The sequence below is a fragment of the Nitrosospira multiformis genome (genome assembly GCF_900110185.1).
Lineage (GTDB): Bacteria > Pseudomonadota > Gammaproteobacteria > Burkholderiales > Nitrosomonadaceae > Nitrosospira > Nitrosospira multiformis_A.
Window position 1 is genome coordinate 1 of the sequence record NZ_FOCT01000010.1, and the last position, 115343, is coordinate 115343.

95 protein-coding genes, 1 tRNA gene and 3 pseudogenes (1 of these 99 running past the window's edge) are annotated in these 115343 nt (G+C 52.9%); 37 read left to right on the forward strand and 62 right to left on the reverse strand.

Features of this window, described 5'->3' with window-relative positions:
* Both BMY01_RS11620 and BMY01_RS11625 read right to left on the reverse strand, forming a co-directional pair.
* Positions 1 to 236 (reverse strand): annotated as a pseudogene (locus tag BMY01_RS11620) (hypothetical protein); the annotation flags it as partial.
* Positions 237 to 375: 139 nt separating this feature from the next.
* Positions 376 to 930: a recombinase family protein gene (locus BMY01_RS11625; RefSeq protein ID WP_074747385.1), complete on the reverse strand. Its 555-nt coding sequence runs from the start codon at positions 928 to 930 to the stop codon at positions 376 to 378.
* Between the two features lie 233 nt (positions 931 to 1163).
* On the opposite strand from BMY01_RS11625, the gene BMY01_RS11630 reads away from it, so the two are divergent.
* Positions 1164 to 1850: a hypothetical protein gene (locus BMY01_RS11630; RefSeq protein WP_074747388.1), complete on the forward strand. Its 687-nt coding sequence runs from the start codon at positions 1164 to 1166 to the stop codon at positions 1848 to 1850.
* 242 nt (positions 1851 to 2092) lie between these two features.
* On the opposite strand, the gene BMY01_RS18630 is transcribed toward BMY01_RS11630, so the two are convergent.
* A complete protein-coding gene (locus tag BMY01_RS18630; RefSeq protein ID WP_302848428.1) occupies positions 2093 to 2215 on the reverse strand; it encodes a hypothetical protein in 123 nt (40 codons plus the stop codon).
* 718 nt (positions 2216 to 2933) lie between these two features.
* On the opposite strand from BMY01_RS18630, the gene BMY01_RS11640 reads away from it, so the two are divergent.
* Entirely contained in the window at positions 2934 to 3464 is a 531-nt protein-coding gene (locus tag BMY01_RS11640; protein WP_074747392.1) for a hypothetical protein, read from the forward strand.
* A 51-nt stretch (positions 3465 to 3515) separates the two neighbouring features.
* Here the strand turns inward: BMY01_RS11640 and BMY01_RS11645 are convergent, their stop codons facing one another.
* The 4 genes from BMY01_RS11645 to BMY01_RS11655 form a co-directional block, all read right to left on the reverse strand.
* A complete protein-coding gene (locus BMY01_RS11645; RefSeq protein ID WP_254772719.1) occupies positions 3516 to 4850 on the reverse strand; it encodes a DUF6538 domain-containing protein in 1335 nt (444 codons plus the stop codon).
* Positions 4851 to 4963: 113 nt separating this feature from the next.
* Positions 4964 to 5039, reverse strand: a tRNA-Asn gene (locus BMY01_RS11650).
* A gap of 315 nt (positions 5040 to 5354) precedes the next feature.
* The gene (locus BMY01_RS17830) at positions 5355 to 5498 is read right to left on the reverse strand and encodes a hypothetical protein (protein ID WP_175463254.1); all 144 of its coding nucleotides are present in this window, start codon (positions 5496 to 5498) and stop codon (positions 5355 to 5357) included.
* Positions 5499 to 6084: 586 nt separating this feature from the next.
* The gene (locus tag BMY01_RS11655) at positions 6085 to 6303 is read right to left on the reverse strand and encodes a hypothetical protein (protein ID WP_074709052.1); all 219 of its coding nucleotides are present in this window, start codon (positions 6301 to 6303) and stop codon (positions 6085 to 6087) included.
* Positions 6304 to 6624: 321 nt separating this feature from the next.
* Between BMY01_RS11655 and BMY01_RS11660 the strand changes: the two genes are divergently transcribed.
* On the forward strand, positions 6625 to 7863 hold the full coding sequence (locus BMY01_RS11660; protein ID WP_074747395.1) for a vanadium-dependent haloperoxidase: 1239 nt from the start codon (positions 6625 to 6627) through the stop codon (positions 7861 to 7863).
* Positions 7864 to 8757: 894 nt separating this feature from the next.
* On the opposite strand, the gene BMY01_RS11670 is transcribed toward BMY01_RS11660, so the two are convergent.
* Complete coding sequence (locus BMY01_RS11670) at positions 8758 to 10194, reverse strand: homospermidine synthase (protein ID WP_254772721.1); 1437 nt, start codon at positions 10192 to 10194, stop codon at positions 8758 to 8760.
* 511 nt (positions 10195 to 10705) lie between these two features.
* Here BMY01_RS11670 and BMY01_RS11675 point away from each other — a divergent pair.
* Entirely contained in the window at positions 10706 to 11068 is a 363-nt protein-coding gene (locus tag BMY01_RS11675; RefSeq protein WP_074747401.1) for a hypothetical protein, read from the forward strand.
* Between the two features lie 110 nt (positions 11069 to 11178).
* Here the strand turns inward: BMY01_RS11675 and BMY01_RS11680 are convergent, their stop codons facing one another.
* Positions 11179 to 13164: a GumC family protein gene (locus BMY01_RS11680; protein WP_254772722.1), complete on the reverse strand. Its 1986-nt coding sequence runs from the start codon at positions 13162 to 13164 to the stop codon at positions 11179 to 11181.
* Positions 13165 to 13461: 297 nt separating this feature from the next.
* On the opposite strand from BMY01_RS11680, the gene BMY01_RS11685 reads away from it, so the two are divergent.
* Both BMY01_RS11685 and ygiD read left to right on the forward strand, forming a co-directional pair.
* A complete protein-coding gene (locus BMY01_RS11685) occupies positions 13462 to 13650 on the forward strand; it encodes a hypothetical protein (RefSeq protein ID WP_074747404.1) in 189 nt (62 codons plus the stop codon).
* 166 nt (positions 13651 to 13816) lie between these two features.
* Positions 13817 to 14587: a 4,5-DOPA-extradiol-dioxygenase gene (gene ygiD, locus BMY01_RS11690; protein WP_175463255.1), complete on the forward strand. Its 771-nt coding sequence runs from the start codon at positions 13817 to 13819 to the stop codon at positions 14585 to 14587.
* 63 nt (positions 14588 to 14650) lie between these two features.
* On the opposite strand, the gene BMY01_RS11695 is transcribed toward ygiD, so the two are convergent.
* On the reverse strand, positions 14651 to 15760 hold the full coding sequence (locus tag BMY01_RS11695; protein ID WP_074747410.1) for an NAD(P)/FAD-dependent oxidoreductase: 1110 nt from the start codon (positions 15758 to 15760) through the stop codon (positions 14651 to 14653).
* A gap of 171 nt (positions 15761 to 15931) precedes the next feature.
* Between BMY01_RS11695 and BMY01_RS11700 the strand changes: the two genes are divergently transcribed.
* From BMY01_RS11700 to BMY01_RS11710, 3 genes are all read left to right on the forward strand, one after another.
* Positions 15932 to 16621, forward strand: coding sequence for a dioxygenase family protein (locus tag BMY01_RS11700; protein WP_074747413.1), 690 nt, complete (start codon positions 15932 to 15934; stop codon positions 16619 to 16621).
* A gap of 63 nt (positions 16622 to 16684) precedes the next feature.
* The gene (locus tag BMY01_RS11705; RefSeq protein WP_074747416.1) at positions 16685 to 17680 is read left to right on the forward strand and encodes a phosphotransferase; all 996 of its coding nucleotides are present in this window, start codon (positions 16685 to 16687) and stop codon (positions 17678 to 17680) included.
* A gap of 31 nt (positions 17681 to 17711) precedes the next feature.
* Positions 17712 to 18440 (forward strand): HAD family hydrolase, encoded by a 729-nt coding sequence (locus BMY01_RS11710; protein WP_074747419.1) that lies wholly within the window; start codon positions 17712 to 17714, stop codon positions 18438 to 18440.
* Between the two features lie 82 nt (positions 18441 to 18522).
* Here BMY01_RS11710 and BMY01_RS11715 read toward each other — a convergent pair whose 3' ends face one another.
* The gene (locus tag BMY01_RS11715; protein WP_074747422.1) at positions 18523 to 19401 is read right to left on the reverse strand and encodes a hypothetical protein; all 879 of its coding nucleotides are present in this window, start codon (positions 19399 to 19401) and stop codon (positions 18523 to 18525) included.
* 265 nt (positions 19402 to 19666) lie between these two features.
* Between BMY01_RS11715 and BMY01_RS11720 the strand changes: the two genes are divergently transcribed.
* Complete coding sequence (locus tag BMY01_RS11720; protein ID WP_074747425.1) at positions 19667 to 22978, forward strand: bifunctional diguanylate cyclase/phosphodiesterase; 3312 nt, start codon at positions 19667 to 19669, stop codon at positions 22976 to 22978.
* Positions 22979 to 23012: 34 nt separating this feature from the next.
* Here the strand turns inward: BMY01_RS11720 and BMY01_RS11725 are convergent, their stop codons facing one another.
* Positions 23013 to 23195, reverse strand: coding sequence for a hypothetical protein (locus BMY01_RS11725; RefSeq protein WP_254772724.1), 183 nt, complete (start codon positions 23193 to 23195; stop codon positions 23013 to 23015).
* Between the two features lie 298 nt (positions 23196 to 23493).
* Between BMY01_RS11725 and ypfJ the strand changes: the two genes are divergently transcribed.
* The 4 genes from ypfJ to BMY01_RS11745 all read left to right on the forward strand — a co-directional run bounded on the left by ypfJ (position 23494) and on the right by BMY01_RS11745 (position 27701).
* Complete coding sequence (gene ypfJ, locus BMY01_RS11730) at positions 23494 to 24357, forward strand: KPN_02809 family neutral zinc metallopeptidase (protein ID WP_074747431.1); 864 nt, start codon at positions 23494 to 23496, stop codon at positions 24355 to 24357.
* A 31-nt stretch (positions 24358 to 24388) separates the two neighbouring features.
* Entirely contained in the window at positions 24389 to 24703 is a 315-nt protein-coding gene (locus BMY01_RS11735; protein WP_074709039.1) for a phage protein NinX family protein, read from the forward strand.
* An 80-nt stretch (positions 24704 to 24783) separates the two neighbouring features.
* The gene (locus tag BMY01_RS11740; protein ID WP_074747434.1) at positions 24784 to 26421 is read left to right on the forward strand and encodes a phospholipase D-like domain-containing protein; all 1638 of its coding nucleotides are present in this window, start codon (positions 24784 to 24786) and stop codon (positions 26419 to 26421) included.
* A gap of 452 nt (positions 26422 to 26873) precedes the next feature.
* Positions 26874 to 27701, forward strand: coding sequence for a PEP-CTERM sorting domain-containing protein (locus tag BMY01_RS11745; RefSeq protein WP_074747437.1), 828 nt, complete (start codon positions 26874 to 26876; stop codon positions 27699 to 27701).
* 220 nt (positions 27702 to 27921) lie between these two features.
* Here the strand turns inward: BMY01_RS11745 and BMY01_RS11750 are convergent, their stop codons facing one another.
* Positions 27922 to 28275 (reverse strand): DUF488 domain-containing protein, encoded by a 354-nt coding sequence (locus tag BMY01_RS11750; protein WP_074747691.1) that lies wholly within the window; start codon positions 28273 to 28275, stop codon positions 27922 to 27924.
* 313 nt (positions 28276 to 28588) lie between these two features.
* On the opposite strand from BMY01_RS11750, the gene BMY01_RS11755 reads away from it, so the two are divergent.
* The 5 genes from BMY01_RS11755 to BMY01_RS11775 all read left to right on the forward strand — a co-directional run bounded on the left by BMY01_RS11755 (position 28589) and on the right by BMY01_RS11775 (position 31600).
* Positions 28589 to 29080 carry a CreA family protein gene (locus BMY01_RS11755; RefSeq protein WP_139176887.1) on the forward strand — a complete coding sequence of 164 codons (492 nt, stop codon included), beginning with the start codon at positions 28589 to 28591 and terminating at the stop codon, positions 29078 to 29080.
* 62 nt (positions 29081 to 29142) lie between these two features.
* Positions 29143 to 29376, forward strand: a complete 234-nt coding sequence (locus BMY01_RS11760) for a hypothetical protein (RefSeq protein WP_074747443.1) — start codon at positions 29143 to 29145, stop codon at positions 29374 to 29376.
* On the forward strand, positions 29373 to 29810 hold the full coding sequence (locus BMY01_RS11765) for a CHRD domain-containing protein (protein ID WP_074747446.1): 438 nt from the start codon (positions 29373 to 29375) through the stop codon (positions 29808 to 29810). The genes BMY01_RS11760 and BMY01_RS11765 overlap by 4 nt, the downstream gene beginning before the upstream one ends.
* Positions 29811 to 29911: 101 nt before the next feature.
* Positions 29912 to 30175 (forward strand): hypothetical protein, encoded by a 264-nt coding sequence (locus BMY01_RS11770; protein WP_074747449.1) that lies wholly within the window; start codon positions 29912 to 29914, stop codon positions 30173 to 30175.
* Positions 30176 to 30340: 165 nt separating this feature from the next.
* Complete coding sequence (locus BMY01_RS11775; protein WP_254772725.1) at positions 30341 to 31600, forward strand: NADH:flavin oxidoreductase/NADH oxidase; 1260 nt, start codon at positions 30341 to 30343, stop codon at positions 31598 to 31600.
* 82 nt (positions 31601 to 31682) lie between these two features.
* Here BMY01_RS11775 and BMY01_RS11780 read toward each other — a convergent pair whose 3' ends face one another.
* Both BMY01_RS11780 and BMY01_RS11785 read right to left on the reverse strand, forming a co-directional pair.
* Positions 31683 to 32996: a c-type cytochrome gene (locus tag BMY01_RS11780; RefSeq protein WP_074747453.1), complete on the reverse strand. Its 1314-nt coding sequence runs from the start codon at positions 32994 to 32996 to the stop codon at positions 31683 to 31685.
* Positions 32993 to 33763 (reverse strand): c-type cytochrome, encoded by a 771-nt coding sequence (locus BMY01_RS11785; protein WP_368086240.1) that lies wholly within the window; start codon positions 33761 to 33763, stop codon positions 32993 to 32995. Before BMY01_RS11785 ends, BMY01_RS11780 begins: the two co-directional genes overlap by 4 nt.
* A gap of 198 nt (positions 33764 to 33961) precedes the next feature.
* Here BMY01_RS11785 and BMY01_RS11790 point away from each other — a divergent pair, with 198 nt between their 5' ends.
* A complete protein-coding gene (locus tag BMY01_RS11790; RefSeq protein ID WP_139176889.1) occupies positions 33962 to 35398 on the forward strand; it encodes a cell envelope integrity TolA family protein in 1437 nt (478 codons plus the stop codon).
* A 123-nt stretch (positions 35399 to 35521) separates the two neighbouring features.
* Positions 35522 to 36958 (forward strand): RimK family protein, encoded by a 1437-nt coding sequence (locus tag BMY01_RS11795; protein WP_254772726.1) that lies wholly within the window; start codon positions 35522 to 35524, stop codon positions 36956 to 36958.
* A gap of 151 nt (positions 36959 to 37109) precedes the next feature.
* On the opposite strand, the gene BMY01_RS18375 is transcribed toward BMY01_RS11795, so the two are convergent.
* Together BMY01_RS18375 and BMY01_RS18380 are read right to left on the reverse strand one after the other, a co-directional pair.
* Positions 37110 to 37298, reverse strand: a complete 189-nt coding sequence (locus BMY01_RS18375) for an ADP-ribosylglycohydrolase family protein (protein ID WP_074747462.1) — start codon at positions 37296 to 37298, stop codon at positions 37110 to 37112.
* On the reverse strand, positions 37283 to 37522 hold the full coding sequence (locus tag BMY01_RS18380; protein ID WP_081353907.1) for an ADP-ribosylglycohydrolase family protein: 240 nt from the start codon (positions 37520 to 37522) through the stop codon (positions 37283 to 37285). The genes BMY01_RS18375 and BMY01_RS18380 overlap by 16 nt, the downstream gene beginning before the upstream one ends.
* A gap of 331 nt (positions 37523 to 37853) precedes the next feature.
* Here BMY01_RS18380 and BMY01_RS11810 point away from each other — a divergent pair, with 331 nt between their 5' ends.
* The 7 genes from BMY01_RS11810 to BMY01_RS11840 all read left to right on the forward strand — a co-directional run bounded on the left by BMY01_RS11810 (position 37854) and on the right by BMY01_RS11840 (position 44356).
* A complete protein-coding gene (locus BMY01_RS11810; RefSeq protein ID WP_081353908.1) occupies positions 37854 to 38195 on the forward strand; it encodes a c-type cytochrome in 342 nt (113 codons plus the stop codon).
* Between the two features lie 9 nt (positions 38196 to 38204).
* Complete coding sequence (locus tag BMY01_RS11815; RefSeq protein ID WP_074747465.1) at positions 38205 to 39194, forward strand: hypothetical protein; 990 nt, start codon at positions 38205 to 38207, stop codon at positions 39192 to 39194.
* Positions 39195 to 39212: 18 nt separating this feature from the next.
* A complete protein-coding gene (locus tag BMY01_RS11820) occupies positions 39213 to 40757 on the forward strand; it encodes an FAD-binding oxidoreductase (protein ID WP_074747468.1) in 1545 nt (514 codons plus the stop codon).
* A gap of 128 nt (positions 40758 to 40885) precedes the next feature.
* Positions 40886 to 41218 carry an alcohol dehydrogenase catalytic domain-containing protein gene (locus BMY01_RS18635; RefSeq protein ID WP_302848429.1) on the forward strand — a complete coding sequence of 111 codons (333 nt, stop codon included), beginning with the start codon at positions 40886 to 40888 and terminating at the stop codon, positions 41216 to 41218.
* Between the two features lie 155 nt (positions 41219 to 41373).
* Entirely contained in the window at positions 41374 to 42030 is a 657-nt protein-coding gene (locus BMY01_RS18640; protein WP_302848430.1) for a zinc-binding dehydrogenase, read from the forward strand.
* Between the two features lie 327 nt (positions 42031 to 42357).
* The gene (locus BMY01_RS11835; RefSeq protein ID WP_074747474.1) at positions 42358 to 43653 is read left to right on the forward strand and encodes a M20 family metallopeptidase; all 1296 of its coding nucleotides are present in this window, start codon (positions 42358 to 42360) and stop codon (positions 43651 to 43653) included.
* 1 nt (position 43654) lies between these two features.
* Complete coding sequence (locus BMY01_RS11840; RefSeq protein WP_081353909.1) at positions 43655 to 44356, forward strand: trimeric intracellular cation channel family protein; 702 nt, start codon at positions 43655 to 43657, stop codon at positions 44354 to 44356.
* 75 nt (positions 44357 to 44431) lie between these two features.
* Here BMY01_RS11840 and BMY01_RS11845 read toward each other — a convergent pair whose 3' ends face one another.
* From BMY01_RS11845 to ygfZ, 15 genes and pseudogenes are all read right to left on the reverse strand, one after another.
* Positions 44432 to 45412: a glutathione S-transferase family protein gene (locus BMY01_RS11845; protein ID WP_074747477.1), complete on the reverse strand. Its 981-nt coding sequence runs from the start codon at positions 45410 to 45412 to the stop codon at positions 44432 to 44434.
* 109 nt (positions 45413 to 45521) lie between these two features.
* Positions 45522 to 46361 (reverse strand): hypothetical protein, encoded by an 840-nt coding sequence (locus tag BMY01_RS11850; RefSeq protein ID WP_074747480.1) that lies wholly within the window; start codon positions 46359 to 46361, stop codon positions 45522 to 45524.
* A gap of 1138 nt (positions 46362 to 47499) precedes the next feature.
* Positions 47500 to 48125: pseudogene (locus BMY01_RS11855) on the reverse strand (IS6 family transposase); the annotation flags it as partial.
* A gap of 93 nt (positions 48126 to 48218) precedes the next feature.
* The gene (locus BMY01_RS11860) at positions 48219 to 49655 is read right to left on the reverse strand and encodes a TolC family protein (protein ID WP_139176891.1); all 1437 of its coding nucleotides are present in this window, start codon (positions 49653 to 49655) and stop codon (positions 48219 to 48221) included.
* Positions 49639 to 52818, reverse strand: coding sequence for an efflux RND transporter permease subunit (locus BMY01_RS11865; RefSeq protein ID WP_074747482.1), 3180 nt, complete (start codon positions 52816 to 52818; stop codon positions 49639 to 49641). Before BMY01_RS11865 ends, BMY01_RS11860 begins: the two co-directional genes overlap by 17 nt.
* Positions 52819 to 52839: 21 nt before the next feature.
* Positions 52840 to 53931, reverse strand: a complete 1092-nt coding sequence (locus BMY01_RS11870) for an efflux RND transporter periplasmic adaptor subunit (RefSeq protein ID WP_368086241.1) — start codon at positions 53929 to 53931, stop codon at positions 52840 to 52842.
* The gene (locus tag BMY01_RS18115; RefSeq protein ID WP_139176893.1) at positions 53928 to 54062 is read right to left on the reverse strand and encodes an efflux RND transporter permease subunit; all 135 of its coding nucleotides are present in this window, start codon (positions 54060 to 54062) and stop codon (positions 53928 to 53930) included. The genes BMY01_RS11870 and BMY01_RS18115 overlap by 4 nt, the downstream gene beginning before the upstream one ends.
* A 41-nt stretch (positions 54063 to 54103) precedes the next feature.
* Positions 54104 to 55099, reverse strand: coding sequence for a ComEC/Rec2 family competence protein (locus BMY01_RS11875; RefSeq protein ID WP_074747485.1), 996 nt, complete (start codon positions 55097 to 55099; stop codon positions 54104 to 54106).
* Between the two features lie 605 nt (positions 55100 to 55704).
* A complete protein-coding gene (pelG, locus tag BMY01_RS11880; RefSeq protein WP_074747488.1) occupies positions 55705 to 57075 on the reverse strand; it encodes an exopolysaccharide Pel transporter PelG in 1371 nt (456 codons plus the stop codon).
* Positions 57076 to 57087: 12 nt separating this feature from the next.
* Positions 57088 to 58668 (reverse strand): GT4 family glycosyltransferase PelF, encoded by a 1581-nt coding sequence (gene pelF / locus BMY01_RS11885; protein WP_139176895.1) that lies wholly within the window; start codon positions 58666 to 58668, stop codon positions 57088 to 57090.
* Entirely contained in the window at positions 58665 to 59786 is a 1122-nt protein-coding gene (locus tag BMY01_RS11890) for a tetratricopeptide repeat protein (RefSeq protein WP_074747491.1), read from the reverse strand. The genes pelF and BMY01_RS11890 overlap by 4 nt, the downstream gene beginning before the upstream one ends.
* Positions 59786 to 61057, reverse strand: a complete 1272-nt coding sequence (locus BMY01_RS11895; protein ID WP_074747494.1) for a protein PelD — start codon at positions 61055 to 61057, stop codon at positions 59786 to 59788. The genes BMY01_RS11890 and BMY01_RS11895 overlap by 1 nt, the downstream gene beginning before the upstream one ends.
* Positions 61054 to 63801: a tetratricopeptide repeat protein gene (locus tag BMY01_RS11900; protein WP_074747497.1), complete on the reverse strand. Its 2748-nt coding sequence runs from the start codon at positions 63799 to 63801 to the stop codon at positions 61054 to 61056. The genes BMY01_RS11895 and BMY01_RS11900 overlap by 4 nt, the downstream gene beginning before the upstream one ends.
* Positions 63791 to 66715: a bifunctional glycoside hydrolase/polysaccharide deacetylase family protein gene (locus BMY01_RS11905; RefSeq protein WP_254772728.1), complete on the reverse strand. Its 2925-nt coding sequence runs from the start codon at positions 66713 to 66715 to the stop codon at positions 63791 to 63793. Before BMY01_RS11905 ends, BMY01_RS11900 begins: the two co-directional genes overlap by 11 nt.
* A 215-nt stretch (positions 66716 to 66930) precedes the next feature.
* Complete coding sequence (gene ygfZ / locus BMY01_RS11910) at positions 66931 to 67977, reverse strand: CAF17-like 4Fe-4S cluster assembly/insertion protein YgfZ (RefSeq protein ID WP_074747499.1); 1047 nt, start codon at positions 67975 to 67977, stop codon at positions 66931 to 66933.
* 128 nt (positions 67978 to 68105) lie between these two features.
* On the opposite strand from ygfZ, the gene BMY01_RS11915 reads away from it, so the two are divergent.
* Positions 68106 to 68627, forward strand: a complete 522-nt coding sequence (locus BMY01_RS11915; RefSeq protein ID WP_074747714.1) for a protein YgfX — start codon at positions 68106 to 68108, stop codon at positions 68625 to 68627.
* 25 nt (positions 68628 to 68652) lie between these two features.
* Here the strand turns inward: BMY01_RS11915 and BMY01_RS18385 are convergent, their stop codons facing one another.
* Complete coding sequence (locus BMY01_RS18385) at positions 68653 to 68925, reverse strand: hypothetical protein (protein ID WP_254772730.1); 273 nt, start codon at positions 68923 to 68925, stop codon at positions 68653 to 68655.
* 115 nt (positions 68926 to 69040) lie between these two features.
* Positions 69041 to 69712 carry a substrate-binding domain-containing protein gene (locus BMY01_RS18390; RefSeq protein ID WP_254772731.1) on the reverse strand — a complete coding sequence of 224 codons (672 nt, stop codon included), beginning with the start codon at positions 69710 to 69712 and terminating at the stop codon, positions 69041 to 69043.
* Between the two features lie 410 nt (positions 69713 to 70122).
* On the opposite strand from BMY01_RS18390, the gene BMY01_RS11925 reads away from it, so the two are divergent.
* Positions 70123 to 71067 carry a CysB family HTH-type transcriptional regulator gene (locus BMY01_RS11925; RefSeq protein WP_074747502.1) on the forward strand — a complete coding sequence of 315 codons (945 nt, stop codon included), beginning with the start codon at positions 70123 to 70125 and terminating at the stop codon, positions 71065 to 71067.
* 63 nt (positions 71068 to 71130) lie between these two features.
* Here BMY01_RS11925 and BMY01_RS11930 read toward each other — a convergent pair whose 3' ends face one another.
* Positions 71131 to 72960 carry an ABC transporter ATP-binding protein gene (locus BMY01_RS11930; RefSeq protein ID WP_074747505.1) on the reverse strand — a complete coding sequence of 610 codons (1830 nt, stop codon included), beginning with the start codon at positions 72958 to 72960 and terminating at the stop codon, positions 71131 to 71133.
* Between the two features lie 194 nt (positions 72961 to 73154).
* Here BMY01_RS11930 and BMY01_RS11935 point away from each other — a divergent pair, with 194 nt between their 5' ends.
* Both BMY01_RS11935 and BMY01_RS11940 read left to right on the forward strand, forming a co-directional pair.
* Positions 73155 to 74090, forward strand: coding sequence for a zinc dependent phospholipase C family protein (locus BMY01_RS11935; protein WP_074747508.1), 936 nt, complete (start codon positions 73155 to 73157; stop codon positions 74088 to 74090).
* Positions 74087 to 74524 (forward strand): hypothetical protein, encoded by a 438-nt coding sequence (locus BMY01_RS11940; RefSeq protein ID WP_074747510.1) that lies wholly within the window; start codon positions 74087 to 74089, stop codon positions 74522 to 74524. Before BMY01_RS11935 ends, BMY01_RS11940 begins: the two co-directional genes overlap by 4 nt.
* A gap of 144 nt (positions 74525 to 74668) precedes the next feature.
* On the opposite strand, the gene BMY01_RS11945 is transcribed toward BMY01_RS11940, so the two are convergent.
* The 5 genes from BMY01_RS11945 to BMY01_RS11970 form a co-directional block, all read right to left on the reverse strand.
* Positions 74669 to 75205: a class I SAM-dependent methyltransferase gene (locus tag BMY01_RS11945; RefSeq protein ID WP_074747512.1), complete on the reverse strand. Its 537-nt coding sequence runs from the start codon at positions 75203 to 75205 to the stop codon at positions 74669 to 74671.
* Positions 75206 to 75221: 16 nt separating this feature from the next.
* Positions 75222 to 75965, reverse strand: a complete 744-nt coding sequence (locus BMY01_RS11950) for a hypothetical protein (protein ID WP_139176897.1) — start codon at positions 75963 to 75965, stop codon at positions 75222 to 75224.
* A 23-nt stretch (positions 75966 to 75988) separates the two neighbouring features.
* Complete coding sequence (locus BMY01_RS11955) at positions 75989 to 78253, reverse strand: glycosyltransferase (RefSeq protein WP_217638664.1); 2265 nt, start codon at positions 78251 to 78253, stop codon at positions 75989 to 75991.
* A gap of 445 nt (positions 78254 to 78698) precedes the next feature.
* Positions 78699 to 79436, reverse strand: a complete 738-nt coding sequence (locus BMY01_RS11965; protein ID WP_074747523.1) for a hypothetical protein — start codon at positions 79434 to 79436, stop codon at positions 78699 to 78701.
* Positions 79437 to 79547: 111 nt separating this feature from the next.
* Positions 79548 to 79748: a hypothetical protein gene (locus tag BMY01_RS11970; protein WP_074747527.1), complete on the reverse strand. Its 201-nt coding sequence runs from the start codon at positions 79746 to 79748 to the stop codon at positions 79548 to 79550.
* A 161-nt stretch (positions 79749 to 79909) separates the two neighbouring features.
* Between BMY01_RS11970 and BMY01_RS17480 the strand changes: the two are divergent.
* A pseudogene (locus BMY01_RS17480) lies at positions 79910 to 80681 on the forward strand (IS5 family transposase).
* A gap of 321 nt (positions 80682 to 81002) precedes the next feature.
* Here BMY01_RS17480 and BMY01_RS11990 read toward each other — a convergent pair.
* The 22 genes from BMY01_RS11990 to BMY01_RS12095 form a co-directional block, all read right to left on the reverse strand.
* Entirely contained in the window at positions 81003 to 82232 is a 1230-nt protein-coding gene (locus BMY01_RS11990; protein ID WP_074747533.1) for a hypothetical protein, read from the reverse strand.
* The gene (locus tag BMY01_RS11995; RefSeq protein ID WP_139176899.1) at positions 82229 to 82594 is read right to left on the reverse strand and encodes a hypothetical protein; all 366 of its coding nucleotides are present in this window, start codon (positions 82592 to 82594) and stop codon (positions 82229 to 82231) included. Before BMY01_RS11995 ends, BMY01_RS11990 begins: the two co-directional genes overlap by 4 nt.
* 77 nt (positions 82595 to 82671) lie before the next feature.
* Positions 82672 to 85860 (reverse strand): eCIS core domain-containing protein, encoded by a 3189-nt coding sequence (locus tag BMY01_RS12000; RefSeq protein ID WP_139176901.1) that lies wholly within the window; start codon positions 85858 to 85860, stop codon positions 82672 to 82674.
* A 110-nt stretch (positions 85861 to 85970) separates the two neighbouring features.
* On the reverse strand, positions 85971 to 88019 hold the full coding sequence (locus tag BMY01_RS12005) for an ATP-binding protein (RefSeq protein WP_217638665.1): 2049 nt from the start codon (positions 88017 to 88019) through the stop codon (positions 85971 to 85973).
* Positions 88016 to 89260 carry a Pvc16 family protein gene (locus tag BMY01_RS12010; protein WP_074747546.1) on the reverse strand — a complete coding sequence of 415 codons (1245 nt, stop codon included), beginning with the start codon at positions 89258 to 89260 and terminating at the stop codon, positions 88016 to 88018. The genes BMY01_RS12005 and BMY01_RS12010 overlap by 4 nt, the downstream gene beginning before the upstream one ends.
* 44 nt (positions 89261 to 89304) lie before the next feature.
* Positions 89305 to 92526, reverse strand: coding sequence for a DUF6519 domain-containing protein (locus BMY01_RS12015; protein ID WP_074747549.1), 3222 nt, complete (start codon positions 92524 to 92526; stop codon positions 89305 to 89307).
* Between the two features lie 68 nt (positions 92527 to 92594).
* Entirely contained in the window at positions 92595 to 94796 is a 2202-nt protein-coding gene (locus BMY01_RS12020; protein ID WP_074747552.1) for a hypothetical protein, read from the reverse strand.
* On the reverse strand, positions 94793 to 97429 hold the full coding sequence (locus BMY01_RS12025) for a baseplate J/gp47 family protein (protein WP_074747555.1): 2637 nt from the start codon (positions 97427 to 97429) through the stop codon (positions 94793 to 94795). Before BMY01_RS12025 ends, BMY01_RS12020 begins: the two co-directional genes overlap by 4 nt.
* Positions 97426 to 99930: a baseplate J/gp47 family protein gene (locus BMY01_RS12030; protein ID WP_074747559.1), complete on the reverse strand. Its 2505-nt coding sequence runs from the start codon at positions 99928 to 99930 to the stop codon at positions 97426 to 97428. Before BMY01_RS12030 ends, BMY01_RS12025 begins: the two co-directional genes overlap by 4 nt.
* Before the next feature lie 13 nt (positions 99931 to 99943).
* On the reverse strand, positions 99944 to 100321 hold the full coding sequence (locus BMY01_RS12035; protein ID WP_074747561.1) for a GPW/gp25 family protein: 378 nt from the start codon (positions 100319 to 100321) through the stop codon (positions 99944 to 99946).
* Between the two features lie 17 nt (positions 100322 to 100338).
* Positions 100339 to 100671, reverse strand: a complete 333-nt coding sequence (locus BMY01_RS12040; RefSeq protein WP_074747564.1) for a hypothetical protein — start codon at positions 100669 to 100671, stop codon at positions 100339 to 100341.
* 1 nt (position 100672) lies between these two features.
* Positions 100673 to 101185 carry a phage baseplate assembly protein V gene (locus tag BMY01_RS12045; protein ID WP_081353911.1) on the reverse strand — a complete coding sequence of 171 codons (513 nt, stop codon included), beginning with the start codon at positions 101183 to 101185 and terminating at the stop codon, positions 100673 to 100675.
* Complete coding sequence (locus tag BMY01_RS12050) at positions 101182 to 102381, reverse strand: phage late control D family protein (RefSeq protein WP_074747567.1); 1200 nt, start codon at positions 102379 to 102381, stop codon at positions 101182 to 101184. Before BMY01_RS12050 ends, BMY01_RS12045 begins: the two co-directional genes overlap by 4 nt.
* A gap of 11 nt (positions 102382 to 102392) precedes the next feature.
* Complete coding sequence (locus tag BMY01_RS12055; protein ID WP_074747570.1) at positions 102393 to 102668, reverse strand: hypothetical protein; 276 nt, start codon at positions 102666 to 102668, stop codon at positions 102393 to 102395.
* Between the two features lie 62 nt (positions 102669 to 102730).
* On the reverse strand, positions 102731 to 103474 hold the full coding sequence (locus BMY01_RS12060) for a hypothetical protein (protein WP_139176903.1): 744 nt from the start codon (positions 103472 to 103474) through the stop codon (positions 102731 to 102733).
* An 86-nt stretch (positions 103475 to 103560) separates the two neighbouring features.
* Positions 103561 to 103773: a hypothetical protein gene (locus BMY01_RS12065; protein ID WP_139176905.1), complete on the reverse strand. Its 213-nt coding sequence runs from the start codon at positions 103771 to 103773 to the stop codon at positions 103561 to 103563.
* A gap of 109 nt (positions 103774 to 103882) precedes the next feature.
* The gene (locus tag BMY01_RS17485; RefSeq protein ID WP_139176907.1) at positions 103883 to 104215 is read right to left on the reverse strand and encodes a hypothetical protein; all 333 of its coding nucleotides are present in this window, start codon (positions 104213 to 104215) and stop codon (positions 103883 to 103885) included.
* 548 nt (positions 104216 to 104763) lie between these two features.
* Positions 104764 to 105693, reverse strand: a complete 930-nt coding sequence (locus BMY01_RS12075; protein WP_074747583.1) for a T4 family baseplate hub assembly chaperone — start codon at positions 105691 to 105693, stop codon at positions 104764 to 104766.
* Between the two features lie 6 nt (positions 105694 to 105699).
* On the reverse strand, positions 105700 to 106209 hold the full coding sequence (locus BMY01_RS12080; protein ID WP_074747587.1) for a phage tail protein: 510 nt from the start codon (positions 106207 to 106209) through the stop codon (positions 105700 to 105702).
* Between the two features lie 66 nt (positions 106210 to 106275).
* Positions 106276 to 107892 (reverse strand): phage tail sheath family protein, encoded by a 1617-nt coding sequence (locus tag BMY01_RS12085; protein WP_074747590.1) that lies wholly within the window; start codon positions 107890 to 107892, stop codon positions 106276 to 106278.
* Positions 107893 to 108381: 489 nt separating this feature from the next.
* Entirely contained in the window at positions 108382 to 109986 is a 1605-nt protein-coding gene (gene nadB, locus BMY01_RS12090) for an L-aspartate oxidase (RefSeq protein ID WP_074747593.1), read from the reverse strand.
* Between the two features lie 147 nt (positions 109987 to 110133).
* Positions 110134 to 111102, reverse strand: coding sequence for a cation diffusion facilitator family transporter (locus BMY01_RS12095; RefSeq protein ID WP_074747597.1), 969 nt, complete (start codon positions 111100 to 111102; stop codon positions 110134 to 110136).
* 1039 nt (positions 111103 to 112141) lie between these two features.
* On the opposite strand from BMY01_RS12095, the gene rpoE reads away from it, so the two are divergent.
* The 4 genes from rpoE to BMY01_RS12120 form a co-directional block, all read left to right on the forward strand.
* Entirely contained in the window at positions 112142 to 112744 is a 603-nt protein-coding gene (rpoE, locus tag BMY01_RS12105; RefSeq protein WP_011381063.1) for an RNA polymerase sigma factor RpoE, read from the forward strand.
* A gap of 1 nt (position 112745) precedes the next feature.
* On the forward strand, positions 112746 to 113312 hold the full coding sequence (locus BMY01_RS12110) for a sigma-E factor negative regulatory protein (RefSeq protein ID WP_074747603.1): 567 nt from the start codon (positions 112746 to 112748) through the stop codon (positions 113310 to 113312).
* 9 nt (positions 113313 to 113321) lie between these two features.
* The gene (locus BMY01_RS12115; RefSeq protein WP_074747607.1) at positions 113322 to 114308 is read left to right on the forward strand and encodes a MucB/RseB C-terminal domain-containing protein; all 987 of its coding nucleotides are present in this window, start codon (positions 113322 to 113324) and stop codon (positions 114306 to 114308) included.
* A gap of 122 nt (positions 114309 to 114430) precedes the next feature.
* Positions 114431 to 115343 carry the 5' portion of a DegQ family serine endoprotease gene (locus BMY01_RS12120; RefSeq protein WP_074747610.1) on the forward strand. Its footprint extends 509 nt past the window's final position, so 913 of the gene's 1422 nt are visible here — the first part of the coding sequence; the start codon lies at positions 114431 to 114433; its stop codon lies off the right edge, out of view.

A 115343-nucleotide genomic window follows, 5' to 3' on the forward strand; every position in this document is an offset into this window, starting at 1 on the left:
TGGGAATTACCCTCAGCCGTGTAAGAGTATCCCACCACCTGTCCGGCATCGTTGATACCGTTGGCCTCGCTCCAGCTCCTGCCCAAAGTGCCCAGGTTAATTGCCGTCCTGCTGTTAAGGTCAACAAGGAAGGCTGCTATCTGGGCGTTTGCATGATTGACAAAACCAGGGCCGATAATTAAGGCGACGGCCAGGACAAGATGACGAACTTTGAAGGAAGGGCTGAGTAGTGTCATGGCATTCTCTGACAAGGCGATGTTTGGTAATCCATTGCTTCAATGTAAATAATGGAGTTCATGCTGTCAAAGCAGCTTCTCTCGATCTTCAGTTTTTGGTTCTATTTTTAAACTTCCTCACAACTAGCGGGATCTTTCTTCATCGGATGTATTGATAAAGAGTTTCGTGGCTTATCCCAAACTCCTTCGCCAGCTTTGTCCGGTTTGCCCCTGTAGCTGCCTGCTCTCGCAGCTTGGCAATCCTGTCTGCATTCAGAGCCGGCTTCCTGCCCTTGTAGACTCCTTTGGCCTTTGCCAGTGCTATCCCTTCCCGCTGCCGCTCCTTGATGAGGGACCGCTCAAACTGAGCGAAGGCACTCAGCATGGTAAACATCAAAGTAAAGCGAGGATCATCATTACCGGCAGTGAAGTTCATATTCTCCTTAACGAATTGGACCGATACTCCCCGATCATTCATTTCCCTCACCAGCTTGACCATGTCTTCCACGTTACGCGCCAGCCTGTCCATGGAATGGACTATGAGCGTATCCCCCGAACGAACGTGATTGAGTGCAGCCTGGAGCTGAGGCCTGTTCGTATCCTTGGCTGATGCCTTGTCGGTGAAGACCTTGTCCAAGTGAATCCCATCGAGCTGGCGCTCATGATTTTGATCCGGTGAACTGACGCGAACGTATCCAATTCTTTGACTGGTCATGACTCTCTCTCTACAAAAATGTCAGAGTAGAGTCCATTACCTTCATGAGTGAGTGTCAATCAATATAATTTCGTACTCTAGATTGACACAAAATGACAGGAAAAGTGTCAGGCAGATTTGTCAGGATGGGGTGTACCCTAGCTGGGCATTCAATCCGCTGTCCATGGACAATTTGTCAGGCCCACTTTAGACTCCCATCCCTTTCTTCTTTCTTATTTCGGGCTTTCTTTGGAATGAGAGCAGTAGCTCTACAGTTGATACATGTAGTTACTTGGCTTCCTCGCGTAGGATTGTGGATAAGCCGAGAGGGGAAGGACATTTGGATAACATTAGCTGTCCTAGCTGTGGCACTTGGTGCCGTTTACGCCTTTGGTGTAGGAGAGCAATCAATACGTGTAGCAGGATTTTTTCTTGAACTCTTGGGGCTAGCAGTAGTGGCTATAGGGCTGAACGATAGTAGGCAGCTATTTGGACGGCCAGGAGTATACACTGCGATAAAAAACTCAATGAAGCGCTTCCCCAAGCCTTGGAGAGAGACTCACGTGCTGCTTGTTGGCAGTGCCGGTTCAGCATATGGGAGTGCTACAGCAGCGGCTATCAGTAACTCAACCTCAAGGCTTCCGACTACTTTAGAGGAGAGGGTGGCTTTACTAGAAGAAAGACTATACCTCGCTGATACACAGATTAATGAAGGACGGCACAAACTTGAGGAAGAGGCGAAGAAGCGGAAGGCTGTGGTAGAAGCTGAGGCAGAGGCTAGAGCTGCGGGCGATAAGGCAGTGCAGAAGCTGATTGAGGAAGCAGTAATAGGCGGGATAAGGCTGGAGACCATGGGTGTCGTTTGGTTAGCCTTTGGCTTAACCTTGTCCTCACTCTCGGAGGAAATAGCTTGTCTTATTAGCAAGCTGTGGGGAACGTAAGGCAAGCCTCCAAATAGAAAGGAGGAGCACTCTCCAATACTCCTCCAATCGTAATTCCCATCAGTAATTCCCTCAAGTAACTCTTTCCAGTATTCCCCGTTGACCCCCTAAAAGTAGTGTGACCGAAACCTATAACAGAAGCCGTTAAACATTCATATAAGAGGATAACTATAGGTAAACCAATAGTGCTCCATAGATAACCAGTAGTTCCTGGTAGTAACCCAATCAGACCTTCTTAAAAGTTAATGTGAGGGGTAGCCCTCGGTATTCCAGAAGCGCTCGAAAGAACCTACTCGGATATAAACAGCGGAAAAGCCGTAGAACTCAATAATGGATTTGCGGAAGGTAATGGTGAATGTTGCCATGATATTTCTCCTCTTGTTTCTGGCGCTATGGCAGGATTGCCGCACTCAGTAAGATGAACTATAGATTCATTGAATCCATCTGTCAACTTCTTTTTCACCTAGCTTAATCAGTAGGAGCTCCCAGGCAGCTAGAGGCATAGCTCTGTAGTTGACTGTACCAACGGGAGCTAACCAATTATGCATAGTCCTCAGCGAGACATGTAGGAGACTGGCGGCTTGCTCCCTGGTGAGATTATGTTTCTTCAGGACTGCCCTTATCTCGTCTGGGGAGGGTGTTGTTAATGTGGATGTGTCCATCAGGTCTTCTTGATTAGAAGGTATTGTGGTTATTTGACTTTCCATAGTTTCCTATTAGATCAAAATAAATTCTGGATAGCTTAATCTCTTTAATCAAGACAGGTTTTTGAAAGCCTTATCATTAGATCAAGAGGGGGTACCGGGGGGATAAAGCTGGACGGTGTAACGCAGGGTACCCTGGGATAAATTTGTGATAAAACATTTAGGGTCCCTCGATTGCCAGTCACCTTTCTTCCTCCAGAGACCAGAGACATCTTTCCTTCATGAAGTCCCGAGGCTTCCGTTTCTCCAGCTCAACCAATCTATAAAAAATCAACTATATTAAAATCCAAGGAACAGTGACAAAGGCGTTTTCGAACAACAATCCATTTAGCTTAGGCATGGATGTCTTAACGCATGAGTTTGAGTAGGAGGAGCCAAAATGCCCATTGACATCGGAGTAATTACCTTAATACCAGAGCCGGATGAGGATAGAAGTTCGCCTCAAGATTCTCCAGAATTTCTGATTGGATTCGTTTATTGGCTTCAAGATTTCATCAATGAAATAAGTAATCAAGTTAGGTTACAAGGGAATTTGACAGGCTACCAGGGTTTACCCTTATTTGATGAAGAACTGATACAAGGGTTGCCTGATGCACTAGCAGAACTTAATGAAAACAGGCAATTTGAATCCTTGGTAGAATCACTTCAGTCAGGCGGCCCAACATTGATTAATATGATTGTGCAACATGGTTTATACGGTGCTCAGCTTAGATGGAAGCTTTCAAACGTTAATATCCGTATTACGCGCTTCCTTGAGCGCCAAACAGCGCCACTGCTACATAGGCTTTTGTCCACTGTTGATACCATATTAGAAAGTATTCTCGGAGTTGTGGCGGGAGGTTCAGCAATCAAGGAATTGAAGGAGATGATTGAAAATGCTCTGGCTCTAGTTGCGCCAGAGCCCGAATAAATATGGGGTCCGTAAATAATAAGAAGACTCTGTAGAACAAACCATAAGCATTTACTTAAATCCCCCTAAAACAATCTTATCCAGCCACCCCCTCAACTGCTGTAACCCATACCCCAATCCATACTTGTCCCCAATATCTTCCTTGCCCCACCCACCCACTGCATCCTGAATATCCTTAGGTGCTCCCACATTACGTAAACGGTCTCTGATGGTATGGCGAAATTCATGGGTTGTCTTCTTGACACCCAGACGAGACTCAATCCACTTGTTCAGCGTATTGGAAGCGTGAGTCGCCTTGCATTCGCTCTTATCGGTGTACCGGGGGAAAGCATGAGTTTGCCCTGGCTGTGCTGTCTGGATAATTCTCTGTGCTGCCCATAGGGAAACCCCTACCAAGGGTACATTTCTCTTACTGGATTTAGTCTTAAGGGTGCGCCAAGGATGAGGGCGAATGGAGACGTATGGAATAGGAGCATTCAGGTGTAAGTCCTCCAATGTTAGCCCCGCAGCTTCCGCTATGCGGCATCCAAGGTCTATCTGTAGGGCTAGCAACCAACGTATATCATCATCCTCTTTCTTGCACTCCTGGATGAGGGTAATTAGCTGGTCATTATCGAAGGGCTCTCTGGCTTTTGAGTCCTCGCCCAGTCCGGGAATTCTCAAGCTTAGAAAGGGGTTCTTCTTGGTTATTTCCCTTTCCACGATAGCCACATTAAATATCGCTCGGAGAATACTTATGTATCGCCCTATCGTTGTAGTCTTAACACCTTCCGCAATACCCCTAGTCACAAATTCCTTTGCATCTACCCTGCCTACTTCCTCAAGTTCCTTATCCCCAACTAATGCTATTAGTCTTCCCCACACCCGCTCGGTATCCGCTCGGAACTTCTTTTTATCTTTATTCTTGTGGCCGTCAAGGTAGACCCGGAGAGCATCGCTAAGGCGAAACTTCGGCTCCTCGTTCAGTAACCGCAGTGCTTCCAGTTCCACAGGGTCTAGGAACTCCTCAGGCTCCACGCTGCGGTATAACTCTTCATCGCCCTGGGCATACGCTTCATGTTTCCTTTCAAAAACACGAATGAGAAGGTCAAAGGCGTGCTCATCATTGTCTGCTGGCTGAGGCTTTAGCCCATACTCTGCAAGCATCTTTACCGCAGCTTCTCGAACACTGTACGGTTTTAGCTCAGGGTTTCCACGAAGTGCTGCCCATGTTGATTCGTACTGCCTATTGAGTTCACGAACTCTTTTAGCAATCAATCCAGGGTCGCTAGTCTTTAGGTTAACCTTGACGTGGGTTGCACTGTGGTAGCGATGCAGTAAGTCCTTGGGTAGCTTGCGCTGGTAGTAGTAGGTATTACCGCGCTGATAGACGTACTTGATTGACACGCTGAAGATGCGACCTAGCAATAGTTTCATTAGATGGTACCACGAAAGTACCACCACAAGAAGACTATACGCCGGATAGGTTACTGAAAAGTAAGAGAATATTACTCAGTATCTGGCTCCCCGACCAGGGCTCGAACCTGGGACCTGCGGATTAACAGTCCGTCGCTCTACCGACTGAGCTATCGGGGAATTGGAGAGGTGCATATACTAATAGCTTAAGCCAAGCTGGTCAATCAGGGGGAACGAGTTATTGGGCTTGACAGGAGCCATTAAGGCTGATGGAACTGAAATGCCGTAGCCTTGTATTTCACCAAAAGAGGGAAATCGACTTGCAAGTAGCGCGGCTCAGGAAAGTTATGCCGGGCCCCTAGTACAGGCCACTTCTTGCTTGTCCAACATTAAATTTCCCGTAAAGAGATCATGTTTAATATTGGACGATCCATTTAATGAAGGATTTGTTTGCGCGATTGGCCGGCGCATAAGCGCCGGTATTTTCTGAATCGATCAATAATTTCTCTCCGAATCTTTCTCTGGCACGACAATAATTTTTTCCTTCTCTTTTTCTTTTTCTGCAGGACGCTCTACGGATACACAACCCGTGATTTGAACGAGCAATAACGTCGCTATAAACAATTTTAGTATTTTCATAGGAATAATCCTTTTGTAATTTTGTAATTCGGCATGAAGTAAATGAATGGGCCGAATTATTACAGTATCCCAAAGTTGCCATTAAAACCGTTCGTTAGCACACATTATTGACGAGCAAGTTTTCTTTGTATCCGGATGAGAACCAGCGGAAGAGCATATCTACCGGGAAGATTTCCCTTGACATTTAGAATAATCCACAGTTCCGTTCTAAGTTCAGAACCGAAAATTGCCGTGCTCTTCAGAGGTTGCAACAAAGCTTGACTTTATTTTAATTTATTGATACCAAAGCCTTTTTAGAAATGTTCAAAAAATAGCCAGATAAGAAAAAGCTGTTACAGGAGGGCGACTTACTCTTCCTTTCATCAGCTTATCAACAAACTTATCCACAGCAATTGTGGAAAATAAAACGTCTGATGTAACGGTGTCAGGAAATGCAAAAAGTGCTGCATACGGGGAATTCAGACGAACACTTACGCCTCAGGAATCCTTGTCACTTTCGCTTGCTTCAGCATTTAAGATTCCTGATTGAAAGACACTTCTTGAAGCCTGGTCAAAGTATCAAACAGTATTAAACGCCTGTCTGTTTCTACCGCACAGGCTTTTCATACTCCTCTTGCCGCAATGCCGCTTCCACGACTTCCTTGGCCTCCTCGATGTTCTTTACGTGCGACAGATCGATTCCCGGGTTGGGATAGCTATGCCAGAAAGAAAACCCTGCGGTCGTGATCCACAATAATCCCCTTACATGCTGTTCTACGAATACCTCCTGATGATGCTCATCAACTATCTTCCATTCAATATCCATCGTTAAGACTCCTCAGCGTCTGGAAATGTTAATATAACCGATCAAACTCAGACTGTAGCAGTTATACTTTCATACTAATACCAATTGCTTCATTCTGCACTCATCCTGAGTCACCAGCACTAATTGAGTGAATGCCTGCAAGCGCTGGTTAGCCGGCAAAGCCAGAAATACTACGAGCGATGTACGTCCTCCTCAATCTCCCGCCTGTTTCATAGTCCATTGCCCTATTGGGATAACGTTCAGTAGCATGCACCTCGGCAGGAAGGAGCTTTTATGTCGATTCATACCCTATCCTGCTCAATCGTCAGCAAGGAAAAAACAATGACTCAAGATGTAAAGAAAAATCGGTTACTGGTATTGGCAATAGTCGTTATACCTATTCTTGTCAGTTCCCCGGCGCGAGCCGACGCAGTGACGCACTGGAACCGCGTGGCAGGCGATATTATCGTGGACTCGGGATTGGGCCCCCTACCGGCAGATCGTGCTCTCGCGATCGTGCAAACCGCGGTATATGAGGCAACAAACGCAATTACCCAGCAATATCCGGCCAGCGATCTCAAGCTGAAAGGTAAGCCGGAAGCCTCGGTGGAGGCCGCCATTGCAGCGGCAAATCGCGCTACGCTTACAGCCCTGGTACCTGTGCAACGGACAGCTATCGATACTGCCTATCGCCAGGCGCTAGCCGCGATCCCGGATGACATCGCAAGAAGCGATGGCCTTGCGATTGGCGAAAAAGCCGCAGCGGGAATTCTGTCGCAGCGGGCACAAGACGGTGCCGATGCAGGAGAATCATACCGCCCGCACACCTCTCCCGGACTCTATGTGCCTACTGTAATACCGGAAGCGCCACACTGGTTGCAAATCAAGCCCTGGCTTATGGACAACGCTGCCCAATTTCGTCCCGGCCCTCCTCCCCACCTGGAAAGCAAGTTATGGGCACGCGACTACAATGAAGTCAAAGCGCTGGGTGGAAAGTACAGCCAGCACCGCACCACTGCTCAGACTGAAATTGCCCGTTTTTGGGAAGAAGTAATGCCTCCGATCTACCATGGAGTGATACGTTCGGTTGCCGAAGCGCCAGGAAGGGAGATCACGCGAAATGCGCGCCTCTTTGCGGCGGCAACCCAGGCTTCGACCGATGCACTTATAGCGGTATTTGACGCCAAGTATCATTACGGCTTCTGGCGCCCGCTCACTGCCATTCGCAATGGCGATGTTGATGGAAACAACGCAACAGAACGGGATCCTTCATGGCTTCCCTTTATCGACACACCCATGCATCCTGAATACCCGTGCGCCCACTGCATCGTCGCAGGCGCGGTAGGAACAGTACTGAAAGCTGAGATTGGTGCAGATCCCGTACCGCCCCTGGCTACTACCAGCCGCGCCGCAGGCGGCGTGATACGCAGTTGGAAAAATATCGATGAGATCGTCCAGGAAGTGGCCAATGCACGCATATATGATGGAGTACACTACCGCAACTCCGGTGAGGTAGGCACCGCCATGGGCAGGCGAATTGCCGAGCTGGCAGTTATGAAATATTTCCGCACTGACCAGTAAGCTTTTAGTGCCCTCAGAAACTCTCCCTGAGCGCCGGCCTTGCGCACGGTGCTCACGATCCCCTGCGGTTTCGTGCCGGCGCCTTTCCCCATTCCAGACGATACCAGCCGCAGTAAATGAGGCAGCCAGTGCTCAAAATGGGCTTGACAAATTGAATTAATCCACAACGTCATAAAAGTTCCATATCTTCGAAAAATCTCTTTCGCAAAACTTCCCGGATATAAGGCTTATTTATAAACAACTGAAAATAAATCTGTTTTTTTGGAGACAAAAAATGGCCGAATAAAAAAATCCGTTATGGAAACGTCACTTATCAATTGTGCTCATACCTTATCAACAAAGTTATCCACAGTTATTGTGGAAAACAAGATCCTTGACAGGTATGAATGAAGCATGACGTGGAATCGACAAGAAACGACGAAATGAACATGTCGGGGAACAAAAGCGTCCGGAGTGATGCCTAAAGTTCTTATAGCTACGTTTTGCCGTTTGTTGTTTGAGTTTAAGCGTGTAGCGGGTTGTTCTAATGGGCTTTAGGAGGTCGAACGTGAAACAGCATGTCACTTCGCACAAATATATCCTTTTTTCTGACTTGCTCGATAAAGGAGCCGAAATCTTTACCAAGAAAAAACTCGAACATTCTCGATCAAAGGCCGACACACCTGATAGCATGGGAAAAAATTCGCCAGTTCCAAAGTCTGCTAGCAGATTGAAATCTTTCCGGAAAGGAAAAGAAAAAGTTTAGCAGCTCAAAAATTCAGGAATGCGGCGGCAGCACCTGTTGCCGCAGTTGTTTCCCATACAGCAGCAATGGCAGTGCCTCTCGGGCTGTTACTGAAAAGTGAAGTCCCAGAAATACCAGTCGCGAAACTTCAAGGATTAAAGCAGCAGATCTTATGTTACGCGGACATTCTTGAATTGCCAGGGATCATCCCTGTCGATATCCTCGTCAAATAGCCATCCTCGATCCTGCAATGGAGTCCAGTCCGAATAGACTCCCACAAGCTCCCCCAGATAGGGCCTGGCTACCTCCAGGACAAGCTCGTGGTCGATTACTTCAGGTTCCACTACACCCGATCTCGGATTCTGCAGAGCCCATATCATCCCGGCAAGAATGCCAGCCACCACCTGCAAGCTGGTAGCGCTATTGAACCGGGCAAGCCGCCGTGCTTCCCCTATGGATAACCGGGATCCATACCAGTAAGCACATTTTGCATGGCCCATGAGCAGTACTCCAAGCTCGTCCGTTCCCTCCACCAGTTCATTCCGAAGAATGCGCTTTTTCGCCTGTATTTGCCAATTTCTGCCCGCAAGTTCGTGAACTGAAAGTACAGCATCGTCACAGGGAAGATAAGCGTAATGCACCGTTGGGCGGTAAATTACTTCTCCCTTTTCTCTCAATGTCAGATGGTCAGCTATTGAAATGGATTCGTTATGGGTTATCAGAAAACCATGATACGGTCCGCCGAGGGGTGTCCAACTGCGTACGCGGGTAGAAGCGCCGGGGCGGCTGAGATAGATGGCGGCATCGCATCCGAACCCGTGATGCGCTCCATCCACCGGCCAATGACGTTCATGACTCCCCCATCCCAGTTCCGATGGCTGAAGACCTTCACCGACAAAACCATCCACCGACCAGGTGTTGACAAACTCATTGGGCTGTTTGCGTTGGGAAGCAACCTGGGTATCACGCTCTGCAATGTGGATTGCTTTTATATTGAGCTGATGCGCAAGCTGCGCCCATTCCCAGGAGTTTGCCGGTTTTTTCACTGCCATGCCGGTGTCAACAGCAATGTTCAGTAATGCCTGTTTCGCAAACGTCGAGGCAAGACCCGGATTCGCACCGTGCGACAAAAGCGCGGTGGGGCCTACCTGCTTTTCCCGCGCAAAAGCGAGCGCTTGCTCACGCAGCGCATAATTGGAACGCAAAGACGGGGAAACAGATCGGTCAACATATCCGCCGGCCCAAGGTTCGATGCAAGTGTCCAGGTACAATGCGCCTCGCCGCCAGCACAATTCCATCAGGGCAAGGCTGGAAACGTCTACCGCGAGATTAAGCAGGAAATCTCCCTCATCGAGCCAAGGCTCCAGCACAGCGAGATAATTTTCCTGGGTCAGCGAATGGGGTGTGAATGAGACGCTAAATTTACGAGCGATTTCACTGCCATGTTCATCAGCTGCGATTATCCTCACCTGATCGGAGCGAATCTCGATATTCTGAAACAATAACGAAAGCAAAGCCTGCCCTACGCTGCCAAAACCCACTATTATCAAATTCCCCTGCAGATGCGCGTGTTTGGTATTTGCCTGCTTGTGCGCTTTCATTTCCATATCGAAATTAACCCTCCTCCTCATTGCTGGTCACTGCCAACACCGCCTTTTCCAATTGCCAATCAGTTTCCGTCCCATCACTTCCCAATTTCGCTCCACATATCATCCACACTGACATCACTGATATTATGACAGATAGAATCCTTGAGATTGCGTGGCTCCTGCCCGTACTCACGCTCCACTTTTAACTGCCGCCAGGCCAGGATTGAAACGCCCCTTGGCAAATACTCCTCCTGCCGGTCTTTCCGGCATGGATTTTCCTTGAGCAGGAACCGGTAGAGTCAAACAATGGTCAAATTATTATTATTTTAATATACCCTTCAAATTGCATGCGACCCTGCCGGACGCGGGCGTGACCTGATCATCGTATCAAGAGTAACCGGTAACGGAAGTCAAAAGAAGCAAAACGGGGGGTTCGAGTGCAAGAGTGTTATGGCGGTTTCATTTTTATTGTTATGGATGCAGTAGCTTTTGAACTGATTCACTTTATTGAGGCTTAAGGAAAAGCGCTATGACGAATTCTAATTGTATCCTGCCGCAGCATGAAAATCATACCCATCCCCACGGCCCGGAATGCGGCCACACAGGCGTCACGCACGATGACCATGTCTGCTATCTTCACGATGGCCATCTGCATTATCCCCACGGCAACCATATCGATGAGCATGCCATAGACGTCAGTGAGATCAATCCGCAGAACTGTACTCCGGGACATGAATGCGAAGGTCACGCGCAAGGGCATGTACATGGCCCCGACTGCGGGCACGAAGCCGTGCCTCACGGAGATCATGTGGATTATCTGGTCGGAGGCCATCTTCACCATCCCCATGATGACCATTGCGACGATCATGGTCCGGTGAAGACAGTGGGGTGATCCTGTCTCCAGGCATTCCTTCGGAGAGCTTCCCCCAAGCCAAAGAGACTGACCGGTTCAGGGGAAGGGGGAAGCGCGGTGTATTATTGCTTGCGTGAGAGGTATTCTGCTCAGATTACGAGCAACGCAGGATGCAGCATTTCGATCTCGTACAGAGGCCGGCCCTGCTGTGGTGGCGAATAAGCGCCATAACTCGAAATCGCCGAAGGGTCCAGATGACCGACAACCTGCTCCAGATCGGAAAGCCGCAAGCCCTGGCGTACAAGATAGGTAATGTAGCTATGCCGGATCGTCTCGGCGGTGATTTCCTGGGGATCAGGCAATCCCGAATCGATTGCGGCGCAAACCAGCGCTGTTGACAGATCGACGCGTGTCTGCGAATCATCCGGGTCCCATACCGGGCGGTTACCAGACTGCTGGAGCAAGGATTTGAGCGGATTGTTGAGCGGCACTGCCCTCGGAGTTCTTCCCTCGAGGTTGATGACATTGGTACGCTCGTTGATCTGATTCGCCTTCAATGATGCCGCTTCATCGATGTCGAGGCCACTGAGCAGCAGACCGATAAGCTGCTTCCCCTTCAGGTTGGCAGCATTGATCAGGGTCCGTAACTGATGACTCGAAAGTTCCCGGTGCACCGGTTTTGGCAAGGCAAAGTTGGTTTTCTGCTCTAACGGTTCGGCTTTGGCCCCGAGCGCGGCGTGAGGATGATCAATCAACTCGGTAGCAGGCGGGGTATATCTCTCCACACCGAATACTGCAATGGAAGGCTGTTGTTCCTTCTTTTGGGTCAGATACTCAAAAACCCACACGCTGATCAATCCCAGAAGCAGGGAGCCGGCGAGCGCTATCAAGGCTTCACGACTGTAGTTCGGTCTTACTGGCTCCCTTGATTCATATGCCCTACTGATCACATCGACCTGCGGATATTTGTCCTTGCGGCCGGTTTTCACCTGTACCAGCCGTTCCTGCGTATCCCGATACAGCTTTTCCAGTCCTTCCAGATCGGTCTTCAACGCCTCGTGCTGGGTAAATTTTGTCGCGAAGCCCGATGCCCGCTGCCTGTGCTCGCCCAATTGCTCGCGAATATCCCTGACGGTCTGTCGTGCAGCCGCGTACTTCACCTCGGCTTCATTCAAAACTACATTTTGACCACGCAACCGCTTATTGTTGATAGCAGTCTCGAGTTCCTTGATCTGCTCAGGAAGAGACTTCAGGTCGGGTTGCAGGTTTAAGTACTCGCGAGTAAATTTTTTATCGAATTCCGCCAGTTTTTCACGTGAATCATGCAGACGCTTCTCGAGGTCGGCCAGGCTGATTTTCTCATCATCCGGAACCACTGCCTTTCCCCGGGCAATTGCAGCTCTGATGGCGTCCAGTTCCGCTTTCGCCTTGACCTCAGCCTCGGAAGCCTTGTTAAGCGACTCGTTCAGCCCCTTCAGCCGGGCCGATGGTTCATTCTCATCGCGCTCTGTCGATAGAATGTTATTGTTTTCACGGAAGTTCTCCAGCGCCGCCCTTGCAGCAGCAACCTTGTCAGCCAACCCCTCCAGCTCACCCTCGACAATACGTTCAGTATTGCTCTTCAAACGTTTTACTTCTTCACTTCGCGCTTCCAGGTATACGTCTATCCATGTATTGATGAGCAAAGGCAAAAAGCGGGGATCTGAGCCTTCCGCCGCGACCTCGACGAGGTTGGTTTCGGGAACGGGCTCGACGGCCAACAAAGTCTGAATATCAGATTCAGTCAACCGATTCAGAGATTTGCCGACGGGAGAAGCCTTCAATTTCCTCAGGGTTTCGGCGGCAAGCTCCCGCCCAAGCAGGATTTGGCGCTGGATTGCAACGTGCTGGACATCGGCATCATCACTCTGCTGGTCGATCGGTGTCATGGCCGAAGTAAGCAATGTCGCGCTGCTGCGATAAATTGCCGGCTGGCTGTAAACGTAAGCGAGACTGATAGCGGCGTTTGTCAGAAATACAAGTCCAAAAATGTTGAACCTGCGAGATTGATACCAAGGGGATTCACTCTTATCGGCAATTCGCCCCATTTGATGTGAATTGCCCCCAAGATGCAAGTTGACTCTGTTTTTCATCATGCCTGCAATTCCCCTGCGCCAGCTGTTGCCATGCCATCTATCACCCACACTCCTCCGCGCAATTCTTCCACTGATTCGATACAAATGTCACGAGATAAATGAAGCCTCTGTACGGTGCCGCACAAACGGGAAAGGGTTCATCCTCTGACAATGGGCCAACTAAAAAAGCGGCTTTATTCATATTATTGTAAAACGCTTGCTTTAACTTCACGGTTAGCAATCGCACACACAGCAAGCGTCGGGTTTGTACCAAATTTGAAGTTAAATCAGCAACTTAATCATTTCAGGAAACCGAAAATGAAAAAACATCTTGATCAGGTTCTGTTCGGCAATGCCTTTGCTTCGTTCGATCATCGGTCGGCGGCATTCCGGCAAAAAATGTTTGAACATTTTCAGACGAACAAACGCAGGCAGTGGAAAAAGGTTGAAGGATTACCGGAAGCGGGAAAAAATCATGGTGTAATATACTTCAGAGAAAGTGTGTAAGAAGCTCCCATCCGACCAGGAGTATACCGCTCTCTCTACGCGCTTTCCTGCGATTGCCCAAATGCTTTCCGAACGTGACTTCGACAATCATGGCGTTCCCATAAGCTCGGCAACGCTCTTCCAACTTTCCCCACTTCCATAGCTCCTGCTCAATCTGATGACCGCAATGCCCGCAGTCTTCATAGGTCATGGAAACCCTATGAATGCCCTGTCTCGCAACACGTATACTGAAGCCTGGTCCGCTATTGGCACGGGCCTTCCGGCCAAACCTGAAGCTATCCTTTGTGTCTCCGCGCATTGGTACATACCGAAAACAGCGGTAACTGCACAGGAAAATCCCCCCACGATTCATGACTTCGGCGGATTCCCGCAGGAACTGTATCGAGTCCAGTACCCGGCGCCCGGATCCCTGGAACTTGCAGCGGAAGTCGCGGATTTACTTCTGCCGGATGCGGTCCTGGACACAACCTGGGGGCTCGATCATGGTACCTGGTCAGTCCTCGTCCATATGTTTCCGGATGCGGATATTCCCGTCATCCAATTGAGTATAGATGAAACCAAAGAGGCCGCATGGCATTATGAGACGGCACGAAATCTGGCGCCGTTGCGGGATCGGGGAGTCCTTATCCTGGGAAGCGGTAATATCGTCCATAATCTGCACACCTATTCATGGGGAAAGCATGATGCAGAACCCTATGACTGGGCTCTGAGGTTCGAAAAAATGGTACGTGCGGCGTTGAGATCAGACAATGTCGAATCCCTCATCGCATATGAAAAGCTGGGAAAGGACGCGTTGCTATCGGTGCCAACCCCCGACCATTACCTCCCGTTTCTCTATATTCTTGCTCAGAGGCAGTACAACGAGGAAATCAGTTTTCCGGTGGAAGGATTTGATGATGGATCAATTTCCATGACGGCAGTCCAGATCGGGGTATAAGGCCCGCTCATCTGAGGCAAAGATTGGAATCTCGCGCATCTCCACGAAAACCCTTCTCCTTCCTCACGTTTCCTTTGTTTCCCTTATCTCTTTTAACCTATCGTAATGGTAAGCGGCCGTCTTTTCCTGAGCGGCGACGCGTTGGCGTATCGCATTTTCGTAGCGCGGGAGATCGAAAAGAACATTGCCTTCGGATTTCTGCAGGGCTTCCAGTAACATGTCTGCGCCGAGTTGCGCGGATTCGATTGCCCACTCGATGCCCGTTCCGCTGAGAGGGTCCGGCGCTGCCGTTGCATCTCCGACTGCTATCCAGGCATCTCCACCCATTGCTGGAAACATCGTCGCGCCAGCCGTCCGGCCGGATATCGGCCGCTGATCGAAAGCTCCTGCCGACAATGGCGCGAGAAGACGGGTACACTGCAATTCCTGAAAGAAAAAATCCTTCAAGCCCGACTGCCGCTGCTTGAGTTCATTCCGTCCGATACAAAAACCGGCGAAATAGCCTTTTCCGGCGGGCAAAGCGTACCACCAGCCACTGCGTGTACCCTCGATATAGAGAGTATGGCCAGGCGCTATCCGTGCCTGGAGGGAAGTCATCAGGGCAATTTGCGAGGACTCTGCTACAGGTGCATGATCGAAAAACGGCAGTGGCACGCGCCCTGTCGCAAGCACTATAAAACGTGTATAGATAGCGCATTCGCCTGCACCGGAAGTGGTTTCATTGGAAGGCGCATCCGGGGAAGAGCGCGCGATCAGCCGCCATCTGTCATGCTGGCGCTCTACGCCCACCACTTTGGCGTCGGGGATTATAGTGCCGCCTGCGCCGGAAGCAAGATTTCGCAAAGCGCCATCCAGAAGCGGACGCTCAATCGCTACGCCTGCGCCCCATGGATTAAACATTGCGTTGAATATTACCGGCTCGGCCGTATCCCACAGCGAGACCGTTTCATGAATCTCTATTCCATGCACTACCTCTGAAAAAAAATCGGGACGGTACTGCTCGATAAAATGGCGCCCCCGACCCGATACGAGTTCGATGCCGCCGGGAGCGTAGCCTCCCCAGTACATGAGCTTTACATCGACACCCGCACGCGCGAGCGCAAGCGCGCAGATGGCGCCCGCAGGTCCGCCGCCTATGACAACAACATCCGATATCTCTCCCTCCGGAAACATTTGCTGCTATCGACCCTTTTTCCTGGCAAACAGGACTATTCTGTACTACTGTCACTCTATAGGGAAGAACTGGATAGTGATGCCGGGGAGGATAGGCTTGCTGGTTCATGTTTCCCCCTCCCTGATTCTTGGAAACCCGGAACTAGGCACGGCTAAAAGAGGATATCAACCATGCGCGCTAGCAAAGGAATACTAATACAAGAAGAATGCCGGACTATCAGTCGCCGTACTATTTTAAAAGCGTCTGCCGCCATGTTTGCGGCAGGTGTGTTGCCGCCTGCCAGTGCCGTTTTTGCACAGAAGATCCTGGATCGGACACAGGACCAGATTCTGGGCCCCTTTTACCCCATTATGAGCGAACCCGATCGCAGCGGGGACCTCACACGGGTACCCGGAGGATCAGGACTTGCCAAGGGGCAGCCCATCATCGTCAGGGGAACAGTACGCAATCCTGATGGCAAACCAGTGTCAGGCGCGGAGGTTGAAATCTGGCAAGCCAATGCTGCGGGACGCTATGCGCACCCCGACGATACTAATCCCGCGCCCCTCGATCCCAATTTCCAGGGTTTCGGCGCAGCGACTACGGGTCCTGACGGCTTCTATCAGTTTAAAACAATAAAACCGTTGCATTATCCGGCAGGCAGCATCGGAATTCGGCCGGCTCACATCCATTTCGATGTCAGAGGCCGTCGTGATGAACTGGTAACCCAGATGTACTTCGAGGGAGACCCCTACAATGAGAAAGATTCCTTCCTCCAAAGTGTTCTCAATCCAAACGCATTGATTGTAAAGCTGCTTTCGCCAACCGCAGAGGAGCCCGAGTTCATGATTGCAGTATTCGATATTGTCTTCAGGGGCTAGCTGCTCGATGCAACAGGTTCTTTGTGCAGGCACATTTAAAAACCGGAGGTATCGTAGAGGTTAATGAAATACTTAGGCCATCTGTCGACAGATGACCCCTTTTATGAATACCTCCGGTACGACATCCTCCCGGCGCTGCACTCCGTGAATCATCCGGATTTCAGGGTTTATGAGTTGCGGGCCTCCAACCATGTTTACCTTTACGAAGAACGGGATAGCGGAGCCCGGGTTATTGGAAAATTCTTCGGGGGTGTTCCGCATATCGGCCCTGACGCTGCGTTACGTCACATGGAGCAGGAGTTCAATAATTTGAACTATCTGCGCAGAATCGGCTTCAATGCCTACCCCCACTATGTGGTGCGCCCCCTTGGCCGCAACGCCAGCCTTAACCGTGTGGTTGTGGAAGAATATTGCTATGGCACACATTTTAAACATGTCATTCTCAAGGCAATCCGAGAAAATATGCGCGACGTTCTTTTCCAGAAGCTTACCGCGCTCGCTTATTTTCTTGCCACGCTGCATAACCGGACAGCGCACGAGAGCAAGGTGGAGTTCAACAAAGAATGCGATTACTTTGACCAGGTCATGAACCGCTTGCTAAGCGCAGCATGGATTGGATGGGATCAGGCTCAGGACTTGTACCGGCTAAAAAACCGATGGAGGGACAAAGCCTGCATGTGGGAAGACTGCAAGGTTCTGATCCATGGCGATGTTACTCCGGATAATGTTCTTTTTGGCGACGGCCTTTGGGTCATCATGCTCGACCTGGAGCGGATGAAATCGTCTGACAGGGTGTTTGATCTGGGCCGGGTCGTAGGCGAACTCCAGCATTTCTTCTTGCAGCAGGCGGGCGACAAGTGGGGCGCCGAACCCTTTATCGGGCATTTTCTATGGGAATACAGTTGTCATTTTCCCGATCGCGATGCAGCCTTCGCTGCGATAACTCGCCGCCTTCCCTTCTATGCTGCGCTCACTCTTCTGCGCATCAGCCGCAATGCGTGGATCGATGGGACGTATAGGAAGCGCTTACTGGATGAGGCCAGGAGGACATTGGAGTAGTAACAGGTAATAACACCGGAGTACATGCGTTATGGCAATAAAAGGCATCCTGTTTGACCTCTACGGCACGCTGATCGACATCGAAACCGATGAATCCATCGATGAAATCTATCGCGCCATCGCGCACTACCTGGTTTACCAGGGTGTATATCTTCATCGCGGACAGGTGCGGGAGCGCTACTATGCCATTATGAGACAACAGAAGGATGCGAAGGATGAGGAATACCCGGAAATCGATGTGGAAGCCATATGGAACGAACTGCTCCTCCAGCAAGGCATCAAGTCAAACTACATCCGGGGACAGCAGGCAAAAGTGATCGCCCATATTTATCGCGGCATCTCCCGCAAACGTCTTCGACTCTATCCAAACGTGAAGGAAGTATTGAATGAGCTTCAGGCGCACTACCAACTCGCGCTGGTGTCTGACGCACAACCCTGTTTTGCACTGCCCGAAATTCGGGCGGTGGGTCTCGAGAGTTATTTCAATCCTGTCATCATTTCCAGTTACTATGGTTTCAGAAAACCCGATTCCCGTCTTTTCAACAAAGCGCTCGACAAAATGGGTATCTCGCGCTCAGAGGTAATCGCGGTCGGAAATGATATGTTCCGGGACATATATGGAGCCCAGCTTCTCGATATCAGGGCGATTTTTTTCGACTCCAATCAGGGCGCCAAAACTTACGAGAATGTTGTACCCGCGTATCGGGCCCAACAATTCGAGGATATCCTCACTGGGATAGCTCAACTGGGGCAACGTTAGCGTCGACCGGAGCGCGGGGAATCGATTCCCCCTCCCCTATGAAAAAGGAGATAAAAGAAAGGATAGCTGGGGAAAGTTGCTCTCAACCCGGGTATTTAATCTTCAATCGGTTAATAAAGGGTTCTGACAACGAAAAGTCTCTGTCCCCTGGTACGAAAACCTTGCAACTGTGTTCCGTTCCGCCATGGCTTACCTTGAGGGTTGCAAACACCCCCTTATCTGCAGGCCGGGTAACAGGGATCTGCAGCGTGCCCGCTTTCAATTTATAGCCGTCGGGCAGTATTCGGGACGCTGCCACACCGTCGAACCTCGCTACGCCGCCTCTCGTAAGGTAGGAATATTCGACCTCTGGCTGGACCTGAGATTCGGAAATCCCACTCGAGGCCCAATTGATGTTGAGTACGAATTCTTCTCCTTGCTCTGCGGAAGGTGCCTTGGCGGGAGTTGCCCAGCAGGTCAGCCCCGGACGCTTACGCAGACACGCTGACCAATTTTCGACTGACCTGGACGCATCGCTATTGCCGGCCACTGCCCGCTGCATAAAAAACTCCGCAGCCTGGGAAGGATCGAGCGTTGCATTTTGGGCGCAATATCCACCCTTCCATTGCCCGAATCGCATGTCGCTCATTGTGTCTGCAGGACTAGAGCCTGAATCCGGGCTATCATCAGGCGGGAAATCATCCAGATTGACAAGCCCATACGTCAGTCCCAGTGATTTATCCTTGCCGAACTGCTGGGCACGCTTGATCGCCTTTTGCGCGTCCTCGTACCTCAATGCGCACAATTCTGAATACATTGCCCGATCTCTCAGGGGCGGCGTAATCCTCTGGTATTCATCATAAAATCCATTTGCCAGAGCGCTATGGCAGGTTTCGCTGGCAAACACATTCCCCGGCAGAATCGGCCAGATCAGCGCGACAGACAGAATAAGCGTGAGAGCGGAAATATATTCCTTTTTCATGATGCTCCTCCAGAAGGCAAGCATATTATATATAAGATGTTACCAGGCCAGAAGAAGGCTTTGCCTCAAGAAAGATTCGACAATCAGAAAACACATCCATTGTGATCAATCACACAGACAATTGTCTAACTTTATGCTGAACTGGCCCTGAACTCAGGCTCTACCAATAAATAAACAAATAACCGGGAGATACTTTATTCCCTCCATTGATACCGGGTTTCCGAATTCCGATGATAAAGTTTCTCCATTGCTCAACCGTTATACGATGAGTCGTTCTCCCTGGCTTATCGTCTTGCTTTACGTCGCTTTATCGACCCTCTGGATGGCCGTTGCGGGCTATCTGATATCACTCATGCTCGAGGATCCGGTTTTGCGGGGCCGCGCCGATCTGGCAAAGGAACTGGTTCTTATTGCCATTAGCAGTATCCTCTTTTATGCGCTGCTTAAACTGGGCCGGGACACCTCCATTCGCGAAGGGAATGCTGCAGCTTCGGCTCCGGCAGATTTCCGGCTGAACCGGTTGATGTTGGCGTTCTTCTCCCTGGCGATGATGGCGCCCATTATCAGCATAATGATTATAAAGGTGTATGGCCCGGAGATAGAGCGAGGTGCCTATGCTGATCTGCAAACCATCGTCGATCTTAAGGCCGAGCAGATCGAACTCTGGCTTGCTGAACGGCATAACGACGCGGAGGCATTGCTGGCGAACCAGGCGCTTATCGAGCAAGTAGTCGATCTCAAACGAAGAAGAAACGCGCATGAACTGGAGCTTATCCGTAATCGCCTGGAGGCAGTGCGGCAAGCCTACAGCTATGAGTCAGTGATATTGCTTGATGTCGAAAGCCGACCTCTACTCGTGTTAGGCGAAAAGCATGAACTGCCCCCCGTTACCCATGAATTACTATCTGCCGCGTTACGTTCACGCCAGATACAGAGTACCGATTTCTTTCTGGATGAAAACGGAAAACCTCTGCTGGATATTGCAGTGCCTCTGGTAGCGGAGACAACAAATAAGGAACCTGTTGCCATTGTGCTCTTACGGGCGGATCTGGAGCAATTCCTTCTTCCACTCGTCGAGAAGTGGCCCCGTATCAGTCGCAGCGGAGAGATACTGCTTATCGCCCGGAAGAATGAAACCATCAATTATCTTAATAAATTGTACCGCTTTCAACGGACACACAGCACACATGGATATCATGCGCTCGCCAGAGACGAACTTGCTGGCGCCATTGCCACGCGTGCCGAACAACAGGGGACAGTGCATGGAATCGACTACCGGGGAGAGCAGGTGCTCGCGGCCTATCGACCTCTTACCGGCACCGGTTGGCTCTTACTCGCAAAAATCGACCAGAATGAAGTATTGGCTCAGTTATGGACTCTTGTATTCTGGATGAGTGCCGTCATTCTCATTGCGGTTACTGCGGTAAGCGTCGTGCTGCTGCTGCTATGGCGTCAACAGCAACGCGCCCACCAGTTGGCACTGATCATTCACACGGCCGAGCAGGATCGCCTTCTCAAGTATTTCTATGACCTGCCATTCATTGGCATGGCAATTACCTCCCCCGATACCAAACGCTGGTTGCGGTTCAATAATCAGTTTTGCGAGATGATGGGATACTCAAATGAGGAGTTGGCAAAAAAAAGCTGGGCTGAGATAACTCATCCGGATGATGTCACTAAAGGTACTGCCGAGCGCGAGCGCATCATGAAAGGTGAGTCTGAAGGCTATGCGATGAACAAGCGCTTCATCCGTAAGGATGGCTCGATAATCCTCGCCAATGTGGATGTCAAATGTGTCCGCAGGGATGATGGCACGGTGCATTATTTTGTTGCCATGATCCGGGATATTACCGAGCAGGAAGGTCGGAAAACTGAGATTCTGGCGGCGCGACGCCAGCTCCAGGCCACGCTCGACGCCATTCCCGATTTACTGTTCGAGCTTGATGCAGACGGTTGTGTCCACGCGTGGCATTCGGTCCGGCGTACCGAGTTTCCGACTATGTCAGGTGAAAACCTTGTAGGCAAAAAGGTTGCGGATGTTCTCCCGGCCGGGGCAGTAGATATTATCCTGTCGGCATTAGCGGAGGCGCAGGAGAAAGGGCTCTCCTCGGGGAAACAATTGGAACTCCGCCTTCCGGGCCGGGAAGACAAGTGGTGGTTCGAGCTTTCCGTCTCGCGCAAACATGTCGATTCCGCAGCGGGCCCCCGTTTTATCGTTCTTGCGCGTGATATTACGGAACGCAAGGCATCAGAACAAAGAATACTGCATCTGGCGCATTACGATTCGCTCACCGGCCTGCCAAACCGCGCTCTGCTGGCCGACCGGATGAGAGTGGCCATCAATCGTGCAGCACGGCAAGCCAAACGCCTCGCTGTACTGTTCGTAGACCTCGATCGTTTCAAGGCAATCAATGATTCGCTTGGTCATGACATTGGCGACCACCTTCTCAAGGCTGTGGCCGAACGAATGCAAACCTCGATACGCAGCGTAGATACGGTAAGCCGGGTGGGAGGTGACGAATTTGTTGTGCTCCTGAACGAGATCGAAACCGCGGAGGATGCAGCTCGTGTAGCGCAAAAAATCATAGATGGCCTTTCACAACCGTACCAGATCGAAAAACATGAACTGCTGCTGACCGGAAGCATTGGCATTTGCATCTATCCCGATAACGGCAAGGAACCGAGTATCCTCCTGCGCAATGCAGATGCGTCCATGTATACAGCAAAGGAAGCTGGACACAACCGTTACCAGTTCTATTCGGAAGACATGACAGCCCGGGCGATCGAGCGGCTCAGTCTGGAACATGATCTCCGTGGGGCGGTCGAACGCGGTGAAATGTTTCTAGTTTATCAGCCCCAGATCGAGCTTGCGACAAGCCGCATTATCGGGGTGGAAGTGCTAATGCGCTGGCGTCATCCCGCACATGGATTGATCTCCCCTGTTCGCTTTATTCCCGTTGCGGAGGATACGGGACTGATTCTCTCGATCGGTGAATGGGGTTTGCGCGAATCGTGCAGGCAGGCGCGACTGTGGCATGAGCGTGGACTGCTGAATGCATGTATCTCAGTCAATGTTTCGGCAGTGCAATTCCGCCAGACTGATTTTGTCGAAATCATTGAAAATGCGCTTCAGGAGTCCGGTTTGACTCCCGCTAGCCTGGAACTGGAACTTACTGAAAGCGCAGTCATGCAGGGCGCGGAACCCGCGCTGAGCAAACTGCGCGAACTGGATGCGCTTGGGGTGAAAGTCGCCATCGACGATTTTGGCACAGGTTACTCAAGTCTCTCCTATTTACGGCAGTTTACCGTTGACCGCCTGAAAATTGATCAATCATTCGTACGGGATGTGCCGGGTAATAACGATGCCGAGGCCATCGCAGCGGCAATCGTGGCAATGGGTCTCAACCTGGGTTTCCGTATCATTGCCGAAGGTGTAGAAACGGAAGCGCAAGCGAAATTTCTCCAAAGTGTCTTATGCAAGGAAGGCCAAGGTTATCTCTTTGCGTGGCCCATGACTGCCGATGAGTTTGAAGCATGGATAGCCGCATGGCAAAACCGCGCGGGAAACACGTCCTAGCTGGGATATCTAAAAGGGCGCCAGGTTTTGACTTTCAGTCCTTCTGATTGCTGCTTTTCTCCTTCGTGACCGGATTTTGTACCGTATACCCTTCCTCTTTCATTTTATAACCACCATAGGCTCCCGCGCCGCCCGCCGCGAGTAGCAGGCAGCCCGACAGGGCCGGCGCTGCCAATAAGAATATCGCCAGATAAAACAGTTTCCAAACTCTCTTCACGCTATCTCCTGTGGTAGTCATTGAAATCAGGGAAAGAAAAACAATATATCGTGGTAATTAGGAAGTCTGTACGATCGCAGACATTTGTCATCATGCGAACATAGTATACTGAAATTGCGAGGTTTCAGGGCGGCAGGCGGCACGGGCGCCGCACCAGCCACAGAAGTGCGATAGCTTAAGTTCGAGCTGACGATTAGCAGACTCTGAGCGATCTTCGATGGAAATAGGCTGGAGGCAAAGCTGCTGGAAACCGCGCAAGGGATTACACAAGAAGAACTGATTGTACCTGGAGCCGAAAATGAAGTGGGAAGGTTATCGCCAAAGTAGTAACGTCGAGGATCGCCGAGGTTCGGGCAGCGGATTTGGACTGGGGGGCGGCAGAATCAGTGCCGGTGCAATTGTCATAGCGTTGATCGGTGGATTGTTGTTCGGCATCGATCCTCTCACCATGCTCAGCGTGATCACCGGCGGAGGCAGCATGGTTCAGGAACAAGGCCCTGCACCCGCTGCGCCCCCAGGGGACATGCAGGCAGTCTTCGTTTCGACGGTCCTCGCCGATACCGAGGATGTATGGACGGACTTGATGAGGCAGGAAAACAAAACTTATGAGCCACCCAAGCTTGTGCTGTTTCGAGGTGCTGCCCTAACGGCGTGCGGCCAGGGAAGTGCGGCAATGGGTCCCTTCTACTGTCCGGAGGACCAGCGCATCTATATCGATCTGAACTTCTTTAATACGATGGCAAACCAGCTTGGAGCAGGAGGCGACTTCGCGCAGGCATACGTCATTTCGCACGAAGTCGGGCATCATGTACAGAATCTCCTTGGTATCTCCGATCGGGTGAATGCCGCTCGCGCTAGCTTGCCGCGCTCACAGGCAAATTCCTTGTCGGTACGTGTCGAATTGCAGGCGGACTGTCTGGCGGGGGTCTGGGCTTACCATTCGCAGCGTTCGAAGGGATGGCTGGAACAAGGCGATATCGAAGAAGCAATGAACGCGGCAACGCAGATCGGGGATGATACATTGCAGCGCAGGACACGCGGTACGATCGTGCCGGAAAGCTTCACGCATGGCACGAGCGCCCAGCGTACTGGCTGGTTTAAGCGGGGATTGCAAACAGGAAACATGACGGATTGCAATACTCTTGGATCGGAAAAGCTGTAACCTTGCCTAAAAACTCACAGGGAGAACAGTCATGAGAGTCTCCGAGCTTAAGGACGAACTGCTCGACTACTGGGTGGCAAAAGCCAACGATGTGGAAGAAGTGCATGTTATCGATTCCCACTGCGTGATCAACCATCAACGCTGGGAACCCTCGGTAGACTGGTCTCAAGGAGGACCGATCATCGAAAGAGAAGGAATAAATCTCAGTCACAGCCTGGAACCGGATTCGGAGCATTGCACGGCGTTCATGCGATCAGGCAGAAACCGGCAAAAGGGGCTTACTCCCCTGATTGCCGCAATGCGCTGCTATGTAGATTCCAAGTTTGGAGAAGAGGTTACGGACTAGGATTGGGGAAATATAAAAAGATGGGGAAAAAGAAAGATCTGCCAGGGAACATACGCGAGAGAGAACGGATCGAATAGCGTATGGCCAAGTTCAAGCTGACGAACCTGCTGCGCGAGATTCCCCGCGAAACCCCGCGTGAGGATGCTTCTGCCAGAATCATGGCAGCCCAAGCGTTTTCACGCGCCGCAGGCGCGCCTCTCGTGCATGGCAACAGCATCCGTCTCCTCAAGGATGCAAGCGAGAATTATCCTGCATGGCTCGAGGCGATTCGGTCGGCTGAAAAGAACGTCTATTTTGAAAATTATATTATTCGTGATGACATCATTGGCCAGCGATTTGCTGATGCCCTCATTGCGAAAGCAAAAGAAGGTATACGGGTAAGATTACTTTATGACTGGCTTGGAGGATTGACTGAAACGTCATCCAATTTCTGGCGTCACCTGAGCAATGGAGGTGTGGAAGTTCGATGCTTCAATCCGATGCGCTTCGACAGTCCGCTGGCCTGGTTGAGCCGGCTGCATCGCAAATCGGTCTGCGTGGATGACCGTGTTGCATTTGTCAGTGGATTATGCGTCGGGCAGATGTGGGATGGATACCCCGAGCGGAATATTGCGCCCTGGCGGGATACGGGAGTCGAGCTGCGGGGGCCGGTGGTAGCGGATGTCATAAATTCCTTTGCGCGTGCATGGGCGGAGACGGGGCCGGAAATACCTGCGGATGAACTGCCTGCTCCCGATTCGATTCCGATTGCGGGTCACATCGATGTGAGAGTACTGGGAAACTTTGCTGCGACTGCGGGCTTATACCGACTGGAGCAGCTGATCACTGTGCTGGCGCAAAAAACGCTTTGGCTTACCGATGCCTATTTCGTAGGAACCACAAGTTATGTGCAAGCGTTGAGAGGAGCGGCAATGGACGATGTAGATGTCCGCTTGCTTGTTCCCGGATCGAGCGGAGATCTCAAGTTTCTCAGGCCGATTTCGCGCGCCGGTTATCGTCCGTTGCTGGAAGCCGGCGTACGCGTGTTCGAGTGGAATGGCTCGATGCTGCACGCCAAGACAGCCGTTGCCGATGGGCGTTGGGCCCGCGTCGGTTCAAGCAATCTCAATATGGCGAGCTGGCTGGGAAATTGGGAACTGGATGTTGCGGTGGAAAACCTAGATTTTGCGCAGAAAATGGAGCAAATGTACCTGGAGGATCTCGAAAATTCGACCGAAATCGTTCTCAATAAAAAGAACCGGGTTCGCCCCGTAGCGGATCAACTTCCCCACCGAACCCGCCGTCAGTACGGGACTGTCAGGCGCCGGTCTGGAAGCGCCAGCCGGCTGACAGCGGGCGCCCTGCGTGTAGGCAACACTGTTGGAGCGGCTATCACCAGTCGACTCGTCCTGGGAGCTGCCGAGGCAAAAATCATGTTTTTCGGGGGTGTTACGCTGCTTGCTTTGACGGCCATTGCATTGTTGGAGCCCCTGCTCATGGTAATCCCTTTCTCGCTGCTTGCGGGATGGATCGGCGTTTCACTGTTGATACAGGCTCACAGGTTGCACAGGAACGGGCAGAATGATGCCCCAGCCCAGAGTGCCAGTATTGCATCCGATGAGGCTCAGGATAAGGTGATCGAGCTTCCCAACTCCCTGCGCGAAGGCCAGCAGCCCGAAGATATCCGGAAAGAAGCCCGGGAAACACAGGAAATTCAGAAAGCGCTCAGACAACAGTGAGAAGAGCTGTTGGCGCACGGGCGGAACCGGGTTTCTTCTGATTTCAATCGGCTTCAAGTTATTCCCCAGCAAATCCTTTTTCTTGATCCCAGCAGATTCTCTTCCTGCCCGAAGTACCTGCACGGGTCCACAAGTCCTTCATCATCTCTTACTGCTACTTACGCCTAGATACCAGCTTGGCGGCCTGAAGGCTTGTCTTGATTCAACGACAAAAAAAATGCTTTAAGCTCATGCATTTGGCTGAAATAGCGTGATAAATGTCTCCCCAGGGGAACGACTATTTTAGTTAAAGCCGGTTAAACGTTGGCAATCCCCTGATTCCAAATATTATTATTTCTGGCATACAAATTGCTTTCTCATTTAAAGCCGCGCTATTGCTGGGCTGCCTCCGGCAGTTTCCATTCTGGCCGGCTTTGACGTTTATAAAATAATAGGAAAATTGGAGAATTGGCATGTTAAAAAAGAAAAAGGTCGTACCTATTCTGTTGGCAGTATTGGGACTGGTCGCGGAGTCTTCCGCGGCCGGTGGATCAGGAGTTTCTGCGGGATTGGGAATCGGATTAGGAGCCTCCGTGGGACTCGCCTCTACGGAATCAGGAGTTTCTTCCAGCCTGGAAGCTTCTACCAATTCGGCAACCTCCACTGAGCTGGGTATTTCTACGGGATCTGGAGCTTCCATTGGATTGGGAACTTCTACGGACCTGGGAATCGCCGGGGGCACGAACGTCGCTGCCACCACATCAAGCTTAACGACACTCGGTGCAAACAGTGGGGTAGACATAGCAGCCCCCACTGCCACACTCGGAACGAGCAAGGTAACGATCGATGCACCCGCACTTGAAATTACGGGCAAGGTAGTCCCCACCCAGGCGTTGGAGACCACGAGTATGATCACTGTAGGTGGGCCGGCCGTTGATGCAATCAGCAGTGTAAGTGTGGGAGCGCCGAAACTAAAACTTGCCGCTGATGTGGATACATCAACTTCCACCGGAATCGCTGCGTTAATCGGGCCGGCTGACGCAACTGCCAATGTCGATACATCTGCTGCACTTGATGTAGATACCTTGCAAGCAGATATGGGCGTTGTAAGTCAAGTAGATGGAACTGCCGATCTGGGCGGAACCTTGGAAATCGGAGACGTTCTTCCTGTCTATTCAAAACTGGCGGTCACTGCTGATGCAATTCCGCCTGTTCCGGAAGCCGATGCTTACGCAATGTTGTTAGCAGGCCTCGGCCTTATGGGTTTCATGGTGAAGCGCAGAAAGGAAACGCTGAGCTAGCAACTGGCCGGTGTTCCGAGGCTTCCACTGGGGTTTTTTAAGTGGGAAAGCCTGCTCGGAGGAAGAGCGCATTAAAATCAGCGGTGTGCTCTTCCCCGCAACGAAACACTACCAACCTCGCGATCGAATGAAAGAAGCAAGGGGATAATACACGGGAAACGTACAAGACTGTCCCTGAACCATGTGACAGAGGCATGAGAAACGTGGCATAAGATATGCCTTATTTCTTTTGGTCACGCAGAAATTCCGCCAGAGCAACGGCATCGTTGTGCTCCTCGTCTTTGGCGCCATAGAGCAATGTAACAGCCCCTTTCTTTATTTCCTCCCTCAGTCGCGCCAACTGCTCATCATTCTCCTCGAGCTCGGCCCGATAACGCTTCTTGAACTCGGTCCACTTGTCCGGATCATGTCCGAACCATTTTCGAAGCTCGGCACTCGGCGCCAGTTCCTTCAACCAGATATCCACACCCGCTTTTGCTTTTGTCATCCCACGCGGCCAAAGCCTGTCAACCAGAATGCGAGTCCCATCGTTCTTGTCGGACGGTTCGTAAACCCTTTTGAGCTTCAGATTCATTCCTGCCTCGGCCTCCTCCTGCGAAAGATCAGTTTTCCAACCCGGTTTCGTCGGCGGCACCTCTTCAAAAGCTTATCCCCAGCCTGAACGTCTCGCAGATACCTTCACTCCCACCTGGGGACAGAATGGAGAATGTCGTGATGAAGAGAAGCAGTCCGGGAAGAAGCGCAGCGGCATGTTCCCACCTCCTCATATCGTGCCCGTACAACACCTCCCAGCGTTATTTTGGTAAATTCAACCCCGTATATGGGCCCTTAGCCAATTATGCGCCGATAAAACGAAGTGTTTCAATTTTGATCGATAAGGAGAAAAAATGTTACGAAAAAGATTTATGGCGGGAATGGCGGCAGCCGCATTATTTTCCACAGCTTTTTGCAGCATGGCAAAAGCAGAACTCATCGGTGAAGTGGATACCGCGTTCCGATGGCTGGGAAAGGATGATCGGGTAGTGATAGAAGCTTATGACGACCCCAAAGTGCGGGGTGTAACCTGCTACGTTTCCCGAGCCCGTACCGGCGGAATCAAAGGCACCGTAGGTTTGGCGGAAGACAGAGCGGAGGCGTCGATCGCCTGCCGGCAGGTGAGCGACCCGATCGAGTTCCGCAGCAAACTTCCTCGTCAGGAAGACGTGTTTACCGAACGCATGTCAATTTTATTCAAGCGCCTGCACGTGGTCCGGGTGGTGGATCCGGTGCGTAATGCGCTTATCTATATGACATACTCTGACAGGATTATAGAAGGCAGCCCGCAGAACAGTGTTACAGCTGTCCCAGTCGGTCGCAGCAATCCCATTCCACTGAAATAGTCGGAAACTTGGACGCTTTCAGAACAGGCATCGCTCAACCGCTTCGCTCTGAGGAATGAAGGATGAAGGAAGTAAAAAAGAAAATTGATAAATCAGATGAAACGAAGCTGAATAACAGAGAGTTGCGTACGCTAGCGTACGGACGTCAAGCCAGATGCCAAATAAAATTGCCCGGATTCTTCGTGTGCGGCGCTTCTCACAGCGCTTCCGCCAGAAAAGTCAAAAAATATGGCAGACCCCAATTCAAAACGATCATCAAACTACAAAATTTGATTTTAGAGGAGGTAGTTAAATGAATAAAGTTCGCAAAACCCCTTTCGCCCCCCCCGCATGGACAGTTGCGCTGCTGGCTGTCCTGGCTTTAAGCGGCACCGCAGCTAACGCCACAGACATTAGTGTGCACCTGACCGGCGATCAGGAAGTGCCCCCGGTCCAGACTTCCGCAATGGGCCATGGCACCCTAACTGTAGAGGATGACAAATCCATCAAGGGCAAAGTCATGACCTCCGATATAAAAGGTACCGGCGCACACATCCATGAGGCCCCAGTTGGCAAGAATGGTCCCGATATCATTACGCTCAACAAAACTTCCGATAACGAATGGTCCATACCGGACGGAGCGAAATTGACAGATGCGCAATATGACGCCTTCAAGGCGGGTGGACTTTATATCAACGTTCACAGCGATGCCCATAAGAACGGGGAAATACGCGGTCAGCTAAAACGCTGACTCAGTATTCCTATTCCGAAAAGGCCGGACTGGGGCCGGTGCGTTTATAACAACTGCCGGTATCCCAGCCCCCGATAACCCAAAAAACCCAACTCACCTTCATGCCAAAATACCGTTTACAGAAAGAACCGGACGGGCCCGGGCGGCCGGGCCAACCCGACGGCCCCAAGCCAGGTCCTGCACCCGATCGCGGGCCTTCCCCTGACCGCCCCGTTCAGGACCCGCCCCGTCCCATCGACCCCGATAAGCCAAGACGAGATCCGGAACCCTATAATCCCGACAAGCCTATTGATCCTCGCCCCTACGATCCTGATCCGACGCCGGGTGATCCTATCATCGATCCGGCGGACGAGCCCCTGCTTTGATCGGGAGTGGAGTTCCTCGCCCTCACGTGAATCCAGCGGGAGCAGCTGGCAGGGTTAAGTATACCTCTCTCTATTTTGCGGTTCCACCGCGATGCGGTCATGAAGCAACTCATGCTACCGGGAAAGTGCTGGACAAACACGGACCCAGGTAATGAGGAAAAAATTATGTCCCGTTATGACGAGAACAAGCACGATACAGCCGGAAACCCTGACGCTTTAAGCACGGCAAATCCCGCCGCCACCCCTGCCGCAGGGGCTGCAGCAACCACTCCGATCGGTGACCACCGGCTAAGCAATGCCGCCCTCCAGACACAATGCCAGAGCGAGCATGACAGAGAAATCCCAGAAGTCGATCTCATGTCCCCGCTTACCCTTCGCGGTGTTACTTTCCGCAACCGCATCGCAATGTCCCCGATGTGCATGTATTCCGCCGAGGACGGTTTTGCCAACGACTTCCATCTCGTCCATCTGGGCAGCCGGGCAATCGGCGGCGTAGGGCTTGTGATTGTTGAAGCCACTGCAGTCACGGTTGAAGGCCGCATTTCACCGAGAGACATGGGGATCTGGAAAGATGAACATATCGAGCCGCTGGCTCGCATTGCCCGGTTTGTGGAGATGCAGGGCGCGATTCCAGGCATCCAGCTCGCACACGCCGGACGTAAAGCCAGTTGCGATGCTCCCTGGAATGGCGGCGGCAGCTTGAAAACGCCGGCAGAAGGAGGCTGGTCAGTGATTGGGCCCAGTCCCCTCCCGTTTTACGCCGATGACCCACTCCCAGCACTGATGTCGGAAACAGATATCGAGGAGTGTATCGAGGCATGGGGAGCAGCCGCTCGACGTGCGCTGAACGCCGGCTTCAAAATGATAGAACTTCACGCGGCCCACGGCTACCTCATGCACGAATTTCTATCGCCGTTAAGCAACCATCGTACTGATAATTATGGCGGCAGCCTGGCAAATCGCATGCGGCTTTTGCTAAAGGTTGCCAAGCACCTTCGCGATATTATCCCGTCCGAACTGCCTTTCTTCGTGCGAATCTCGGCAACCGACTGGGCCGATGGAGGCTGGGATATGGAACAATCCATTATTCTTTGCAGAGAACTGAAGCTGCTTGGGGTGGATCTGATCGATGTCTCGTCCGGCGGCGTGATACCGGATGCAAGAATTCCTGTTACCAGAGGTTATCAGATTCAATTTGCCAAACGCATCCGCGATGAAGCGCAAATCCGCACAGGCGGGGTGGGACTGATCACCGACCCGCAATACGCCGATGAGATCATCACCGGCGGTCAGGCGGATCTCGTTTTTATAGGCCGAGAGTTACTGCGGGAGCCTTACTGGGCCCTCAAGGCGCAACATGCGTTAGCGATAGAACCGGAATGGCCCATCCAGTATGGCTATGCCGTCAAGCGCCGTGCAAAATAGATATGGCAGTTTAATTGCAGTCCTGCTGCCATGGGGATAAAGAGAAGCAGTCGCGGATATGCGCCGGATTGAGCATCCGGCGTCAGCGTTCCGTTATCCCTTCGCGGCTTTTGTCGACTTGAGCAGTTGTCACCAGGCTGGCGCGATTGCCCCACGCGTTGCGGATATACGACAGAACCAGCGCAACCTCGCCATCGCGTAAAACCTGTGCGAACGGGGGCATGCCGTAAGGCCGGGGATTGCCTGAGGTCGATGGGGGATAACCTCCATTGAGCACGCTGCGAATGACGTTCGTAGGGGGTGTCAGGGTAACGCTTCGGTTACCCGCCAAGGGGGGGTAAATTCCCGGGGCGCCCTGCCCGGAGTCACCATGGCAATCCTGGCAGTGTTCCTTGTATATCCGTGCCCCGTACCGCAACCAGGCCTGCAACTGTTCCGCCTGTGCGGGAGGATTTACCTGCTGGTGCGATTGTGTTTCAGGCAATGATTTCAGATAGATCGCAACTGCCCGGGCATCCTCTTTTGTCAGATGTTGGAGGCTTTGACTGACAACCTCCGCCATCGGTCCTGATGTCGTCGCTCGCGGTGAAATCCCGGTGGTCAGCAGCTGGACAATTTCTTCGACCGGCCAGCCAGCCGTACTTGCCTCCAGACTCGAGGTCAGCGAGGGCGCATACCAGTTGGAGCCCATGATCTGCCCGCCTCCCAGCTTATCATCTCCCTTGCGGCCGATCATGCCGCCCAAGGGATTTCGCTCGGCATGGCAAGCGCTGCAATGACCAAGCCCCTGCACCAGGTAGGCACCCCGGTTCCACTCAGTGCTTTTGGTGGGATCAGCCTGATACACGCCGGGCTTGAAATAAGCCGCACGCCAAAGAGTCAGCAATGGCTGGAAATCGTATCGGGAAGCAACCTGACTTGGCGGATTCTGTTGAACGACGGGTTCGAGGGCTCGAAGATGGGCAAAAATTGCATCGGAATCCTCACGCGTGATTTTCGTATATTCCGTGTACGGAAACGCAGGGTACAAAAGCCTCCCATCGCGCGATTTACCCTCATGCAGCGCTTTCCAGAAATCATCTTCATTCCAGTCACCGATTCCGGTCGCCTTATCCGGCGTGATATTGGACGTGACGAACGTGCCAAATGGAGTCGAAAGCTTCCTTCCGCCGGCATAGGCGCGTCCACCTTGAGCTGTATGGCATCCTATGCAATTTCCGGCTCGCGCAAGATATGCTCCGCGCGCTTGCCGCTGTTGCAAAAGAACCGATGATAACGGCGTTGCATTCCTTTCTACCTTTGCTTGCTTTTTCGGAGAAGTTGCGCCAGCTATTTCAGGAGACAGGCCGATACCCGCAAGAACTGCCACTGCGGTAGCGACGACAGCAATTTTCATCTGTCTGCGCTCCGTTGGACAATACTCCCGCAGCGCTGCACCATCTCGGGGGACAGCACGTCCGCCGGCTCGGCATTTTCCGGCACAGGCTGAGCGGCAAGCCACGCCGCAACCGCATTTGTCTCCTTGATCGTGAGTTGTCTGGCGATATCGGACATGCAGTTGCTCTCTTGTCCCCGCATCACTCCACCGTTCTTCCAGGCGCCGAATTGGGCAGCGATATAGATGCGCGGGAGCCCTAGTAGCCCCGGAATAAAAGGCGCGGTGCCCATGAGCTGCTTGCCGTGGCATTCGATGCATGCGGGTATATCCCGCGTGGCATCACCCTGCTGAATCAGCTTCTGGGCCTGTCTTATTTCAGTGGGAGAAGATATCACCTGTTCCGGCGGAGGGTAAGGTTGCCTGAGTGCCGAAAAATACGCTGCCATTTCCCGCAGGTATTCATCACTCACGTTTGCCAGCAGTAATGTCATTGGCCGGTAATAACGGCGTCCGTCCCGAAAATCCCGCAACTGATTGAAAAGATATCCCTCCGGCTTACCTGCAATCCGAGGGTAATAGGCGTCCCTGCCCACCCTGTCTGCCTGGCCATGACACACCGTGCAGGGCTTGACCCGCTCGGCCATTGTATCCGGCACGGTCACCGGCATGGCAGGCCCAGCGCTGCTCGACGCGATTCCGTCCGAAGCGGTAGCCATGACACTTGATACACCTGATACACCTGATAAGGCAGCAGCAATGAACAGGAGTGAAATAAATTGACGCATGAGAATTGATGAATTACCGGATGCTGGCAGAAAGCTTCACTGATGCGGCTGTGCCAGGCAGCCAGGCTGTTCAGGAACCAGACAGAGCCTCCCTCACGCCCGCGAGGGATTTGTTCAGTAGTCCCTAAGTTTCACCCAGAAGGGGTGTTCCGGTCAACCAGAGTTGGTCAAATTGACATTGGAGAGCACGACCGGCGAATGTCGATTGTTCTGCTAGACTTCAGGATGAATAGCGTGTATTCCGCACAATCGGAGGGGAATATGTTGTTCGGGTCAAATATACTCGAGGTGGGAATCGCCGTCATTTTCGTCTATTTACTGCTCAGCCTCGTATGTACAGCCCTTAACGAAGGAATTGCGTCATTGATCGACAAACGCGGAAAAAATCTGGTGGAGGGCATAAAGAATCTTCTGAACGACCCGAAGTTTACCGGGCTGGCGCAGCAACTCTACAATCACGGACTGATAGGCGGAATATCCCAGTACGCTTCCGATCCGGCAAAACGGACTCGCCTTCCCTCCTATATGTCCGGCGAAAGCTTCTCTCTGGCTTTGCTCGACATCCTCTCGGCGCGGGGGATCATCGCAGGAAAGTACGGCGATCTTCTGGCGAATGCCGAGGCGGCGGATGACGCTTATGAAGAAGCCCTGGAAGCAGCGGCAGTTGCACCCGGTGATCCGCAGCGTGCTGCCGCCGTTACCCAGGCAAAAGATGCGCGTGACAGAGCAAGGGTAGCGCTCGAAGCGATTGCCGAAAAAGCAAAGGTGGCCTATGGCGAGGCTGTGCAAGCGGCAAAGGCCGCACCGGACGATACAGCTCTTGCCAAAGCAGAAGCAGAGGCCCGCCACGAAGCCGATAGTATCAGCGCAGCGCTGAAGATGCTCGATGCGCGTCATGCCGCCATCGCGTCCGCAAAAAATCCAAAAGAGGTTAAATTGCTCCTGACAGCTGGCGCCACATTGAAGGAAGCGCTGGCTTTTGCGCGGGATTTTGCTACGGAATATCCGGATCCTCTGGGCAACATACAGGAAGGACTGAAAAGACTACCCGAGGGCCATACCAAGGAAACCCTTCTCGTTCTTGTCGATAAGACCCGGCGGGAAGCGAGTGCGATCGAGCATCAGGCGGAAGCCTTCCGCAAAAATCTCGAAGACTGGTTCAACAAAGCCATGGAACGCGTTGGCGGCTGGTACAAGCGCTGGACACAGCGTGTACTGCTTTGTCTCGCGACTCTGGTCGTGGTTGCTTCCAATGCGGACACGGTAATGCTCATTGAAAGGCTTTCAAAGGACAATGTTTTGCGCGCGTCGATTGTTGCAGCTGCGCAGGATACAGTGAAGACTCAACCGGGTGCCGTTTCGGCGCAAACAGCTCTCAAGGCGGCAGAAAATCTCAAACTGCCGGTAGGGTGGTCGCTGGACCCGCATGAACCCGGTTATTTTCGACCTCCCGAGTTATCGTGGAAATACACAGGGTGGGCATTTTACAAGATATTCGGCCTGCTCATTTCCATACTTGCTGTCACGCTGGGAGCTCCCTTCTGGTTCGATACATTGAGCAAATTCGTCAATCTGCGCAGCTCAGGGACGCCGCCCGGCGAAAGCAGTAAAAGCGCGCCTCAGCCCGGGCGATGACACCGGAAGCATGACCGCTTCCAAGAACTCAACGGCAATGAGCCAGCCAAAAGGTTTTCTGTGAATATCTTAATTATCGTAGACAAATCCGAAGATTGGCCTCTTCAGATTCCAGGCGTGACCGTGGTTGAGGCCCGAGCCTACCTGACCGATCCATTTTTTGCCGCTCAGGCGGAAAACAATGGCGACATGAGTGCTACAAGGCAGTCTGTCAAGGTTTTCAACCTATGCAAATCGTACCGCTATCAGGGATCCGGATATTACGTTTCATTGCTTGCCGAGGCACGAGGACATAAACCGGTACCCAAAGTAGGCGCTATCGAGGATTTACATTCCCGGAATCTGGTGCGCCACTTCATGGAGGAGCTGGAGGATCTTATCCAGAGTGTGCTGGCGCCCTTGCCGGAGGACGACTTCCAGCTTGCCCTCTATTTTGGACGCAATCCGCTTACCCATTATGATTCGCTGGGCCATCAGCTTTTCAACCTGTTGCAGGTGCCTCTCCTGTCCATCCGCTTCGAACGCCATCACAATCAATGGGGCTTACATAGCGCACGGTCGATGGGCGCCAGCGAGATTCCTGTCGAACACCAAGCCTTCGCGATGCTTGCCGCGACCACTTATTTCAATGGGCGCATGCAGCAATCAAGAAAACCTCCTCCCCGCTATGATCTTGCCATTCTTTGCAATCCGGATGAATCTGAGCCGCCCTCCAATGCAAAAGCTCTGCAAAAGTTCAGGAAGGCAGCGGAAAAACTGGACATGCGCGTAGATTTCATAACGAGGACGGATATCGGCCGGTTGTCGCATTTCGATGCCTTGTTCATTCGCGAAACCACCTTCGTCAATCACTACACCTATCGTTTTTCGCGGCTTGCATTCGCGGAAAAATTGGCCCTGATCGATGACCCCAACTCTATCCTCAAATGCAACAACAAGGTTTACCTGGCTGAACTTCTCGCCCTGCATAAAGTGCCGATACCGAAAACGCTGTTGATCCACCATGATAATGTCGATCGGATTATTCCTGAACTGGGTCTTCCGTGCGTGCTGAAGCAACCCGATAGTTCATTTTCACGAGGAGTCGTGAAAGTGGAAACCGAGAGCGAGCTGCTCCCCAAAGTAACGGAACTGCTTGCAAAATCCGTGCTCGTTATTGCACAACAATGGCTGCCGACCGAGTTCGACTGGCGGGTAGGCATACTCGACCGGAAGGTGCTGTTCGTAGCTCAATACTTCTTTCCCCCGGGGCATTGGCAGATTATCGAGCGAGACGAGCAGCGGCATAAACTGAGAGAGGGGGATACATCGGCTGTTCCATTGGATGAAGCGCCGCAAGAGGTCATCAGTATCGCACTCGAATCAGCCAATCTCATCGGGGATGGGTTCTACGGAGTGGATATCAAGCAGACGAATGACTGCTGCTATGTTATGGAAGTCAACGATAACCCGAATGTGGATGCCGGCAACGAAGACGCAGTGCTTGGCGATGCGCTCTACGAGGAAATCATGCGGGTTTTCCTGAGGCGGATTGAAGCCGCTAGGCGCTCATCCTGCTGAGCGCTGATCTGGAGTTATAGGTGCACTGAACTTATACCTGGGCGAAATGCTAAGCATATAAGAACACGGCCTCCCATCATGTGTCCCTCCACCATCTTTGACTCCCATTGCTGGGCTAAAGAACAGCCTTTCATCGGATGGGGCTATTCCGCTACGGTCCGCTCACGGCGCTTACTTGTGCAACCAAGTCCAGTGCAAACTGTACGAGCGTTTCGCCTTCTTCCAAGCCGTCGAGGAAGCGCCAGGGTATGTCCGACAACCCGGTTTGCGTCCCGACGAGAGCCCCAGTCAAAATGGCACGCGCTTGGTTTTGCCCTCCCCCATTCACCGCATGCAGCACAGCTGATTCGAAGTCATAGCCGCCCCCCAGACTAGCGAACGCAGCATGAGCCTGAGAATAAACCTGCCCTGGGACAATTGGCCTGCCTTGAGGTCTTCATGGTAGCGGCCGGGCTTGGGATCAGTATAAGTCGTGATCCAGTCGCCGTAGTCGCGGCGAAGCTCCTCCAGGCCATAGTACCAGTGCGGGCCGAGGTCCACGGCGTCTCCAATGAAGGCGCCCATGATTGCGCCGGCGGCACGATCTTGAATGGCAGCATTGCCTATGCTGATTCCCCTCGTGGTTAAACTGAATAACCCATTATCCGGTTATTGAGGCTGATCCGCAGCTTCGGGACAGTAAAGGCTAAGCAAGTTGAATCATCTTAGGCGAGCCGCACCTCCCCAGGCAAGTTGATACTACCGACTGCTCTCTTGTTTATTGTCTATATTGAATGAAGGCTTCGCTTCGCCATGCTTGATGTTGATCCATAAAGACGAATGAACCTCGCGCTTGATCTCGTCAGGAGATCTGAGCAAAGGTGCCGGAGGTGCTGCTATGACAAGGAAAAAACCAATGGGACGAGGACGTTCTTCCACCTTCGTGTTAACCCCTATAGTGATGGCCTTCGTCTTGGATGCGATCGCGCAGGTCGCTCCTGAGAATCCTGCTCCTGCTTCTGCTCCTGGCGCCAAGTGGAAGAACGGTGCCGAGGTGTACGCCAAGATCTGTGGTTACTGCCATGAAAACGGAAAAGTTGGCCCGGTGATCCTAGGCCGTCAACTTCCTCCCGCTTATATTCATGCTGTCGTTCGCAACGGTAGCCGCGCGATGCCGCCGTTTCGATTCTCCGAAATTGACGAGGAGTCTCTTGCAAAGCTGGCGGAGTATATTTCCAAGAGTCAGAACACCCAGTAGGAGAGTCCCATGGATGTGAACAGACGCAATCTCATGAAAGGAATACTGGCAGGCGGCACGCTGACAATGTGCGGTATACCCCGCCTTACTACAGCTGGAATGGGCCCGGATTCGGATACGGTGAAAATCAGGACTTGCGCGCTGTTGCTGGGGAACACACCTGTAGATGATGCTTTTGCCAATGGTGTATCTGCCGCATATTCAGTTTCCTCAGCGGGCATCGGCAACGCTTCCGCCCAGCCAACCCCACTGGAAGTGGTGAAGCTAAAAAGCGGGCTGCTGGTTAAAGTGAGGCAAGTATCGGAACTGCTGGCGACATCACGAGGTATGCGGTGGGTCGCGGTGATGGACGATGCGAGCGCGGCGGTTTTTACGGAAATAGTACGGACTGCAGGTGGCCGCCTACTTTCGCGAGGCACGCACGTCTCCTCCCGAAATGTTTCTGCCTATTCTGCCTTTCAGAGCGATAGCCCACCCCTGCTTCGTCATTTGTGGGCTTCAGTATCTCCAGAACAGAGCCCGGGCGCAATACTCGCGCCCCGGCTCGTGGGCAATCATAAAAGTTTTTCAATCGTCGAGGATTTTCTCGGGGAAGCCAGGAGCAACGGTGAAACTTCATCCGGATCTCACCTTTTCGCGCCGGTATTCAGATCATACGAGTCAACCGGACCCCTTGCAACGCACTTGCATTGCTCAGGCGTATCGGTGTCTGAAGGATGTGGACTGCTTGGATGGAATAGGTCGCAAAGATGGACAGAATTTTCCAGTCCCCGGGATGGCGATGAAGGGACTCAGACAGTGCAGGAGAACTGGCATCCTGCAAATTGGGTGGAGGCTCTTGGTTACGCTGTTACTCTCGCCGGACTCGGAGTCGGCACATTACAGGAGTATTGCGCCAGACGCGGGTTCGTGTATCGGGCACGACAAGGGGAATGGCGCAATATGTATGAATCCATTTTTTCCGAAGAACGGTTTACATCATTCATCGTCGAGGTTTAGCGAAAGGAGAAGCAGGTAATGGCTAGCAAATATATCGCATTGCCTAAGGGCATATCCGAACAAACCTTTGACGCGGCGGTCAGGGACTTCAGTAGGGTTCTCGGGGACGAGTCTGTCCTCACTGCGCCCGAACGGCTGGCTCCGTACATCAAGACGATGATGCCAGTGCCTGATTCAGAGCATACGCTTTCCGCCGCACTTATGGCGACAACCGTCGAGCAAATCCAGAAAATCCTCGCCATTTGCAACAAGTACAAAATTCCTATCTGGACTATTTCGACGGGAAAAAATTTGGGTTATGGATCAGCGGCACCGGCAGAACGGGGCCAAGTTGTCCTCGATCTCAAACGCATGAATCGAATTCTGGAAGTGGACAAGGACCTGGCCTACGCCCTGGTCGAGCCGGGGGTCACGTATCAACAGCTCTACGACTACATCAAGGAACGAAATCTGGGCTTATGGCTCTCCGTGCCTGCACCCTCGGCGATTGCAGGCCCTACCGGAAACACGCTAGACCGCGGCGTTGGGTATACGCCGTATGGGGAGCATTTTCTCTTTGCCTGCGGGATGGAGGTGGTTCTGGCGAATGGAGATGTGCTGCGAACAGGTATGGGTTCGCTGCCAAATTCCAATACCTGGCAGGTATTCAAGTGGGGATATGGCCCGTACCTGGACGGTATCTTCACACAGTCGAACTATGGGATCGTCACCAAGTTCGGGTTCTGGTTGATGCCGGCCCCTTCCGCATATAGACCGTTCGTCATCCGTTACCAGAACGAGGAAGACATCGAGGAAATTGTGGAAATCATGCGGCCGCTTCGCATCAATGGTGTCATCCCCAACGCGGTGGTAATTGCCCATGCGTTGTATGAAGCGCCCGTTATTGCCCGTCGCAGCGACTATGTGACCGGCCCGGGCTCGATTTCAGATGTGGCGGTACGGAAACTGGTAAAGGATCACAATCTTGGAATCTGGAATGTTTATGCAGCGCTTTACGGAACAGAAGAACAGATCGCGCTGAACTGGAAGATTGTTACGCAGGCATTCGGCAAATCAGGCAGAGGGCAAATCCTCACTCAACAGGATGTTGGAGACGACCCTGCGTTTGCATATCGCGCAGCGCTGATGCGCGGGGATATGAATCTTCAGGAATTCTCTTTGTACAACTGGCGCGGGGGAGGCGGATCAATGTGGTTTGCGCCGGTTTCTCAGGCACGGGGAAGCGAGACATTAAAGCAGATGTCCCTGACCAAGCAGATTCTCGCCAAGCACGGACTGGATTATTCCGGAGAGTTCATCGTCGGCATGCGGGACATGCATCATATCGTCGATGTGTTGTATGACAAGACGGATCCCGCTCAGGAGAAAGCCGCTTATCAGTGCTTTGACGAACTGCTGACGGTGTTTTCTGCCCAGGGATACGGAACCTATCGGGTAAATTCCGCCTTCATGGACAAGGTGGCCAGCACCTATGGTCCAGTGCAGCGCCAGGTCCACAAGACACTCAAAAAGGCCCTGGACCCGAATGGCATTCTTGCGCCCGGAAAATCGGGCATCCGTTGAATAACTATGAGGGCACGCAAAGAAATCTGTCCTGAGGCTACAACCTCGCCTATCCCACTGAAGAAAGAGCTTTCGGTAATAAAAAGACTTGATTCCCGGAACAGGATTTTCCCCAGGGAGGCCAGCTAATGAGACAGATCAAAGCGGCAACCATTCGACAAAAAGGCGGACCGTTTCAGATTGAAAATCTTATGCTGGACGAGCCCCGGCCAGATGAGGTGTTGGTAAGAGTGATGGCGACGGGCATGTGCCATACGGATATGGTGGCACGCGATCACCTCTACGAAGTACCCATGCCTATTGTGCTCGGTCATGAAGGCGCGGGCGTTGTGGAGCAGGTCGGGGATAGCGTGAAGAAACTGGTGCCAGGAGATCACGTTGTGCTGACTTATATGTGGTGCGGCCATTGCAAACCCTGCCTGCGCGGGGATCTTACCTATTGTGAGATTTCTATGCGCTGAACTTTGGCGGAGCGCGGGAAGACGGAAGCACTTCCACTTTTGAAACCGTAGGAGAGCATGAAGCTCAAAAAATCCATAACTACGGTAGGCGCATTCACGATCATTTCTTCGGGCAATCGACATTCAGTACATATGCGCTTGCGAATGAACGTAACGTGGTCAAGGTGCCGAAGAATGCGCCACTCGAGTTGCTTGGGCCGCTGGGCTGCGGCATTCAGACTGGCGCAGGCGCCGTGATGAACGCGTTGAAAGTCAGACCAGGCAGCAGTTTCGCCACCTTCGGCGGAGGCGCGGTGGGACTGAGCGCGGTAATGGCGGCGCGGGTCGCGGGAGCGACAACCATTATTGCCGCCGATGTAGTGCCGTCGCGCCTCGAGCTTGCCAGAGAACTTGGAGCGACACATATCGTCAACAGCTGGGAAACGGATCCCGTGGTGGCTGTGCGCGAGATTACCGGTGGTGGCGGTGCACATTACACGCTTGAGTCAAGCGGACGTCCAGCAGTGCTGCGCCAGGCCATCGATGCGCTGGCAGCGCGCGGCACCTGTGGTATCGTGGGTGCGCCTGCGCTGGGGACGGAAGCCAGCTTCGACGTGAATGGTGTAATGACCGCGGGCAAACGCATTATCGGGATTATCGAAGGCGACAGTAAGCCCGATCTCTTCATACCGGCTCTTGTCGAACTTTATACCCAGGGGCGTTTTCCCTTCGACAGGCTAGTAAAATTCTACGCGCTCGAGCAGATCAACCAGGCGGCTGAAGACAGCGAGAAGGGGATAACCATCAAACCGATTATTCGATGGGAATCCTGAATCCGCTCTCTCAACCTTCTATGAACTAACGTGTTTCCCCGCCCTGTCCCGGTAACCAAGCCAAGGTATCAAGACTGTCCAAGTGATGCCAGGAGGTGGCTTCACTGCTGGGTGCGCGCTGTTGGATGATGGCGCCTTGAATCCTGGTGAAACTGTACTGGTGCAAGGTACGGGGGGTGTATGTCTTCGCCCAGCAGTTTGCAAAAACGGCTGCGCACAGGTAATCGCCATCTCATCCAGTGATGAAAAACTTGTGCGCATGAAGAAGCTGGGGCCGACGAATTGATCAACTATCCCCATGGCAATTTTTAACGAAGGAATAAGAGTATGACCTTGCAACCCACAAGTTCTTCTGGAAAGGCACTTGCCGGGCTGCAGAGCCTGCTGCCGGATCTGGAGGCGTTATATACGGACGTGCATGCCCATCCGGAGCTGTCGATGCAGGAATCGCGGACTGCGAGCTTGGTCGCGGAGCGGCTTCGCGCGGCTGGGTATGAGGTGACGACGAAAATCGGGAAGACCGGTGTCGTGGGACTGCTGCGCAACGGCGACGGGCCGACCGTCATGCTGCGTGCCGACATGGATGCGCTACCCATCGAGGAAATGACCGGGCTTCCCTATGCCAGCAAGGTCAAGGCCACGAATCGCGAGGGCAAAACCGTCCCGGTCATGCACGCTTGCGGCCACGACCTGCACGTTGCCTGGCTGGTCGGCGCGACCACGCTGCTCGCAGAGGTGCGCGATGCATGGCGCGGCACGTTGCTGGCTGTCTTCCAGCCGGCGGAAGAGACTGCAGAAGGCGCCCGGGCCATGATTGACGATGGATTGCTCAATCGTTTTCCCAAGCCGGATGTCGTGCTCGGCCAACACGTCATGGTCGGACCGGCTGGCAACATCGGTGGCCGTGGCGGAACCATTACTTCCGCTGCGGACAGCCTGCAGATCCGCCTATTTGGGCGCGGCGCGCACGGATCGATGCCGCAGGCAAGCGTCGATCCCGTAGTCATGGCTGCGGCGACGGTAATGCGCCTGCAGACCATCGTCTCGCGCGAACTTGCTGCTTCCGAGGCCGCTGTCGTTACCATCGGCGCGCTGCAGGCGGGCACCAAGGAGAATGTGATACCCGACGATGCCGTTATCAAGCTGAACGTACGTACCTTCGATGCAGGCGTGCGCAAGCGAGTGCTTGCCGCCATCGAGCGTATCGCCAATGCAGAGGCTGCAGCTTCGGGAGCCCCCAGGCCGCCGGAGATTACGACGTTGGAGCACTACCCTCTGGGAGTCAACAATGCCGATGCAAGCACGCGTGTTGCCGATGCTTTCCGCCGGCATTTCTCGGGTGACCGTGTGCGGGAAGTCGAGGCGGTGTCAGCGAGCGAGGATTTCGGGTCGTTCGGAACCGAGTGGAGCACTCCTTCCGTGTTCTGGTTCGTGGGCGGTACCGATCCCGACGTTTACGCGAAAGCCAAAGCTGCGGGCGAAATCAACAAAATCCCAACCAACCACAGTCCCTACTTTGCACCAGTAATGCATCCCACTCTGGAGACTGGCGTAGAAACGATGGTCGTTGGCGCGCTGGCCTGGCTTCAACATGAGCCGCAGCACCAGGAACTGAGACCGTAAGGTGTTTGCTTCCGCTGCTTTTGACGTCGATGCTGCAATGAAGGCCCTTGTGCTGGTGCTCGATCTTGTCGGCACCTTCGTTTTCGCGCTGAGCGGAGCAGCAGCCGGTGTCGAGCGCCGGCTTGATCTTTTCGGGGTTCTGGTGCTGTCCTTCGCTGCAGCCAATTCCGGGGGGATCTTCCGCGATCTGCTGATCGGCGCAATCCCCCCTGCGGCAATCAGCGACTGGCGCTATCTGGTGGCCTCGCTTTTTGCTGGTGTGTTCACTTTTTTTTGGTATCCCGCCATCAATCGGCTGCGCAGCGCCGTACTTATATTCGACGGCGCCGGTCTAGCAGTGTTCTGCGTTTCCGGCTCGCAGAAAGCCATCGTCTTCGGTCTCGACCCGGTCATGGCGGCACTGCTGGGCATGCTGACCGGAATCGGCGGCGGCATGGCGCGCGATGTGCTTCTGTCTGATGTGCCTGTTGTCTTGCGATCCGATATTTATGCCATCGCCGCCCTTGCTGGAGCGGCCGTGGTGGTGATTGGCGATGCGCTACGATTTCCGTCCGTTGCAACGACATGTACCGGCGCGGCTCTCTGCTTTGGCCTGCGCCTGGCTGCGATCCGACACGGCTGGCACCTGCCGATCGCTCGCGCACCCGGACATTCGGGCACGAAAATGGACGCTGCGAAAAATCGGAAAGACCCAGGGCCGTAAGTGTGTTGTCATTCACGCTATTCTACTTATTGCTCCTGCACCGGTCCAAAAATGCCACCCTGCTGACAATTGTCGCTATGTCAGTCTCGCACGATCGTGTGGCTCATCGAGATTGAGGCTGGGCCCCACCGGTACAATGCGATTCGGATTAATGGTGGGATGACTGCGGTAATAGTGCTCCTTGATGTGTTGCATGTTCACCGTCTCTGCCACACCTGGCCATTGATACAACTCCCGGGTGTAGGCCCAGAGATTGGGATAATCCACGAGACACCTGAGGTTGCACTTGAAATGGCCGTGATAGACGGGATCAAAGCGGATCAGCGTGGTGAATACCCGCCAGTCGGCTTCAGTGATACAGTTGCCGATGAGATAACGCTGACGTGAAAGCAGTTGTTCCAACTCGTCCATGCATCCGAACAGTGCCATCACCGCCTTCTCGTACACCGATTGCCTGGTGGCAAAACCTGCCTTATAAACGCCATTATTGACGTCAGCGTAAGTGCGGGCGTTGATCTCATCGATCTGCGGAAGCAACACCTCAGGCACATAATTTCCGGGCAAAGCGCCTATTCCATCGAAAGCCGAGTTCATCATGCGGATGATATCGGCCGATTCATTGCTGACAATGGTATTCCGCTGCAAATCCCAGAGCACAGGTACTGTCACGCGTCCACTATAGTCGGGCACCGACCGGAGGTAGACTTCATAAAGATAGGATGCGCCACCCACGGGATCAGGGATTACTCCCGGCGCTTCATCAAAAGTCCAGCCATGCTCGCCCATGTAGGGATGCACCACGGAAATACTGATCATGCTCTCAAGCCCTTTGAGCATCCGAAAAATCAGCGTGCGGGAAGCCCAAGGGCAAGCGAGCGAGACATATAGATGATAACGCCCTGCCTCGGCGGGAAATCCACCTTCACCGCTGGGCCCCGGACTGCCATCAGCCGTTATCCAGTTGCGGAACTGCGCATTGGTACGGATGAACCGGCCGCCAGTCGATCTGGTATCGTACCACTCGTCCACCCACTTGCCTTTAACGAGTAAACCCATTCTGCAGATCCTTCCTGTTTTGCCAGGTCAACAAGATCAAATCGGCATTGCTGATCTTGATCATACGGCTGCTCCCCGATATCCGACAGCCGTTTTGATGGTTATTGCCCTATTCTATGTTGAGGTCTAGTTGCTTGACGTCCTTGAATTCGTTCAATGCCGCGTAAATATCACCACGCCTGTAGGTATTCATCTCGGTTGACAAAGATTTTCCATCCAGTCTCGCCACTATGTTTGGCCCCTGTTCAACTCCTCGTCTCTTTAAAAAATGGCCAACCAGACTGGAAAGATTTTCTCTTGAGTTCGGGTATAACGGCATGAGGCTTGAATCCAGACCCTGCTCGGCAATCGCCTGTTTGACAGAAATAAACGCCTTCTGGTCACGCAAAGCAGACACGGCTTCTCTCAATTCTGCAATCACAACATCCTGTTCATGCAATTTCTTATCGTGATCTCCCAACCGCGGCGCAATAACCTGCCTGATAACCTCAAGCAATGTTTCTTGTGTAACAGGTGAACCCGGCATGGTACTGGAGCTTATTCCATGACTTAGCGCCCGCTCCTGAAGATCATATCCCCAATGAACCAGGCGTTCGTAGTTATCATGAAATCTTTCAATATCCCGCTGCTCCTGTTTGGGCCTGCCTTTAAACTGGGTTTGATACCATTGTCTGTCGAAGACACGCAGCTGTTCAGCCACGATATGCCAGCGATAAACCAGCACACCCTTGTAGATCATTTCCAGTTCGCCATCCATCACGTTCTTGTTCAGCAAGGCTGTTCTGATCAGACCTGTTTCAAACCAGACTTTCATGGCGTCCGGCACCTGTAATGCCCTGCCCCATGATTTTGCCGATGCATATACACGTCCGCCGCTGATCAGATAATTCAGTTGTCCACCATTTGGTGATAATTCCTTCATGGTTACAACATTGGTAAGAGTTTTCATTCCTGTACCTGTAGAGCAAACTTCCACAAAACTGGCAAGACCGGAATCCAGCCAAACCAGTAATGGCGCGCTTTGAACGCCCCTGGACCGGCTTCCGCCGGTATGTTTGTACCGGTTGCTCGCCGACCCGATAAATATGCTTTATATCCTTTTTATACCCTTTCGAGTGGCAGTCACACCAGGTATTGTACAGCTCCTTCAAGTCTCGGGATTGAGTCTGCGTTTGCATCCTGGATTCCCCCAGGGACGGGTGCAGAATCTGTGTATGACAAGAAGGGAAGAGGTGTATTCCTGATGGTTCTTCTGGAATCATCAACCTTTTGCAAGGCGGTAGAAAAATCGTGACTTGGACGGGAATTCTCTGAGCTGACCCGTGGGCAGATTATCGATAATGTATTTTATCAATAATAAAGGATGTGTTAATTTTGGCGTACTTCAATAAATATTGGGTTGAGAACCAATCCGATACGGAAAAAGCCCGCATTGCCAGATCGCTCTGCCACCATAAACCATACATCGTTAAAAGCAGAAATTACAACATGATGGGTATAACAGCTCTTGGTTTGTTTGCATTATCGCTGCCCGTCTTCGCATCAACCGATACGCAGGATGCGTCGTTTCAATCGGGCTAGGTCGGAGTTCTGCTCACGCTGCTCATATGGTACATTTGCGCGAGCCGCAGGAAAAAAGAAATAGGCGGTTGACTGATCTATTACTATATTCGGCTCTATTATCGGGATAATGGCTTTGTTGCAATCGGCCAATCAAATCCAAAGCAAACTCCACAAGCATAGGTGGAACAACTGTGCCAAACGCTGTCAGGGGCTGAGTAATAGCCATTGTCGCAAACTTGCACAACTCCATAGCATGAGACATTTGTCTGCGCAGGGGTACAGGTAGGTTCTAAATTTGCGCATAAGGCTTTACTACCTGTCGAACAGCATCCACCGTCACCGCACTCGCTTCTTTGAACCTCTCGCTCATTTGGCAGGCATTGTCCATCGCAGAAAGGTGCGGTGCCACGCCATGTGTCAGCTTTCGCAAGGGGTGCCGCGAGCCAAACGGCGGCAACAATTAGGATTACCTTCATGGAAGTCATAAGCCTTAGAATTGTTATTTCCATAAAACCTCCTTTTATCTTGAACATTCGCATGAGCTCGAAACCTTTGATGGTGGCGTAGGCTGTTTTCATCGATTTAAAGCCCCGCACCGGGTTTATCAAGCGTTTGAGCTTGCCATGATCAGCTTCGACAATATTGTTCAAGTATTTGACCTGCCGGTGCACAGTATCCGGCGGACACTTTCCTTCCGCTTTTAATTCGGCAAGGGCGGACTTGTAAGCGGGCGCCTTGTCGGTATTGATAGCACCGGTACGCCACCAGGGCTTCATGGATTTCAGGGCTTTGCCCAGAAAACGTTTGGCAGCCTGGGTATTGCGAGTAGCGGAGAGATAGAAATCAATCGTACGGCCTTTTTTATCAAGTGCCCGGTAGAGATACGTCCATTCCCCTTTTACTTTCACGTAGGTTTCATCCACTCGCCAGCTGTAGCCCATGGAAGATTTCCAATACCACCTCAGGCGCTTTTCCATTTCCGGCGCGTAATGCTGAACCCAACGGTAGAGCGTCGTATGATCCACCTTAAGACCGCGTTCCAGCATCATTTCCACCCAGATCACGATAGCTGATCCCGCATTTTGCAATACCACCTGACATAACCCGGAATCAACTCCCCACGAAAATGACGCCATTTGAAATCGGACATTTGAGGATCTGTCCTGAAAAATACAATAGGGCACCTCCCTTCTTATTTTTTGCAACAGAGCCTTTTTTTGAACCGCTCCTTCCTCTCATCCTTCTACTGCCAACCGCCACCAAGTGATCTATAAAGATCCACCATTGCGTCAAATTGCTTTTGTTGCGTTTCAATTAGATCTTGTTTGGCCTCCAGGCTATCCCTTTGTGTCAATAGCACATCCAGGTAGTCCGTACGAGCAGATTTGAATAGCTGGCTAGCGACATCAATTGATTGGACGAGCGCTTCCACCTGGCTTGTCTTGAACTGATAGTTTTTTTTGAGCTTATCGATGTTTGAAATTTGATTCGCTACTTCCACATAAGCATTGATAATACTTTGCTCATACTCATAAGCTGCCTGAATTTGCCTGGCACTGGCGTTTTTATATTCGGCTCTGATAGCGTACCTATTGATCACTGGAGCTACTAGCTCTCCGGCAACAGCGGCCGCCAATGATTGTGGGGTATTGAACAGGTACTTAACCGCGAAAGCTTCAAACCCTACCCCGGCGTTTATGTTAAAGGTGGGAAAGAAATTTGCCCTGGCCACCTTTATGTTTAATTCCGCTGCCGATAGCTCAAGCTCCGCTTGCCTAATATCAGGCCTGTTTTGTAGCAATTGCGACGGAATACCTGTCATGAGTACTTTGGGGTTTTGCTCCATAAAACTACTGGAAGCACGCTGGATAGGCTGCGGCGTTCTCCCTAACAGGAAGTTGATCCGGTTTTCAACAACCGTAATATCCTGTTTAATTTTGTATATGTTGCTTTTGTTTTTTGCCACTTCTGCTTCATAACGTTTGACCGCAAGTGCAGTTGTTCTTGCATACAGCAGAAGTTGTTTAACCATCTCCAACGCATTTTCCTGAATCCTGATATTTTGCTCTAAATTCTCAAGGTGGTTGTCCAGGGCAAGCAATTCATAGTACGAATGAGCAACGTCAGCGACCAGGTTGGTCACTAAAAAATTTTGACCTTCTTTAGATGCCATGTACTCCAGCACAGCCGCTTCTCTCGCATTCCTCAATCTTTTCCATATATCTACCTCCCAAGTTGAAAATAGCTCAAATCGAAAATCGCCAAGAAACGTAGGAAAGTGTTTGCCGGCTAATGGCAGTTCCTCTTCGATAGCGCCGAAGCGCGTAAACTCGCCGACTTTGTCTCCGCCTGCGCCAGCACGAATACCTACCAATGGCATCAAATATTGGCCTCTACGCGCTTGGATTTCATTTTGTGCAATGGTGATGCGCTGCAGCATAATATTAATTTCTTTATTATTAGCAACAGCTATCTCTAGCAAATCTGATAAGGCAGGGTCATCGAAAAAATCCTTCCGCATGACGGTCGCCGTACTGGTCGTTTCAAAAACGTCCGGTTCAAAAGTAGCAGGAAGAGGCACATCTGCTTTTTTGATTGCTACTTTAGGAATACAACCCTGCAACAGCAGCCCCAGCACGACTAAAGCCATAAGCCGAAATGTTTTATTTTTCATTGTCATCCGGGCCGTAATGATAAGTTTCGGCTAGAGGATCAAGGTCTTCACCTTGAATTAATTTTTTACCCTCTGCCATTTTCGCAAAAATATAATAAAGTCCTGGAATAACGAGGACGCCAAACACGGTACCGGTAAGCATCCCACCCAGTGCTGAGGTACCAATCGTCCTGTTGCCGACCGCTCCAGCTCCCGTAGCCATCGCTAGGGGTATCAACCCGGCTATAAAGGCAAATGAAGTCATCAAAATCGGCCGAAAACGCTCTTTTGCGCCCGCAATCGCCGCTTCTTTGACCGTCATGCCTCCTTCGACTTGCTTCTGGCTTGCAAACTCGACAATCAGTACCGCGTTTTTGCCGAGCAAGCCAATTAACATCACCATTCCCAGTTGGGAATAGACATCATTGGCAAGCCCTAATCCTTTTAACAATAAAAAGGCACCGAAAATACCAGGGGGTAGCGAACATAACACGACCAAGGGTAAAGCAAAGCTTTCGTATTGTGCGGCCAGCACCAGATAGACAAACAGGATAACGACGGCGAAGATCAGCACTGCTTCATTGCCCCGGAGGGCTTCGTCGAATGTCAAGCCTTCCCAGGCAACTTCAAAACCTCGCGGCAAAGTGGCTTCCGCGACCTCTTCGATTGCCTTGATAGCTGCGCCAGTGGTATAACCGGGTGCGGGCTCAGCCCGGATCGCCGCCGTGTTATAGAGGTTATAACGCGTCAGCTCGTTGGGCCCCTGCTTTTTCTCCATGCTCATGAAGGCAGAGTACGGCACCATTTCGCCTTTATCATTTTTCACAAAATATTTCAACACATCTTCAGGGGCTCGCCTGAATTCCGGCGCGGCCTGGGTGTAGACCTTAAAAAAGTTATTGAAGCGAATAAAGCCCTGTTCATAAGTACTGCCGATCATGATGTCCAGGTGATTCATCGCGTCTTCGATGGTAACCCCTTTTTGCATGGCCAGCCTATTGTCGACGATCAGTTCGTATTGCGGATAATTGGCCGCATAAAAAGTGAACAAGCCGGTCAATTCCTTACGTTCACGCATCGCAGCCATGAACTTTTTATTAAGTTCATCGAATTCGAAGTAATCCGTGTCTAACGTCTTGTCCACCAAGCGAAACGACAGACCCGATGCCGCACCGTATCCCGGCACTGCCGGCGGTTGAAAAAACTCGATGGTCGCACCTAGGTTATGGGCTTTTTCCTCCAACTCGTGGATGACTTGAGTTACCGAATGTTTACGTTGCGACCAATCTTTCAGGTTGACAACAACAGTCCCTGCATTTGATCCACGGCCTTCGGTGAGTACTTCGTAGCCGGCTAAGGAAGAAATTGATTGTACGCCTTCGATTTCTGCGGCCATTATTTCCAGTTCACGTGCCACTTTGTTGGTCACTTCGATGGTTGACCCGGGCGGTGTTTGGATAATCGCATAAATCATGCCTTGATCTTCGCCGGGAATAAAGCCGGAAGGCAAGACTTTATCGACCGCGAAAATGCCGAAGCCAAACCCGACCAATACCAAAAGCGTGACAAGGCGCCGAGTGACCGTGACATTCAGCAATTTGATGTAGCGGCCGGTGACCTTTTCGAAAACAGAGTTAAAGCCATCGATGAAAATGTTTATCGGGTTTCTCCGTTTCGGCTGGCCGTGAGTGTTTTTAAGAATCATGGCACACAGTACCGGGGTGAGCGATAAAGCCACAATTGCTGAAATAGTGATCGACGACACCATAGTGATAGCGAACTGTCGATAAAACACCCCGACCGGTCCTGGCATAAACGCAAGAGGGACGAACACTGATACCATGACCAGCGTAATTGCTATAATGGCGCCACCGATTTCCTGCAACACTTTTCGGGAGGCTTCATAAGGGCTGCAATGCTCGGCTGCCATTTTTGCATGCACTGCCTCCACTACCACAATGGCATCATCGACCACAATACCAATAGCCAACACTAAGGCAAACAAGGTGATGAGGTTGATGGAAAGCCCGAACGCAGACATGACGGCAAATGCTCCGACCAGCGAAACCGGTACCGCGAGGACGGGAATCAGGGTAGAACGCCAGTCGCCAAGGAAAATGAAAACCACCAAGGAGACCAGAATGAAGGCTTCCACCAATGTGTGCAGCACTTGGTCGATGGACGCCTCAACGAAACGCGACACATCGTAATTGATTTCGTAGTCCATGCCCTCCGGGAAGGATTTTTTCAATTCTTCCAGTTTTTTCTTCACGTTCTCTATGACTACTTGGGCATTACTGCCGTAGTTTTGCTTCAGCACGATGGACGCGGAAGGGAATCCGTCCTTATCGGAGAAAATATTATAAAACTCGCTGTCCAGAGTGACCTTGGCAACGTCTTTAATGCGCAGAATCTCGCCTGTTGGAGCAGCCCGGAGAATAATGTCCCCATATTCTTCCGGCTTGTTAAAGCGTCCTTTATAAACCAGCACATACTCTTTGGACTGGGCGAGCATGCCTGTGCTTTGACCCAGCCGACCAGGTCGTCCGATAATGCTTTGAGTCGCCAGTGCCTTCATCACCTCTTCTGACGAGACGGCATAGGCTCTCATCCGTTCCGGATTCATCCAAATCCGCATCGCATATTGGCGGGAACCCAATATGGTTGCTTGGGCAATTCCAGTAATGCGTTGAATCTCCGGAATAACATTGACATAGGCATAATTAAACAAAAGCTTCTGATCGGCGTCTTTGTCTTTGCTGTAGAGGTTGACATACATGAGCATGCTGGGCTGGACGAAGTTTACAATCACGCCTTCCAACTGCACCAGTATGGGTAGCCTGCTCATCATCTGATCCACGCGCGTCTTCACGTTAACCATCGCGATATTAGGATCGACGCCTAAATTGAAATATACTTGAATGGTCGCTTCGCCGGCGCTGGTTGCATCCGAAGTGATGTATCTCATACCAGGCACACCATTGATAGCGCGTTCTAAGAGGATCAGGGACGATTCCACCAGTACCTGGGCGCTGGCACCGGGAAACGATACTGAAACCGTGACCCGGGGCGGTGCAATATCCGGAAACTGGGAAACGGGCAATGATTTCATTGCCAACAAGCCCATGAATATGAACAACAGCGATAACACGATCGCCAGCACAGGTCTTTTGAGAAAAATACCAAACATGGCTTAATCCTGACTAAAAGGTTACTCGGTATACAATTTCATCAACTCTGAGCGAACCTCTTGGGGTGGCTTTAAATCGATCATAACCTTGTCTCCAGGACTAACTTTGCGCATACCCTCGATCAAAATCCTCTCGCCATCATTCACGCCGCTTTTAACAATAAACATGTGGGGCAATTCGGCCTCTATCTGGAGAAGCCTTTGCTCCACTTTTTCTTCTTTGTTGACGACGTAGAGATAGATTTTATCCATGATTTCGAACGTCGCTTTTTGAGGGATGAGCATGGCGTTCGGGTAAGGTACGGTCATTAGGATTGTTCCTGTCTGACCATGCCTGAGAACTCTGTCCGGGTTCTCGAACAAGGCACGAAACTGAATATTGCCGGAGGTATTATAAAAATCACCTACAATTGTCTCGATGACCCCCGTATGATCGTAAATCTCGCCATTTGCCATCCTTAACTGCACTTTTTCATTGGTTTTGCCTTTTTCGCGCCTTATAAAATCCAGATATTTAGCTTCCGGGACGTTGAAATAGACCCACAAGTGGGCGATATCAGACAGCTCCGTCAACAAATCATCTTCATCCAGAAGGCTGCCGATCCTAACAGCCAAATGATCCGTAATCCCATCAAAAGGTGCTCTGATATCGGTGAACCCCAAGTGGGTTTTCGCCAAGTTCACCTGCGCGTTGGCCTTATCTAATTTTGCTTTTGCCAAAGCCAATTCGTTGGGTGATACGATATTCTTATCAGCCAAGGCCTTGGTATTGAGGTATTCGATGTTCATATTTTGCGCTTCGGCTTCCGCGGTTAGAAGTTCTGCCTGATAGACGTTGGGCATGATTTTGAACATGGGCTGTCCCTTTTTTACCCATTGCCCTTCGTCTATAAAAATATGGGTTAAATAGCCCTTTTCCAAAGAGCGGACTTCAATATGTCTGATGGCACGAATCTGACAGACATAGGGTTCCAGGATGGAAGTGTCTTCACGGAATGGTGTGGTTGCCGCATAGTGCGGCATTTCTTCATGTGTCTCGTGTTTTTGGCATCCACTCAATACCAGAGTGGCGATTAAACCTAGAACGATGGATAATTTAGTGACCATTTTCATGCCGTCTTGATAGTGGGAAAGACGTCCGTCGGCGTATGCCGCATCGCCCTGATTCCAAACAGGACGATCAGAATGGAAAGAACCACGAAGGTGTAAGGTTTCCGCAGCGCCATAATTACGATCTGGTTCATACTATGTTCTCTCTTATGCCTTCGGTAAAAAATTCATCTACCTAGAATATTGCACGTAAGGATGAGGCAATTCTTTTGCAAATCCTTACAAGGTTGGACGTGCAGTCTCCCGCCTTGCGTCTCCAGACGGTCTGAACAGGATTACTGCCCATCCCTTGCCAAACCCAGAAGCTGATCACCCGGCAGAATATTCCGGGAGAATGGGGGGAAGGGAGAGCCATACCGCTCCCGCTGCTCCTGAAAATCTCGTCCTTCGTTATGTGCTGCCCGAGCGCCGTGCCGGCGTATGTCTCGGCAGATCGTAATGGCCAGGTTGGCTGTTCGATGTCGATAAGATGGACGTTGCAGTATCGGCCGCCGGTATCGAGCCGCAGCTGATTGGGAAGTGTTTTGGCAATCAGGAGGAAGATGGCGCCGAAGGCTGCGGCAGCCGGATTGTTTCCCGACGCGATGGCAATCGCCGCAGCGACCGCGGATATTTTTGCAATATTTCTGCGTCTTCCAGTTTTGCCGACTTCAAGAGCGGGAAAGCTCTGAACCTTGTCGGTATGCTCCAGCGCATAGTTAAATCCAAGCTCCGCCGCTTCGTCGTCTGTCTTCCCGGCAGCCCGGGGAAAAACAGCCTGGCACATTGCCAGGATTTGGTTTAGGTTCCGTTCGCAAGCTCCGAGGATCGTTGCCGATGCGGCCACGGCTCCGCAGGCGATTTGCTGGGGGCGAGTGCCTGCTGCAGCCCATTGCGCCGCATTTGCCACCGCGTTCGAAATGGTTTCGCTTACGACTCGCATGTTGTCCGCATTCAGGAGTCCTATGACTTCCGCTGAGTGGTCCTTGTCGTAGTGGCTGACAAGAATGTGATCGAGGGAGTAACCGTAACCCCTGAGGATGGGATCGATAAAGTTGTGGACTGTCTCGGCATACCCGAGTAGTCCACCCTCGATCAATATCGTCCGGTGTCGCCCCGCTGCCACGTCTGCCGCAACCACGAGCGCACTTTCTCCCTGCCCGACGTCAATCGTATGGATGGTGAGTTGCATGGCGATGAGCTTTCAAGTTTTCCCCCTTCCAAGATAAACAGGTAACTCGCACACCGAGAGCGTCCAACTGCGTGCTATCACGCTGTAACGGCTGATAGACGGGCGATTATGAAGTGCGGATGATCGATTCAGCGGTCAAATGCGACACTTTCACAGTGACAGTGGCCTTTCTTCGACTGATCGGCATACGTTTAAGGGATGCCAACAGCCAGTGTGGAATCAAAATTACCACACTCGTTGTAAGAGAACTATGATGGATAGGTGGTGAATTTGTGAAAGTTGTAAGAGAACTATGATGGATAGGTGGTGAATTTGTGAATACCGCAACCTGAATCATTCAAGTCGAGAAGTGTGGGCGACTGTAGAATTCCGTATCACAGAGGGAAGCGCTAGAGAGGAAAGTGCGGGAGGGGAAGTGCTGACCGAAGCGGAGGCGCTCATTGCACGGCGTGGCGCGAGGAGGGTTTATCGATGGCCCAGAATCCGGTGCTGGCCGTCGGCGTCCATACAGGCAAGACTCTTCATTTCATGATTCGAGTCATTCCCGTAAAATGATTTTGTCATGATTCGGCGGCTATGCACCTGGGATTTATGAGAGATGCGGACTAACCCTGCAGCATGAATGTTTCATACTCCAGCCGGTTGAATTTGTGCGAGAGGATGAAGAGACCGAGAAATGCGGACAGCGTAACGGATACCGCAAAGCCGTATCCGAAGGATTCGGCTCCCAGTTGTAGCGTGGCAACGGTGAACAGCAGGTTGGTTATAAAAAAACATGCCGTAACGATCAGCACTTCCCGTCGGGCGTCGAGATAAAAAAGTATGTTGAGTATCGCCATAAGCAGCACCTGCACGCTGACTGCAACCACATCGATATAAAACAAATGAATGTAGAGCGGTGATATGCCAATGGTTTGCAGCAGGCCCCTGCCCCACAGAAGGCACAGCACCACTGTCAAACCCTGCACTTTGAAGATTTCGTAGATACCCTGCCGGGCAGCGTACACCATCCGGTCACGCCTGTATTCGATATGCATGAGCGTGTCCCCTTCACGCACGGCACGGTAAAAACGTTCGTGCTGTTCGGCAAAATCCGCTTCTATGCTCACCAGAAATACGGCCATCCCCGGCAGGATGAATAGATATGCCAGAAAAATGGGAAGATCGTAGATGATGGATGCGCGCAAGGGACCGATGACTGCCTCGGAAGTATAGGGCACGAACCAGAAGATGAATTTGTCGATCCACACCGCCAGGTAATAGAGCGTGCCCACCGCAAACAGGCTGTAAAAGCTCCGGCTTCGATCGAGAAAGTCAAACTTGAGCAGAGAATTTCCGGGATATTCCCGCACGATATGATGCAGGAATGAAAACAGCAGGTAGCCGTGACCGGTCAGCACGCCAAGTAACAGGCCGTTGAGTTCCCATGGAGATGCAAGGAGTCCGACTGCAATTCCCAGGGAGTAACCCTTGGCCAAGGTCCAGATGATGCGCCCATACGCCTTCATCCCCGACAGGAAAATGAGGACAATCCACATCCCGCTCAGCACAACAAAATTACACAGCAGCAACAGTTGCTGGAAAAATGGTCCCGAGAAAAGCGAGAAGATAAAGGGCGCTGCCCACGTAAAACCACCCGCCATGGTCAACATCAGGACGCCGAACAGATTGGGCAGCACTTCTGCCTTGTCATCGGCATAAGTCCGGTCCGCGACGAACCGCGTGAACATGAGCTGCATACCCCCGGTCCAGATCAGCGAACCCGCCATCATATAGGTAACACAGATCTGAAAGGCATTGACCTCCCGCTGTTCCACACCCAGCATGACGGCAAGAACGCCTATCATCATGATGCTCAAAATTGAGAGCACCCATGGACCACCGCTGACCAGACCGGCATAACCATAGGCTCGCAACACCGACCAGTAATTGTCGCGCTCCAGGATTTTGCGGATTTCGAAACCGATGCCGGCCATAGTTTAGTTACATCAGTTCGCTACTGCCGGATGCCGCGGTACACCCAAGGCTCCCGAGTAGACTTCCCGATAAGATGAAAACATGAGCTGGTCGTCATAGTAGAGTTTCACGCGCGCAAGCCCCGCCTGCTGCGCAGCGCACCACTTCTCCGGGTTGTTCAGCAGTTCGAGTGCTGCTTTTGCCGTGCCTTCTGGATCGGCAATGTGCACCACACTACCCGCTGCCCCCAATGCCCGATCCTGCTCGGCCGCTCCTTCGATGAGCTCCCGGCAGGACCCTACATCCGTGGCAAGGCAGGGAACACCGCTGGCGAAAGCCTCGAGTATTACCAGTGGCAGAGCTTCACTGATCGAGGTCAGCACCATCAGGCCAAGCTGGGGCAGAATTTCCAGCATATTTTGAAAGCCCATGAATCTGAGATGATTCTTCAGGCCGAGACTTTCGGCCAGTTCCTTGCATTCATTCACATACAACGGATCTTCGTCCTCCGGGCCGACAATCCATCCTTGCGCGTCAGGACGCTCCTTGACCAGCATCCGCAATGTCCGGATGAACGTCTTGATATCCTTGATCGGTACCACGCGCCCGACCAGCCCCAGCACCGGTGGAATCTTTTCCGGTCTTTTTTCGAGTGCGTCGCGATAGCGCTCCACATTGATGCCGTTGGTAATGACACGTGTTTTTTCCGGAACTGCCCCATCGGCAATCTGTCTCAACCGATTCCCCTCATACAGACTGATAATGGGCGAAGCCTGCGCGTACGCCATGCGCCCGAGCTGCTCGTAGAACCTGATCCAGAGACCCCTGATATACCCCATTTCATCATGCAGCGTATTGCATACATCGTCATTGTGATCATGGATCCAGGTAGCCTGCGCCAGGTCGATTTTCCGCTCCTTGGTATAGATTCCGTGCTCGGTGAGCACGAAGGGAATGTTTCGTCGCAGCCGTATCATCGCGCCCAACAGTCCTGCATAACCGGTCGAAATGGCATGCACTGCCTGCACCGGTGGAAGCCCGGCCGCGATATCGGCCAGCACGAACAGCGGCGCATGCATTGCACGTATCGCCCAGAAATAGTCCACAAACGAGGGTTCAGTACAGCGCTCTTTATACTGTCTGGTAATGTAATCCCAGGAAGCTTCGCTATACAGAAAATCCTCCTGACTGATGCCACCCTTGGAGCCCAGTCGCGCAAACGCATCAATCATTTTCCTGTCAGCCAATTTCCCGGATTGTCGCATGACGGCGTGCAGCTCTTCCATTTCCTGAAAAGGCTGGCGGCTGCCCTTGCGCGCATGTGGCTTCCCATGGCTACGGTGCAACAGATAGTGCGTTTCGACATGCGTCACATTCGGCGGAAACTGATATTGCGCCGGTCCATACATTTCCTTATTGCCGCCTATAAAGATCACGGCGAAGGTAAATTCCGGCAAACCGTTTATGATCTGGTGGACCCATGAAGATACCCCGCCACGGACATAAGGATAGGTGCCTTCCAGCAGCAGAGCGATATCCGCCACTGGTTCCACAACCGATCCTGCTGCCCGTACCATCGAGGGCTTCTCCGCCCCTGCCTGGATAACGCTCATTTATTCCACCATGCTCTTACCAGAGCCAGTTCCCGCCCCTTCTCTCCAACACGTGCAAGCGCCGATAAACAGCGCTTTGCCTCGGTAAACTTCCGCTCCCGGAAAGCGATTTCGGCAAACCATGGCAACAGTTGTTGCGGATCCGCGCCATGGATTTGTGCGTTGACAAAAGCCTTTCTCGCCACGGCGGCTTCACCTGATTCCAATAAAATCCGACCATACAACAACCAACTGTCGGCGTTCCCGCCCCCGGATCTCTCATGTTTGGAGGATGCCAGAGATGCTTCGGATGCAGTACGCACGGGGGCCGATACAGATGCAGAGGGAACGTCGCGCCGCGTAATGGATGACGAGGTCAATACAACCTCCATTTGTGCGCGGGCATTTTTCAGCCAGTGCTGTCTGACAGCACCCTGTACCAGCTTGTGATATACCAGCTCCCAGCACAGCGCGGCGATCGTTTTGCGGCAGGCATTTTGTGCTCGTGGGGGAAGGTGCGGTAGCGCTTCGGTTAAAGCCAGAACGCGGTCGGTGAGCCTCTTTTCATGGGCATCCTTCATCGCATAGGCAAGCAGCCTTACGTCATCGATCGGGTCACGAGTAGCCTTCGACCAGACCTCCATGGCTTCTTTCGGCGCCATGTGCCGTGTCGCCATCACCGCTTTCAACCGCTTGAGTGAGCGGTCGGCAAAATGGACGATCTGGCGCAGGGCTCCCTGGCTGTAAGGGGGAACAGGGAAGATGACAGGGGGTGAAAAAGGCAGCTCAGGCAGGATTATAATCTTTACATTCTTCGCGGAACGGGACCGGGGCTGTTTCAATGCACGTGTTATGCTCCACAGCACGCCCAGCGCCCCGAAAACCGGCAGAATCCATAGAAAGGCAAACAGCAACCCTAGACTTCTAGGGGGAGGAAGCTTGTAGCGGCGCGGCAATGACTGCCAGAACATGCGCGCAAGGTAATAGGACGAAGCAGAATGAAATACAGCCGCCGTGAACAGCAGCGCGCCTTCCTGCCAATCTGCAAGCGCGTCTTCCGCACTCACCCAGACCAGGAGAATGGCTACTACTTCAGCAGTCACTCCCGAGAATGCAAGCAGGCGATACATGCGCCGCATCACCCCTGCTCCAGGGAACGGATCCTTTGCGGATCAATTTCGTTGATAGACATCCATTCCTGCGCGATTGTTGCGGGAACATCGGCTACTCGCTGCGCCCATGCCCGCGCGCCAGTAATATCCGTCAGTGGCAACATCACCCAGACGACATGCTGATCCTTTTCACGCGCAAGGCAGATAAAGTCGATAGCACGAATCGAAAACCGCAGCTTTTCGTGAATATTCCGCATCTCCTCCGGATTTCCGGATAATCTCAGAAGTGCCGTATCGAGCCTGAAGCGCGAAAAATCCTGATATGCCCGTTCAAATGAGGCAATAAACCGAGGAACCGAGGGTCTCGCTGTTCCGAAGCGGAGATGGTCCACGCCATGCGCCACCAGCACGGCGATAAGCTTGAGATTGCTTTCATGAAACGAAAAAAAAGGCATGGAACGCACTGCCAGCACGGCATTTATTTCGCCGATGGAGTCGGCTAAAGGTACCACAGCCAGAAGCTGGGTATGATCCATTACTGAATCCGGCAGAAGATTCACCGTGGCCAGTTCGCCGCTGTCAAGCGCCATTCTCAGGACTGGATCAGTCACATCGATGGGAAATCGCTCTCCCACAGAGGCCAGAACGTGGGAAGTATCAATACGGTCGGCAGTAATCCCGATGATACAGGCCTGAGTCAATACACCATATTCCGCTACAAATTCAATAAGCTTTTGCAGCGAGCTTTCCGTCAATCCATCGATGGCATCCAGGGTGGATTGAAGGTGCATGATGCCTTCACGCAGGGAAAAGCCGCTGTTGGCAACGGTCTGTTCGAGGCGGTCATGCGATAGGCGCAATAACTGGTAACTGCGCGTGAATTCCTCAAGACGCTCAGCCCGGTATTGATACGCGCCCTCCAACCGGTGGAGGCGGCGCCCCCACATGTCACGAAACTCTCCCGCCACCATCGCTATCACCACAACGCCTATCGCCCAAGGCAGCGGAAAGCTCTTCGCGGCCTGCCATTGCTGGTCAATGGCAACCCCAAGCACTGCGAGTGTCAGCAGGGCACTGACAAAACCAAAGACAAACCCGTACCGTAACCCCACGAACAGGGGTGCCAGCACAGCCCACGGGAATCCCCCACTCAATCGGAAAGGATCCGCCTGCTGGGTAATGAACGATGCCGCAATTACAACAACAGTTATAACGAATGTTTCAAACCAGCCGCCCCACGCAGATACGGGGGTGTTTACATCGACAACCTCTATACCTTCCAGCCAGGGTTTCTTCATCGCTTTGCAGGTTCACTGTTTGCAGGAAATTCCCGAATCTTGGTCAGCGTCTCGCGGCAGATATCCAGTTCCGTCGCCAAATCGCTCGGGTTGGGCTCCGGCTCGCCGGCCAACCACCGATTCGCGCGGTCCACATCGTCTATAGATAAGGGGAGCATATCCGGATGTGATGCGGCCGCAGGTTGATGCTTCAGGTGATCCGAAATGAGCGTCAACTGCCGCGCCACTTCACGCTCATTCCTGTTCCTGACTGCCTTTACAAAATCTTTCCATTGTGACAGCTCAAGTCGTCCCACCTCTCTACGCAATGCGAAATAGTCGGCATTATCCAGTTTTTCTCCAAAGCCCCATTGGTTCCGAATCGACTGTAATTCCTCCTGTTTCTTTGCATCCTCGGTATCATCTCTTTTGGCTGGGAGATACTTTGATCCGAAGAAGTACTCGGCGAGGCGTGGCGGATATTTCACTTCGATTTGGGAATTCTGCTTCGAAGCGAATATTTCGAGCGCCCGCAAACGGGCATAATTGGCGTGAGCCGGACAACCCGCCCATTCCATATTATCTGCCAGCGTCAATACCCAGAGAAAATCCCCAGGCCGGGTCGAAAGCGATCGCAAAAACCAGGCGGCTGCCTGAACCGGCCTGCCCAAACCTTGCTCCGCTGCCGCGAGGGCTTCGGCTAAGGCCGGATTGACCGTGGACTGATTGGCTGACTGGGCACGATAGGGCGCAACGACGGAATCAAGCAGTACACGATCAATTTTCTCGTATGACAGCAATAGCCAGATCATAGCTTCGGTGACTTCCGGATCTGCAGCCTGCAATCTCAGGATCTCCCGCAGCGCATCACGAGCAGCGCTTTGCTCCCCATGCGCCATTCTGCGCATCGACTGGAAATACCAGTAATCCGGCGCCTGCGCTGCCAAAGGGAGTTTTTCCGCAACCTTGAGCCACTGATCCAGCTCATCCCAATTCCGCCGCTTCCAGGAAAAACGCATCAGGCGCTGCAAGTCCTCGATGCGCTTCAATCTTTCCCATCCATAGCGCGCAAACCGCTCGCTTTTTTTGTCATCGTGATGACGCAGGGCCAGACGTTGCAGGTTTTCCAGAATTTCCACGTCATTCGGCCGAAGAACCAATGCTTTTTCGTAGGCTTTGCTGGCATATGCATCCTGCCCCAGTTGCGTGGAAACTTTCGCCAGCAGTAACCAGTATTCTTCCGCAGAAGCAGGATCTGGCGAGTCGATGTCCCGAAGCAGCAACTGAAAGCTCTTTTGCGTGTTGCCGGCTTCCTCATATAGTCTCGCCAATGCAAGCCTCTGCCGCCCGTCCTGTATTTCCGGCATATCTTCATATAACGTGAGCGCCGCATCCGGTTTGCCCTGAAGAACAAGAACCTCCACCAATGCATTAAGAATGGGGGGAGGATTGCCGAATCGCTGCGCGTGACGTCGCAACTGCTTTTCCACACGCGACGGCTGGGCAACGGCGAGACCTGCTTTGACATAAGCTTCCGCTTCGGTAGCCGTCAGCTTGCGACGAGACATTACTGCCTCAAGAAGCTGCACAATCGCCTCGTTATCCGGTTTTGCCTGAGCCAGTGCAAAGGCCCGGGTTTCAGCCTCCTCATCAGCCTTATGGCGCGCAAAAGACAACCACAAGGCGAGCGCTTCATCGGGTTGACCGTTCCAGTCATACAAATGGGCAAGCAGTCGCTGACGTTCACTTCCAGGAATCAGAGAAGCGCGCAGCACGTTCGCTCGGGCAAGGCTTTCACTGAGAAGCCCCATCGAAACCTGTAACCGGACAATACGTTCCGCAAGCTTCTGATCCGCAGGTAGATGTGCACTTGCCTGCTCCAGCCAAACTAATGCATGATCACGATCACCCATCGGCTGGGCAACGTCGGCCGCCAGCATCAGCAGCTGCGCGTCCGCGCTGGAGGGAGCAACCGCGCCGGAATTACCGGCACCCGCGACATCAGCCGGTCCGCTGTAAGCGGAAAGGATCTGTATTGCAGCTTTCAAGGCCTCCCGGTCGACACCTGCCTGAAGATAGGCGCCTAAACAGGCTTTCGCCAATTCTGTTTTCTTCCTGGCTATTCGTTCGAAAGTGAGAGCCTGGCAGAAATTTCGTGCTGCAATTCTGGGTTGTGCGGCTGCAAGCCGTTGTTTGGCAGCAAAAGCAAGCCAGCGCGATTTTGTCTGCCGGGTTTCATTCTGCATGCCAGCCAACTGCTCGAAGGTTTCCGCTACGACCGAGGGTTCGCCAAACTGCTCTGCCAGCAACACCACCTGATTCGACTCTTTGTCATTTTCCGCCAGGCGCAACAATGAAGGAACCAGTTCCCCGATACGCCTTCGCAGTGATGTCTCGACATCCTGGGGGGGATGTCGGTAAAGCTGCTGCAGCGCCAGCTTCAACTCCGCCAGGCGAATCTCGTAAGTCAACCCTGACTCGGGAGCATTCTGCAGGTGTTCCATGGCAAGGACGGCTTCATCGGTCATGCCCGCTTCCGTCAGTACCTGTACGAACGACAGGCGTAGTGGAGCGTTACGCGGATCGGACTGCACGAGAACGCGAAGATAAGCGACTGACAAAGCATCTTTTGCTGACAGGTTGGCTGGATCCCTGAATGCGGGCTGACGCGGAAACAATACCCAGAAGGCGATGAGAACCACCGCGCTCATGAACAGCAACGCGGGTGCGTTTAGCAGAGATTCGCGTTGCGTTTCAACACTCAAGCCGGAATTTTCCCGCTGTCAGGTTTCCTGGAACTGTATAAACGGAATGTGTACCCTTCGCCTGCGGTGTCAATTTTGTGTCATCTATGCTCAAGGCGCAGGAAGCGGGAGCCGTGACAGTCAAGGGAGCCAAACGCCCCCTCGATTCAAATAAAAGCGTGGCGGAACCATCGTTGTTGATATGCCAGGATTTAAGGGGCGCACTCGCCTCGATCAGTCTCAATCCCGGATTTCCGTTCCGTTTACCCTGAGCGGCTTTCAGGATTGCGTGATTCCGGGCAAGGTAGATGTAGCGGTTGTCATTGCGGTCATTATATCCAACTACATCGCTGGAGATTTCCGGCGTCATTTCGGTCGGGGGCAATCGCACTGTTCTGAGCGTATCCCCGAAAAGAGACCAATTACCATCGAGATCGCGTGCGATGCTCGCGGTCTGGAACGCGCGCACGCGGGTAACATATTCGTCGACCCAGATGCCGAGCACATTTTCCTTCCGCTGCGCCTCCGCCATCTGCTCCAGAAGCTCCCTCCCCCGTTCGTTCAGGAACGCATCGGTATGAATCGATATGGACGAAACACGCAGCCGGCGTGCAAGGTCGAGCTCGCGGTTCCATTCGCCAACCTTGCCAAAATTCAGGGCTTCGCCGTACCAGAGTTGCGCGAACAGAGGTTCGGCAATCAGCGGCGTCATCACCTGAATACCCCATTCAGTCGGACGAAGTGCGGGATCAAGATCTGCGAGCGATATCTGTCCGCTCTGCCAATGCAGCCCCCCTCCGCCATAATGCGGCAGTCCGGCTTTCTGCGCAGCTGCTAGCACTGCGGGCCCTGGCTTGCCATCTCCGGACCAGATCAATAACGGAGGAGAATCCGGTGCCATGGTGTGCAGGAATGGAAGAGTGCCACCTGTTTCGCGCGTCATTTCCGCCGCGTAATCCTTCATGAATACGCTGTAACGGTAGGATTGTTGATCCGCGTCTGTCTTACCTTCGAATACCCCCCAATAAAAAGGATGACTGTAAGTATGGCTCGCCAGACGAACCTGGGGCAAACTGGCTACCTGGCGCAGCTTGCTCCGCTGCTCTTCGGTGGCCACTTCCGCTTCAATGACACCCAATGTTATCGGCAGTGTATTTTTTTCCATCCAGACCTTGAGCCGATCGATTGCCTCCACACCCTGCTCATCCTTTGCAAACAGGCGGTCGCCCCTCACCTCGACAATCCCCAGGCGTCGCCCGTTTTCCGTTGTCATGTCAAATACCGGCTGTACCGACAGACGCAGCGCCGCCTGGAAAAAAACAAAAGGATCGAGCAGCCATTCGTGGCGCCCGGAGACGCTTTCACTCAGGATATGGGGATGTAATGCGTAACCCCCCCAGTTCGTAACCGTAATCGGATGAAATATTTTGTCAGCACTGCTCAAAGTGAGCCATGCGTTATTGCGATCTCGAACCCGCACATCGGGCGTGCCGCTGCCGATAACCGGAGCGGCCTCAGGGCGTCCCAAGCGCTCGTTCATAGCATCGAGTTTCAGTATGCCGGTCGTCGGCTGCAATTCACCCTGATAATCCAGCAGATTCCGGCACGCAACCCCTGCGGGCAGATAACCCATGAACACTATAGGCAGGCCGGCATTCGCTTCTGACTGCAGCCGCGCGCAGACACTCTCATACCGTTCGGTACCGTTCGCACTGTCGTCCCCCAGCCACGCGACAATCCCGGCATACCGCCCGACGAGCGGTTCAATCGGCAAGGGAAGCTGGTCGATGTACCAATAGTCGAGCGCCAGGCCAAGATATTCGAGCGGCATGGCAGCATGCCGAAACAGATCATGCTCCATCTGCTGCGCCGGCGTTCCATTCACAATGGCCAGCAGCTTGCGGGGAGCCAGGCGCATTCGCCCCTGTCCCAGCCACGTCAGGTCTCCATTGGCCACCCAGGGCATGAATCCCAGCTTGAGGATGTCACGCGCCGTTTTTTCCGCCTCTACCCAGTTTCCCGGATCGACATAGTCGAGCACCGTGATGGGCACCTTGAATTCGTTTTGCGCCCGCACTAGCTGGTCGAGCAGCCACTTTCTGTTTTCTTCCTTGGTTGGGGCGTGTTTACCGCTAATCGGGTCAAAACCATGAAAAAGCGATTCCGCTACCATACCGTCGGCATACTGGCTGGCCCGGTCCAGTACTTCGAAGCCGCGGTTGAGAATGAGTTTGCATCCCGGAAAACGCTGCTTGACTTCCGCGAGCAACGAAACCAGTCCTTTTTCCTGCTCTTCGCGTTGTTTGCCTTCCGGTGTCACGATCAGGTAACTGTCCACTGTATCGAGAAAAAAGGCGCGATAACCGTCACGCCACAAGCGTTCGAAGTGCTGCTTCAACAGATATTCGCGCCAGGCGAGATCAGTCATGTCCATTACCAGGCTGTTCCAGGCAGGATTGACCCCTATCGACCAGTCCGTATCGATACGCGCCATATCTTCGCTGTTGCGGGCGATTTCACCAAACGAGACATAGGCGAAGACGAGTGAAGAATTCAAATTCAACAGCGCTGTTTTCTCATGCGGCAGAATCTGACTTGGCTGAATGACGATCTGGTCGAAATGACGCAGGTCTTCGACGGGCGGCCTGCTGCCATAGTAAAAAACAATATCGCGTTTCTCCAGCTCCAGCCCGTCTGCGTGGGCCGCGGATGCCCCCAGCATCAGTAACAGAAGCAGTAGCCAGATGCCTGAACAGAGCGACGATACTTTGCTCCAGATCGCACCGGGAAGATGGAACAGGAAGCGGAATCCTGATAGTTGAAGCAGATTGTCGGGAGTGCCGCCTTGGTCTTTGCGGTCTTTACAGATACGCAGGGCACCCCCTTCTCCGATGTCAATACCGGGAATAATGGGATTGGGTGTAGCAGTTTGCAAAACTTGTCGAGATATCCTTTTCTGCTCCGGAAGGCAGTGGGGCATACCGGAATGCATTTTGTATTAAGGTGCTTCGCAAGGTAACAGGAAATATTCTTTCTGCCTGGTTTTTTGATGAGGAGTTTGACCATCAAGGTGACCATCAAGGCGGATCTCATCAAGAGACATGCTGCTATTTGATAATGACAAAATCGAGCACATACCTTTTTTACTCTTTACTGATTCGCAGAATAAGGTAGCGGCATAATTCCCAGTGCAGGACCCTCCAGCGATTTCCAGTGAATTTCACCTGCCTCGACACTGCTAGTCTGAATGACAGCCAGTAGATCAGTTCCTCCGTCGGAAGATGATGCTGGGTTGACTACCATACCCGCAGATTGTTCCCCCAAGTCGGCACTGAATAACTCATCCCCCGCTTCGATTGGCGGATCACCCGCTGCTGGACGAACATTTGCAAGATACATGCGCCGCTTTATTTTGCCGAGATACTGCGTGCGGGCAACGATTTCCTGACCGGGATAACAGCCTTTCTGAAAGCTTATACCCCCGAGAGCATCCAGGTTCACCATCTGTGGCACGAATTGTTCCTGAGTTGCAGGCAGGATGTGGGGAATACCTGCCCGGATTTCCAGCCAGTCCCAGCAGGGCTTCCCTACCTGGGTCGCATTCCTGCTCAAATCTTCCCATATAATGGGCGCCTGCTCCGGAAGAATAAGGAGTTGAAAGCGATCCTCTGCAAGACGAATGATGCTTCCTCTTTCGCCATGCCTCACTCCCAGAGGCACGACAGGAATTTCCCCCAGGATCTTCCTTAACAGGGCCGCAGCATGACGGCCCGCAACGCCTATGCGGACCCAGGCTCCACTGCTGTCCGCCAATTTGACCTTGGCCCGCAGCACATACATGGCAAGGCGCTTCTGAATCCCCGCGAGCAAGATTGCAGGCAACTGCATGAGATAACCGTCATCGGTCCCCCGCCAAATCAGAAAAGTCGCGAGAATTCTGCCTTTGGGATTGCAATAACTCCCGTAGGAGGCTGTTGAGGTAGTGGCGCCCCTTATGTCGCAACTCAATTGTCCTTGCAGAAAAGTTTCCGCATCCTCTCCCCAAAAGTGAATCAGGCCAAAATGAGAAAGATCACTCAGCACGTTGGCAGATCGGGTACTCTCAAGTTCGGCAGCAGCATTGCCGTAGCTGACAATGCAGTCTTCCCGAAAAATCGCACCACGGCGTTGCAGGTAGGAGTGCCAGACAGGATTCATGTAAAGGCAGATATTGCTCGAAGAATGCCCGAAAAAGAGTTAATTATAAAGCATACACTCCAGCTGGGCGGCAAATTGCCCGCATTGAGATAACAAACTCATCAATATTTTAGAACATGCAATCCGTTATGCAACTGCAACCTGTTGTAGAACGCCCCGCGCCTTCCCTCGTCGTCCACCTGAAACCCTCCCATAGATTAGGAATAGTCCTCAGCTTCGCGCACTTTGTGGCTATTGTATTGTTGTGGCCCCTGATGTTGCCCCTTTCAGTCAAATTGACGGGCTCCGCTTTGCTCGTCATCAGCCTTATTTTCTATCTGAAGCGCTACGCATTGTTGCGCTCGCCGAATTCCGTTTCCGGCCTCGAAGTAACCGATGAAATGGTGTTCACCCTGAATACCCGAGATGGAGGGCAGATGGCCTGTGCCTTGCTTGGCAGCAGTTTCGTCGCACCCTATCTGACTGTGCTCGACTTGAGACCCCTGAAAATCGATAAAACAGACGCGTCTCCACGACAGTGGAGCCGGTACTTTTCCCGCAGCGTTGTAATCCTTCCCGATGGAATAAACCCGGAAGAATTCAGGCAGTTACGGGTGCTTTTGAGATGGAGGTGGAGAAATCGGAGAGGGGAATTGAGCCGACTTGAATAGCGGGCTGCTTTTGTAATAATTCACATCAATTACCGCGGATCCGTTCAAGGATTGCACCCTTGGCAAAATGCGTTCTCTCGGCTTTCTGCCAGCCACCGAAGGCTTCATCGATGGTAAATAATTCCAGCGCGGGAAACTGCTTGGCATATTGAGCACTTATCTGTTTATCCCGCGGGCGCAAATAGTGGCTCCCTACGATATCCTGCGCTTGGGGCGTATACAGATAATCAACATAGGCAGCTGCCACTTCGTGCCCGCTTTTGCTATCGCCAACCGCCCCTGAGTTTACTATGCTCACAGCCGGCTCAACCATTATGGAGCCCGATGGCGTAATTATTTCAAATCCATCTGCCTTTCCACCTGCCCTTCCTTGTATTGCGAGAAGAGCTTCATTTTCCCACAACAGCAATACGTCACCCCACGCCCCGCTCTACAAATGCAGTGATCGATGCTTCTATCCGGCCTGCTTCAGAGCCCGGTTGTATTACGTTAGCAAGCAGTCTCCGCACGAAGTCGAGTGCACTTGCTTCGTTGCCGCCCGGTTGCCTGAGCGCATATCCCCATGCTGCCAGATAACCCCATCGACCACTTACCGAAATCCTGGGGTCAGGCATGACAACTTCTATTTCCGGGTGTAAAAGGTCATCCCAGTCGTTCACCTCTTTGGGATTACCCTTGCGCACGAGAAAGACAACCGTGGAGGTATAGGGCGATGCACGGGACAAATTGTCGGTGGTATCGTGCGAGAGAAATCTGCTCAGGGAAGGCGCAATGAACCGGTTTTTTTTGCCCAGCTTTGCAGCGTCATAAGATAATGCGAGAGTTGTAACATCCAGGCCGTCGAGCGTCACATGCACCGGCCTTCCTGATTTGCTCAGCGCCTGTCCGACGCTCACATCTACACCTGTACGTGCTTTCCAGTGCTCAGCAAATGAATGGTTTAAATCGGCGTACACTTCCGCAGCAGCGGGTGAAGACTCATAAGCAGAGTAAGAGGACTTGTTCAGTGTCGCGTAGGCACCCCCAAGGCTGAGCAGTGAGATGAACAGGCTGACAGCAAGACGGGGAGAGTTATTGAAAGACATTTTTTATTCCTCCGATGCAAAGGATCAAGAGTGAAATTTAGCATCGGCGCCATCCTGCTCAAACAAAGAAAAAATGAGTAGCTTATCAACAGGAAATGTCCATCATGCATTCGCTGGTTTACGTCTCCTGTCCTTCCTGCCGCGTCAGCGTGGGATGTCCTTCTTCGCGGGGGTTATGCATAAAACGTATAAACAAATGAATTAATATTGGTTCACTGGGGAAAATAGAACTGATAACTTTGGGGTGTGGTTATTCTCCGTTGTTGTTGTGATTTTCAAAGGCGCTGGCCATCGGCTCGCGCCTTTTCTTTATCGCTCTCCGGGGAGCCATAATGATTTTTGAATGAGCATTCCACATCCATCATTACTCGAAACCGATCACGACAATAACAGGGTACAGGCTTATAAATATGAATTTCCAACAATTGCGCATCATCCATGAGACAGTCCGCCAGAACTATAACCTGACCGAAGCGGCCAATGCCCTGTTCACCTCCCAGTCCGGTGTCAGTAAACACATCAAGGATCTTGAAGATGAATTGGGCGTCGAATTGTTCGTGCGCAAAGGCAAACGGCTGTTGGGCCTGACCAATCCGGGCAAGGAATTGATAGAGATTGTCGAGCGCATCCTTCTCGATGCAAAGAATGTCAAGCGCCTGGCTGAACAGTTCAGCAAGCGGGATAAAGGACGGCTGACCATCGCCACTACGCACACGCAGGCGCAGTACGCACTCCCTACGGTGGTCACGCAATTCAAGAAAACCTTTCCCCAGGTGCATCTCGTCCTGCACCAGGCCAGTCCCGGCGAAATCGTATCGATGCTGCTGGACGGAGTGGCCGATATCGGCATTGCCACCGAAGCATTGGAGAGTGTTGCAGAATTGGCCTCTTTTCCTTATTACTCGTGGCACCACGCTGTCATTGTGCCGCACGGGCACCCGCTGGAAGCAATACAGCCGCTCACGCTTGAAAGCATTGCAGAGTTCCCGATCATCACTTATCACGAAGGCTTTACCGGCCGGGCGGGAATTGATCAGACGTTCGCCAGAGCAGGATTAGGGCTGGACATCGCTATGTCCGCACTCGATGCAGACGTCATCAAAACGTACGTGGAACTGGGGCTGGGAGTGGGTCTTGTTGCGTCAATGGCCTTCAATCCAGTGCGGGACACCCGGCTGACTCTGCTGGACAGTTCCCACCTGTTCGGGCAAAACACTACCAACATCTCGATCCGCCGTGGTCATTACCTGCGGGGATACGCCTACCGATTCATCGAGCTTTGCCTTCCTTCCCTGACGGAAACCGCTATCCGGGCAGGTGTGAGGCCGCGGGCGGGAGTGGAACTCGGCGACTGACCGCGGAAACGATCGAAAACCGTTTGAACCGCAGGAGATATCGCTTTCTCAAACGGTATACTTCTATGCGTCTTCCCCCAGAAACCCACCACTCTGATGCTCCCAGAGCCCGGCATAGAGACCGTTCATTGCGATCAGGCTTTGATGTGTTCCTTCCTCTACGATCTGCCCCTTGTCGATCACGATCAACCGATCCATGGCAGCAATGGTCGATAGGCGGTGCGCTATGGCAATCACCGTCTTGCCCTCCATCAGGCGGTAGAGACTGGACTGGATGACTGACTCCACTTCAGAGTCCAGCGCGCTGGTGGCTTCGTCAAGCAGAAGAATCGGTGCGTTTTTCAGCATTACTCTCGCTATGGCGATCCGCTGGCGCTGGCCGCCCGAAAGCTTTATTCCGCGCTCCCCCACGTGCGCATCATAGCCATAGCGTCCCACAGGGTCTGTCAGGCCCATGATGAAATCGTGCGCCTCCGCCTTTTTTGCAGCGGCGATCGTTTCCGCATCGGTTGCGTCAGGTCGGCCATAAGCGATGTTGTCCCTTACCGAACGATGCATGAGGGACGTATCCTGCGTAACCATGCCGATATTGGCGCGCAAACTGTCCTGAGTAACATACCGGATGTCCTGCCCGTCGATCAGTATGCGCCCCTCCTCCACATCATAAAAGCGAAGCAGCAAGTTGACGAGAGTGGATTTACCCGCACCGGAACGTCCGACCAGACCGATTTTTTCGCCCGGTCTGATATGCAGCGAAAGATGATCTATTACGGGGACGTCGCCCCCGTAACAGAAAACCACATTCTCAAACCGTATCTCGGCAGTTTTGATCTGAAGACGTTTTGCATCGGGATGATCGGTCACCAGATGGGGACGTGACAAGGTGGTGATTCCATCACGTACGGTACCGACCTGTTCGAACAATGAAGTCATTTCCCACATGACCCAATGCGACATCCCGTTAAGCCGCAACGACATGGCGCCGACGGCCGCCACCGCGCCCACGCCGATCTGTCCATCCACCCACAACAGCAAAGCAACCGCAACTGCGCTGATGATGAGACTTGCCCCCATCACCTGGTTCACGGTTTCAAACCAGGTAATCAACCTCATCTGGCTATGTACTGTCCCGAGAAACTCCTGCATCGCCAGTTTGGCATAACCGGCCTCCCTGCCAGCGTGAGAGAAGAGTTTTACGGTGGCAATATTGGTATAAGCATCACTGATGCGTCCCGTCATCAAGGCACGCGCATCCGCCTGAGATTGGGATACCCGGCTTAACCTGGGCACGAAATAGCGCAATGCGCAGATATAAAGAGCGAACCACCCTGTGAAAGGCACCAATATCCAAAGATCGAACGTCCCGACGACAGCCACCAGGGTAAAAAAGTAAATCGTTACATAGACGAGTATATCGCCGAGAATAAAGCAGACATCGCGCAGCGCGAGAGCGGTTTGCATCACCTTGGCCGCCACTCGCCCTGCAAACTCATCCTGATAGAAGTGCATGCTCTGGTTCAGCATCAGGCGATGGAAATTCCAGCGCAGGCGCATCGGAAAATTCCCGCCCAACACCTGATGCTTGACGAGGTTTTGTATACCGACCAACAGGGGGCTTGCAACCAGCAGCCCAGCAAATAGAAGAAGCGTGTTCCGCTCCTGTTCCCATAGAAGAGAGGGCGGGATCTGGTTGAGCCAGTCGACGACTTTTCCCAGCATCGCAAACAATAAGGCTTCAAATGCACCGATTGATGCGGTAAGCAGCGTCATTGCCACCAGGTATCGTCTTACACCCTCGGTTGCTTCCCAGATAAAGGTAAAAAAACCTTTTGGGGGAATCCTGTCGGTGGGATCAGGATAGGGGTAAATCAGTTTCTCGAAATAGCTGAGCATTTAAACCATTGTAGGAATCTATAGCGAATCATGCCAAATCTGGTGTGACCAGATTCGATCTTTGCAGGGCCGTATGACCACCGTGGGAGGGAGATATTCCGCCTGCTGTCTGAATACTTCCCGAAAACGAGGCAAGATATACAATAACATTGTTCTCCATTGCATTCTCGATCAATCACTCTTTGCGACTATCCATGCCTGGCGCTTATGCACACCTCACCATGGTGAACCTGGTCAAGGAACCGGACCGGCTTGAAAAGCAGGGATTTCCTCCGGAAGCAATTGTTTCGGTATTGGATTACTTCCGTTTCTGTGAGCTTGGCGCCGTGAGCCCTGATTATCCCTATCTGGACATTGCTCACTCCAGTGCTGGCCAGTGGGCGGATCGAATGCACTATCAGAGAACCGGCGACATGATCAAAGCGGGGGTCGAATGGATCAGAAGACTCGATGGAGCATCCCGGCAAAAAGCATTTTCATGGCTGCTGGGATACACCAGCCATGTCGTTACTGACACGACCATTCATCCCGTCATCGAACTCAAGGTGGGTGAATACCAGAAGAACAAGGATAAGCACCGGATATGCGAGATGCATCAGGATGCCTATATTTTCCAGCGATTGAATCTCGGTGAGATAGGCCTGGCAGAACATCTGGGTTCCGGAATCTGGGGCTGCTGCGATAAGCCTGGCAGCGGAAAACTCGATTCCGTCATCACGCGCACGTGGCAGAGTATGCTTGAAACCTGCTATGGCGGCGCCTACCAAACCGACCCTCCCCTCATCGACAACTGGCACGGCGCATTCAAGTTCGTTGTCGACAAAGCGGAAGAAGGCCATGCGCTTCCTCCTTTTGCGCGCCATGTCGCCGCCAACCTCGGTTTGACCTACCCTGCGGTTGCCGATCTCGACCCCCAATATCTGGAAAGCCTTGCGACTCCGCTTGAAGCGATGAGCTATGATGCGATATTTGATCGTGCCCTGGAGAATGTTCTTGCCACCGGGTCGCTCATCGCCAAGGCCGTCTTCGAAAACGATGATAGCTACGCGACGACTGTGGTGAATTGCAACCTGGATACAGGAAAAGATGATCAGGGCAACCACATTTATTGGAAAAAGGGTGTCTCGTGAGCATACGTCCCGCCGGTATCCGTGTCAGCATAACTATCGCGCTTGTGCTATCGCTCGTTGCAGGTTGCGCCCCCACCCCAAAACTTCCTTACAGCGAAGAGATGTTTATCAAGGCTTCTGCACTAACCAAGCTCGCCACCGCAGTAGAATCCACCGTCCGCTACAAGAATCCCCCGCCCGGGCTCGATGAAAAGGAGTTGCTCATGCGGGCAACGCAACATGATCCGGCACTGCTGCGAAACTTTAAAGGCTACAAGGTGAGAGTGCTGCGCCAGGACAAGCACTCTGTCGTGCTGGTTTGCGATGCCTCCGGGCAGCGCGCCCTTCTCGAAGACGCAGGATGTTCCGGTCGCATGGATCGTCACCGCTGGATGGGCAAGCCGCAGCCATGCGAGTTTTCGATTGATACGAGAGAGATATGCGATGGAGGCTAAGCGTTTCTTCATAGGTGCTTCCCAAGATCGGTTGAAGGCGTCGACGATATGATTCTATAGCAGCGGTGGGTTGCCTGATGTGTACTGAAGCAACGAAGGCTCGTCTCTGAAGCCCGATCCGGAAGATTCATTAGGGAGATTCATTCAAGTGGCATGGCTCCCTCGTTCAATGAACTCACTTTTGCCCAAATTGGGAACACGTCTCCCTAGGGCAAATATTCCGGGGTGACCTGGCTGCCAATCCTCCGAGGCTTCAAGAACTTCGCATCTCGCAAGCGCAAGCAGATGCCCGACCGATTGAGGCATGAACCGCCAATAATCATGCGGATACCCGTGAGGAATGAAGCCGTTGCCGCGGGCGGTAATTATCAAAAGGCCGCCAGGACGCAGTACGCGCCCCATCTCTTGCAGGGAAAGCCAAAATGCGCTGTCATGCTCAAGCATTTCGGTCGAAACGACCACGTCAAATTCCGATTCACCAAACTCGAGGTGGTGCGCATCCATGATTCGATCGACGCCGGGTCCCTCCCGAAAGTCGACCCCCACATATCGTGTAGCTCCGCTGAATAGTCCGCGAACGCTGCCGTTAACATCCATTGAGCCGACCTCCAGGACTGACTGGCCACTTGTACCAGTCTCCCGAATTTTCTCACCGACCCATTCCATTACTGAAGAATGCATGAAATCACTCCATTCCTTATGACATGAGTTGAGGTACGTCTAGCTCCGCCGCGTGCGCGTGGTAAACAGCGCGGGCAAGGGTCGGCTCGCAATGATGCATATGCTCGAACGTCTGGTCAATTTCGATGAGCTGTCCTCCTTCATGCGTGAACCATAGACTCATCATGACATCATCCCAATAGTGGTGAATCTCCGGCGGCAGCTCCAGATAATAGGATTCCCAAACAGACAGCGGAGCCATCATCACAGCGCCCTGTGCGTACTCGGCAATTGGAGTGCAGGGAAGACCCATTCTGTGACAGAGCCAGTGATGTCCCGTCGTCGGCCATCGATGAATCTGGGCAGCAATATATCTTCCATCCTTCAAAGCTACGCGTCGGAGATCACTGACGAACTCACCCACATTCATGACAAAGGTATCCTGGATGATTCGCAATACATTTACGCTTTGGTAGTCGGGAAGCGTGCGGGCTACCACCTCCAACGCGTATGAGGTGGGCCGGCGAATACCCCACGAAGAATTCGATCCAGCATGCGCAAGCACGTCAGCGGGGGAGACTAGGAAATCAAATGACTTTCCTATCGTTTCTACCTGAGACCAGTATTGATCGTCCACATAATCACAAACTACAGCGATTTTAAAATCCGCATCTTTTCCCCACACCTTTCGCAGACGCGCACCAAGCAGTGATTGCACCTTGAGCATCTCAATATGGCGAGGATCGTTGACAAAAAGGGGTATTACAATGAGAAATCGCATGCTAACGCCCATTTCTAATGGCCTCAAAAAAGGCTTTGGTTGCTGTTGACTGTTTCCTGAGATCGGTCCTTAAAACCCTTCTTTTGCAGAATCACGAGACTCCTCACCCTGCTGATCTTGCGATAGCTTTTAGCACTCGTTAATTCGTCGACAAAAGCCATAACACCAGGGTAGTAATCAGCGTAATCATGAAACGCAACATACCCGCCGACTGGCAACCACGGCTCAAAAGAGTAAAAATCACGAGCAACGTTCAGATAATCATGCAAGCCGTCGATCAAGAGCAGGGCGATTAATTGCTCCCAATGAACATCTCCAGCGCAAGCCTGAATTACCTCAACCACGTCCGCAAGCCCGGCATTATCGAGGTTGCGTTTCAACTTTTCCAGCGAGGGCGCTACAGTGACGATTTGCCCTGTAGTACCTAATTTACCGTCATGGGGATCGATCGACCAGATCTTGGCGGACGGCCGTACTACCTGAGCTGTGCTAGCCAGAACTACCGTAGCGCGTCCGCAATAGCTGCCGACTTCAACTACTGCTTGAGATTGTGGAATATCGGCCAAGGCACGAGCAGTGATAGCAATGAGCAGGTCGGCTTCATCCTCTTCGAGCCAGCCTTCCAGTAGACGCATCCGGGCAAGGATCGGCTGAGTCAATAGCAACGGAGAATGCGAGGGTAATTCCTCAATGGGTTTCTCAGGTGGTTTCACATAATAGCTGTGCCTTTCACGCACCTGCTTGCGTAACGTATCTTCATATTGTCGCGTGACTGGGTGAATCCAAAAGATATCATCTCGATTTAGTGCAGTTTCTATTTGCGCGGGAGTGTAAGGGCAACGGTACTTCACATAATCATAACTGCACGGATTCGCGCCGATCTCATAACCAAGCATGGCTGTAATCGTGGGCAGAATGACTTCCTCGGTGGCCCAGATCGAGCTACGGGCCAGAATCTGCTTAAGTTGTTCGTCTTCCGCAAAGAACCGCGTCAAATCCCGTGCCGCTGCCGCAGTAAAAACAGTCGAGGGCCAAAAGGTCCAGTACGGGAATTTTTTCTCCCCATCAGGGAATCGTTGTAATAATGGCCGCCACAACTCGAACTCACTGAAGGCGACCTTTGCGGGATCAGCCGCGCCAGGTAATAATTGTCGTGCTGGCGAGTTGCCGAGCATGCCAACTCCAGGATATCTGGCCAAATACTCGGTGAGATACTGTGAATAACCGCTGCGTAACGCCAGTTGGTCAGAATCCACGATTGTCATCGTGTCAAAAGTGAAGTTATCAAGCGCATAGCGCATACAGTCGAGGGCGAAGTCATGCAATTTACCCCATTCCTTCGGCTGGGGTGCCGAATGGACGACAACACCGTGCTGTGCAAACTGGTATTTCTCAAGGAACCGAGGGTCTTTACTCCCGTTATATAGCAGCACGACAGATGACGGATCCAGGTATCGAAGGTTACGCACAAGGTCTACAACACAATCTAAACTCTCATGAACGAGGCAAGCAAAAATATTGCGAATTGGCTTAACAGCAGCGGTTGAGGCGTTGGGCGATAGAGATGAGATAGCGGGTCGTTCAGTAACCGGCGCCACTGGCTCGTGCTTCTTCATAGAGATCGAGCACCTCGAATTTTCAAAGAAATTGCTCCAATCATCTCCGAGCATTCGTTGGATGTCATCGGCTGGGTGTGGCCGCCACCATGCCCCACCAATATGTTTAGGGCTCACATTCTTCCCGTGAATGATACCGACGTGAAACGTGGGATCAGCCACGGCGGTTATTTGATCCGGTGAAGCGCTCCAGACAAAGCAACCGTCCTCGCCGATATTGATTTCCGGGAAACGATGCGTCGCCCAGAACTCACGTGTATAAACGAGTGAATTACCCGACAACCAGGGCCTCTGCCCATCCGGATAATTGAACTGCCAGGCTTTGCCGTCGCGCGTATCAAAAAACAGCAGATCTTTGATACCGCAAATTGCTGCCCTCGAACTGAGTAGATGGTCGACCTGATAGCTGAGCCGTCTGGGAGCATGCCAGTCATCGTCATCCCAATGTGCAATGAGAGACGCCGCAGACTGTTCGCATGCAAAGTTGCGCTTGGCTCCCACAGAAAGCCGCCGCGGAAGGCGAATATATTGAATACGCTTGTCAGACGGAATCAGATCGCTTACTGGATCCGTTCCATCATCGACAATGATCAGTTCCTTGTTTGGGTAATCCTGCCGTTGGAAACAGGAGATGGCACGTGGTACGAAATCCCTGCGGTTAAATGTTGGCATGATGCAGGAAATCAGGGGAAGGGAATCGCTTGTCATGCTAGTGGCATTAAATGGTTTTAATCAGTTTCGATCGCCGATGTTCGATAGAAGGGCTAAATGCATTTGCCGGACCGTTAGATATAGATATAAGATCACGTATCAACCTATCTGCATCGCCTTGGCATTATTTGAAGATATAGATCATCTTGAGGTCGTTTTCAAATTTACCAGGCAGACGAAGCGGAAGAAGTTTCTGCGGGGGATGGAAAGCGGTGGTTCCATGCGAAGGCTTGCTGTCGGGGATTGCGCTATTACAGCAGGTGGGAAATGGCGCAGGTCCTATGAACTGTCGGCGATACTACGTATTCACTTGGTGCAGTAATGGTCGGTTATAGTGATGCGGGGATGGAAGTGATGCGCTTTGTGTTGCTTATTGTCCATGGCGCGCACTTACCGGAGAGCAGCTTTAAACTTCAGCGGAATACTTGATTATCTTGCTTACCGTTGAATAATGGATTTCAAGTTCTCTGGCGATCGCTGCCATGGGATAGCCAAATTCGCTGTAAGCACTCCGTACCGCGCTGTCCCGAGCTTTTTTGTCCGCCCTCGCCTCGGGTGTGAAAATAGCCTTCAGTTCCGGACGGTGAGCCAGGCGCTGGGCTTTGGGGACTTCCTTGAGGTCACCTTTTTTCTCCAGGAGCGGCAGCAGGCTTTCCACGAAATGCTCGCTACCCAACAACACCTGCCCCTTTAAAGCGGGCCAGGGCGAAGTGCCGCCGAAGCCTTCCGCCACAAACGCTGCATATCTCTCACGCGCAACGGTACGGCTTTTTCCAAACTGGCTCGATAGCCAATCCGTATAAAGCCACTCCGGCCCAGGTGCTGTACCTACCATCGCACGATAACTGCTCCATGAATAATCCGCCGGGTCTTCTACCATCTTTGCCCTGACCGGGTTCAGCACCGTGTAGCGGCACAACTCCAGCCGATAACTCTCGCGCTCCAGCAGGATTGCCTTGAAACGCCCCTGGAAAACATGCCCTGCACGTCCGTGTCTCCGATTGAAGCGCTGGGTGCATGCTGCGAGCACACCCAGGAACAGGTTTCGATCTTCATCATCCAGGAAGATCGCCGCCCGAGCGTTGCCGCGAGAGGTGATGTGATAGACCGCACCGGGAAATTCCAGACGTAAGGGACGGGCCATAATGGAAGCCTCGCTAAAAGAGCAGTTAACTCAAGACCTGACCCTAATTTCTTCCCACTAATTTCCCAACTGGTTCTCAAGAAATTATTGGTGGTCTTTCAGGCTTTCGTTTCACTTCATCCACTCAATCAAAGCGATATCTTTGCGCAGCAGATCATTGACAATTTCATTAACCTCAATGCCTTTCGCTTTGGCTTTGATCGAAAGATAATTCAGAACGTCTGGATCGAGATACACGGGTAGATTTAACTGAGTATCAGGTCGGTAAAATTTACCCCGCGAACCCTGGGAAAAATCATATTCGTCATTCATCAGCATTCCTCATATTGAGGGCAGTAGCTTTTCGGGCAGAGATAATGCGGATTGTGGCACTATCCTCATGCTCCTTGAAGGTATGTACCACTACTAGGGTGTGTTAACACTAACAGTTAAATTTCTGATATGCTTCGGGCATAAAAACTACAGACGCCCTTATGGAAATCACCGAAACCCAATATCAGCAGATCGAAAGCTGTTTGCCCCGGCAACGGGGCAATGTAAGCCTTTCCAATCTTCAAGTTCTCAATGCCATCCTGTATGTAGCCGAACATGGCTGCAAGTGGCGTGGCCTGCCCAGGCGCTTTGGCAATTGGCACACGATCTATACGCGCATGAACCGCTGGTCCAAGAGCGGCGTTCTGGATCGTTTGTTTGAGCAACTGCGGCATGCACAGATCATTCGTATCAAAATCGAGGCCGTGTCGCTGGACAGCACGATTGTGAAGGTTCACCCGGATGGTACTGGAGCATTAAAAAAAACGGACCCCAAGCCATTGGCAAATCGCGCGGGGGATGGAGCACCAAGATTCATATGGTTGCCGCGAATGCTCGAACGGCCATAATCTTTGCGCTGTCCTCAGGCGCGGCGCACGACGCGCCAGAAGGACGCGCACTGCTGAGCCAACTCGGTCCGCCCCGCCGCCCTCTGTATCTTTTGATGGACCGGGCTTACGAAGGGAATGAAACGCGTCAGCTGCGCTTGAGCTTGGCTTTGTACCCGTAGTTCCACCCAAGCGCAATCGCATCAATGCTTGGGAATACGATCGAGGGATGTATAAGCGCCGTAATGAAATCGAGCGCTTGTTTCGCAGACTCAAAGGTTTCCGCCGCATCTTCTCGCGTTTCGAGAAACTCGATGTGATGTTTATCGGATTTATTCACTTCGCTTTAATCGTGGAAGCGTCCCGTAGTGTTAACACGCCCTAACAAGACACCATCGTTCGTTTTACCGAGTGTAACCCAGCGTTCCTCCACCTCACTGTGCTCACTGTCGAAAATCACTATTTGTAACGGATCGAGAAAACTCCGGCAGCCTGCTCAAAGCTGACCCCGTGCTTTTTAATATTGACTTTAGCCTTATTTGATCCACTCAAAATTATATTGCATCTGATCTCCGTTAGGGGCCCGAGGCTGGGAGTGTAGCGAAACAAGTAATTGTATCGAGACCTGACCCCTAATTGTGCACTGCAACCAGTGTGGCAAACGCTTGAGATCGACGTGCTTTCGTTCCAAGAAAGAGATCTCTTCTCAACGTTGGAGACGTGTCGCAGATACGGAGCAGGGATCGCACCAGAACATGAACAGCGTCCCGGGTATGTGAATGCGTCCGAAGGGCGTCATTCCGCCATCTAGGGCAGCTAGGTAGCGCATGCCTCGATCGCAAACTGGGCAGCGCGGGAATGCGTCGATTCTACACCAGTTGGGCGGGCCTCCCACGTCATGCAGCCCGCGCGCAGGCACGCGATCGGGGCCGATTCCAATTTGATTAGGATGGTCCTCAAGGGCCAACGCCCGCTCACCTGGGACGAACGGTAGCTCCCCACCCTCGGGTTCACCGACCTCGATGATCAACAATCGCTCCGCACCCTGAGCGGTAATATGTACAAACAGCGGCTCGTCATCGTGGTCATGGTGGTGGCACTGAAACCAGAAGAAGTTTGGATCGCGTGTTAGCCCCCAGCCGAGTGCGTCCCCTGCAAGCGTCAGTGCGTGGCCGGTTGGTATGAAGCAGAACTCGCAGAAGGGGACGCGTCCCGTGTACCTCCCACCAACCCGGTGGGGACTTTCACCGCGATCAACCACGAACCCGAGCGACACCTTCGGAAAATATGACGAGGTACCAGTGTCGCGAAAGATGCCACAGTTTTCGATCGACGCATTGAGAGCAGGCCACATGCGGCTAGGCGCTTGCGCGCGAAAATTTTCGAGCTCGCGTCGCGCAGCGTCGGTACGCATCCGAACCAACGCCTGCAAGAATATGGGGTCTTCGCTGTCGCGGAACTGCTTGCTGAAGTCGTGCGCCCAAGCGTCGGGGCCACCCGGCAGCAATGCCTGATTGATCAACGGATCATCAATGACCTCAACGAAAGGATGAAGGAGCGTAGGGAAGTACGTTGCAATCTCGAATAGCACGCTGCTGGCCGACGGGTCGTCTGGCGCTTGAAGCGTTTTGAGCAGGAGGAGGTTCGCTGCCGGTGGAGGCAGGGCTTTGATTAGATCAACCACAGCGTGTGCCCACTCCCCCTGACGTGGAGCGAGAGATTCAACTACCCGTTGTTTCTCTGCTTGTAGGCCGGGAAGCAGCGACAGATAGCCGGCCGACAGGGCAGCCGCCTCGGGGCTGGCCACCGAGGATAGTATATCGAGAGCGCGTCCAGCTCCCCTGTCTGCATAACGTATCCACGCTGCAGCCAACCGCTCCTCTCGCTGCGGCATGGTGAGCGCCTCGTCTGCGAGCAGGTCGTCGACCTCGGTCATTCGCTCTCCGATGCTTCGAGGATTCGACGAGCGATTCGAGCCAGTTCGTCGATCGACGTGTCGGCAGGATACTGCTCTTGATGCGAACCCTCGAATGTGTTTAATTTGGTGTTCGGAAGCACCTTGGTCACTAGAACGTAATCCGGGACGCGGACGATCGAACAGATAACCGTGTCCTGTCGCACCATGTCCGCAAACGTCTCACAGCCTGCTGCTTTAATTAATTTCTCTAGATTGCCGTAGCGGCGTTTTGCCGCAGTGCGCTCTGCCTCACTCAAAGCCAGCCGTTCGCCCTCACGGAGCGCTGCCGAAAGTCCGCCCCAACCACCTTCGACCTTGACTACCGCATCGAGGGCTATCATCCCTTTTCGAGAAGGCAAGCTGGGTACCACATAAAGGTCCGCTCTGCGCACATAGTATACTTGAAGTAGGTGAGCTTTCATCTGATCGTCCTGAATACAATTCTAACCGGTGGCTTCAATCTGAGAGCGTAAGCGATGGCCTCGACTGCCTCTGCCCGCCACTGCGCGGTAAGCGGTCTGCGAGCCGCGGAATCGAGCGTGCGTGGCGGTACGCCGATCACGAGCACACGCTCAGCGTTTGGCGCGGCGATGATAACCGTGGCTCCTCCAGACTGTGTCGTCCGAAAACGACTCAACTCTCTCGCCTCAGCCTTGAGCGTCGCGGCAAACGAGCCTTCCTTTTGAAAGGAAAAGAGTTGGTGCGTCTTGATGCTTTTCACCTCTGTCGCCAAGCCAGTAGTAGGATCGATGCGAGGAGCGCTATCGATGATTTTGGCATACGGCAAGTCTTCGCCGAGCAGCAGATGTCCAACCTCGCCTCGGAGAGTCGGGTTACCGGCCTTCCCCACTTCGGCCCGCAGATTCCAGATGCCGCCCTTCAGTTCGGCGACCGCTCGCAGGCGGGCCTCTTCTTCTCGGCTGACCTTCCGCTTGGCCTTAAGGTCGGCGATAATTTGATCGACGTTCTCAGGGGTAAGTTTTGGCCCGCGGCCAACGCGTAATTTGGGCACGCAAGTCGAGCCGTTCGAATGCCGGCACCAGTCGCCGTTTGGACTCTCAATCCACTCATGCTCGCCGATCTTGATGCTGCGAGGCGGGCCCTCCTGCACCAGATGCGGGTTGTCCTCGATGAACTTAGTCTCGTTGGCGATCTGCTGCTGGGTGAGCTTTCGGCTCTCAAGGTGACTGCTAGTCTCTATGCTGCTATCGCGCGCCGCACCTGACTCTGGCTCGATCTGCCGGGGCAGTGGCTCGGTAAATGCCGGCTCACCGTGCGGCTGCGCTGTTTCGACCCGATGCGGTGAAGCAGGAAGCTCGCCAGTCTCCTTGACCAGACGGCTCTCTGCCTTCGCTCCGGTCGTGGTGGCAGTTGCAGAATAGGTCCCCTTGGCGAGCGTCCTCTCCGCTTGACTGGCCGTGTCGAGGACTGCCGAGCCGCCCTTGAGCGCTTTTGGAACATCACCAATATCGGTCGCGGTGCCAGCCAAACTCAAGGCTACGGTTGCTGCGCTGCCTCCCTCCTGTTTCATTCCGACTCGGAACAACGTCTCCGACAATGCTTCCTCGTTTATGGTTTTGATCGTCAGGGCGTAGTTCACTCCCAGTCTTGCGGCAGCGATGAGAGCGCCGCCCGGAACAAAAACCAGAGCGAGACTCAGGATGTCTAACAGCCGCTCCCACCACGGAGCGCTCTTATACTCATCAACGCGATCGTCGATGAACTTTTCCATTGTCGAACCCGGCTTGACCCCAAGGACGTGTTTAGTCCACTGAACCATGATGTCGGCTTTGTAGATCGTCCGCCTGTCCTTGCTAAGTTCTCGGCGGGCCCGGGTAAGATCGCGCAATGTCTGCTCGATGTATGCATGGAGCAGGTTCTTGCTCCGCTCGGCGCTCTTTCCAAAGAAGAACTGGTTGATGTTGAAGCCCCGCCAGGATGCGACGGGGAGACCGGAAACATCTTGCAAGCCATTCAGGTAATTCTGTCGCGCTTTATTGTAAGCGTCGCTCGCTGACTCCATGGTCTTCGCGGCGTTCTTTAAAGCCTCGGCTCTTGGCAAGTACGCGGACTCAATGGCGATCGCGGCGTATGCGCGACTTGCCGCTTCCCGGTCACGGTCGGCTTGCTCCATGCCAGCCTTGAGGCTCCGGATCTCGGTTGACTCCGCAGCGGCGCGCAGTGCAGCAATCTTCTGCGGCGCGCCCTGGCCTTGGACGTATCGCTCTCGAGTTAGCAACAGGCCGCCTTTGAGCCAGTCGAGTGCTTTGTTCGTTTCCAGGCGGAGCCGCGTGTCGAACACCCCCATCATGGCATCGCGGAGCGCTTCGAGCTTCTCAATAGTGATGCCGACCTCCTCAATTGCCTGTTCCGCGGCTGGCCGGTACTGGGGCATCAACTGGCTCATGCGATACAGCTGGTAGGCTTTTTCCGGAATATCCGGAATGGACCCGCCGAACGCTTGGAAGAGTTCGGTGTTCTCTTCGGCCTGCTTCTCCAACGCAGCTCGTGCTCCAAGCACCTCGTCGACCGCCTGTGGCCAATCGAGCGCCCAGTCGAAGTGGCGCCGCGGGTCGAATACACCCGCGCTGCTCTCCTGGAACAGGATCAGTTCCTCGTCCTTAACGCCCCTGTCCAGCAGCCTTTGGGCAAAATTCGAGAAGCCAAGAAACTCCCCGGCAGTCATGAGGCGGCGCCCGCCGCGCTTGACGAATCGGCTTTTGATGCGCTCGGGAACGGCGTTGAACTGTGCTTTCGCGAAGGCATCCTGATTGAATTCGCCGACCTGAATCTTAACGACGACTCGCTCCGCTGCGGTGGTTCCCGGAGGGTAGAGCCATCTGAAGCCCTTCAAGTCCTGATTTTCGCCGTCTTCGCGTTTGTACTCGACCAAGCCCGCCGTCTCGGGCTTGTCGCGCTTGGCGTACCAGTAGGTTCCCTCGTCGAGATTGTTCTCTCTCAGGGTAATCGGAATCGGTTCAGGCTCTCCTACCAAATACGCCTTCGCGCCGTAAGGCTGGTGCGGTTGGGCATGAATGGCGACGACGGTCTTCTTTCGAGCTGAGCCCGTCACCTTGTGGCGAGCGACAGGCTTTCGTTGAATTGATCGATTGCTTGCTTGGCCCCCATCCATGCCTCCCTGTTGCATAACGTGGGTGAGTTCGTGGGCGATCAATCGCCGTCCCTCATGTGTCCCTGGCGCGAACTGATTCGCACCAAACACAATATTCGGGCCGACCGTATAGGCTTTAGCGTTTACCTCCCGCGTCGATTGCTCGGCAGTCGCACTTGAATGCACTCGCACGCTGCTGAAATCGTGTCCGAAGCGCTGCTCCATGTCCTGCCGCAGCGTCGGCTCTAACGGCCTGCCGGGACTGGTAAGGGTTTGGTTTACGCTGGCAGGCGTGGTACTCGCTCCCTCACTCGCGTGCTCAGGGAAGCACTGGATGCGTAGGGGTAAGTTGTTAATTGTGGAATGCACCGGTGCTGCCATAACCTGATCGGCGATCCGGTCTGCTTCCTGTTCCAGCGGGTCATCACTCGCCCCTATCGTTAGCTTTGCCTGCAAGCGTCCCTTGTTCTGGCATTCTCCGCACTTACCAGTCAATGAAGATGTCGGCGAGCCACAGGTGCATTTACGTTGTAATAACCCCCTAGCGGATGACGACTGCGATGTCGCCAAGGTTCTGGGTGGTTGAAATGTTGCAGTTATAGCACTCACAGCCAACCTCCAATCTCCGCTTCTGCGAAGGGCCGCTCCAGCTTGGCATATTCTGTTTTAGCCGCGTCGTGGATATGGCTCATCGATACTGGCTGCTCTGCATCCGCTGCCAGAAACATGGCGTTCAGTGCAATATTGCGGATGTTTCCGCCAGGGATATTCAGCTTTGCCAGCTTTGATACATCCAAACCCTCAGTAGGTGTTGCGGCTGGAAACACGCGCCGCCAGATTTCCGCTCGCTGCTCGGTACCCGGAAACGGGAATTGCACGATAAAGCGCAGGCGGCGAAGAAAGGCGGCATCCACCGAGGATTTAAGATTCGTCGTCAAAATAGCAAGCCCCCGGTAAGCCTCTATCCGCTGCAACAGATAGCTTACTTCAATGTTAGCATACCGGTCATGACTATCCTTGACCTCGCTGCGTTTACCGAATAACGCATCTGCCTCGTCGAATAAAAGAATGGCGCCGCTTTCCTCAGCGGCATCAAAAATCTTGCGCAAGTTCTTCTCTGTCTCGCCGATGTATTTGCTTACCGTTGAAGCCAGGTCGATGCGGTACAGATCAAGCTGCAATTCGGCGGCGAGAACCTCGGCAGCCATTGTTTTGCCCGTGCCGCTGACGCCGGCGAAGAGCGCGGAAATCCCCAGGCCGCGCGAGCTTTTGGCGCCGAAACCCCATTTGTCATATACCGTTTCCCGGCGCCGGACATGAATTGCGATCTGCCGCAGCAACTGTATCTGTGGCTGCGGCAAGACCAGGTCTTCCCAGTCAGCGGCCGGCTCGATGCGTTGCGCAAGGCCATCCAGACGGGTACGGCAGCGCGAACGGCAAGCCTGCCATGTAATTTGCGCGAGATCCGCGCCAGGCAAAGCGGCGGCGCGAGCGATGACCTCATTGGCAATGGAGCGAATGGCAGGCAGGCTCATGCTGAACTGGGATGCTATCGCATCAATTCGTATGGTATCGCCGTCCTCCGCCCCCAGCGCAAGCCGCCACGCAGAACGCTGCTCAGGGATGTTGAGACGATCCATATTCAACTGAACTGCAGGACGATGAGCGATCCGCCTGGGTTCCTGGCTGGTAATAATGATCGGGCCGCTAAATCGCTCGATAAGACGCTCCGCACCACGAGAGCGGGCATCGCCAGACGTGTTCGAATCAGAATCGAATTCAAGGAGCAGTACGGCGTTGCCCAGAGCGGCTTCGCGCTGGCAAAGGCGCAACAGGGCATCCAGCTCAGCAGTAGCCACAGGAACAAGATCAGTTGGCAGCGCGAACGTGCCAAGCCCAACCGATGCCGCTGCCGAGGAGACGACGGGACGGCAGTCCGCCAGATCGCGGGAACATAACTGGATAGCGGGCAAGGGCTGCTGTTCGTTCGCAACAGACCAGGCAGCCGTGATGGCCTCGGCTATTGCCGCATGCGATGGGGCAAGATCTGCAATTGCTACTGGTGCGATAGGCTCTATCATTCCGGCCAACCATTCGTCCAATTGCGGCACCCCTGCCAGATAATGCAGCACGCACTCGTCAATTCTCAGTCGCGCGGCAGTTACCGCTGAGCCATTTCCAACCTCGATCAACCGCCACCGCCGCAACGGCCCCTCGGGCGTCAGCGCGCTCCAGTGGGCATCGGGCAGCACAGCAAGAGCAAGACTGAAGGTTGGATAATTGCGGCCCGGATCACCTTGCGCGGCAGCGCACAGGGGAGCAACTGTAGAATCAAGCTCAATGCCCGCGCAGAGCAACAGGAGATCGCGCTCGAAACGGGAGAGGCTGAACGAAGCGCACAAAGCCTCCAGCGCTGCCGGCGGTTCGGCAATGACAGGAGTCTTGTTAGAAATAGAGTTGCTGAAGGCAGTGGCCTCAGCCCTCTTTTCTTCGACGGGGGATGCGGGTTCTGCAGTTCCCGGGGAACCATCATCACCCGTGTGACTTTTGAGTGCCGCGTGACGGCGAAGCATTGATTTCAAGTCCGCCAGCGCCGCCATCAGAGCGTGTTGATTGGCGGATTGCCAGTCATGGCCCGCTGCCTCGCTCATCATACATCAACCGTTGGGCCATCGAATTTACCGGAAGCATCCACGGTTAGCCTGCTCACAGCAGAATCCACCTGAACGCGCGCCAAATATGTTCCGGAAGGTACTGAACCGTTCGGAAAAACGGTGGCGAAAGTGAATGTGTCCGTCTCGCCAGGATGGGGATCGGCTGATAAGGTGAAAGCTTGCGGCCCGTCCTGCTGATTCAGCACGAGGGACACCTGCTGTTTAGGCCCGGCCGGTGGCCAGATTGCACATGTCAAACGCCCGGGAGTTGCGGATGTAAGATTTAAAATAGCGGGCAGGATCACAAAAACCATGATGTTGGATTGCGAAATGATGGGGGATGAAGGCACGGGAGGCGTTGCGGTTTGCACCAGTTGAACTGTATTGACTCCTGGCCTCAGACCTGCCGGCAGCGTAACTTGAATGCTGTCGGAAGTCGACGACGGCTCGATTGTCCCGGGAAGGGGATCGCTCTTTCCCGGGGTCATAAGCACCACGGAATTCGCCGTGCCCAGCCCTTTACCCCGCAGCGCGATCGATAGGGGCGCGGGTGGCGAAGGCACCACAGACTGCGGCTCGACGAAATCGATGAGCATAAGGCTGAATGGAGATACTTCAACGTTCCATTTCAGCACTGGCAGTGCCGGGGCGGGCGGGGGCTCATCGGTCTCGATCAGCACAACGGTCGCCATATATGCCGTAGAGAGCACAAAATTCGCCTTGGGAAAAGCAACCCAAAGCTTGTTCATATCGTCCAGGGAAAAATTGAGCGGCGTTATCCGCACAAGGTCGATTTGCTCGGACAAATTGGAATCCAGATACAGCACATTGTTGTTAGAAGCATCCGTCATCTGCTCAACAATCTGAATGTCTGAACGCTGCAGCACGGGTTCGGCGTGGAGCCCGCGCGCGACTGCTCCCAGCAGCCGCTGGTGTTCCAGCGTGGAATCCTTGCCATAAAAGCTGAACAAATAATGAAGGTCCAGCGCCACTTGCGGGCGGCGGACGAGCGAACCATCATCGCGCCGTGTCGGCAGGTCCGCGTTCCGCCAGGCTGTGTTGGGAGTGACTTGATAGAGAAAAATATTTACGCGAGGCGGCGTTTCGGAGCCCTGCAACGACGAGTCATCCGGCCGAAGCGTACTTACTTGCGGACCGTTTACACGTGCACCATCGAGGCTCGCTGTCACCACATTCACCAGCGTTTGCGTGACGGTTGCTATTGCCAGGGCATTGCTCATTCAATATCCTTGCTGACTGCCATCTAATCCCTATGCTGTGCTCGTTACTGTGGCTGGTCTGATTTGTGATAGTTGAAAAACCGCCAACTATTCAGCTGACGGAAAACAGTGTTATTGTCAAAATTTGTAATGTCACTCCGATTACTCTGCTGATCATCCCTACTGAGATTCAAATCAGAAATAAATGATTGTCCTCTAAGCACGTTTCCGGTAACTGCCAGCTCAAAGGCTGCGATAAACAAGCTGTCGTTCCTAACCCTAATGACTTCCGGCGTTACCAAATTCTGGAACAGATTGCCTTGTACAACTGCAGCGTGCGAATATAAGATAGCAGTAGGTGCGACAACCGTAGTTTCTTCAATAGCGCGTCCTCCATTGCGCAGTTCATTTGAGTTCAACAACAAGGAGACATCGGAATCGAGGGAAAGATCAATATTATCATCAGGACCAATAGGATCAGGCGGACGAACAGGAGCCAGGAGGAGAATCACTGCCGGGCCTGAAGCCGCGCCATTAGCGGGTAACGCATCAATGCAGTTGCCTGTAAGATGAAATTGCCGCATGGGTAACGCCGGCAGGGAGTTGACCTTGAGATTAGCCAACGGATAAGCTAATGCGACGCTTAACGCTTCCGTGACGGGCTTTCCACCGTATCCATTAAAATAAAACCGGATATATCCGATCTGTTTCACATCATCGTTGCCCCGGGTCGCGTTAGCGTTATCGATACCACCGAACCAGATTCCACCGTCGCAATCGGTAATTAAATTGTCCTGGAATCCGACCTTGCCCGCACCGGAAACTCCTATGACCGCAACAGTTAAGCCCTGCATACGATTATCGATAAATTCAGCGTGGTCGAGTACGGCGCGGACCAGGCTTGGGGCTCCGGTGACATCGGATGAAATGGATGGGACTATCATAAACGCACTGAGCATGACGGAGGGCGGCGGAATTTCCGGAGATGGAACCTGGATGGGACCAATTGCTTGTGCTGGCAAGTTCAGATTGAAGGCTTTGATAAATGCCGGGTTATTTATGAACAATTGGCGGAAGAACAGTTGGGCGCCTGACGCATTTTGTGCCGGCTCAGCCTGCATCTTAGCACCGCCAGCAGCAGTCGCCGGCGCGGCTACATTGGCCCTTGATCCCCTGGCGGAGGGGCTTGGCTGATTCACACCAGGAGGAGCTTCGGGTCGGGGTTCGGGTCGGATTGGAACTCGTGCCGGACCGATGAAGCGGCTTTTCCGCACGCTCAGGCTTCTGCAGCTGGCGCTTGCGAAAATCGCAGCAGCATAATTGCTGACCTCACTGAGGGGTATCATCTGAAACTCACAATCCACTATAGAAACGTCTGTGCAGTCCAACAAGCGCAGACCGATCATCATGTGTGGCTCGACAAGATTTTGAATAATCGCAAGCAGGTCGCCAGCATTATCTCCCTGGATTGCGACCGCATCCTTCAATCTTACGGCCGGTGACTTGAAACTGATACCGCGCACTGTCACGCCAGTGCTTTGCGTCAATACAACAAGGCCATCCAGAAATTTGACCTCGGTATTAGGGGCTGCCTGGATCAAGACACCGCCGTGACAAGCTTCAACTGTTAGACCGTTATGGCGAGAATCGAGCCGTAGCGGCTGCGTCAGCGAATACGTGCCCGGAGTAAGACAAAGCGCGATGCCTTGCGCATGGTTCGCGAACTTGTCTACAGTGTTTTGCAATGCCATAGGATCTGCCTGAAGGTCCTCAGGGTGCAACGTAATAGCACAGCAACCCCCAAGTTTGCGCTTGGTAAGCTCAACGAGGTTGTCGAATTTCTCCCGACAGTCCCGCACAATGGGAATTAAGCCTTGCGGCGGACTGTCCGGCGGCGAGGTGACATCCCCGGCCCAGTCGATAACAGCAAGCGGACAAACCCATTGCCGCGGGCCGTCAGGCGGTTGACCATCGGTAAGAAAGCGCTCGGGGTAGACAGCTTGAGGTGTGCCGGGCCGGGCCGCAAATAGCCAATAAGCGCCAACCGGTGCCTGAAGTCCCTCTGCTAAAGACATTTTTATGGTGACCACGATACCCGTCGTGCTGTTGTTGCTCGTATCGATCAACTCGACCGTTGAGCTTCCGGAAGCACTGAGTTCGAGCTCAGACTGCCAGACTCGCACGAATAATGGATTCTTGTCGGGAATATATGCAGCCGGCAGGGGCTGATCAAGCTCGATGCTGCGGTCGCTGGGCTGATAACCTCTCGCAAGGGTGCGAGTTACACCCGTGGCTTCGGCCACGCAGCGAACAATACTGCGCCCCGCAGCGGTTTCACTCTGGCCGCCGTCAATAATCAAAGCTGAGCGGAGCACTTCGACTACCTGTCCTGTCCGGGGAATATGAAAGGCATCAACGGGTGATTGACGAAGCAATAAGGTTTTTGAATCGGAAATGTCAGCACGATAAAGGAAGCTGGCATTGTCGTAGCCCCATAGCAATTTTGGTGCGCCTCCAGCTCCACCCTCAGAAATCTGCACACGGATGAGCTGATTTTCGGGTTGCAGATAACCCCCCTGTGTAACAGGTTCACAGGGATCAGGTTGAGAAGCTTGCGTTGAAAAGCTGATCTGCAACGACACCTGTGGCAGCAGCCGCATGGTTTTTGGGTCAAACGTGAGATTGTTATTGCGCCACCACGCTTGCGCCTGGGCAAAAGCGGCGGTGCAATCGCTCGAATCGACTTTCAATCGCTTTACACGCTTGATGAGCCTTACTCTCTGGGTCGTGTCTGGCCCCCCGAGTGCAACGTCCTTCAGATCGGTATCCTCTATCGCACTGACTTCCTGCTCGAGTAAATGCAGGTAAACAAACTCCAGGGTTGCGTCAGTGTTCGGCTCATCGGGCTCTATCCAGTCCGGTTGGTCAAAATAGCTATATGAGGTCTTGAGCCTGTAATCGGCAGAGGAAAAGACAGCCCGCTGGCCGCCCACATACATCGTCCCCGGGCTGATCAAGAAATCCCTGTTGCGTGCCATCAGGGCATTAAGCGGAGGAGGTGGAACCCGGAGCGGCGGGCTGCTCGGAATAAGTGCTTCGATCGCGAATCCATTATCGGGCGTGCCGCACGGACCAACGAAATCGAGCGCGTCCGCGTCGGTTCGCTGCCCGGCAATTTGCTGAAGAGCGTTGAAGTCCCGGTCCAGGACCACCCTGCCCTGCTGCATGACGACACCCTTGTAGTGCTGGCGTTCGCTATCATCGGTTCTGCTTATATCGCTTGCCATTTATAAAATCCTCTTCAAGTCGGCCTCAACCTCCGTAACCCCGCATTCAGATTGGAAATTCCTGTTATTCATGTTACATGTACGATGACTGGCACCAGACCAATGGGCATGAACTCCTGAAACTTGATCAGGAGTCCGCGCTCTTTGATCGCGTTTCGCTCACGGGCAAAAGCACCCATCTCCGACCCATCCTGCGATCCCTCGGAAATAGTGTTTTGGATGGCGCTGTTAGTGCCCCGGAGAATCGCCGTGTCGGCAGTCGCGAGAAGCTGGCAGTAACCAGGGTTTCCGAAATCCGTCGAGGTGAACAGGATCGCCTGCGCGGATATAACCACGCTTTCGTATTTTTCGGGCAGTATGCTTCCTATCGTCCAAGCCGTGAAACGCACACACCCGTGCTGGGTGTCGTCAACTTTCGCTACGCCCTGGAGGATGCTTTCGCTGACACGGAGCCTGTGAACACTTATACCGCCAAGCACTGTGCAGCGGGAGAGGCAAACTTCGCCACTATCCAGCGCGATCGCCACATTGTTGGGTTCGGCCGGGGGTGAGAGAGGACTTTGGGGAGGACTGCTGACACTTTCCGGAAGAGCCTGCAAAATGCTATCGGTGATATCCAGTGTCTGAATCTTTCCGCCACCTCGGGTTCGAATTGGCCCCATGATCGAGCGCTCTACAGTAAGTGTCTCGACCGAGCCCTCGATCCAGAAGCGGGTGGGAATAAGCTCTCTCCCATCAGCCGAAATTGCGAAGTTACCAGACGGCGGTGAGGAATCGAGCATATCGGAGGCACTGCCAGGGTCGAGCGTGCAGCAGGTGATCGTAATGGTAGTAAAACTGCCGCGAATCACGATATCACCCCCGCTGATAAACAGGCCGTCGAGAACGAGAGAACTACCTGGCGCACCCGAGATAGTCCATTCGGTAATTGTTCCGCCTGAGCCAGCAGGAAGGCGAATGAGCGGGCGCTGTCTATTGCCCGCACGAATCGTCAACACTCCAGTCGCCGCAATACTGTCGGCCCCCGTATAAGTCAGAGAGTCAACGAGGGTAAGCGTACCGGTTTGAGGAACGGCACTGGCAGGCACACTCCCTGGCATTAAGGCAGCGCCCCCCCCTGAGAATGTCATGTGAGGAGCAGGGGTGGGAAGTGCTTTCCGTCTAAGGCGGCGATCATATGGACCAGCTCCTATGTCGGAAGAGAATCCGTAGTGGTACCTCACCCACACCTCCTGCGGTGGAGAACTGTTGTATGCAAACCAGCCTCGCTCGGACTGAACTCGAACCTGATTGGCCGGTACGATGTCTGTGTCGGATTGCGGAACTGGAGTACTTAAGACCGTGAGGGAGTTTGGGTACAGTTCGATTGCCTTGGCATCCGGTGACGCTTTTGTATTAGCGTCATACAGTGCCTGACTGATCGGGCCAGGAAGTTGCTCTTCGGCGGGCGAGATCCATCGGTTTCCGTATTGCTCACTCTTGCGTGAAGCATCGGCAAACAGCGATATGCTTCGGCCGGTGGGATCGAAAGTAAACCAGCCGGCGCAGGTTGGGGGATTCGTGACCGCCACGGGCGTTGTCGGTGGAAGATCAAAGCTTTTAAGTCTCCACAGAAAGACACCAACGTGTGGAATGTCGTGCCATCCCGTCTTTCCTCGCCCGGGCCGGAAGTCGGGTGTGTGAAAAAATTCGTCGAAGGCTGAGCCGGTTTTCGACGAACCGTAGTTATTTCGAAGGCTCGCCGTTCCTCCGATTTGGCTCCGCGTGAGGCGGCCTGCAAGCCCTTCAGCTTGCTGCAGCTTATCAGTGCCGTCGCCTGCCTTTTCAACCCAGCCGATCTGCGGATCCAAACCATGCCGCGTGCGGCCCATTCGGCGAAAGAATTCCACTACTTTTGCATCCCAACCGGTGACATCGAATGCCAGTTCCTCAAGTAATGCCAATGTTCCCTTGCGGCGGCGATAATAGATTGTCTTTGCCACATCCAGCCGTTGTGCCCGCGAATCGAGATTTGACACGAGGTTGGTCGCCAGCAGGTCTCCAATGTAGGGAATTACCCAGTCGTCGCAGGTTTCGATCGATTGATCTTCCCAAGCTCTGTCTATGCTTCTCCTTAGAATGGCAGCTTGTGCACCAATGCGATTGACGAGTTCGCGCAAGGGGCCATTACCGGAAAACTCATCGCTATCCAGCGAACGGTAGATTGCAGGCAAGAGATTCCAGAGTTTATCCGCATAATAGACGTCGTAATGGTCCAGGTGGCGCGTCATCGAGCCTCCAGAGAAAGGGTCAATCCCTCATTGGGCAGAATAAAAAATGCGCCCGCGCCCGGATCGTGGCGATGCTCCATACATGTATTGGAATTGGAGGGCCTGCGGATCCGTTTGCCGGTGGCGGAAGACGAGAAGTTGGATTTGCGAGATGTCTGAAGTGACAAGGTTGTCTGTTGGCGGGCTCGGGCGACTGTAAAGTCCAGTTGTTTCGGAGATTCAGCAGAAGAGAACTCGAGCCTCTTGACGGCCAACACACCTGGAACAGCAACGCAGGCAGCATAAAGCTGGCTATCGTAGATTGGCTGGCCGATCTCCAGGACGTTCAGGCCAAGCAGCCCCTTGTCCGGATCGAGCAGGGCGACTCGCACAGCGTCCAATACCGACTTATCGTTACGTCTCGGATCGATCACAAGAGAAATCGTGAGGCTTACCTGAACGCCTTTTGCCAATAAAACAGCGGGAAAACGGTTTGGATCGGCTGCCGCCGCTATGGCAACTCGCGCTGCTTTCACAGCTTCCGCATCATCACCCACCCATACAGTTACACGGGGGCGTTGCTCAAGGAAATCGAATACAAGCCCTGCTTTTGCTCGGGTTACCCCAAGAGCTTGCGAAGCGATAGCCTCATAGTCATCCGCTGAGACGGCGCGATTGAATGTGAGTACCGATCGCGGCGCCAATCGCCGCAATTTTGCGGGCGGATCAGGATCACTGCCTCCACCTACCGCTACCGGATTGCGGATGGATTGAAGCCCCGGTTGGGGTTTTAAAACCACGGTCAGCGTGCCCGGAGCCGGGGTATCAGCACCACTGCCGTAACGATATGACGCAACAATATTATTGACACCAGTCGGTAGCCGCGTGCCGAACTCGCCATCGCCAAATATGACGTGCGTTTTGCCCTGGTCATCTTCATGTGTGATGAATACTTGCGCGTTCGACGGCTGTCCAAAGAAACTTTGAACCTCGGTCCATTCCACATCATTCACCCAGACACGTACACTGCTACTGTAGTTGTCGCCGGATCGCGAATCTTCAGGTTGCAGGTAGGTAACTGGCGAGTTCTGGAGCACAAAATCCTGGCCGGGAATAGCAGCGTTCCCGCTGCCGAGTACTTCCCTGGTGACGGTCTTGCCGCGCGATACGCTCAAAAGGTTGAAGTAGGCTCGAAGCGGTGGAATCAACAGCGGAACGGGGGAATCCAGTACAAGCTTTCCATCCGAATTGATCATGCCACTCGCACCGTTTCCGACCGCGTCTTCGACCAGGACCTTTGTTCCCGCGGGAACGTCCGGAAAAGCCGCCCCAAAGGAAGGTTCTAGCACAACCGCGCTCCCAGGGGGGACAATAGTTTCATCGACAGTCGGCGGCGGCAATACGATCAGATCTCCTGCCTCTGTCCACGAGTGCCAAACGAAAAAATTGGCCCGGTCTGCCTGCCTGTCAGTCACTAATTCATCAGGTAGTTTTTCTGCCAACGTCAGGCTCGTATGTGGAATAGGAATCGCAATATGCTTATCGGGATCTGGTGGCACTGAAGGATCCACATTTGTTCCTACAGGATCAGGTGGGTCATATTTATCAGGATTTGCATACCATACAGCTTCAGTCGCGCTCTTTACCGCGAACAACCGGAAATCCGCAGCGGATGCCTGGATTACAATCGGATCATTGCTCTTGAAGCCGCGCACGAGCGATGCGAGATCGATTGTTCCCGCCTGATTGACATTGCGAATTACCTTTCCATCCGAGGCTGGATACTGCCATACTTGCGTCAATTGGCCGCCCTTATATAGTTGTAAGTCAGGGACGCTATCCAATGCATCTATTCTTGATTTCCAATTGAGTTCAATGCGGGTAATGGCACCTATGCTCGCATCATTACCAGGTCTGACGGCTGCCACGTTCGCGACTGCGAATGCAGCCGGTCTGATCTGATTTTTCGGAAGAATCAGTACCATATCGTCTTTTTTTACAGCAGGTGGTGCACCCTTCAGCACTATTGTGGTAGTTCCTTCCTGAATCGGCGGTTGGGTCGAATCGTGCACTGGCTGCACGCTCACCGCTCCTGATGATGTTTTCAGGGATGCTGGTGACGTCGGTTTGATACCTATTGTGGCGTCCGTTTCTAACTCGAACACCTGTGGTTGCTTGCCCGGTCCTGGCTTGCTTTGAACGGCAAATCCAGCAGGCAATGTAAATGGCAACGAACTGCTTGCCAGCGCGGCTAAAACACCCTTCGCACCGATCCCGGGACGAGGCCGGTAACCCAGCAGGCGAACCAACCGGTTGACACTTTCAGGCAAATCGGCCGTCCGTAGATACGCTTGGGTCGCAATCCGCTCGTTGTAGAACGTTAGAATATCGGCCAAGTATGCCCACCACTCGACCGTTTGTACTGCAAGATCCCCATGGGCGCCCGGGTGCCATATGGGCGGGGTGATGTTATTAACGGTGATTGACAGCTCTATCTCCTCAGCAGATGACTGCAGCAGGGCATGACGGAATGACGCGTAGTTGCCCACTCGATACTCGATGATATTCCTTCCTGGTGGGTTGAATATCACACCCGGATGCACGAATGCTCCACAAGGGCAGATCGAATCGGTAGCGTTTTTACAATCGCTCATTTGCCCCCCAAAATGCTGACCTTAATCGATCCGTGTTCCGGAACGCTTGGATCGTTGTCGCAGCGGATGATTTGATCCGCTGCAACGGCGACTGAATCGGGCATTTCAGTCATTCCCTGTGTCCGGCCGCGCACCCTGTAACGTACACATAAAACGCCAGCAACGCCTGGTGCAGACTGTATAGCCGATTCAAGATTACTTCTCTCCAATGGGACGCCAAATGAGAAATTGTCGGGATTGAAAAACCCTCGCTGACCATTTACGACACTAGATGAGTTTAACCGCCCGAGGATTGCGGCCTGGACGTCTCCCTGAAATGCATCCGGCAATGCACACACCTGCACCTCGATATCCAGCGATACATACTGCGGCTCCGGCACATAAGACTCGTACCCCGCCATACGGTAGCGATTAAGAAGGTCAATTAGTTCTTTTCGCTGATCAATAGTGATTCGTTCGCTATGCAGCGGGTCAGGCGTGGTGAAGACTGTAAGCCAGCTACCCGTCCATCTGAAGACTGTTCCCGCTCGCTGTACCCACGGAAGTTTCTCCGCCGCATTTTGATAGTCTTTTGGAATCACAGCGCGATTTTGCAGTGTCCTGAATGCTTGAGGAGCGAGCCGCCGGACACGTTCCGCGGTTTCCTCATCCGCTCCACCGGAGGCTGGGAAAGGATTGGTGGCGGACCGCAATTTTGCCTTCGCCGAAATCGCTGGGTCGATCTGCCAAACTGCGTCCGCAGCTATATTGCCTATCGCTCCGCCGCCTACACGATATGTAACGCGAAAGACGGCGGTATCAGGTGGAATCTCACCAAAAATTCCATCGCCGAAGCGAATCGTATCCCCGGCATCGCTATCGTACTCATACTGGACCGAGTCGTCCGAGTTACGTCCAATAGGCAGATAGCGGGCCTTGTCGAGTGTAAAGACATTTGCGAATTGCTCGGCATCGAGTAGCCGTCGCAACCAATCCCATTTGGCAGGCAAACCCCCATCCGTTTGCTCCAATAGAATTTCTGGCAAAGGAATTCTGTCTGCTGCTGGGCCGGTCGGAACCAACCATGCGAGCGGCGCTTTTTTCAGGCTATAAAGGTACTGCCATGGAGGAGGTACATCAGTATCAGCTACTGCTTCACGCGGACCTGTACGGACGATAGCAACAGGAATTGTAGGATCTTCTGGCGACGCGGAAACCATAGCGAATCTCTCGTCAGTGACGGTTATCCCTTGCGTCGCTGGTACCAGATTCCCGCCGAGTGTAGTTCGGGTCAGGTCATGGTCGACAAGCAGCTTATCAGCATCTCTCCAGCGAAGATATGTGAATGCTACAGGTGCAGTTGGTCCAGGGGGCGAAGCGTTACAAGTCATGAATGGCGGCCTAGAAGAACCTATTGGCTGCGAGAACAGAAAGTCGCAGTCTTCCACGGGACCGCCAATGCCGAAATTATCAGTTAGCTGCACAATTTGGCGAATGGGAGGATCAGCGCTCGTCTGTGCCTTCGTTTCGATCAATAAGAGCTGATTTGGCTGAAAATTGAACCCGTGACCAAGCACTTTCATACTTGTCGCGCCTGCTTTTAAGCAACGCTCACTGTCGTCGAACCAGTACGGCTTGATGGCCCCCGCATTCCATAGCGAGCTGGCGATGGAGGTAGGTGGACTAGACAATCGTCTGCCAGTGGCATCGGTCAAGGTTTGCAACAGGCCCTCCCCGGTTTCGAAAACAACAGGTGTGCCATCCGGAGCGGCGCCTGTTACCGCTAAACCATGCGCTATACTGTTTACACCTTGATCGACATCGAATTGCAGCATCACTCGCGAGGCGGTAGCGCATCTCGGTTCATAGTCGACCATACGCGCGTGCCGAACGAGAGAGCGCCGCTGCGTTGCTGTATCAAGCGATGCTTCGGCAGCGATTCGATCCTGCGTATAGCTCAAGTCATCCGCCAGTGCTGATAGGGCTTCGAGGAACATTACGCCAACATCAGCTTCGGAACGCTCCTGCCATTCCGGATAGCGAAGTGCGGAGAAATCGAGCAATGCTTGGCGGAAGCTCAGGAAATCCTTCGCCAGGTAGTCAATCGGGGGAATATCTTGCTCCTCAGCCGGACATTGGGGCGTTACCAGTCGGCAATCCAGGCTCGACGGACATCGTGCCTTGAATGAGAACGTTACCTCTTGAAAAAAAGGATCAAGCTTATTACTGGAAATCGACAATCTGTATATGGAAAAATCGCCCGGGGAAGCAACAGTCAGGTTCAGGATGAGCGAATTGCCGTCCGTTTGCCAGTCTGTATTGTCGTTAACCGGGCTGACGGACACCGTCCGGATTGTTTCGCCACCTGTTATTGTCGGTGTCGAAATGGTTCCGCTCAGTTGAACACTGTTGAGAAAATGAACGCGCAGCCATGTTTGCGAGTCGTTTGCAATCTCGACAAAATCGATGCCGTTGAACAGTAACGATTCAAGCAAGCGGGCTTTTCGGTCCTTGATTTCCATAAAGATGCGGTTGTCAGCTCACGATAATCTCAGTTACTTGTTTGGATTGAGTCTCAATCAAGACATATTCAATCGTTACCAGAATCTGAGAGTAGTCCCCGCCCTCGCCTGGAGAGACCTGAACGTTAACTACGGTAATCTGGCCTGCAAGCCATCGGTCCAATGCTCCCCGGACAAGTAGCTGTGTCGTTGCTTGCAGTCCGTCTGAGTTGGGGGCAAAAAGCAACTGCCGAAGCCCGCAACCAAATTCGGGGAGATTAACTCGCTCACCTGGAGAGGTGAGCAGTATCTGGCGGATCATCTGGCCTACGTGGGCTCCGTACGAAGCTTGGGCAGCCTGCCCGGATACAGGGTCAATACGGAAAGGAAATGCATAGTCATGCCTGATCATGGGCTCTTCCTCTTCCTTTAAACTCCGGTAACGCGAAGTTGCGCAAACGAAATGGTTACGGTACCCTGCACGGCTTGATCGGCTGCGACACATAAGCCGATATTGTCCTTTGTGAGGGTTGAATCGCTTTGTACCTGACTTCTTGTCGCAGGTTGCATCCATTGCACCCTCACGCATGGGTGTGGCACCCCTGCAATATTTAGTGAGCAGCCGGTGATGGTAAATTTATCGGAGGTGCGCAACATGTAATCGCCCATTGCCTTGACACGCGTATTGGCACTCACAAGTTGCACTTTTCCACCATGCGGACACATCAGGACACTTGACGTATTCAAGAACCTCGCTGCCATATCATGAAACCTCCAGGGCACCCTCATTAATGCTCACCTCAGAATCGCTCAGGCTGATCTTGCTGGAGCCTCGTTCAAGCGTAATTCCGTCACTGTCGAGAGTAATTTTGTTATTGTTACCGTCAGTGATTGTGATCGTGCCGGAATCGTCGTCGGCAAGGATCTTGTGACCGGACTTCGTCACAATCGCCTTTACCGCAGGGGCTGCGTCCGAGGGCAGCTCACCATCACGCCAGTAGCAACCTGTCCAGATTGGGTAGGAAACGTCACCCCCTTCGAACTCGATCCACACGCCAGTCCCCACTTCCGGGATAAAAGCAAACCCGGCACCATTACTTGCGTATGGCACGCATGGAGAGCACCATCCGGTCGTGCCGCCCGGTAGCACTGAGGGAACCTTCGCCTTGATGCGCAAAGTGTTCTTATCGACTTCGGTTACGGAACCACGGTATTTCCCGTAAAAACGGTTCCGTAGCCGCTCCAGTACATCCATGATTAGCTGATCGTTTATCATGCGCCAATCAACCCTGCCAAGCCGCCGCCTCCTCCGGTCGAAGATTGACCGACAGCGTTGCGGACCAGTACGAATTTCATTCTGTAATCATCCGGAGTGATCATATGGCGCACGCTCCAGACGAGATATTTGCCCGAGTGCAATGCACCTACGCCTTCGATCGCGACAATCATGCCGGCACGCAACACCACGCCCAGCCGAGCAATATCTGCCTCTCCCTCGCATCGTACAAACCATGCAGATTCACGTAACAGCGACTGCGCGCGCAAAGTCAATTCATCACCCTCGTCGACGGGCGCGGCAAGCAATACGGTCATCGGACTGCCGCTAAAGTTAGCGAGCCCGCGATCACCTAACAATGGCAGTCCTGTGTCGGAACTATCGGCAGAAGCACCGTCAGGATCAGGATCGGTAAACAGTGCCTGGCGAGCAATGACGGCTGAAGGAGCTGTAACTTCCCACTGAAGATCGAGCGATTGCACATTCCACGTTTCTGAATCGGTAATCGAAAAAGTAGTGACCGGCTTTACGTCGAGCTTGGGTGATGCGAAGTAACCCGTTCGAACACCGGGTTTATCTGTGCAGACGACTCTGCAGAATTTTCCATTGCGGCGAGCAAGGGCGCGAAGAAACTGAATATCCGTAGCGCGCTGCATCAGGCTGTGCCCGAATTCGTTATGTGAAGGTGAATCTTCGTCTGAATTCTCCTCGGCAGGAATAATGCCATAATCACCAAAGATCGAATTCGCGGCATCTATATCAGAGACATTAACCCATTCTTTTACCTTTTCGGTAAGGTTCATCAGCCATGAAGCATCCTGCCCCCAAACCTTGAGCTTGCTATCTGTTACTCCTGTATTCAGGTGAAGCTTATGTGAAAGCACGTAGCCATCGAAAATACACTGTGCGCCTGTTCCTCCACTATCACCTCTGCAGGGCACCGAGGCTGCATCGGCGATGACTCTTGAGGAGTCGGAGGAGGAAGCGCTTACCACTACTGCGAGGTTAGTCATCGGTCGCAGCCGATCATCAGAGACATAAGTCAAGTCTCCAGCTTCAGTTCGGCTTACGGGCACATTCAACTCCACTGCGCCCGGCAGATCCATATTCTCTTCGACTTCGAGCAATGAGATACTTGTATAGAAGTCTGCGTCCGCCGGCTGGTTATCAAAGAAAATCTGGTAGTTGCTCGACATAGGGTATAGCGTTAGAGCCCTGCCAGCGGAATTCCGACCAGATCGCGCTTCGCCAAGGCATCAGGCACCATCACATTGTTTGCATCGCACAAGCGCCAGAACCCGTTAGGGTCATTGAGGAAGCGGTTCGCGATCAAGTCCAATCGCTGCCCCTCAGAGCGCCGAAAGTACCCTCTAACGAAAGCAGGCCGAGGAATTGGGGTTCGCAATACGTTGATGCGGGTGCCGTCGAATCGTATCAACACCATTGTCCCAGTTTTTTCATAACGACTTCCCGGAAATATCATGGCTGCTTTCCTTTGCGAGAATGGACTAATCCCACTGCAAAATCCAATCCTGGTATTGAAAATTAAAAGGAATTCGGAAGCATTCCGATAACCGACCCTACGGGGTCGCCGAGATTTGCTACAGCGTGTGTTTGCCGCAATCCCTGCGAATATTTGTAAGCTACCCGTGCCACCAATCCCAGCGCTCCCTCCACTTTCCCAAGCTCATCAAGCGTGAGAACGCGCAGGGTAATTTGCACATCTGCTTGGGTCGGATTCAGCATTCTATCGTACAGCTTCTCGGTAATTGCCAGGTTGGTGACTCGCACTGGTACAATCCGTTGCGGTCCCCATACAAACAGCACTGTGGGCACGTGTGACGCCGGCACCTCTTTTTTCGCTGCGGAACAAACAGTGGCTGAAACCGCCGAGGCAATCGTATCACCTCCTACGGCCCCGGCAGCCGCCCTCGCAGCGCCGCTTGTAACAGCTCCAGCGGCATTAGCCGCGGCAGAAACTTGGCCAACCAGCCCACCATCGAATGCTCTGCTCGGATATTGCAACATCTCGAGGGCAGCCAATCGGGGATAGATACCGCTGACAATGGCAAGGCCCGCGGCAACTTGATTAGCATCACTGTCAGCGATCGCATCGTTACTGTTGAGTGCGAGCGAAAACGAAAATTCTTCGCCCGGTATTCCTTTAACGGCTAATGGATCCTTGTTCGCCTGCGGATCAGGTGGGGCAGGCGTCCAGGTATGCGTAATAGTTTCCGGATTAAACTGAAACAGGATCACGTTCGGCGATGAGCCGATGAATGTCGGCATGAAAGAGACCAAAGCACCTTTAATAAACCATCCCGGCATTTACATCACCCCGTAAAGATTGTTTGAGCGCGTGTCACAAAAATTCTTCATGGCAACCGCCTCAGTTCCTGAAGAATTTCAGAGATAACCTGCTCGATCAGCTTGTCTGTATTGGTAGCGGCATCTGCTGTTAAATTGATGCGTACGACAGGCACATCGCTTAGCGCAATGCTTTCACGCCTAGCCGCTAATCCTTCCGTTATTCCCATTGCCAAACGCCGAGCCTGGGACTCAGTGACACCTGTTAATTCCATTGACATTCTGTCAATTGATATCCCCGGCATTTTTTCACCTATTCGCAACTCATCATTTCTTTAACCCCTGCTTCCGCCGGAATGTGGAAAAACGATGCAGGCGGAACAACTTTGTTCATCCTTGCGCCAGCCCAAAAGACCGGAAGCCCTGTGCTAGCGGCACAACTCCGCGAGGTGAAGATGTCGTGCTGGAGATAACCTTCCGAGGCGGTTTGGGGGGGTTGATGCGCACTTCCAGAGTACCGATGTGAATAGCTGGGGAAGAATTGGAGTCCCGCTGCTCGCGCTTTTCAGACTGATGTGCTGATTTTTCCGACATGGCTGACGCCGGGGGAGTCAGCAAAATACGATGAGGGTGGGCTGCCTTGCTTGCCGAGCTTACGCTGGATGTTTGCTTTCGCTGGACACCCTCCTGTATCAACGCAGCAGTATCCTCAATAGCAGTCATCGCTCGCCTCCCCAGCTCCTGTTTTGGGATAACTGAAGTGCTGCGAACTATTCCTATTCGTTCAGTATCTTTTGACATAAGCAAATTGTTGTGAGCCATCGTTGTCTGCGCAGTATCCGTAGTCTTACCAATTATCGAATCCAGGGTTTGGCTAGGCTTCGTGCCTGGTTTTTTTACTTCATTCATAATCCCCGTCACGACTGGTGCAGGCTCATTATTTGAGATTGCCACAAGCTCATCTTTCGTCGCGTTTGTCGGCCTTGTCGGCCTCAGGCCGCCAACGGATGGGGTTGATAACATAATTGCCGGCTCAGCACCCGTAACGCGGAAAGATTGCTCCATCTGGGTCAGGTTTGATGTCCCAATGGGAGTCTGGGGAACATGGGTGCGTGGTGAATCTGTAGCTGATGCATTTTCCGGGAAACTCAGACCTGGTCCCGGTAATGCAGGCCGGAAAAATATACGTGGGGGTGTTAGAAATCCTCGTCCGCCTCCCCGGTCCCCGCCTTGGACGAGACGAGAAAGATATGAAACAGAGCCTTGCATGTTTATTGGCCTCCTTCTTGTCGAGCGAGCTCGGCGTAAATCATCCGGCGGTTCCTGGGCATTGCGAGGATATCTGCTTCTGTCCAATGGTACCGACGAGCGAGTATATCTATGTCCTCGTAAATGAATGCAGCATACTGTCTTAGCTCACTTAGGCAATAATCGCGGACGTCAAAGTAGATATGTGCTTCTGCCCCGCACTCCGGGCATGCTCCAATTAGTTCGTTTGAAAGGGCGGGAGCCATTGATTCCATGGCCGTTTCAACCTGTAGGCGCTTCCCGGCATCAAGCAACGCTGGCCGGACACATCGTTGAACCAGTGCCTCTGCTGGGTCCGGGAGCCCTGCTACCGCCAACTGATCGGCGGCGGTCGGTATGCGAAAGAAAACCTCATCTTTCTGTCCGGAACGGTGATTCAATGGTGTTGGGGGCGGCTGAGGCGTAGAACTCCCGGCGGATTCCCCCTCAATCCCTGCTTTATGATTTACCTGCCCTTCTAAAAGCCGGAACCAGCCTGGCTCTTCCGCAGACTCCACGCTCCAATCGCGATCATCTTCCGGGACCAGGACTGGGATGTGGTGGGCGATGTACTCATCAACCCCGAACGAGATGTCGATCCGTTGATTACAACCTGCTGCTCCACAAGAAACATCGGCTCTTATACTATCGCCTAAAACCGCCTGCCGGAGACGAAGGATTAAAACATCCAGGTCAGTCGTAGCCAGCCAGTCCCAGCTTTCATGAGTGCCGATATCCGATGTGCCATGATCCTGCAAGCGGGCGAGGCGATTTAACAACGCAAGCACAAGAGAAACGTTGTTGTCCCTTGCTTCGAGAAGCAATTGATCCTCAACACCAGTCAAAGGCCTAAGGATGACTTTCTGCCCGCTTATCGGCAGCGGTCCTACACGTAACACAGCCTCAACAGTCATCTTCTTTTATGTCTCGGCCGGTTCTGTAAGCGTCCTATCCCTCTCCCAACCTTCGTTTTCCAGCTTAATATGCTCCAATGCAACCGAGTTTGCACCAGCGTCCAATTCCGGCAATGCCTGGTATTCCGATACCCAGCAGCGGTGAACGATATATCGCAGTACAGGATCTCCCCTCTCATTCTGTAACACAATAATCATTTCTTTCCTCAGATCGCCAAGTGAGGTACTGGGCGACCCTTTGTCGAGCACTTGGGCCGCATCCGCCCAATCCTGAAAGTCGCTATCGTGGGTTACTCCGCGCTCCAGTGTGATCGCATCATAGGTGGTGCGGCCGAGTCCCTTTAGGACGATTGCATTTCCGCCTTCCTTGTATTCTATCGGCTCACTTGTTCGCTTTAATCCCCCCACTTTGCTTACCCCGGCGACGGGAGAAGTACTCCCCCCAAAATACACAAGAAAGCGGTATGTCTTGTACGGATCGTATCGACTTGAGTTGACGCTGAACGGTTTGCCCATGAAACTCTCCTAATCCAAACATTCTCTGTGATTGCTTCAGAAAGAAAGCAACGCTCAAAATGCCGCTCAAGCTGTCTGAGTCTGCCCCGCAAGCTGAGCAATCTTGATGATGACGAATTCAGCGGGTTTCAGCGGTGCAAAAGCGACAACAATATTGACTTTACCGTTATCAATATCAGCCTGCGTTGTGGTCTGGTTGTCACACTTCACTTGAAATGCTTCGCTGGGCTTCGAACCCTGAAACGCACCTTGACGAAACAGGCCGAGCATGAAGGCTTCAATGGACGTGCGTATTGCTGTCCAAAGCGGCTCGTCGTTGGGTTCGAAGACAACCCAACCAAGATTATTGTAGAGCGTTTGTTCGAGGAACAATGTCATTCGCCGCACGGGCACATACTTCCATTGCTGCTGCGACGTGTTGGCGTCTGCTCCGACGGATGTACGCGCGCCAAAAACAACGGTACCGGCGCCCGGGAACGAACGTAGGCAGTTGACAGCAATTTGGTTAAGTGTACCTTGACGACGGTCGCTCATCTCGCCCGCTGGAACAACACCCGTTGTTCCGAGGATAGTTGTTTCCAGCCCAGCTGGGGCCTTCCATACGCCTCGGTTGAGATCCGTCCGAGCAAAAATCCCGGCGACTGTGCCGGCGGGAGGCAGTTCAATTGGCTCGCCTGTTTGCGGATTATTCGATTTTATGTATGGAAAATATATGGCTGTATTAGGGGCAAGAGGAGCCTTGGTTCCAATTTGGTTTTCCACCAGTTGAAAGTATGCATCACGAGGCAAGGTCGCATCGTCGTCGGGGGGTGGCGGGGGATCCATAATGAGGAATGCCCGCTTCCTCTCGCAGAAGTCCAGCACCCTGCTGAGAACAGTGCTCGATGTCACGCCCGGAAGCACCATCAGGTTGAAAATGGAAACTTTGTCCAAGGATGAGTCGTCCTCCAATACATCCAGGAAGTCAGGAGCAATCAAAGGGGGCACCCCTGTCACGCCTGAGAGCACCTTGTCAGTTTTGGGGGGATACGAAGTCGGAAGAGAGCCTGAGGTGGGCTTTACTGTCACAAGGCTGGATACCGCCTTAGTGCCAGTCCCGATCCTGGTTTCAATTTCGCTAAGTTTGACTTGGCGGTATACCTCAACTATTGCACCTGTACCGGAACCGTAGGTAATTACAATGTCCGCTTCGGTTGCAGACACAGGACTGGTGGGTGGAGAAGTCGGACTGACACCAGTCGGTGTTATTGCAACCCTCATCTCGTGAGTGGAGTCCGTGAGCTCCCGCGCTGTGAAGGTGATTCCACCTATATCCGCTGATCCTGGGTCTAGAGGTTCCCCCTCAAACTTAGCTTCCAGACCAACCACATAGCACATCGTACCGCCATTCAGGAAGAATTGATTAACAGCGAGCGGCAAGTTTCCAAAAAAATTATCGACAGCGTCCGTGGGTTTTGGTTTTGCCGGCGAAAAAATCGGGCTGTCAAAGAAGCCTCCAAAATTTCGCTCATAATCGGTGAAACTGAACAATAATATGGCTTTGCCAAACTGCGTCTTCGGTGTTTTGAATGGATGTGTGTAGCCGATAAATACCGCGATGTTCGTCGGCGCGGCTGCAATGGTGTGGGTGGAGCTCGGAATTTCCTCTATATAAATCCCTGGATATGTAACCGTTACTGGCATGGATCCCTCCTATGCTAAGGATTGGATATCTTCGCGAGATTTTCGCGTGGTATAGATGTGTTCGTGTTGTTATTTGATCGTAGAATATGAATACGAGATGTCAAGTCAAAATAAAAATATTTTTAAATGTCCCAGCTCCGCCGGAATAAATTCTTTGTGCACTTATTTCTTAGATTAGTTTTTTTAGCTTCGCTCCTCTCGAGGAGACTGTGAGCTTACAAAGGCAAGGCGGTTTCACGCTTCAATCTCTTCGCTTGACGTTTGTCGTTTGTCACTCGGACACAACTGCTTCAATTCGGAAAGGATACAAACAAGTATCGTTAAGACAAAGAATTTAAAATTTTTCTGAGATGATTGGTAGGCGAGAACAATCTGTGGAATCAGCATTTGCCGATCGAGTTCGTCCAGAAAAGCACGGTTCAGCGCTTTGCAGCTGAACAATAGGATGGCAGGATACTTAACTGGAAGAAAGAACTGGGAGGCCTGGATTCAGTACGCGCGCTTCAACACCGTATCCCTCGTCTCCGGCAACAACTCCGGATAATCCTTGCTGTAGTGCAGCCCGCGGCTTTCATGACGCAGCATGGCACTTTGCACAATCAGGTCCGCCGTATCCACGAGATTGCGCAATTCCAGTAGATCGTTTGTGACATGGAAATTCGCGTAGTACTCATTGATCTCTTCATGCAGGAGATTGATGCGGTGCTGCGCGCGTTGCAGGCGTTTGGTGGTGCGGACAATGCCCACGTAACTCCACATGAAACGCCGCAACTCATCCCAGTTATGGGAAATGACGATTTCCTCATCAGCGTTGGTCACCCGGCTTTCGTCCCATTGCGGCAGTTCAGTTACGGGTACCGGCGTTTGCTCCATGATATCCCGTGCCGCGGCCTGTCCGAATACCAGGCATTCGAGCAGCGAATTACTTGCCAGGCGGTTGGCTCCGTGCAATCCAGTATGCGCGGTTTCGCCAATTGCATAAAGATTGTCCAGATCCGTCTTGCCGTTCCAATCGGTAACGACACCGCCACATGTATAGTGAGCCGCAGGCACCACAGGTATCGGTTCTTTAGTGATATCGATCCCGAATTCCAGGCAACGCTGGTAAATGGTCGGAAAATGCTCCTTCAGGAAGTTTGCCGGCTTGTGCGAGATATCCAGGTACACACAGTCGAGTCCGCGCTTCTTCATTTCGAAGTCGATTGCGCGCGCAACGATGTCACGCGGCGCAAGTTCCGCACGTTCATCATGCGCGGGCATGAAACGTGTCCCGTCCGGCAGTTTCAGCAGGCCGCCCTCGCCTCGCACCGCTTCGGTGATGAGGAACGATTTGGCGTGAGGATGATAAAGGCAGGTTGGATGAAACTGGATAAACTCCATATTCGCTATGCGGCAACCCGCACGCCATCCCATGGCGATGCCATCGCCGGTCGCAGTATCCGGGTTGGTAGTGTAAAGATAGACCTTGCCCGCGCCACCTGTCGCCAGCACGGTGTTATTCGCCGCTATGGTACGCACCCTCCCTTCCCTGCTGTCCAGCACATAGGCGCCCAGGCAGCGATTGCCCTTCTTGTGGGGATGCTCGATACGACCGGCTAATTTCGCGCTTGTTATGAGATCGATTGCAACGTGATACTCGAGCACGGTGATATTCGGGTGGGCATGCGCTCTTTCGATCAATGTCAATTGCACTGCCTTGCCGGTCGCATCCGCTGCGTGAATGACGCGGCGAACACTATGACCGCCTTCACGCGTCAGGTGATAGCCGGTTCCATTACCGCCGTCGCGCGTGAAAGGTACCCCCTGCTCGATCAGCCATTGGACAGCTTGAGGACCATTTTCCACCACATATCGCGTCACTTCTTCATTGCAAAGACCCGCGCCTGCGACAAGCGTATCGTGAATGTGAGCTTCGGGCGAATCTTCTTCCGATAATGTTGCGGCGATTCCTCCCTGCGCCCACCCGCTTGCCCCATCGAGCAAGGCACGCTTGGTGATGAGGCCCACTTTCCTGTTTTGCGCCAGATTGAGCGCGAGGGTGAGCCCGGCCAGGCCGCTGCCAATTATCAGAGTATCGAAAGTAAGCTGTGGCACTGGTCGTCGTTATTTTGTTCTTGTGAGCAGGGAATGATAACAGACCTGACGGATGCTTTTACGGCAGCAAAGTCGATAGGATCAGAGGCGATTGATCTTTCGCCTCGCTTCATTCTTTCCGTGGACGCTGGGCGATTCTAACTCCAATCAACGAAGATCAATCGACTCCGTCGATACCGGGCAATAATGACTGATGGTTCCCTGTTCGATCTCCAGGGTACTGTGGTGGATTGCGTAGTGCGATTCAAGGTTGTTCCTGATATTGTCCATGAAAGCATCGCCGGGGTAACCGTTTGGCATGACGAGGTGGACAGTGAGCGCGCTCTCGGTCGTACTCAAGCCCCATATATGCAGGTCATGTACGTCCGTTACACCCGGCTGGTTGCGCAGAAAAGCTTCGATCGCGGCAATGTCGATATGCGGGGGCACGGCGCTCAGCGCAAGTTGAACCGAGTCGCGCAGAAGACCCCATGTATTGAACATAATGATGGTAACGACCATCAGGCTGATCACCGGGTCGAGCCAATACCATTGCGTAAAAAGGATCGCCACCCCCGATACCAGCACGCCCGCCGAAACCCCGGCATCTGTCGCCATGTGCAGGAAAGCGCCGCGAATATTCACGTCCTCCTTGCTCCCCTTCAAAAACAGCCAAGCAGACAAACCGTTGATCATAAGACCAGCGGTCGCGACGGAAGCAACGATGAGGCCGGCTACCAGCGGCGGTTGTGAAAACCGCTGAAGAGCTTCCCAGGCGATTGCCCCGCACGCCACCAGGAGCAGGACAGCGTTTGCCAGCGCGGCGAGTATCGAAGTGCTGCGCAAACCATAGGTATAACGTTCGCTCGGAGCCTTGCGACTCAGAATCGCCGCGCCCCAGGCTAACGCAAGCCCGAGTACATCCGATAAATTATGCCCTGCATCCGCCATGAGTGCCGTTGAGTTGGCGGCAAAGCCGTAACCGAATTCAACTACGACAAAGCCGACGTTTAAGGCGATGGCAATAACGAACGCACGTCCATGATCACGTACGGGAGAATGGTTGTGGTGTTCAGGGTGGCCGATATGAGATGGCATGCTGGAAAAACCGTGTGCGCGATTGTAATGACTTCCCATCCGCCTCAATCTGGATGAAAGACACGTAATCCGAACAATGATAGCAACAATCTATCCCTATTCCTGCTCCGCCATCGCCAGTCTCTTTCCTCGCTCTGAATTTTATGTCTGCTAGCGTACAGAATGTGAGGTGGGGGGGGCGCACATTAGGCGCTAGCGGGTTTGAGGAAGCTCATCGATCCCCAAGAATTTCCCAAAAACGGAAAAGGAGACGACCATGTTTTTATACACGGAAACCGATCAGAATCTGCAAGCCTGTATCGATGCATGTAACCATTGTTATCGCACCTGCTTGCAAATGGCCATGAACCATTGCCTCGAATCAGGCGGCAAACATGTTGAGGCCGATCACCTCCGATTGATGATGAATTGTGCGGAAATTTGCCAGACGTCGCTGAATTTCATGCTCAGCGGATCCAGATTCAGCCCCAAGGTCTGTGGCGTCTGTGCCGAAATTTGCGACGCTTGTGCTAAAAGTTGCGAACAGCTGGATGGAATGGAAGAGTGTGTGCAAGCTTGCCGCCAGTGTGCGGAGCACTGCCGCAAGATGGCAGCATAAAAACAAACGAAGTCTGTTAGCACTTGTTTCGCGACCCGCGTTGCTGCACGGAAAAAACCTCAGTAAGGCCTAAGCGAAGGCCATAGTGAACCTGCTCGAGCTTTGTAACGCAGCATTCACGTTTTTTCGTGCGCCCTCCGAAGGGAGGGGATGGATGATTTTATCCAGTCCATGGTTATTGCCGCTTACAGAGGCTTGCTCTGTGCGGGACGCACGCCTCGTCCGAATATAAAATCGTCTTCGTCGTCGCGAGCATGAAACAAGTGCTAACAAACCTTGAATCTGACATGTACTCCATCTGCTGGAATAACCACGTTTTCAACTGAACTAATTTATACTACGTGTGTCTGTTCACTCAGACCACGGACGATAGACCGGTGCGTAATTCCCGATGGGCTCCTGAACGGGTATACTTGGCTGAGCTGCCTTATAAGGAAGCAGTTACAAGTAAGAGATTCGTCAATTCAGGAATTAGGTGGCATGGGTGACCGGGAAATCGATCAGCAACTGGTGGAACGTGCGCAACACGGCGACAAGCAGGCCTTCGATCTTCTGGTGATCAAGTACCAGCGCAAGCTTGCCCGTCTCCTTTCGCAATTCATCAGGGATCCGTCAGAAGTAGAGGATGTGACCCAGGAAGCCTTCATTAAGGCTTACCGCGCGCTACCGTCTTTCCGTGGAGACAGTGCGTTTTATACCTGGTTGTACAGGATCGGCATCAATACTGCCAAGAATTTTCTGGTGGCTCAAGGACGGCGGGCGCCCACCACCACGACAGGATTCGATAGCGAAGAGGCCGAAGGTTTTGAAGAAGCGAGCCAACTGCGCGAAATGAATACGCCCGAGAGCGAGCTGACAAGCAAACAAATCGCTCAAACGGTGAACCAAACGTTGGAAGAATTGCCTGAAGAACTGCGAACGGCAATTACATTGAGAGAAATTGAGGGACTGAGCTACGAGGAAATCGCAGCGATCATGAATTGTCCTATCGGCACGGTCCGTTCGCGAATATTTCGTGCACGGGAAGCAATAGCGGAAAAACTGCGCCCCTTGCTGGGGACGGGTAAAGATAAGAGGTGGTAATATGCAAGAAAAAATATCGGCATTGATGGATGGTGAACTGGACGCGGACGATGCGTCGGCAGTGATGGAGCAATTCAAGAACGCGGAGGAATTACGGGAACACTGGGTTGCTTACCACCTGATCAGCGATGCGTTGGGTCAGTCGGAGGTCAAACCACTCGATATTACGCGACGAGTTAACGCAAGACTGGTAGCGGAACCTACAGTATTCACGGCATCAAGCGCAACATTGCCTTATCTGGCACCGAAGCGCAGACCAGGAGCCTATGCCGCTGCGGCCTCCATCGCGGCAGCGATGGTGGGTGGGTGGATAATTCTGCAGACGACGCAAGAGTCGGATCTTCTGAGGCAGAATCTGGCCGCCAACAGGACGGCACCCTCGACTTCTGCAGCCACTACTATAGCGCCCGTTGCCACTTATCCTGCAATTCCTGCCAAAGCATCCATCGCTGCATCCGAATCTGCGCAAATCAACGACTATCTCCTGGCGCATCAGCAATTCTCGCCTAGCACCACCATGCACGGAGCAATTCCTTTCATGCGTACAGCAGCGGAAAGCGCGCGATAACGTTCACAGATGACACAGGTTTCACTGTCTTCCCTGTTGCTGACAGTTATCGTTCAATCCGCATTCGCGCAGAATCCCTCCAGTTCATCCCCCTCATCCCCCGAGGCGCTTAACTGGCTGCAAAAGATTGCCGCCGCGCCCCGCCATTACAACTATGTCGGGACATTCGTCTATTCGTCCGAGGGCCAGATAGAAACATCCCGCATCATCCATCTGGTGAATGAGGAAGGTGAGCAGGAAAAAAGCATGGTGCTGGATGGTCCTCCCCGTGAGGTTATCCGCAACAACGACGAAATGAGATGTTATCTTCCGGAAAACAAGACCGTGGTGACGGAAAAACGATGGTTGCGAAAAGTTTTTCCCGCCCTGCTGCCTCAGCCGCTGATCAATCTCGACGACAACTATATCGTCAAAAAGGGCAAGCAGGAGCGAGTCAGCGATTATGCCAGCCAGGTCATCGAGTTGGAGCCCAGGGATGACAAGCGTTATGGTCAGAAATTATGGATGGATCCCAATACCGGCCTGTTGCTGAAAGCCGCCGTAATGGATAAAGGGCGGGTAGTGGAACAATTTGTATTCACCGACCTGAAAATTGGCGGTGAAATAGACAAAGATCTGTTGAAATCCCAATATTCGGGTCAAGCTACCGAATGGCGCAAGACAAATCTTGTCTCCTCGACACAGGGGAGCGGAAAACTTGGCTGGCAGGTTAAAGATCCGCCTCCAGGATTCAAAAAGATCGTGGAAATGAAACGTAATCTCTCCGGTAAATCCCGTCCTGTTGCGCATATTGCTCTCTCGGATGGTCTTGCTGCCGTCTCGGTATTTATCGAGCCCAGTTCGGGAGAGGCTTCCTCTCCTGTCGAAGGCCTCTACCACAGCCGCGGCGCGATCAATATCTATACACGTACTCTCGGCGACAATAGGATAACTGCCATAGGCGAAGTACCGCCGGCCACTGTAATGCAAATCGGCAATTCTGTTACCAGTCGTTAGTCATCAAGACAGTCCGGTCGCGGCTCGGATTGAATGCGGTTCTGGTACTAGGTACTACTATCCCATTATTTTGGGCAGATGGATGAAGGGTTCACCCGTTTTTACTCCATGGAAGAAAAAGTATGATTGCTAAATTTTTACTGGTGGTGCTGCTTGGATTATCCACGAGCGCGTTTGCGCAGGCGCCAGCACGCGAATTGCCGGATTTTACCGGGTTGGTCGAAAGAGAAGGACCCTCGGTCGTAAATATCAGCACTGTTCAGTCAAGCAACTCAACCACGGAACGTGCTTTTCCGGGAATACCGAACATACCCGAGGATGATCCGTTTTTCGAGTTTTTCCGGAGACACATGCAGCCGCATGGAGGAATGCCACGAGATTTCGAAGCCAGATCGGTAGGCTCCGGCTTTATTATCAGTTCGGATGGCTATATTCTGACAAATACCCATCTGGTGGATGGAGCCGATGAAATCAATGTGAAGCTTACAGACAAGCGGGAGTTCCGGGCAAAGCTCATCGGCGCGGATCGCAAGACGGACATCGCTCTCCTCAAGATCGATGCTACCGGACTGCCGAAAGTCACCCAGGGTGATCCCAATAACATGAAGGTGGGAGAATGGGTGGTAGCGATCGGATCACCATTCGGCTTTGAAAACAGCGTCACTGCCGGGATTGTCAGCGCCAAAGGACGCTCTCTGGCACAGGAGAATTTCGTGCCCTTCATCCAGACGGATGTCGCGATCAACCCCGGGAATTCCGGCGGACCGCTATTCAATATGAACGGTGAGGTGGTCGGTGTCAATTCCCAGATCTACAGCCGCACTGGCGGATTCATGGGTTTGTCATTCGCCATTCCCATCGATGTTGCCCGGGACATATCGAATCAGCTGATTGCGAGCGGCAAGGTAAGCCGAGGCAGAATCGGCGTGCTGATTCAGGAAATCACAAAGGAACTGGCGGAATCGTTCGGTTTACCCAAGCCAGCCGGCGCGCTGGTAGCTTCTGTCCAGAAAGGCGGCCCGGCAGACAAGGCAG

Bases quoted from the DNA above. Each gene is read 5' to 3' on its own strand.
- BMY01_RS11870 (WP_368086241.1), bottom strand. From the start codon at position 53,931: ATGAAAATGGTCACTAAATTATCCATCGTTCTAGGTTTAATCGCCACT.
- BMY01_RS12075 (WP_074747583.1), bottom strand. From the start codon at position 105,693: ATGACTGTTGAGGCTGTGTTACGTGTAGGACCGCTGCCGATAAGCGGG.
- BMY01_RS11895 (WP_074747494.1), bottom strand. From the start codon at position 61,057: ATGAAGAAACCCTGGCTGGAAGGTATAGAGGTTGTCGATGTAAACACC.
- BMY01_RS11990 (WP_074747533.1), bottom strand. From the start codon at position 82,232: ATGACCGAGGTCGACGACCTGCTCGCAGACGAGGCGCTCACCATGCCG.
- BMY01_RS11765 (WP_074747446.1), top strand. From the start codon at position 29,373: ATGAATAAAGTTCGCAAAACCCCTTTCGCCCCCCCCGCATGGACAGTT.
- BMY01_RS11875 (WP_074747485.1), bottom strand. From the start codon at position 55,099: ATGCAACTCACCATCCATACGATTGACGTCGGGCAGGGAGAAAGTGCG.
- pelG (WP_074747488.1), bottom strand. From the start codon at position 57,075: ATGGCCGGCATCGGTTTCGAAATCCGCAAAATCCTGGAGCGCGACAAT.
- BMY01_RS18630 (WP_302848428.1), bottom strand. From the start codon at position 2,215: ATGGCAACATTCACCATTACCTTCCGCAAATCCATTATTGAGTTCTAC.
- BMY01_RS11630 (WP_074747388.1), top strand. From the start codon at position 1,164: ATGAGAGCAGTAGCTCTACAGTTGATACATGTAGTTACTTGGCTTCCT.
- BMY01_RS18390 (WP_254772731.1), bottom strand. From the start codon at position 69,712: ATGTCTTTCAATAACTCTCCCCGTCTTGCTGTCAGCCTGTTCATCTCA.
- BMY01_RS11950 (WP_139176897.1), bottom strand. From the start codon at position 75,965: ATGCGATTTCTCATTGTAATACCCCTTTTTGTCAACGATCCTCGCCAT.
- BMY01_RS11750 (WP_074747691.1), bottom strand. From the start codon at position 28,275: ATGAATCTGAAGCTCAAAAGGGTTTACGAACCGTCCGACAAGAACGAT.
- BMY01_RS12015 (WP_074747549.1), bottom strand. From the start codon at position 92,526: ATGGCAAGCGATATAAGCAGAACCGATGATAGCGAACGCCAGCACTAC.
- BMY01_RS12085 (WP_074747590.1), bottom strand. From the start codon at position 107,892: ATGCCAGTAACGGTTACATATCCAGGGATTTATATAGAGGAAATTCCG.
- BMY01_RS12065 (WP_139176905.1), bottom strand. From the start codon at position 103,773: ATGTCAATGGAATTAACAGGTGTCACTGAGTCCCAGGCTCGGCGTTTG.
- BMY01_RS11710 (WP_074747419.1), top strand. From the start codon at position 17,712: ATGGCAATAAAAGGCATCCTGTTTGACCTCTACGGCACGCTGATCGAC.
- BMY01_RS17485 (WP_139176907.1), bottom strand. From the start codon at position 104,215: ATGACTGCTATTGAGGATACTGCTGCGTTGATACAGGAGGGTGTCCAG.
- BMY01_RS11865 (WP_074747482.1), bottom strand. From the start codon at position 52,818: ATGTTTGGTATTTTTCTCAAAAGACCTGTGCTGGCGATCGTGTTATCG.
- BMY01_RS12005 (WP_217638665.1), bottom strand. From the start codon at position 88,019: ATGATGAGCGAGGCAGCGGGCCATGACTGGCAATCCGCCAATCAACAC.
- BMY01_RS11770 (WP_074747449.1), top strand. From the start codon at position 29,912: ATGCCAAAATACCGTTTACAGAAAGAACCGGACGGGCCCGGGCGGCCG.
- BMY01_RS11955 (WP_217638664.1), bottom strand. From the start codon at position 78,253: ATGCCAACATTTAACCGCAGGGATTTCGTACCACGTGCCATCTCCTGT.
- ygiD (WP_175463255.1), top strand. From the start codon at position 13,817: ATGCCCGCAGTCTTCATAGGTCATGGAAACCCTATGAATGCCCTGTCT.
- BMY01_RS12020 (WP_074747552.1), bottom strand. From the start codon at position 94,796: ATGACGCGCCACCTGGACCATTACGACGTCTATTATGCGGATAAACTC.
- BMY01_RS11760 (WP_074747443.1), top strand. From the start codon at position 29,143: ATGAAGGAAGTAAAAAAGAAAATTGATAAATCAGATGAAACGAAGCTG.
- BMY01_RS18115 (WP_139176893.1), bottom strand. From the start codon at position 54,062: ATGAACCAGATCGTAATTATGGCGCTGCGGAAACCTTACACCTTCGTG.
- BMY01_RS11965 (WP_074747523.1), bottom strand. From the start codon at position 79,436: ATGGCCCGTCCCTTACGTCTGGAATTTCCCGGTGCGGTCTATCACATC.
- BMY01_RS11640 (WP_074747392.1), top strand. From the start codon at position 2,934: ATGCCCATTGACATCGGAGTAATTACCTTAATACCAGAGCCGGATGAG.
- BMY01_RS11930 (WP_074747505.1), bottom strand. From the start codon at position 72,960: ATGCTCAGCTATTTCGAGAAACTGATTTACCCCTATCCTGATCCCACC.
- BMY01_RS11720 (WP_074747425.1), top strand. From the start codon at position 19,667: ATGAGTCGTTCTCCCTGGCTTATCGTCTTGCTTTACGTCGCTTTATCG.
- BMY01_RS11695 (WP_074747410.1), bottom strand. From the start codon at position 15,760: ATGTTTCCGGAGGGAGAGATATCGGATGTTGTTGTCATAGGCGGCGGA.
- BMY01_RS11740 (WP_074747434.1), top strand. From the start codon at position 24,784: ATGGCCAAGTTCAAGCTGACGAACCTGCTGCGCGAGATTCCCCGCGAA.
- BMY01_RS17830 (WP_175463254.1), bottom strand. From the start codon at position 5,498: ATGAAAATACTAAAATTGTTTATAGCGACGTTATTGCTCGTTCAAATC.
- rpoE (WP_011381063.1), top strand. From the start codon at position 112,142: ATGGGTGACCGGGAAATCGATCAGCAACTGGTGGAACGTGCGCAACAC.
- pelF (WP_139176895.1), bottom strand. From the start codon at position 58,668: ATGAGCGTTATCCAGGCAGGGGCGGAGAAGCCCTCGATGGTACGGGCA.
- BMY01_RS11680 (WP_254772722.1), bottom strand. From the start codon at position 13,164: ATGATGAAAAACAGAGTCAACTTGCATCTTGGGGGCAATTCACATCAA.
- BMY01_RS11790 (WP_139176889.1), top strand. From the start codon at position 33,962: ATGTCGATTGTTCTGCTAGACTTCAGGATGAATAGCGTGTATTCCGCA.
- BMY01_RS12095 (WP_074747597.1), bottom strand. From the start codon at position 111,102: ATGGGAAGTCATTACAATCGCGCACACGGTTTTTCCAGCATGCCATCT.
- BMY01_RS12010 (WP_074747546.1), bottom strand. From the start codon at position 89,260: ATGAGCAATGCCCTGGCAATAGCAACCGTCACGCAAACGCTGGTGAAT.
- BMY01_RS11685 (WP_074747404.1), top strand. From the start codon at position 13,462: ATGAAAAAACATCTTGATCAGGTTCTGTTCGGCAATGCCTTTGCTTCG.
- BMY01_RS11935 (WP_074747508.1), top strand. From the start codon at position 73,155: ATGCCTGGCGCTTATGCACACCTCACCATGGTGAACCTGGTCAAGGAA.
- BMY01_RS11780 (WP_074747453.1), bottom strand. From the start codon at position 32,996: ATGAAAATTGCTGTCGTCGCTACCGCAGTGGCAGTTCTTGCGGGTATC.
- BMY01_RS12025 (WP_074747555.1), bottom strand. From the start codon at position 97,429: ATGAGCGATTGTAAAAACGCTACCGATTCGATCTGCCCTTGTGGAGCA.
- BMY01_RS12035 (WP_074747561.1), bottom strand. From the start codon at position 100,321: ATGATCAGGCATGACTATGCATTTCCTTTCCGTATTGACCCTGTATCC.
- BMY01_RS11820 (WP_074747468.1), top strand. From the start codon at position 39,213: ATGGCTAGCAAATATATCGCATTGCCTAAGGGCATATCCGAACAAACC.
- BMY01_RS11815 (WP_074747465.1), top strand. From the start codon at position 38,205: ATGGATGTGAACAGACGCAATCTCATGAAAGGAATACTGGCAGGCGGC.
- ypfJ (WP_074747431.1), top strand. From the start codon at position 23,494: ATGAAGTGGGAAGGTTATCGCCAAAGTAGTAACGTCGAGGATCGCCGA.
- BMY01_RS18635 (WP_302848429.1), top strand. From the start codon at position 40,886: ATGAGACAGATCAAAGCGGCAACCATTCGACAAAAAGGCGGACCGTTT.
- BMY01_RS12110 (WP_074747603.1), top strand. From the start codon at position 112,746: ATGCAAGAAAAAATATCGGCATTGATGGATGGTGAACTGGACGCGGAC.
- BMY01_RS11745 (WP_074747437.1), top strand. From the start codon at position 26,874: ATGTTAAAAAAGAAAAAGGTCGTACCTATTCTGTTGGCAGTATTGGGA.
- BMY01_RS11970 (WP_074747527.1), bottom strand. From the start codon at position 79,748: ATGAATGACGAATATGATTTTTCCCAGGGTTCGCGGGGTAAATTTTAC.
- BMY01_RS11775 (WP_254772725.1), top strand. From the start codon at position 30,341: ATGTCCCGTTATGACGAGAACAAGCACGATACAGCCGGAAACCCTGAC.
- BMY01_RS11715 (WP_074747422.1), bottom strand. From the start codon at position 19,401: ATGAAAAAGGAATATATTTCCGCTCTCACGCTTATTCTGTCTGTCGCG.
- BMY01_RS12115 (WP_074747607.1), top strand. From the start codon at position 113,322: ATGACACAGGTTTCACTGTCTTCCCTGTTGCTGACAGTTATCGTTCAA.
- BMY01_RS11625 (WP_074747385.1), bottom strand. From the start codon at position 930: ATGACCAGTCAAAGAATTGGATACGTTCGCGTCAGTTCACCGGATCAA.
- BMY01_RS11735 (WP_074709039.1), top strand. From the start codon at position 24,389: ATGAGAGTCTCCGAGCTTAAGGACGAACTGCTCGACTACTGGGTGGCA.
- BMY01_RS18380 (WP_081353907.1), bottom strand. From the start codon at position 37,522: ATGGGCGCCTTCATTGGAGACGCCGTGGACCTCGGCCCGCACTGGTAC.
- BMY01_RS11705 (WP_074747416.1), top strand. From the start codon at position 16,685: ATGAAATACTTAGGCCATCTGTCGACAGATGACCCCTTTTATGAATAC.
- BMY01_RS12050 (WP_074747567.1), bottom strand. From the start codon at position 102,381: ATGTCGAGCAACTACCAGATTTTCTTTGATAACCAGCCGGCGGACGCA.
- BMY01_RS11945 (WP_074747512.1), bottom strand. From the start codon at position 75,205: ATGCATTCTTCAGTAATGGAATGGGTCGGTGAGAAAATTCGGGAGACT.
- BMY01_RS11785 (WP_368086240.1), bottom strand. From the start codon at position 33,763: ATGCGTCAATTTATTTCACTCCTGTTCATTGCTGCTGCCTTATCAGGT.
- ygfZ (WP_074747499.1), bottom strand. From the start codon at position 67,977: ATGAATCCTGTCTGGCACTCCTACCTGCAACGCCGTGGTGCGATTTTT.
- BMY01_RS11925 (WP_074747502.1), top strand. From the start codon at position 70,123: ATGAATTTCCAACAATTGCGCATCATCCATGAGACAGTCCGCCAGAAC.
- BMY01_RS12060 (WP_139176903.1), bottom strand. From the start codon at position 103,474: ATGCCGACATTCATCGGCTCATCGCCGAACGTGATCCTGTTTCAGTTT.
- BMY01_RS11660 (WP_074747395.1), top strand. From the start codon at position 6,625: ATGACTCAAGATGTAAAGAAAAATCGGTTACTGGTATTGGCAATAGTC.
- BMY01_RS11850 (WP_074747480.1), bottom strand. From the start codon at position 46,361: ATGAAAACTCTTACCAATGTTGTAACCATGAAGGAATTATCACCAAAT.
- BMY01_RS11655 (WP_074709052.1), bottom strand. From the start codon at position 6,303: ATGGATATTGAATGGAAGATAGTTGATGAGCATCATCAGGAGGTATTC.
- BMY01_RS11890 (WP_074747491.1), bottom strand. From the start codon at position 59,786: ATGCGGCGCATGTATCGCCTGCTTGCATTCTCGGGAGTGACTGCTGAA.
- BMY01_RS12080 (WP_074747587.1), bottom strand. From the start codon at position 106,209: ATGGGCAAACCGTTCAGCGTCAACTCAAGTCGATACGATCCGTACAAG.
- BMY01_RS11845 (WP_074747477.1), bottom strand. From the start codon at position 45,412: ATGGGTTTACTCGTTAAAGGCAAGTGGGTGGACGAGTGGTACGATACC.
- BMY01_RS11755 (WP_139176887.1), top strand. From the start codon at position 28,589: ATGTTACGAAAAAGATTTATGGCGGGAATGGCGGCAGCCGCATTATTT.
- BMY01_RS11670 (WP_254772721.1), bottom strand. From the start codon at position 10,194: ATGGAAATGAAAGCGCACAAGCAGGCAAATACCAAACACGCGCATCTG.
- BMY01_RS11915 (WP_074747714.1), top strand. From the start codon at position 68,106: ATGCAACTGCAACCTGTTGTAGAACGCCCCGCGCCTTCCCTCGTCGTC.
- BMY01_RS12045 (WP_081353911.1), bottom strand. From the start codon at position 101,185: ATGATAAACGATCAGCTAATCATGGATGTACTGGAGCGGCTACGGAAC.
- BMY01_RS11835 (WP_074747474.1), top strand. From the start codon at position 42,358: ATGACCTTGCAACCCACAAGTTCTTCTGGAAAGGCACTTGCCGGGCTG.
- BMY01_RS12030 (WP_074747559.1), bottom strand. From the start codon at position 99,930: ATGGAAATCAAGGACCGAAAAGCCCGCTTGCTTGAATCGTTACTGTTC.
- BMY01_RS12040 (WP_074747564.1), bottom strand. From the start codon at position 100,671: ATGGCAGCGAGGTTCTTGAATACGTCAAGTGTCCTGATGTGTCCGCAT.
- BMY01_RS11675 (WP_074747401.1), top strand. From the start codon at position 10,706: ATGACGAATTCTAATTGTATCCTGCCGCAGCATGAAAATCATACCCAT.
- BMY01_RS12055 (WP_074747570.1), bottom strand. From the start codon at position 102,668: ATGATATTTCCGGGAAGTCGTTATGAAAAAACTGGGACAATGGTGTTG.
- BMY01_RS11995 (WP_139176899.1), bottom strand. From the start codon at position 82,594: ATGATAGCCCTCGATGCGGTAGTCAAGGTCGAAGGTGGTTGGGGCGGA.
- BMY01_RS11860 (WP_139176891.1), bottom strand. From the start codon at position 49,655: ATGACAATGAAAAATAAAACATTTCGGCTTATGGCTTTAGTCGTGCTG.
- BMY01_RS11810 (WP_081353908.1), top strand. From the start codon at position 37,854: ATGGGACGAGGACGTTCTTCCACCTTCGTGTTAACCCCTATAGTGATG.
- BMY01_RS11700 (WP_074747413.1), top strand. From the start codon at position 15,932: ATGCGCGCTAGCAAAGGAATACTAATACAAGAAGAATGCCGGACTATC.